We start from the raw sequence: 115343 nt of genomic DNA on the forward strand, positions 1-115343 counted from the left end.
ACGCTGATCACCTCGTTCTACGTCGAGGACCGGGTGGACGTGCCGGTCGCCGAGGTGGCGCCGGTGATGCGCGACGCCATCGTGGCCGCCGAGGACGTGCGCTTCTACGAGCACCACGGCGTCGACGTGCGCGGCGTGGCGCGGGCGTTCACCGCCAACCGCCGGGAGGGCACCCGCCAGGGCGCCTCCACGCTGACCATGCAGTACGTGCGCAACGCGCTCGCCGGTGACCCCCGGCTGACCGAGGAGCAGCGCGCCGCCGCCACCGAGATCACCGTCGGGCGCAAGATCCGTGAGATGCGGTACGCGCTGACGCTGGAACGGCAGGTCGGCAAGGACGAGATCCTCGGGCGCTACCTGAACATCGCGTACTTCGGCGCCGGGGCGTACGGCATCGCCGCCGCCAGCAAGCGCTACTTCTCCACCACACCGGACCGGCTCACGCTGGCCCAGGCCGCGTTGCTCGCCGGGCTGGTCCGGTCCCCGGCCGACGACCCGATCAACGGCGACGCCGACGCGGCGGTGCAACGCCGGGCGTACGTGCTGGACCGGATGGTGGAGACCGGCCGGGTGAACGCGGCCGACGCCGAGGCGGCGAAGGCGACGGAGCTGGCCCTCAAGCCCAACACCACGCCGAACGACTGCGCGGCGGTGCCCGCCGACCACAACGACTGGGGTTTCTTCTGCGACTGGTTCACCCAGTGGTGGAACGCCCAGCCGGCGTTCGGCGAGAACGTGGACGAGCGGCAGCGGACGCTGCGCCGGGGCGGCTGGAAGATCGTGTCCTCGCTCGACCCGGACGTGCAGGCCAAGGCGAGCGAGCAGGTGCGGGACATCTACCCGGAGACGATCGCGCGGGCCGCGCCGACGGCGGTGGTGCAGCCGGGCACCGGCCGGGTGCTGGCGATGGCGGTGAACCGCACCTACGGCACGGCCGCCAACCCGGCCGGGCAGCAGAACTTCCCGAACACCGTCAACCAGCTGGTGGCCGGCGGTGGCGGCATCACCGGCTACCAGGCGGGCTCGACGTTCAAGCTGTTCGCGCTGCTGGCCGCGCTGGAGTCCGGGCTGCCACTGGACACCGAGTTCGACGCGCCGCGCGTCTACGTGACGCAGTACCCGGTCGGCGCCGGCCCGGCGAGCTGCGGCGGCCGGTGGTGCCCGGAGAACGCCAACACCTACTGGATGGACGGCGACCGGGACATGTGGGACGCGTTCGGCCGGTCGGTGAACACGTACTTCGCATGGCTGACCGAGCGCGTCGGCGCGGACCGGGTGGTCGAGATGGCGCAGCGGCTGGGCATCGTGTTCCGGGCCCCGGCGGACGCCCGGATGGCGCGGGAGGGCGCCAAGAGCTGGGGACCGTTCACGCTCGGGGTCTCCGCCACCACGCCGCTGGACCTGGCCGGCGCGTACGCCGCGGTGGCCGCCGAGGGCACCTGGTGCCGGCCCACGCCGGTCACCTCGATCACCGACCCGGCCGGCCGGACGGTGGCCGCCGGCAACACCGACTGCCGCCAGGTGCTCGACACCGAGGTCGCCCGCGCGGCGGCGGACGCCAGCCGCTGCCCGGTCGGCGACCAGTCGATGTACCGGCGCTGCGACGGCGGCACCGCCGAGGAGCTGGCCCCGGGTCTGCGCCGGCCGGTGGCGGGCAAGACCGGCAGCTCGGAGCGGAACGCCACCGAGACGGTGGTCGCGTTCACCCCGCAGCTGTCGGTGGCGACGATCGCGGCGAACCCGGACGACCCCCGGGACGCGGTCGGCGGCGGCGTGCAGAAACGGCAGATCGCCGCCGTGGGCCGCATCCTGGCGTGGTCGCTGCGCGACGAGCCGGTACGCGACTTCGTGCCCCCGGGCCAGGCGGTGGCCTTCCAGCACACCAGCCCGCGCACCGGCAACTGAGCGTCAGCTCGTCGACCTGCCGTACCGCGCGACCATGGTTCGGACGGCTTCGTCGACGACCGCTGTCGTGCGGTCCGGGGTGACCGTCCAGTCCGGAAGGACCAGGCGCGGCCAGAGCAGGTAGTTGGAGATCATCCCGAGGAAATGCGTGGCGGCCAGCTCCGGGTCGGCGATGTCCGCGCCTCCCGCCTCGTGCTCGGCCACGAGGTAGGTCCGGACGGACTCGAAGTACGGCAGTTTGCCCTGCGCGAAATGCGCTCTGGCCAGTTCGGGAAAGCGGGGCAGTTCGGCGATCACGATGCGGAACAGGTCGGTCATCTCCGGCCGGCTCAACAGCGTCGCGTAGTGCCGCCCGAGAACCGTCAAGCCGGCCGTCAGGTCACCGGCGGGCGGCACGTCGGCGACGTCGTGGCGGGCCCACGAGTTGATGACGATGGCGTCGAACAGTGCCGCCTTCGTCGGGAACTGCTTGAACAGCGTCGCCTTCGACACGCCGGCGTCGGCGGCGACACGCGCCAGTGACGCCCGGTCGTAGCCCAACTCCAGGAAGAGCTCGGTGGCGGCCTGCACGATCAGCGCGCGCTTCTCCTCCGCCACGCGCTGGTGATAGGCCGACGGCGCTGGGGTCATGCGGCAATCATAGCGAGGTGAGTGGGTTGACTCACCACTCGCGGCGGCGTAACTTCGGAATGGTGAGTCAATCGACTCACCACCCGTCCCACCCTTCCGGAGGATCCGATGTCCCGCTTCGCCCAGCAGACCGTTCTCGTCACCGGCGGCACCGGTGGGCAGGGGGCCAGCCACGTCCGCGCCCTGCACGCCGAAGGCGCCAACGTCGTCATCGGTGCCATCGACGCCGAACGTGGCGCCGACCTCGCCGCCGAACTGGGACCCCGGGCACGATTCGTCCGCCTGGACGTCTCCCGGGAGGAGTCGTGGGCCGCCGCCGTCGCGGAGACCGAGACGGCATTCGGTGCGCTCACGACCCTGGTCAACAACGCCGGGGTGCAGAACCCGCCGGCCCTGATCGAGTCCACCGACCGGGCCACGTGGGCTCGCATCCTCGACGTCAACCTCACCGGCACGTTCCTCGGCATCAAGGCGGCCGCCCCGGCGCTGCGGCGCGCGGGGGGAGGAACGATCGTCAACATCGGCTCCACCATGGGCTTGGGTGGTACCGCCTTCTACGCGCCCTACGTCGCCGGCAAGTGGGCCGTTCGAGGGCTCACCCGGACCGCCGCCCTCGAACTGGGCCGCGACAACATCCGCGTCAACGCGATCCACCCCGGCGTGGTCGAGACTCCGTTCATCACCGAGCCGGCGGCCGGCAGCGACGCCCCGATCGCCGACTTCTACTCGCCCGAGCCGTTCGCCGTCCCGCGACTCGGGCAGCCCGCCGACATCACCGCGCTGCTGATGTTCCTCGTGTCGCCGGAGGCGGCCTTCATCACCGGCGCCGAGTACGTCATCGACGGCGGGCTGCTCCTCGGCCCCGCACTGCCCAGCGGCTCTCCGGCCTAACCGGCCGGGTGTTCGGCGCCCCGGGCGATGTTGCGGGCCATGCCGCCGAAGACGACAGCGTGGAACGGGGCCACCGAGGCCCAGTAGAGGTGGCCGGGCAGGCCGCGCGGGAGGAACACGGCACGCTGGACGTATCTGCTGCGCCCGTCGCCGTCCGGCTCGGCGCGCATCTCCAGCCAGGCCCGCCCGGGCAGCCGCATCTCCGCGCGCAGCCGCAGCAGCTCACCCGGGATGATCTCCTCGACCCGCCAGAAGTCCAGCGCCTCACCGACCTGCAGCCGGTGCGGGTCGCGCCGGCCCCGCCGTAGCCCGACGCCGCCGATCAGGCGATCCATCCAGCCGCGCACCGACCAGGCGAGCGGGAACGAGTACCAGCCGTTCTCGCCGCCGACGCCCTCGATGACCCGCCACAGCGCCGCCGGTGGCGCGTCCACCGCCCGCTCCCGCAGATCCGTGTACGCGGTGCCGCCGGACCAGCGCGGGTCCGACGGCAGCGGCTCGGCGGGCGCGTCCGGCCCGCTCGCGTTCGACCAGCGCGTCTCCACCTGCGCGTCGCGCACCTTCGACAGCGCCAGCGCGACCGCCTGGTCGAAGCCGGTCAGCCCGTCCGGCGGGTCCGGCACGTGCGCGGCGATGTCGTGCTCGTGCGCCACCGCCTCGTGCACCAGGCTCTCCACCAGCGGCCGGGCGATCGCGTTCGGCACCGGCGTGATCAGGCCGACCCAGTGCGAGGAGAGCGACGGGGTGAGCGGGCGGACCGGCAGGATGACCCGGGGCCGCAGCCCGGCCACCCGGGCGTAGCGCTGCATCATCTCGGTGAAGGTCAGCACGTCCGGGCCGCCGATGTCGAAGGCCCGGTTCACGTCCGCCGGCAGGTGCGCGCAGCCGACCAGGTAGCGCAGCACGTCCCGGACCGCGATCGGCTGGATCCGGTTGCGCACCCAGCGCGGGGTGACCATCGCCGGGAGCCGCTCGGTCAGGTAGCGCAGCATCTCGAACGAGGCCGAGCCGGACCCGATGATCACGGCGGCGCGCAGCACCGCTGTGGGCACGCCGCTGTCCAGCAGGATCCGCGCGACCTCCGCCCGGGAGCGCAGGTGCGTCGAGGGCAGGCCGTCGCGCTCCGCCGGCTCCGGCCCGCCGAGATACACGATCCGGCGTACGCCCGCGGCGCGCGCCGCCTCGGCGAAGTTCGTCGCCGCCTCCCGGTCGGCCGCCTCGAACCCGCGCTGGCCCAGCGAGTGGACCAGGTAGTACGCCACCTCGATGCCCTCGAACACGGCCGGCAGCGTCTCCGGCCGGCGCAGGTCGCCCTCGACGACCTCCGCGTCGGCCGCCCACGGCACGTCCCGCAGCCGCCGGGCGGTACGGGCCAGGCAGCGTACGGTGTGCCCCTCGGCCAGCAGACGGGGCGCGAGGCGTCCGCCGATGTAGCCGGTCGCACCGGTGACGAGGCATCTCACGGCCTCCAGTGTGCGGCTCCGTAGACTCCTTCGCTGTGGAGAACGCGAGGGATACCTTCTGGGGGCCGGACTTCCAGCAGCTCAGTGCCGTCGACCCGGAGATCGCCGAGGTGGTGCTGGGTGAGCTGGACCGGCTGCGCGGCGGCCTGCAGTTGATCGCCAGCGAGAACCTGACCTCGCCCGCGGTGCTGGCCGCGCTGGGTTCCACGCTCACCAACAAGTACGCCGAGGGCTACCCGGGCCGGCGCTACTACGGCGGCTGCGCCGAGGTGGACCGGGCCGAGGAGCTGGCCGTCTCCCGGGCGAAGGACCTGTTCGGCGCCGAGCACGCGAACGTCCAGCCGCACTCCGGGGCGAGCGCCAACCTGGCCGCGTACGCCGCCCTGGTGCAGCCGGGTGACACGGTGCTGGCCATGGACCTGCCGCACGGCGGGCACCTGACCCACGGCAGCCGGGTGAACTTCTCCGGCAAGTGGTTCCACCCGGTCGGCTATACCGTCCGGCGGGACACCGGGACGATCGACTACGACGAGGTACGCGACCTGGCCCGCGCGAACCGGCCGAAGATGATCATCTGCGGTGCGACCGCGTACCCGCGCTTGATCGACTTCGCCCGCTTCCGGGAGATCGCCGACGAGGTCGACGCGTACCTGATGGTGGACGCCGCCCACTTCATCGGCCTGGTGGCCGGCGGCGCGATCCCGTCCCCGGTGCCGTACGCCGACGTGGTCACCGCGACCACCCACAAGGTGCTGCGCGGCCCGCGCGGCGGCATGATCCTCTGCCGGGAGCCGCTGGCGGCCCGGATCGACAAGGCGGTCTTCCCGTTCACCCAGGGCGGCCCGCTGATGCACGCCGTCGCGGCCAAGGCGGTCGCGCTGCGCGAGGCCGCGCAGCCGGAGTTCCGCACGTACGCCGCCCAGGTGGTCGCCAACGCCCGAGCGCTCGCCGACGGGCTGGCCGCGGAGGGGCTGCCGCCGGTCTCCGGCGGCACCGACACCCACCTGGCCCTGCTCGACCTGCGGGAGACCGGCGTGACCGGCGCCGAGGCCGAGGCCCGCTGCGACGCCGCCGGCATCACGCTGAACAAGAACGCGATCCCGTACGACCCGCAGCCGCCGATGGTGGCCTCCGGCATCCGCGTGGGTACGCCGAGCGTGACCACCCAGGGCATGCGCGAGGGGGAGATGCGCCGGATCGCGGGGCTGATCGGGCGCGCGGTCCGCACCGATCCGGCCGCTCCCGGTGGCGCCGACGCGCTTGCCGAGGTGGCCCGCGAGGTCACCGAGCTGGTCGCCGCCTTCCCGGCGTACCCCCGATGACGGCGCCACGGGCGGGTGAGCCCGGCGCGATCCGGTCCCGGCTGAACCACCTGCGCCTACCGTTGCTGGCGTGCGCGGCCCTCGCGGTGGCAGGGGTGCCGGCGGCGGCGCTGCTGCGCGGCCCGACCGGGGCGGCCGGCTTCGCGGCCGGGGTGGCGCTGGTGATCGTCAGCTACCTGATCTCCAGCCTCTCGGTGGCCTGGGCGGACGCCATCCACCCACGGATGATCATGTCGGTCGGGCTGGTCACCTACGCCACCAAGATCGTGATCCTGGGCGTGGTGATGGCCGCCGTGGCGGCCACCGGCTGGCCCGGTCTGCCGGACATGGGCGTGGCGATCATCGCGGCCGTGGTGGCGTGGACCGGCGCCCACCTGACCTGGGCGATGAGATCACCGCTGCCCACATTCGAGCGTCGCGACGACATCGAGTGACTTTGCGGAATCGTGTCCGGTACGGCGGGTGCCCTGACGGGCGCGACAGGAGTAACGTGGCGCCAGGTTGACGCGCCCGCAGTACGGCCCGCACGCTGCCCGCAGTGTGGGGGGTGCCGCACATCCCCGCGCGCCCCTGCTGATATTGTTCGCCACGTCATGGCCGATGACCCCCACTCCCACAAGTCCGACGAGCACTCGTCGGAGGGTGTGGCAGGCGCCGTCGTGGGTTACCTGCTCGCCGGCATTCTGGTGTGGGGTGGCCTCGGCTGGTTGGCGGAACGCTTCTTCGGTCTGCCAGCCGGCATCGGGGTCGCCGTCGGCATGATGCTCGGCGCGGCCGGGGCGATCTACCTGATCATGAAGAGGCTCAGTGCCTGAGTTCCGGCACACGCGGGTCTGTTGAGTGCGGAGGATGACACGGTGAGCGGACAGCTGGTCGTCGCCCAGGACCTTCCCTGGCCCCCCAGCGTCGGGGATTTCTACCCGCCGAACGTGGCCGGCCCCTGGGTCACCAAGTTCAGCATCATGATCTGGATCGCCGTCGCGCTGCTGATCATCTTCTTCGTGGCCGCGTACCGGAAGCCGAAGCTGGTGCCGGGCAAGGGCCAGTGGGCCGCCGAGGCGGTCTACGGGCTGGTCCGGGACAACATCGCCCGTGAGCAGATGGGCAACGCGGGCATCCGCTTCGCGCCCTACCTCACCGTGCTGTTCAGCTTCATCCTGCTGACCAACATCTTCAGCATCGTGCCCGGCCTGCAGATCTCGCCGAACTCGCACATCGCGTTCCCGATCGTGCTCGCCGCCATCTCGTACGTCATGTACAACTACGTCGGCGTCCGCAAGCACGGCCTCGGCAAGTACCTCAAGCAGAGCCTCATCCTGCCCGGCGTGCCGTGGCCGATGCACTTCCTGCTGATTCCGATCGAGTTCCTGCAGAACTTCGTCGTCCGGCCGGTCACCCTGGCACTGCGGCTCTTCGCCAACATGTTCGCCGGCCACCTGCTCCTGCTGGTCTTCACCGTCGGCGGCTTCGTGATGCTCGGGTCGAGCAGCGTCTTCGTCCAGGCGACCTCGGTCTTCTCCTTCGCGATGGCGATCGTGATGGCCTTCTTCGAGGCGCTGGTTGCGGTGCTGCAGGCATACGTCTTCGTCACGCTGAGCGCCAACTACATCGGCACGTCGCTGGCCGACGAGCACTGAGATCCGGCTCGGCGGGCACCCGGCCCGGCCAAGCATCTGGTACCGACCGCGTACACGTGAGCCCTCACGTGTGAACTAGGAGGAATACCCGCAATGAACGTTCTTGCCGAGATCGGTGGCAACGTCAACACCATCGGCTACGGCCTCGCCGCCATCGGCCCCGGTATCGGTGTGGCTCTGGTCTTCGCGGCCTACATCCAGTCGAGCGCTCGCCAGCCCGAGTCGGCCGGCTACAACCGCACCTGGCTGGTGCTGGGCTTCGCCCTGGTCGAGGCGCTGGCGCTGTTCGGCCTGGTGCTCGCCTTCGCCGTTAGCTGACGCGAGCTCTCCCGATCCGGAGGTCTGACATGTATCTCGCCGCCGAAGGCGCGCACAATCCGATCTTGCCGATCTGGCAGGAGATGGTCGTCGGAACGATCTCCTTCGCCCTGCTCGTCTTCGTCCTGCTGAAGTTCGTCATGCCCCGCATGGAGGCGATGTACCAGGCGCGGGTCGACGCGATCGAGGGTGGCATCAAGCGCGCCGAGGCGGCCCAGGCCGAGGCGAACAAGCTGCTCGAGCAGTACCGGGCCCAGCTCGCGGAGGCGCGTACCGACGCCGCCAAGATCCGCGACGACGCGCGGGCCGACGCCGACGGCATCCGCCAGGACATCCTCGCCAAGGCGCGTGAGGAGTCCGACCGGATCATCGCCGCCGGCAAGGAGCAGCTCGCCGCCGAGCGGGCCACCATCGTGCGCGAGCTGCGTACCGAGGTGGGCACCATCGCGGTGGACCTGGCCAGCAAGATCGTCGGTGAGTCGCTCGCCGACGAGGCGCGTCGCAAGGGCACCGTCGACCGGTTCCTGAGCGGTCTCGAGAGCACGGGGGCCCGCTGATGCAGGCCGCCAGCCGGGAGTCGTACCGGGCCGGGGCCGAGCGCCTCGACGCGTACGTCCGCGGCGCGGAGCCGTCGGCGGTGGCCTCCACCGCCGACGACATCCTCTCCGTCGCCGACCTGCTGCGGCGCGAGCCGCGGCTGCGCCGGGCGCTCTCCGACCCGGCCCGGGCCGGGTCGGACCGCTCCGGTCTGCTCGGTGACATGCTGCGCGGCCGGATCGGCGCGGAAGCGCTCGACCTGCTCGCGTCGCTGGTGTCCGGCCGCTGGTCGAACTCGTCCGAGCTGCTCGACGGCGTCGAGCGCCTCGGCGTGGAAGCGCTGCTCGCCAGCGCGGACCTGTCCGGAGACCTGGGCGAGGTGGAGGACGAGCTGTTCCGCTTCGGGCAGGTCGTCGGTGGTTCCGCCGAGCTGTCGAACGCGCTCTCCGACCCGATGGCCTCGGTCGAGCGGCGGGCCGAACTGGCCCGGCAGTTGCTCGCCGGCAAGGCCCAGCCGGTCACCGTCAGCCTCGTCGAGGCCGCGCTCGCCGGCTTCGGGGGACGCTCCTTCACCGGTGCGCTCACCCGGCTGGTCGAGCTGGCCGCCGACCGGCGGGACCGTCAGGTCGCGTACGTGACCGTGGCGTCCCCGCTGACCGAGGAGGAGGAACGACGCCTCGGTGCCCGCCTCTCGGAGATGTACGGTCGGGAGGTGTCCGTCAAGCAGACGGTCGACCCCGACGTGCTCGGGGGGGCACGCGTACGGGTCGGCTCCGACCTGTACGACGGCACCGTCCTGCGCCGCCTCAACGAGACCCGCAACGCGCTCGCGAAGCGCTGACCAGCGTCTTAGCAGCCCTGATTCGACGCCATCGGACCGGCCGGTACTAGGTATCCCGGGCCCTGAGATACTTAAGGAAGCAGAGGATGGCCGAGCTGACCATCTCGACGGAGGAGATCCGCGGCGCCCTGGAGCGCTACGTCTCCTCCTACACGGCCGACGTCTCCCGCGAGGAGGTCGGCACCGTCGCCGACGCCGGTGACGGCATCGCCCACGTCGAGGGCCTTCCCTCGACCATGACCAACGAACTCCTGGAGTTCGAGGACGGCACGCTCGGTGTGGCGCTGAACCTCGACGTCCGGGAGATCGGTGTCGTCGTCCTCGGTGACTTCGGCGGGATCGAAGAGGGTCAGCGCGTCAAGCGCACCGGCCGGGTGCTCTCGGTGCCGATCGGTGACGCGTTCCTCGGTCGCGTGGTCAACGCGCTCGGCGAGCCGATCGACGGCCTCGGTGACATCGCCAACGAGGGCTACCGCGAGCTGGAGCTCCAAGCCCCGAACGTGATGTCCCGCAAGTCGGTCGACGAGCCGCTGCAGACGGGCATCAAGGCCGTCGACGCGATGACCCCGATCGGCCGCGGCCAGCGCCAGCTGATCATCGGTGACCGGAAGACGGGCAAGACCACCGTCGCCCTGGACACCATCCTCAACCAGCGCGAGAACTGGCGCTCCGGCGACCCGAAGAAGCAGGTCCGCTGCATCTACGTCGCGATCGGCCAGAAGGCCTCCACCATCGCCTCCATCAAGGGGACGCTGGAGGAGGCGGGCGCGATGGAGTACACCACCATCGTCGCCTCCCCGGCCTCCGACCCGGCCGGCTTCAAGTACCTCGCCCCCTACACCGGCTCGTCCATCGGGCAGCACTGGATGTACGGCGGCAAGCACGTCCTGATCGTCTTCGACGACCTGAGCAAGCAGGCCGAGGCGTACCGCGCCGTGTCGCTGCTGCTGCGCCGCCCGCCGGGCCGCGAGGCCTACCCGGGTGACGTCTTCTACCTGCACTCGCGTCTGCTGGAGCGCTGCGCCAAGCTCTCCGACGAGCTGGGCGGCGGCTCGATGACCGGTCTGCCGATCATCGAGACCAAGGCGAACGACATCTCGGCGTTCATCCCGACCAACGTCATCTCCATCACCGACGGCCAGATCTTCCTGGAGACCGACCTGTTCAACCAGGGCGTCCGGCCGGCTATCAACGTCGGCACCTCGGTCTCCCGGGTCGGTGGCGCCGCGCAGGTGAAGCCGATGAAGAAGGTCGCCGGCTCGCTGCGGCTGAACCTGGCCCAGTTCCGCGAGCTGGAGGCGTTCGCCGCCTTCGCCTCCGACCTGGACCGGGCCTCCCGGGCCCAGCTGGACCGCGGTTCCCGCCTGGTCGAGCTGCTCAAGCAGCCGAACTACTCGCCGTACCCGGTGCAGGAGCAGGTCGTCTCCGTCTGGGCCGGCACCGAGGGCAAGCTGGACGACGTCCCGGTCGGCGAGGTCCGCCGCTTCGAGTCGGAGTTCCTGCAGTACCTGCGGCACAAGCACGAGGGCATCCTGGCCTCGATCGCGGACAACAAGTGGGGCGACGACATCATCGCCTCGCTCGACTCCGCGATCACCGAGTTCAAGCAGCTCTTCCTGGGCAAGGAGGACGAGGTCCGGGTCAACGACGCGCCGGCCAAGCCGCTGGAGGGCGAGCCGTCCCGCGAGACGGTGACCCGCTTCCGCGACGGCGCCACCGACCGCCCGGCCGAGAGCTGATCCGATGGCCGCCCAGGTACGCGTTCTCCGGCAGCGGATCCGTTCCGCCAAGGGGATGAAGAAGATCACCAAGGCGATGGAGCTCGTCGCGACGAGCCGCATCGCCAAGGCCCAGGCCAAGGTGGCGGCCTCGCTGCCGTACGCCGAGGCGATCACCGGCGTGCTGACGGCGCTGGCCTCGAACGCGCGGATCGACCACCCGCTGCTCACCCCGCGCGAGCGGGTGCGGCGGGCGGGCGTCCTGCTGGTGACGGCCGACCGGGGTCTGGCCGGTGGCTACAGCTCGAACGCGATCCGGACCGCCGAGTCGCTGATCGCCCGGCTGCGCGCCGACGGCAAGGAGCCGGTGCTCTACGTCATCGGCCGCAAGGGCGTGGCGTACTACCGGTTCCGCAGCCGGCAGATCGCCGGAAGCTGGACCGGCTTCTCCGAGCAGCCGACGTTCGCCGACGCCCGCGAGGTCGGTGACACGCTGATCAAGGCGTTCACCGCCGGCGCGGACGACGTGGACGGGGATGCCGGCGCCGACGGGATCCTCGGCGTGGACGAGCTGCACATCGTCTACACCGAGTTCAAGTCCCTGATGACGCAGAACCCGGTGACCCGGATCATCGGCCCGATGCAGGTCGAGGACCGGCCGCGGACCGAGGGCGCGCTGCCGGCGTACGAGTTCGAGCCGGAGCCGGAGTCGCTGCTCGACGCCCTGCTGCCGAAGTACATCAACACGCGGATCTTCGCGGCGTTGCTGGAGTCGGCGGCCAGCGAGTCGGCTGCCCGCCGGCGGGCGATGAAGAGCGCCACCGACAACGCCGAAGAGATGATCGAGAAGTACACGCGCGAGATGAACTCGGCCCGTCAGGCCGGGATCACCCAGGAGATCAGTGAGATCGTCGGCGGCGCGAACGCGCTGGCCGCGTCGGGAAGTGAAGTGTGATGACTGTATCCGCAGTTGAGACCAAGACGGCCACGGGTCGCGTGGTCCGGGTCATCGGCCCGGTCGTCGACGCCGAGTTCCCGCGCGACGCCATGCCGGAGCTGTTCAACGCCCTGCAGGTCGACGTGACCCTCTCCGGTGGTGAGAAGACGCTGACCCTGGAGGTCGCCCAGCACCTGGGCGACAACCTGGTCCGCGCCATCTCGATGCAGCCGACCGACGGTCTGGTTCGCGGTGCCGACGTGCGTGACACCGGGGCGCCGATCAGCGTGCCGGTGGGCGACGCGGTCAAGGGCCACGTGTTCAACGCGATCGGCGAGTGCCTCAACCTCACCGAGGGCGAGACGATCGAGGCCGACGACCGGTGGGGCATCCACCGCAAGGCCCCGGCCTTCGCGGACCTGGAGCCGAAGACCGAGATGCTGGAGACCGGCATCAAGGTCATCGACCTGCTCGCCCCGTACGTCAAGGGCGGCAAGATCGGCCTGTTCGGCGGCGCGGGCGTGGGCAAGACGGTGCTCATCCAGGAGATGATCACCCGTGTGGCCCGGAACTTCGGTGGTACCTCGGTCTTCGCCGGCGTGGGTGAGCGCACCCGCGAGGGCAACGACCTCATCGCCGAGATGACCGAGTCGGGCGTCATCGACAAGACCGCGCTGGTCTACGGCCAGATGGACGAGCCGCCGGGCACCCGCCTGCGGGTCGCGCTGTCCGCCCTGACCATGGCGGAGTACTTCCGTGACGTGAAGAAGCAGGAGGTACTGCTCTTCATCGACAACATCTTCCGCTTCACCCAGGCCGGTTCCGAGGTGTCCACGCTCCTCGGCCGGATGCCGAGCGCCGTGGGTTACCAGCCGACCCTGGCCGACGAGATGGGCGAGCTCCAGGAGCGGATCACCTCCGTCCGGGGCCAGGCCATCACCTCGATGCAGGCGATCTACGTGCCCGCCGACGACTACACCGACCCGGCGCCGGCCACCACGTTCGCCCACCTCGACGCGACCACCAACCTGGAGCGGTCGATCTCCGACAAGGGCATCTACCCGGCCGTGGACCCGCTGGCGTCCTCGTCCCGGATCCTCGCCCCGGAGTTCGTCGGCGAGGAGCACTTCGCCGTCGCCACCGAGGTGAAGCGGATCCTGCAGCGCTACAAGGACCTGCAGGACATCATCGCCATCCTCGGTATCGAGGAGCTCTCCGAGGAGGACAAGCTCACCGTCGGCCGCGCCCGCCGGATCGAGCGGTTCCTCTCGCAGAACACGTACGCGGCGGAGCAGTTCACCGGCGTGCCCGGCTCGACGGTCCCGATCGCCGAGACCATCGACGCCTTCCGCCGGATCAGCGAGGGGGAGTTCGACCACTTCCCGGAGCAGGCGTTCTTCATGTGTGGCGGCCTGGAGGACCTCAAGGCCAAGGCCAAGGAACTGATGGACGAGGAGGGCTGAGAGCCCGCTCACACCCACGGAGGCCGTCCCGGCGAAAGCCGGGGCGGCCTCCGCCTTTTCGGGCCGGTGCACTACCAGATGCCCGGTTCTCCAGCAAGCAGTTCGCCGAATCGCGCGGTACCGTTCCTGACACGACTTCACATCCCGGCCGTTGATCTCTGCAACCAAACGGACCCCCGCGCCCGTCTTCCTACCCGTGGGCGCGACGATTGGAGATGCTCGTGGGTGGTAAGGGCGGCGCGGATCGCGGGAAGCGGTCCATGTGGCGCGGCGTACCCCGGTGGGCCCGCGTCTGCACGATCCTGGGCATCGTCATGGTGGTGCTCAGCGGCTCCGTGCTGATCGGCTCCCGCGCCCTGGTCGCCCGCTACGAGGGATCGGTGGGCAAGGCCGACCTCTTCGGTGACCAGGCCGCCGGCGCCAACGAGAAGAAGAGCGACATCAAGGGCCCGCTCAACATCCTGCTCGTCGGCGTGGACCCCCGGACGTCGACCGCCCGCCCGCTGGCCGACTCGATCATGGTCCTGCACGTGCCCGCCACCATGGACCGCGGCTATCTCTTCTCGCTCCCGCGCGACCTGCGGGTCGACATCCCGGCCTTCCCCAAGGCCGACTACGCGGGCGCCAACGACCGGCTCAACGCGGCCATGTCGCACGGCAGCAACGTGCCGGGGCAGAACCCCAGCACCGCACAGGGCTTCGAGCTGCTCGCCCTGACCGTGCAGAAGGTCACCGGCATCAAGCGCTTCGACGCCGGGGCGATCATCAACTTCAGCGGGTTCAAGAAGATCGTCGACGCCATGGGCGGTGTCGACATGTACATCGAGCGGGAGGTGCGCTCCGAGCACCTCCAGCCGGACGGCACCCCGCGCCAGCTCCGGCCCGGCGGCGGGGGCTACCTCGGCCCGCAGGCGGTGTACAAGAAGGGCAACGCCCACCTCAAGGGCTGGCAGGCGCTGGACTACGTCCGGCAGCGCTACCCGAAGAACGGCGTACCGGACGGCGACTACGGCCGGCAGCGGCACCAGCAGCAGTTCGTCAAGGCGATGGCGAGCCAGGCGTTCAGCGCCGACGTGGTGACCAACCCCGTCAAGCTGGACCGGGTGCTGCGCGCGGCCGGCAAGTCGCTGGTCTTCAACGGGCGCGGCAACAGCGTGGTGGACTTCGGGCTGGCCCTCAAGGACATCCGTCCCGACGCGATCGAGACGATCAAGCTGCCGGGTGGGGGGATCGGCACCGGCAGCAACTACCGGGGTGAGCAACTGCTCGAACCGGCGGAGGACTTCTTCACCGCCCTGCGTACCGAACAGCTCGACGCTTTCCTGTTGGAGCACCCCGACTTCGTGCAGAAGACCAAGTAGCCTGAGCGGGTGCGGGGCCGTGGTGGTCCGGCTCTCACCACCCGCGTTGGGTGGGCTGCGGGGGCGCGACTAGACTTTCGGCAATCCGCCGCCGCAGCAAGGAGACAGCGTGGCACAGCAGCTTCACGTCGAGCTCGTAGCCGTCGAGGAGAAGGTCTGGACCGGCGAGGCCGAGATGGTCGTCGCCCGGACGACCGAGGGTGAGCTCGGTGTGCTGCCGGGGCACGCGCCTCTGCTCGGCCAGCTCGCCGAACCCAGCCAGGTACGCATCAAGCAGGCCGGCGGCCAGCAGATCGCGTACGACGTGGCCGGCGGCTTCCTGTCGGTGACCGGTGAGGGCGTCACGGTCCTCGCCGAGAGCGCAACCCCCGCCACCCCGGCCCGCTGAGCCGACCCGCCGATGGAGATCGTCGAAGGGATCGGAATCGGCGTCGCGATCGTCGGCGTCGCGCTTCTGATCCTCTTCATCCGGCGGGCCCTGTTCATGCGTAGCGGTGGCATCATCCGGCTGAGCGTCCGGGTCAACACGATCCTCGACGGTCGTGGCTGGTCACCCGGGTTCGGTCGCTTCGTGGGCGACGAACTCCGCTGGTACCGCATGTTCAGCTTCGCGCTGCGCCCCAAGCGGGTGCTCTCCCGCAAGGGGCTGGCGGTCGAACGCCGCCGCCTGCCCGAGGGGCAGGAGCGCATGTCCATGCCGGCCGAGTGGGTGATCCTGCGCTGTACCAGCCACCACGCGCCGATCGAGATCGCGATGGCGCGATCCACGGTCACCGGATTCCTGTCCTGGCTCGAGGCCGCCCCACCCGGGGCGGTCTCGCCGCGTCTGGCCTCCCAGGACTGGCCCGCCGCCTGACCCCCACCCTCCCCGCCGCCCCTCCCCGCTTCACCGGGGCCGTGCCGGGGCACCTCCGCTGACGCCGCACCCCTCCCCGGCGTCACCCGCGATCTTGCACTTGGAGCCCTGGCAAACCTCGTAAACGGGACGCCCGGAGGGCTCGAACTGCAAGATCGCGCGCCCAGTCGTACGAGCGCCCGGCGGCGTCGCGCTCCTCGCACCGAGCCGGCCCCGCTCGGGCCGACCTCGCTCGGGCGGGCCCCCTCTCGGGCCCGCCCCGCCCTGCGTCACTCCCGCCCCAGGCCAGCTCTGACCGGCCGGCCCAGCCTGGGTCGGGTCGATCATGAACTTGGCGGCATGTGGTGTCCGGTTTGTCGCCGCTAACCTCATGATCGACGGCCCGGGGGCGGGTGGTGGTGCCATCCGTGCACGCGAGCCCGCCGCACGCGCCCTCCGCCGCCTCGGCGACCGAGCCAGCCGTAGATCTTGATACGAAACGGCCCCCATGAGGGCACTTTCGTACCAAGATCTACGGCTGTTCCTGGAATGCGGACATGTGTCTCAAGTGATGGGAGACGCACTGGCGGAGGGCTCCGAGGTGCTCTGAGGTCGGGAGGTCGGGGGTGGGAGGCCGGGGGTGCCGGGCAGCTTTGCCGGTTCGGCGTGTGGGTGTGGTGCCGGGGCCGGGCGTGTGGGCGTGCGTGTCCGGTTCGGGGGTGGTGGGCGGCACTCTGACGGCGGAATCGTCGGGGGTGGGTGGCGTTGTAACCGGGTGAACGACCGAGCACCGGCCGCGCCGTCGAGTGAGGTGGTGCCGGCTGTGGGACCAGACCCCAGGGTCCGACGGCCTGAGTCACGCGGGGAATCATCCCGGCCGGCTGGTCGTTGAACACGGTTCCGACGACGTCAACCCCTCGCACCGCACCCCCGGTGGTGGTGTGAGGCGCCCGGGAATGATGCCGGGTGGCCGGTCGTTGGACATGCTTCCGGCGCCGCGTAGAGGCCCCCGCCCCCGCGAGCAGCCGAAACCCCAAGACTTCTTTGAGCGCCTGACGGTGCCCACGCATCCCCCCGGGTGCGTTGACCCCCGAATGGAGCACATGTGATGAACACGATTCTGCGTAAGAGCGTTCTGGGTATTGCTGGTCTGGCTTTCACCGGTGGCGTGTTCGCCGGTCCGGTCGCCGCCCACGCCGCGGACACCACCGCGCACGCGAAGCCGGTCACGGCGACGGTGCAGGGTGACAAGCTGATCCCGCACGGCGTGCAGGGCGCCCAGTCGCGCATCGAGCTGAACGACGAGCAGACCGCGAACGTGAAGGCGATCATCGCGGCGACGAAGAAGGCCGGCATGGACGAGCGTGCCGCGGTGGTGTCGATCGCGACGGCGTTGCAGGAGTCGAAGCTGGAGAACCTGGGTCACCTGGGTGACCGTAACGACCACGACTCGCAGGGCCTGTTCCAGCAGCGTCCGTCGAGCGGGTGGGGCACGGTGGAGCAGATCACCGATCCCGAGTACTCCACGACGGCGTTCCTGAAGGGTCTGAAGCAGGTCGACGGTTGGAAGGACATGCCGCTGACCAAGGCCGCCCAGACGGTGCAGGTGTCCGCTTACCCGGACCACTACGCCCAGTGGGAGCAGCAGGCCGCCGACCTGGTCGCCGAGCACTGGAACAAGTAAGACGAACAACTAAGAACGCAGCGAAAGGCCGGCACCCCGAACCAACGGGGTGCCGGCCTTTTCACGTCTGCGCGACCAGTTCGACCTCGTACCCCTGCCCGTCGGTCAGGTAGGCGGCGTAGCTGTCCGGGCCGCCCGCGTGCGGGTGCCGGTCCGGGAACAGCAGCGTCCAGCCGTACCCCGGGGCGGTGGCGACCAGGCGCTCGACGGCGGCCGGCGGGCCGGCGTGGAAGGCCAGGTGGTTCAGGCCGGGCGCGCACCTGTCGTGGGTGCGGCCGGTGAGCGCCGGTGACTGCTCCAGCACGAGGTAGGTCGCGCCGAGGCGCCAGGAGCGGCCGGCGGGCCAGTCCTGGTACGGCGTCCAGCCCAGCTCGCCGAGAAGCCAGCCCCAGGAACGACTGGCCGCCGCCAGGTCGGGTACCCACACCTCCACGTGATGGAGGCCGCCGATGGTCAGCGCTTCCCGCCCGGAACCCATAGCACGTCGCCGTTCGGATTTGCCGTTCTTGACAGGATAAAGAGCAAATCGGAGAGCCGGTTGAGATACTTTGCCGGGAGGGGACTGGTCCGATCGGGGTCGTGTGCGACCAGCGCCCATGCCGCACGCTCGGCGCGCCGGGCGGTCGTCCGTGCCACGTGCAGCAGTGCCGCACCAGCGGTGCCGCCGGGGAGGATGAAGGAGTCGAGCTTGCTCAGGCGCGCGTTGTACTCGTCGCACCAGCCCTCGAGGCGCTCGACGTACTCCTCGGTCACCCGCAGCGGCGGGTACTTCGGGTCCGGCTCCACCGGCGTCGCCAGGTCCGCGCCGACGTCGAACATGTCGTTCTGTACGGACTCCAGCACCGCTCGCAGCTCGTCGGAGAGCTGCCCCAGGGCGAGCGCCACGCCGATGGAGGCGTTGCACTCGTCCACGTCCGCGTACGCGGCGATACGCGGATCGGTCTTCGGCACCTGCTCGTTGTTGCTCAGCCTGGTCATGCCGGCGTCGCCGGCCTTGGTGTAGATGCGCGTGAGGTGGACGGCCATGACGCACAGCCTACGGATACCGGACCTGACCATCCCGGCCCGGCCGAGTCCGGTGGGGCCGGGGGACGCGAGCGATCCGGCGCTCAGCGACGTCGACGTCATCCGGGTACGCGGTGACGCCCGGCTCGACGGCACCGTGCACGTGGTGGGTGCGAAGAACTCCGCGCTGAAACTGATGGCCGCCGCGCTGCTCGCGCCCGGCCGCAGCCTGATCACCAACGTGCCCCGGATCACCGACATCGCGATCATGGGCGAGGTGCTGCGGCGGCTCGGTTGCGGCGTACGCTTCGGCCCGGACGACCCGGTCGACCCGATGGTGGCCCACGGCGGTGTGGAGCGGTCCCGTTCGGTGCTCATCGACGTGCCGGAGCGGCCGGGCGCGGAGGCCGACTACGACCTGGTCCGCCGGCTGCGCGCGTCGATCTGCGTGCTCGGCCCCCTGCTGGCCCGGCGGGGGTACGTGCGGGTGGCGCACCCGGGCGGCGACGCCATCGGCTCGCGCGGCCTGGACATGCACATCGCCGGGCTGGCCCGGATGGGCGCGGAGATCTCCGGTGAGCACGGCTTCGTCATCGCCGAGGCCCCGGGCGGGCTGCACGGCGCGGACATCGTGCTGGACTTCCCGAGCGTGGGCGCGACCGAGAACCTGGTCATGGCGGCGGTGCTGGCCCGGGGCGCCACGACGATCGACAACGCGGCCCGGGAGCCGGAGATCGTCGACATCTGCACCATGCTGAACACCATGGGCGCGCGGATCGAGGGGGCCGGCACCTCGACGCTGCACATCGTCGGCGTACCCGACCTGCGGCCGGTCCGCCATGCCACGGTGGGGGACCGGATCGTGGCCGGCACCTGGGCGTTCGCCGCCGCGATGACCCGCGGCGACGTGACGGTGACCGGCCTGGACCCGGCGTACCTGGCGGTCGCGCTGGACAAGCTGGTCGCGGCCGGCGGCCTGGTCGAGACGCGGGGCGACGCCTTCCGGGTACGGATGGACGACCGCCCCCGGGCGGTCGACGTGGTGACGCTGCCGTACCCGGGCTTCGCCACCGACCTGCTGCCGATGGCGATCGGGCTGGCGGCCGTCAGCGAGGGCGGCTCGCTGATCACCGAGAACATCTTCGACGGCCGGTTCATGTTCGCCAACGAGATGATGCGGCTGGGCGCGGAGATCCGTACCGACGGCCACCACGCGCTGGTGTGCGGCCGGGAGCGGCTGTCCGGCGCCCCGGTACGCGCCACCGACATCCGGGCCGGTGCCGGCCTGATCATCGCCGGGCTCTGCGCCGACGGGCTGACCGAGGTCTCGCACGTGCACCACGTCGACAGGGGCTACCCGGACTTCGTGGCCGACCTGCGGGCGCTCGGCGTCGAGGTGGAACGCGGCACCGCGCCGGAGGAGCCGGACCTGGCCATCTGACGGCCGACGCTTATCCCTCGTTAAGTAGGGTTCTGGCAGACGTTGCAGAACACGGCGAGGGAGAAGCAGATGGCGGGTCGACTCGCGGTCGTCGGTGCCGGGCTGATGGGCTCGGGCATCGCCCAGGTGGCGGCGCAGGCGGGCTGGCAGGTGACGCTGCGCGACATCGACGACGCGGCCACGAAGCGCGGTGTGGACGGCATCCGGAAGTCGCTGACGAAGTTCGCCGAGAAGGGCAAGATCGAGGCGTCCGACGTCGAGGCGACGCTGGGCCGGATCACGCCGACCACCGACCTGGAGGCCGCCGCCGACGCGGACATCGTGGTCGAGGCGGTCTTCGAGAAGATCGAGATCAAGCACGAGGTGTTCCGCGCGCTCGACAAGATCTGCAAGGCGGACGCGGTGCTCGCCACCAACACGTCGGCCATCCCGGTGACCCAGATCGCCACCGCCACCGAGCGCCCGGAGTCGGTCGTCGGCACGCACTTCTTCTCGCCGGTGCCGATGATGAAGCTCTGCGAGCTGGTACGCGGTTACAAGACCAGCGACGCGACCATGGACACGGTGAAGTCGTTCGCCGAGGGGATCGGCAAGACCGTGGTGGTCGTCAACCGGGACATCGCCGGTTTCGTCACCACCCGGCTGATCTGCGCGCTGGCGATGGAGGCGGTCAAGCTCGTCGAGTCCGGCGTGATCTCCGCCGAGGACCTGGACACCGCCTGCAAGCTGGGCTTCGGCCACGCCATGGGCCCGCTCGCCACCGTCGACCTGACCGGCGTGGACGTGCTCCTGAACGCCACCCGCAACATCTACACCGACACCGCGGACGAGAAGTTCTTCCCGCCGGAGCTGCTCCAGCGCATGGCCACCGCCGGTGACCTGGGCCGCAAGACCGGCCAGGGCTTCTACTCGTACTGACCGGCCCGTCGTTCCGCCCCCGGCCCCGCGCGGCCGGGGGCGGTTCACGTCCGGGGCCGGTTCAGGTGCGGGGCCGGTTCACGTCCGGGGCGGGCTCAGCGCGGCGCCGATCAGCGCGAACGCGTCCGGGATGACCGTGCCCCAGTAGCCGAAGTTGTGCCGCCCGTCGGCCCAGGCGGCGCGTACCGGCTCCTCGGGCAGCACCCGGGCCAGCGCCCGAACGTCCTTGAGGAAGTTGTCCTGCCGCCCGCACCACAGCCCGACCGGGGTGCCGCGCAGCTTCTCCACGCCGGTGAAGACCGCGTCGCCGGGGCTCACCGCGGGGGAGAAGGCCGCCGCCATCCGCAACCACTTCGGGTACGTCTCGGCCAGCAGCAGCGCGCCGAAGCCGCCCATCGACCAGCCCCACACGGCCAGCCGGCTGCTGTCGAAACCGCGCCGGGCGCACCAGGTGGGCACCTCCTCGCGCACCATCCGCTGCGGATCGTCGTCACCGGCGGCGCGCCAGGACAGCCGCCCACCGGTGGCGCCCGCGAGCGCGAACGGCGGGGCGCCCCGGCGTACCGCGTCGGTGAGGAAGCGGGCCAGCCCGAACCGGCCGTAGTCGCGCGGGGTGGCCGACGCGCCGTGCAGCACCAGGCAGACGGGCAGGCCGCGGCCGTCGCCGTACCCCTCGGGCACCGCCGTCCAGAAGTCCACCTCGCGGCCCCGCGCGCCGGACGCGATGCGGATCAGCCGTTCGTCGCCGGGCGGGGCGTCCGGCAGGGCCGGTGCCGGCCCTGGGCGGGGGCCGGACAGCTGCCGGGCGGCCAGGCCGCCGACCACCGCGGCGCCGGCCACGCCGGCGGCGGCGCCGAGCAGGGTACGCCGGGTCAGCGTCGATGCCATGCGGGCGAGTGTGCCACCGCCGGGCGCGCGTTAAGAAGGGGCCCTTCCTTAACCGCAGGCGTTAAGAGGGGGCCCTTCCTTACACCTCAGCCGTCGCGCTTGGTGGTCCAGCGGAACGTGGTCAGGCACAGCACCAGGCCGATGACGCACCACGCGCCCAGGACCAGCGCGACGGTGCCCAGCTCGAACGAGCCGCCCGGCTCCCGGGCGCCGAAGCTGTCCGGCAGGAAGACCGAGCGCAGCCCCTGGCACATCCACTTGAGCGGGAAGATCGCCGCGACCTGCTGCATCCAGGTGGGCAGGCTGGTGAAGACGAAGAACACGCCGGAGATGAACTGGAGGACCAGCGCGACCGGGGTGACCACCGCCGAGCCGCTGCGGGCGGTACGGGCCAGCGACGAGATGGCGATGCCGCAGAGCGTGCAGGCGGTGACGCCGAGGACGGAGACCCAGGCGAACGTCAGCCACTTGGCGGTGGTCTGCGGCAGGTCCAGGTCGAACATCGCCACCGAGACGGCGAGCAGCAGCACGGTCTCGGCGATGCCGATGACCACCACCATGATCACCTTGCCGGCGAACCAGACCCACTTCGGCATCGGCGTACCGCGGTAGCGCTTGAGTACGCCCCGGTCCCGTTCGATCGGGATCCAGATGCCGAGGTTCTGGAAGCTGACGGTCATCAGGCCGGTCGCGATCATGCCGGTGATGAAGTACTGCGTGTAGCTCACCCCGGGCGCGATCTCGTCACTGAAGATCGCGGCGAAAATCAGGATCATGATGATCGGGAAGCCCATCGTGAACACGACGGACTCCCGGCTGCGCAGGAACTGGGTGATCTCCAGCCGCCCCTGACGCAGCGCCAGCGCGCCCGCGCCGGGCCGCCGGGCCGCGGCGGCGGTGACCGGGGCCGCGGGGTTAGTCGTGGTGGTCATGAGTGTCCGATCATCCGCAGGTAGACGTCTTCCAGGGTCGGCCGGGTCACGGTGAGGCCGGGCACCTCGCCGCCGAAGCGCGCGGCCAGGTCGTACACCAGCGCCGTCGGCGTCGCGGTCTCCGCCGAGGCCGGTGTCCCGTCCGGGGTACGCCAGGAGACCGTCGCCAGCGACTCCTGCCGGTTGCCCAGCCGGTTCGGCGGCGCGACCTCGATCACCCGCCCGGCGGCGATCACGCCGACCCGGTCGGCGAGCGCCTCGGCCTCGTCCAGGTAGTGGGTGGTGAGCACGATCGTGGTGCCGGCGGCGGACAGGTCCCGGATCAGCTCCCAGAACTCGCGCCGGGCCTCCGGGTCGAAGCCGGTGGTCGGCTCGTCGAGGAAAAGGAGCTCGGGGCGGCCGATGATGCCCAGCGCCACGTCCAGGCGGCGCTTCTGCCCGCCGGAGAGCGTGTGCGTACGCGCCTTGGCCTTGGCGCCCAGCCCGACCCGCTCGACCACCTTGTCCGGGTCGTCGGCGCCCGGGTAGAAGCCGGAGAAGTGGCGGACCACCTCGATGACGCTGAGCTCGTCGAACTCGCCGGTGCCCTGGAGCACGATGCCGACCCGGGAGCGCCAGTCGGCGTCGGGGTGGGCGGGGTCGGCGCCGAGGACGCGTACCTCGCCGGCGTCGCGCTGCCGGTAGCCCTCCAGGATCTCGACAGTGGTGGTCTTGCCGGCGCCGTTGGGGCCGAGCAGGGCGAACACCTCGCCCCGGCGGACGTCCAGGTCCACCCCGGCCACGGCGACGTTGTCGCCGTACGCCTTGCGCAGCCCTCGCACGGAAATCGCGAGCTCGTTCTCCATGACGTCAAGTGTGCGTCGTGCAGCCGCCCGCTCCGCTGCCGGGTCAGCTATATACGCGAGGTATACACTCGGTGTATTCTCTGCTCATGACGGTTCCCCTGACCCTGCTCGGCCTGCTCGAACGCGAGCCGAGCCACGGCTACGACCTCAAGCGCGACTACGACACCTTCTTCGGGCGCGGCAAGCCCCTGCCGTACGGGCAGGTCTACTCGACGCTGAGCCGGCTGGCCCGCGACGGCAAGGTGGTGGTCGGCGACGTCGCTCCGGGCGCCGGGCCGGACCGCAAGCGCTACGTCATCACCGACGTGGGCGCCACCGAGGTCGAGCACTGGCTGACCGAGCCGGTCGAACCGGAACCGCACCTGCAGACCCTGCTGTTCACCAAGGTCGTGCTCGCGCTGATGCTCGACCGCCCGGCCGAGGAGTACCTGGACACCCAGCGCGCCGCGCACCTGCGCCGGATGCGCGAACTCACCGAGATCAAGCGCAGCGGCGAACTCGTCGACGTGATGCTGGCCGACCACGGCCTCTACCACCTCGAGGCGGACCTGCGGTGGATCGAGACGACGGGCGCCCGGCTGGACGCCCTGCGAAAGGCGGTACGGCCATGAGCCCGATGATCGAGGCACGCGACGTTACGTACGCGTTCGGCGAGACACCCGCCCTGCGCGGCGCGAGCCTCGCCGTGGCCGCCGGTGAGGTCGTCGCCGTGATGGGACCGAGCGGTTCCGGCAAGTCGACACTGCTGCACTGCCTGGCCGGCATCCTGCGCCCCGACTCCGGTGAGGTCCGGTTCGACGGCACCCGGATCGACACGCTCGGCGAGGCCGACCGCAGCGCGCTGCGCCGCGACAGCTTCGGCTTCGTCTTCCAGTTCGGCCAGCTCGTGCCGGAACTCACCGCGGCGGAGAACGTGGCGCTGCCGCTGCTGCTGCGCGGTGTCCGCCGCACTCCGGCGCTGCGCGCCGCGCGGGGCTGGTTCGAGCGGCTCGGCCTGGCCGGCATGGAGCACCGCCGCTCGGGCGAACTGTCCGGCGGGCAGGCCCAGCGGGTCGCGCTGGCCCGCGGCCTGGTCGCCGAGCCCCGGGTGCTGTTCGCCGACGAGCCCACCGGCGCGCTCGACTCGCTCACCGGCGAGGAGGTGATGACGCTGCTGGTGGACGCCGCCCGCGAGAAGGGCACCACAGTCGTCCTGGTGACGCACGAGGCGCGCATCGCGGCGTACGCCGACCGGGAGGTCATGGTGCGCGACGGCCGGGTCAACGCCCCCGCCGGGGTCGCCTCGTGATCGGGCTCGCGCTCCGGCTCGCCGTCGCGGGTGGCCGGGAGGCGCTGGTCCGGCTGGTCGCCATCGCCGCCGCCGTCGCGGTCGGCACCGGCCTGCTGCTCACCACGCTCGCCGGTGTGCACGCCACCGACGCCCAGCTCACCCGCTACGCGTCGATGTACCCGCAGGAGACGGCGGGCGGGTCCGCCGACCCGCTGCTGTGGTCGACCCGGTTTGACTACTTCCGGGGCGATCAGATCGTTCGCGTCGACGTCGCCGCCACCGGTCCGGACGCGCCCACGCCGATCGGCGTTCCCCGCGCGCCGGGGCCCGGCGAGTACTACGCCTCCCCGGCGCTGCGGAAGCTGCTGGCCACCACCCCCGCCGACCAGCTCGCCGACCGCTACCCGGGCCGGGACCTCGGCGTCGTCGGGCCGGCGGCGCTCACCTCGCCGGACACCCTGCTCGTCCTGGTCGGCGGCACCCCGGAGCAGGTGGGGAAGCTGGACCAGGTCAGGAAGGTCACCCGGCTCGACGACAACCGGGCTCCGCTGCCGAGGGCGGCGATCGACCTCATCCTCGGCGTGGCCGCGGGCGGACTGCTGTTTCCCGTTCTCGTCTTCATCGGCACGGCGACCCGGCTGGGCGCCGCCCGCCGGGAGCAGCGGTTCGCCGCGATGCGGCTGGTCGGGGCCACGCCCCGGCAGATCTCGACGGTCGCGGCCGTCGAGGCCGCGCTCGCGGCGGCGGCCGGCGCGGCGGCCGGCTTCGCGGTGTTCTTCGCGTTCCGCGGGCAGCTCGCCGGCATCCCGTTCACCGGCATGCCGTTCTTCCCCGGCGACATGGCCATCGGTGCGCCGGAGGCCGTCCTGGTGGCGCTCGGCGTGCCGGCGGGCGCGGCGGCCGCGGCCTGGGTCGCGCTGCGCCGGGTCCGGATCTCCCCACTCGGTGTCAGCCGCCGCGTCACACCCCGGCCGCCCCGGGTGTACCGGCTGATCCCGCTCGCGCTCGGCCTGGCCGGGCTGGGCTTCGCCCTGGTGTACCGGCCGCCCACGTCGGACGGCCAGACCGCGCTGTTCCTGCCCGCCCTGCTGCTGGTCATGGTCGGCCTGATCACCGGCGGCCCGTGGCTGACCATGGTCGGCGCCCGGGCGATGGCCGCCCGGGCCAGCCGGCCGGCCGCGCTGATCGCCGCACGCCGGCTCGCCGACAACCCGTCCGCCGGGTTCCGGGCGGTGAGCGGCGTGATGCTCGCGCTGTTCGTCACGACGGTGGCCGTGGGCGTGATGGGGACGATCGCGCACGAGCGCGGTCCGGCGCCCCGGGGTTCCCTGGAGGCCGGCCGGCTGTCGATGGTGCTGATGGACGACGCCCCGGCGCCGGGCACGCTGCTGGCCGATCTGGCGGCGGTTCCCGGCGTCCGCAACCCGGTGCTCGTCCGGGAGAACCCGGTACGCGGTGACGGCCGCGACTCCGGGGTGATCGCCTGCGCGGACATCCCGCCCGCCTACGGGCGGTGCGCAGCCGGCGCGAGCGTCGCCGAGGTGCCGCCGGGCCTGATCCCCTGGCGGGAGTCCGCCTCGGCCGACCGGGTCTGGCCGTCGTCCCCGGTGGACCCGGCTGCCCTCGCGGGACTCCCGGCGGATTCGGTGGCGGTCGACGCGGAGGACCCGGTGGCGGTGGAGCGGGCCCGGACGGTCCTCGAAGCCGCATTCCCCACGTTCTTCGTGGCCCCGAACGTGCCCGGCGACTTCGAGGCCGACTTCGCCGACACCATGCGGGGCTGGCAGCGGCTGGCCGACCTCGTCGTGGTGGCCGGTCTCGCGCTCGCCGGATGCAGCCTGGCCGTGGCCGTGGCGGCCGGTCTCAGTGAACGGAGGCGGCCGTTCAGCCTGCTGCGGCTCAGTGGTGCCCCGGTGCGGCTGCTGCGCCGCGTGGTAGCAGTGGAGAGCGTGGTGCCGCTGCTGACCGTCGCCGTGGTCGCGGTCGGGATGGGGCTGGCCGCCGCGCACCTGTTCCTGCGCGCGCAGATGGACTACGACCTGCGCCTACCGGGGATCGGGTTCGCCGCCGTGGTGGTCCTCGGCGTGCTGGGCTGCCTCGCGGTCGTCGCCGCCACCCTGCCGCTGCTGGAACGGATCACCGGCCCGGAGACCGCCCGCAGCGAGTGACCCGTACGGTGGGCCGGCCGCGCGCCGGCCCACCGGTGCGGGCACCGGGTTGTGTGGTTTTCCACACTCTCTTTTACTGAACGGTAACTTAAACTCCGGCCATGGACGACGCGATGCCGGGACGGCTGCCCGAGCGGGACCGCCCGTGGGTGATGCGCACGTACGCCGGGCACTCCTCCGCCGCGGCCACCAACGCGCTCTTCCGCCGCAACCTGGCGAAGGGGCAGACCGGCCTGTCGGTCGCCTTCGACCTGCCCACCCAGACCGGGTACGACCCGGACCACGAGCTGGCCTCCGGTGAGGTGGGCCGGGTGGGCGTGCCGGTGGCGCACCTGGGCGACATGCGGGCGCTGTTCGAGGGCATCCCGCTGGCCGAGATGAACACCTCGATGACCATCAACGCCCCGGCGATGTGGCTGCTCGGCCTCTACGGCACCGTCGCCGCCGAGCAGGGCGCGGAGCTGAGCCGCTGCGCCGGCACCACCCAGAACGACATCATCAAGGAGTACCTGTCCCGGGGGACGTACATCTTCCCGCCGGCGGCGTCGCTGCGGCTGACCGCCGACGTGATCGCGTACACGCTGCGCGAGATGCCCCGGTGGAACCCGGTCAACATCTGCTCGTACCACCTCCAGGAGGCGGGCGCTACGCCGGTGCAGGAGGTCGGCTTCGCACTGGCCACCGCCGTCGCCGTGCTGGACACCGTGCGCGACTCCGGTCAGGTGCCGCCCGAGCGGATGGGCGACGTGGTCCAGCGGATCTCGTTCTTCGTCAACGCCGGGGTGCGCTTCGTCGAGGAGATCGCCAAGATGCGCGCGTTCGGCGCGCTCTGGGACGAGATCACCCGCGACCGCTACGGCGTGGAGAACCCGAAGCAGCGCCGGTTCCGCTACGGCGTACAGGTCAACTCGCTGGGCCTGACCGAGGCGCAGCCGGAGAACAACATCCAGCGCATCGTGCTGGAGATGCTCGGCGTCACGCTGTCCCGCGACGCCCGCGCCCGCGCCGTGCAGCTGCCCGCCTGGAACGAGGCGCTGGGCCTGCCCCGCCCGTGGGACCAGCAGTGGTCGCTGCGCATGCAGCAGGTGCTGGCGTACGAGTCGGACCTGCTGGAGTACCCGGACCTGTTTGCCGGCTCGCACGTGATGACCGCGCTGGTCGACGACATCGTCTCCGGCGCCCGCGTCGAGCTGGAGAAGGTGCTGGAGATGGGCGGCGTGGTCACCGCCGTCGAGTCCGGCTACCTCAAGAGCGCGCTGGTGGCCTCGCTCGCCGACCGGCGCCGCCGGATGGAGTCCGGCTCGGACGTGGTGGTCGGCGTCAACCGGTTCACCGAGACCGAGCCGTCCCCGCTGACCGCGGCGGGCGCCGAGGCGATCGAGCAGGTGGACCCGGCCGTCGAGGAGGCGGCCACCGACGGCGTCCGCCGGTGGCGGGCCGACCGGGACGCGGCGGCGGTGGAGGCGGCGCTGGCGAAGCTGCGCGCGGACGCGGCCACCACGGCGAACCTGATGCCCGCGACGCTGGACTGCGTGCGGGCCGGGGTCACCACCGGCGAGTGGGCGGGCGCGCTGCGCCAGGTCTACGGCGAGTACCGCGCGCCGACCGGCCTGGCCGGGGCGGTCGGGACAGCCGGTGACGCGACCCTCGCCGGAGTTCGGGAGCGGGTCGTCGCGACCGCCCGAGAGCTGGGCAGCGGGCGGCTGCGGCTGCTGGTCGGCAAGCCGGGGCTGGACGGGCACTCCAACGGCGCCGAGCAGATCGCGGTACGCGCCCGCGACGCCGGCTTCGAGGTGGTCTACCAGGGCATCCGGCTGACCGCCGGGCAGATCGTGGCGGCCGCGGTGGAGGAGGACGTCGACCTGGTCGGCCTCTCCGTGCTGTCCGGTTCGCACCTGGCCGCCGTGCCGGCGGTGCTGGACGGGCTGCGCGCCGCCGGACGGGGTGACCTGCCGGTGGTGGTGGGCGGGATCATCCCGGCCGCCGACGCCGAGGCGCTGCGCGCCGCAGGAGTGGCCCGGGTGTTCACGCCGAAGGACTTCGCGCTCACCGGCATCATCGACGAGCTGGTCACAGTGATCCGCGAGGCCAACGCGCTGGCGTGAAAGGAAGGGCCCCTTGTTAACGCCTCCGGTAGAGAAGGGGCCCCTTCTCAACACCCGCTCGCGTGGGGGTCAGCGGCTCTCGTAGGTCATGCAGTCGGCCATGTCCATGTCGGGGCCGACGGTGATGGCCGGGGCGTGACACTCCAGGTCGGCGTTGTGCCGGCAGTCGGCGCGCGAGCACGCCCCGACCTGGGCGACCAACTGGTCGAGACCACCGCGCACCGGCATCTCCACGAACGTGTGGCAGTGGGCGTGGTCGCTGCTGCCGATCGTGATGGCGAAGGCGTGGCAGTCGTTCGTGTGGTTGTAGGCGCAGGACCGGACGGCGCACTCCTGGACCCGGGGCATCTCCAACGACGCGGTCATCTCCCGTACCTCCTTGGGTGTCTTGCCCCGATTTTAGAGGTTTTGGGCGTCGGTGCGGGTCAGACGCGGAAGCCCGCCGCCCGGGCGGCGGCGCGTTCCCGCCGCCGCTCCCGGCGGCGGCGGAACAGCCACGGCACGAAGAACACCAGGGCGACCAGGAACACCAGGACCAGCACCGGCAGCAGCAGCGCCACCACCGACATGACCACGCTCGTCGCGTCCTCGGCGGTGCTGGCCACCGGCGCGCCCACCCCGGCGGTGGTCGCGTTGATGACCGGCCGGGCGACGGCCTTGAGCAGGTGTACGCCGAGCGCGATGAGCACGCCGACCACCACCGGCACCCACTGGTGCGTGGAGAAGAACGTGTCCGGGTCGCTCACCGTGACGGTCTCCGAGCCGGCGCCCGCGCCGAACGCGAGCCCGCCGGCGGTCGGCCGGACCACCGTCTGCACCACGTCGTTGACGTGGTCGACCACCGGCACCTTGTCGGCCACCACCTCGACCGCGAGCAGGACGGCGAGGATGAGCACCACCCAGCCGTTGCCGAGCCACTGCCAGCCGCTCGGCAGCTCGACCAGATCGGTGTAGCGGGACAGCAGCCCCATCAGCAGCAGCGGGATGTAGGCGTTCAGGCCCGCCGAGGCGGCCAGACCGGAACCGGTGAGGACTTCGAGCACGATCTCAATATGGCACCGGTGCGCCAGTGGCGCTCGTCGGCGTCCGCCGGGGCCTCGGCTACCCTCGGCGGGTGCGGTTGGTGATTGCGAAGTGCTCAGTGGACTACGTCGGACGGCTCTCGGCCCATCTGCCCCCGGCGACCCGGTTGCTGATGGTGAAGGCGGACGGGTCGGTGTCGATCCACGCCGACGACCGGGCCTACAAGCCGTTGAACTGGATGAGCCCGCCGTGTCGGCTGGAGGAGGCCCCCGGTGTCTGGCGGGTGGTGAACAAGGCCGGCGAGGAGCTGCGCATCACCCTGGAGGAAATCTTCCAGGACACCTCGTACGAGCTGGGTGTGGACCCGGGCCTGCGCAAGGACGGCGTCGAGGCCCACCTGCAGGAACTGCTCGCCGCGAACCCGGAGACGCTGGGGGAGGGCTTCACGCTGGTCCGGCGGGAGTACATGACCGCGATCGGGCCGGTCGACCTGCTCTGCCGGGACGCGGTCGGCGGTGCGGTGGCGGTCGAGGTGAAGCGGCGCGGCGAGATCGACGGCGTGGAGCAGCTCACCCGCTACCTGGAGCTGATGAACCGCGATCCGCTGCTCGCGCCGGTGGCCGGGGTGTTCGCCGCGCAGGAGATCAAGCCGCAGGCGCGGGTGCTCGCCACCGACCGGGGGATCCGTTGCGTGGTGGTCGACTACGACAAGCTGCGCGGCATCGAGCGCGACGAGCTGACGCTGTTCTGAGGCGCTGCCTCAGCGGCCCCGGCCGTACATCAGCTTGGCGATCTTGATGATCCGGGCGACGTCGGCCGGGGTGCGCTCGAACGTCATGGCCGGCAGCAGCGACCGGGCCCGGCGGCGGGTGACCGACTTGGGCCGGCCGAACTCCCGCAGCCCCTCCTCGCCGTGGATGCGGCCGATGCCGGACTCGCCGGTGCCGCCGAACGGCAGCGTGGACATGCCGGCGAAGGTCAACGCCGAGTTGACCGAGGCCATCCCGGAACGCAGCCGCCGCGCCACCGCCACCGCCCGCACCCGGCCGAAAACCGAACCCCCGAGACCGTACGGCAGCGCGTTGGCCCGCTCGACCGCCTCGTCCACGTCGCGGACCCGGTTGACCACGAGCGTCGGGCCGAACGTCTCCTCCCGCACGGCGGCCGAGTCCTCCGGCACGTCGACGAGCACCGTCGGATGCACGTACGGCGGCTGGACCGCCTCCGGCCCGCCCAGTACCGCCCGGCCGCCGCGGCTGACCGCGTCGTCGATGTGCCGCCGGATGATGTCGATCTGCGACGGCATGGTGATCGGGCCGAGGTCGGACCCGTCGGCGCCCACTGTGAGCCGCCCGGCCTTCGCCACCACCTTCTCCACGAACGCGTCGAAGACCTGGTCGACCGCGTAGACCCGCTCGATGCCGATGCACGTCTGGCCGGCGTTCGTCATCCCGCCCCACACGCACGCCTCCGCCGCGGCGTCCAGGTCGGCGTCGCTGTCCACGATCATCGCGTCCTTGCCGCCGGCCTCCAGCAGCACCGGGGTGAGCGTCTCGGCGCAGGCGGCCATCACACGCTTCGCGGTGGCGGTCGAGCCGGTGAAGGCGACCTTGCCGACCCCGGAGCGGCACAGCGCCGCGCCGACCGCGCCGAACCCGTGCACCACCTGGAACACCAGCTGCTCCGGCACCACCTCGGCGAACCTGTCGACCAGCCACTGGCCGACCGCCGGGGTGTACTCGCTCGGCTTGAACACCACGGCGTTGCCGGCCGCGAGCGCGTACGCGGCGGAGCCGATCGGCGTGAAGACCGGGTAGTTCCACGGGCCGATCACTCCGACCACGCCGTACGGCTGGTATTCCAGGTGGCCGCTGAACTCGGCGAGGACCAGCCGGGAACGGACCCGGCGCGGCCCGAGCACCCGCTGCGCGTTGCGGGCCGCCCAGTCGATGTGCTCCAGCGCGGTGAGGATCTCCACCACGGCGTCGCCGACCGGCTTGCCGCCCTCGGTGTGCATCAGGTCGGCCAGTTCCTCGATCCGCCGCGCGAGCACGCCGCGCCAGCGCTGCAGGCGGGCCCTCCGGCCGGCGAAGCCGAGCCCGGCCCACCAGTCGCCGGCCTCCCGGGCGCGGTCGACGGCGGCACGCACGTCCGCCTCGGCGGCCAGCGGGAATCGGCCCGCCTCGGCGCCGGTGGCCGGGCTGGTCGACACCAGTAGACCCTCGGAGATGAGCGGGGCGCCCGGCACATGAACAGCGGTCATGGCCGAAGTCTAGACCCGAGGATTACTCGCCGGTAGGTGTCGAATGCGTCGTACGCTGCGCGGACGATCAGCCCGTCGCATCGACGGAGATGCCGTCCGAAACGGCGAACGGGAGATGACCGGCCGGGGTCACGGGGGTGACCGCGCGGTGGTGCAAGCCACTACGGTGAGGTGGCAGGCTGACGCCGCGGGGCGATGTGGGGTGGAGGTCGACTGTCCATGGAGGAGCATCCTGAGCTGATGCCGTTGCTGACGGTGTCCGGCGGGGCGATGCGAGGGCTCACGTTCCGGGTCGGCCAGGACGCGCAGGTGATCGGCCGGGCGCCGACCGCCGACATCGTGCTCGCCGACCCGCACCTGAGCCGGCGGCACGCCACCGTCCGGGCCACCCCGGAAGGGGTGCTGCTCACCGACCTCGGCTCGACCAACGGCACCTGGCTCAACGACACCCGGGTCACCGGCAGCGTGGCGATCGCCGACGGCGACGTGGTCCGGCTGGGCCGCACCGACCTGCGTCTCTACGACCCGGGCGTGGCCCGGACCGACCCGGTCGGGATGAGCTTCGGCGCGCTGCGCCGCGACCAGCGCCCCACCCTGCCGCTGCCCGTCCCCGGGCCGCGCCAGCCGATCGAGGCGCGCGAGGCGCAGCCGGCCGACGTCAGCTAGCGGCCCCGGCCCTCGCTGATTCCCGGCATCCGCCCGATGGGCGTCGAGGGCAGGTTGATTCCTCCACGGCTGCTGCCCACCGGCACCCGCTGGGCCGTCGAGGCCACCCTGAGCCCTCGACGGGCGCTGATTCCCGTTGCTCGCTGAGCCCTCGCGTCCGCGCTGACCCCGGCCGCGCGCCGCTCGCGCGCCCAGTCCGGCGGCGCAGGAGCGCGCGCCCCGCCACCCGCCGGCCTCCCCAGCGCCCCTCCCCGGCCCGCCCACTCGCGGTGATCAAGGAGTTTGGGTACGGAAACAGCTCCCGCGGTGACGCAAACTCCTTGATCACCGCCGTGACGCGAGCGGCGACCGGAATCGCCGACGAGCCCTCCGACGGGCCGGTGATCAAGGAGTTTGGGTACGGAAAAGCCTGGTGCGGCGACACAAACTCCTTGATCACCGCGGGTGATGGGCCGCCGGCCGACCAGCGATGGGGCCGGCGGACGGGCGGGCCGGGCGGGCTGGCGCTCCCAGGTCCCGTCGATCATGAAGTTGGCGGCGACAAATCGGACGCAGAACGCCGCCAACTTCATGATCGACGCGGTTGGCGCGGGCGCGGGCGCGGCGGGGGTGGGGCGCGGCGGGGGCGGGGGCGGGGGCCGGCGGGGGCGTGCGCCATCTCCGGGGGGCCTGCTGTGTCTGTGGGGCACATGGACCGGGGGCGGGCGTGCGTGTCAGCATGCGCGGATGCGCAGCGCACGGCACATGGTCCAGGCCAACGGCATCACCCAGGCGGTCCGCGTGGCCGGTCCACCGGACGGCGTACCGGTGCTGCTGGTGCACGGCAACGTCTCCTCCTCCGCGTTCTGGGAACCGCTGCTGGCCCGGCTGCCGGAGACGCTGCGGGTGGTCGCCCCCGACCTGCGCGGCTACGGCGAGACCGACACCGCGCCCGTCGACGCGACCCGAGGGCTGGACGACTTCGCCGACGACGTGGCCGCGCTGCTGGCCGTCCCGGGGCTGTTCGCGCCCGGCGCCCGGCCGGTGGTGGCGGGGCACTCGCTGGGCGGCGGCGTGGCGATGCGGCTGCTCGTCGGCCACCCGGAGCGGGTCGCAGGGCTGCTGCTGGAGGCGCCGGTGTCCCCGTACGGCTTCGGCGGCACCCGGGACCTCGACGGCACTCCGACCACGCCCGACTTCGCCGGCACCGGCGCCGGTGGCGCGAACCCGGACTTCGTAGCCCGGCTCGCCGCCGGTGACCGGAGCGCGGACGGCCCGACCAGCCCGCGCGCGGTGCTGCGTGCCGCGTACGTGGCCGACCCGGCGTCCCTGGGCGACGACGAGGACCTGCTGCTGGAGAGCATGCTGACCACCGCCACCGGGGACGACAACTACCCGGGCACCGCTGTGGCCTCGCCGCACTGGCCGGGGACCGCCGCCGGGCCGCGCGGCGTGCTCAACGCGCTGGCCCCGGCCCACTTCCGGCTCGCCGACGAGCTGGTCGCCGTGCCGGTCAAGCCGCCGGTGACCTGGGTACGCGGCGACGCCGACGTGATCGTCTCGGACACCTCGCTGTTCGACCTGGCGTACCTCGGTCAGCTCGGTGTGGTGCCCGGCTGGCCGGGCGAGGCCCAGTGCCCGCCGCAGCCGATGGTGGGGCAGACCCGCGCGGTGCTGGACCGGTACGCGGCGGCCGGCGGGACGTACCGCGAGGTGGTGCTGCCGGGCTGCGGGCACAGCCCGCACCTGGAACGGCCGACCGAGTTCGTCGCCGAGCTGCTGGCGCTGGTGGGGGAGAACGCCACCGGGTGAGGCGCGGTGCGTGAAATATCCCACGGCGTCTCGACAACCCAGCGTCACGTGGCAGACTCCGGCGCATAACCTTAGCGGCCGTTCATGTCGCGGACGGCGGAGTCGAGCCAGGGGAGGCCGGTCGTGGCGCGGGAGTTCACCAGGGTGGGCGTGGTGGGTCTGGGCACCATGGGTGCCGGCATCGTGGAGGTGTTCGCCCGCAACGGCCTCGACGTCACAGCCGTGGAGATCTCCGACGCGGCGCTGGAGCGCGGCCGGGTCACGCTCACCGGCTCCACCGACCGGGCCGTCGCCAAGGGCAAGCTCGCCGAGGCCGAGCGGGACGCCCTGCTGGCGCGGGTCGACTTCCGGGTCGGGCTGGACGCGCTGCACGACGTGGACCTGGTGATCGAGGCGGTGCCCGAGCACCTGGACCTCAAGCAGCGGATCTTCGCCGAGCTGGACCGGGTCTGCAAGCCCGAGGCGATTCTGGCCACCAACACGTCCTCGCTGAGCGTCACCGAGATCTCCGTCGCCACCACGCGGCCCAACCAGGTCATCGGCATCCACTTCTTCAACCCGGCCCCGGTGATGAAGCTGGTCGAGGTGGTCCGCACGGTCGTCACCTCCGCCGACGTGGTCGCCGACGTGGAGGCGCTCTGCGAGCGGCTCGGCAAGGTCGACGTGACGATCAGCGACCGGGCCGGCTTCATCGCCAACGCGCTGCTGTTCGGCTACCTGAACCACGCGGTCGGCATGTTCGAGGCCCGCTACGCCACCCGCGAGGACATCGACGCCGCCATGAAGCTCGGCTGCGGCCTGCCGATGGGCCCGCTGGCGCTGATGGACCTGATCGGCCTGGACACCGCGTACGAGATCCTCGACACGATGTACCGGCGCGGTGGCCGGGACCGCCGGCACGCCCCGGCCCCGCTGCTCAAGCAGATGGTCACCGCCGGTCTGCTGGGCCGGAAGTCGGGTCGCGGCTTCTACACCTACGAGCGGCCGGGTTCGCCGAAGGTCGTACCCGACGAGTACACGCCGCTCGCCGCGGACGCCGCGCTCGCCGACGGCGCCCGCGCCATCGCGAAGGTCGGCGTGGTCGGCTCCGGCACCATGGCCACCGGCATCATCGAGGTGTTCGCCAAGGCCGGGTACGAGGTCATCTCGGTGACCCGGGGCGCGGAGAAGTCCGCGAAGGTCTGCGAGGCGGTCAAGACCTCGCTGAACAAGGGCGTGGTGCGGGGCAAGCTCAGCGAGACCGACCGGGACGACGCGCTCGGCCGGATCACCTGGTCCGCGACGCTGGAGCACCTGGCCGACGTCGACCTGGTGGTCGAGGCCGTGATCGAGGAGCTGAGCGTCAAGAAGGCGCTGTTCGCCAGCCTCGACGAGATCTGCAAGCCGGGCGTCGTGCTCGCCACCACCACCTCGTCGCTGCCGGTGATCGACGTGGCGATGGCGACCCAGCGTCCCGCCGACGTGGTCGGCCTGCACTTCTTCAACCCGGCGCCGATCATGCCGCTGGTGGAGATCGTGCAGACCATCCGCACCTCCGGCGAGACGTCGGCCACGGCCCGCGCGGTCTGCGCGAAGCTCGGCAAGACCGGCGTGGTCTGCGGCGACCGGTCCGGCTTCATCGTCAACGCGCTGCTGTTCCCGTACCTGAACGACGCGGTGAAGATGCTGGAGGCCAGCTACTCGACCGCCGACGACATCGACTACGCGATGAAGCTCGGCTGCGGCTACCCGATGGGCCCGTTCGAGCTGCTCGACGTGGTCGGCCTGGACGTCTCGCTGGCCATCCAGCGGGAGCTGTACCTGGAGCTGCGCGAGCCCGGCTTCGCCCCGGCGCCGCTGCTGGAGCACCTGGTCACGGCCGGCTACCTGGGCCGCAAGTCCGGCCGCGGGTTCCGCGACCACACCCGGCGCTGACCGCTGTCAACAGCCGGGCCCGGTGACGGCGCCTTCGGGGTGTGACCTTCGAGGAGTACGTCGGCAGCCGCGGCCCGGCTCTGTTGCGTCTGGCCCGGCTGCTCACCGGTGACGCGCACCGGGCCGAGGACCTGACCCAGGACGTGCTGGCGCGCGCGTACGTGCACTGGCGGAAGATCGCCCGGGCCGACCGGCCCGACGTGTACGTGCGCCGGATGCTCGTCAACGCGAACACGTCCTGGTGGCGGCGGCGATCCAGCCGTGAGCTGGCGATCGACACGTTCGCCGACCGGCCCGAACGCGGCGACCTGAGCGGCGAGGCGGCCGATCGGGACGAGATGGGGCGGATGATCCGTGCCCTCCCGGACCGCCAGCGCACCGTGCTGGTGCTGCGCTACTACGAGGATCTGGACGACGCCACGATCGCCCAGATCCTCGACTGCTCCCCGGTCACCGTCCGCACCCACGCGATGCGGGCGCTCGCCCACCTCCGGGAGCGCTGCGGCGTCCCGATGACCAAGGGGAGCCGGCCGTGACCGACCTCGACCAGCGGATCACCTCGGTGTTGCGGGAGCACACCGAGGACGCCGTGGACATCGACCGGCTGACCGCCCGGGCGGTGGCGGGTGGCCGCCGTCGGCTACGCCGTCGTCGGTCGGTGCTCGGTGGAGGGCTCGCCCTGGTCGCGCTGCTCGGCGGCTTGGCCGTCGTCCCTGGCCTGCCGGGCGTGGACCGGCCGTTCACCGGTCCGGCCGTCGGATCCGGGCCGGTGCCACCGGTGATGCGGGCCGAGCCGGGAGCGGCGGCCGCGCCGGAGGCCGTCGACACCGACACCGGGGTGCTGCACTTCGGCGTCGACACCACCCGGGCCCGCTACCTGCGCTGGGAGACATGGCGGGACGTGGAGAGCATCCGGCTGGACGTCGGCGGCGGGCGGATCGTCACGGTAGAGCTGGCGCGCTCGGCCGAATCGCTACGGCAGTACACCGCCGAGGGGGTGCCCTTCGACGTCAGCGTGTTCGCCGAGGAGGCGGCGTTCGACGGCAGCACCAGCGGCCTGACCGTTGACGGGCTGACGATCCGGGTGCGGCAGTGGAAGCCGGTGCCCGGCCTGTACGCGCGGGCAAGTACGTCGGGCCAGCCGGACACGGCGCTGACCACCGCGGTGGAGGCGCTGCGGCTGAACGAGGCCCGCCGGTGTGGCGCCCCCGTCCGCCCCACGAGCCTGCCGGACGGGGCCCGCGTCGTGGGCTGCCGGGTCGACGTGAGCGGTTTCCCGCGGCTGGTGACCGCTCGGTTCGTCATCACCGGCCCCGTCACCCAGGAGATGGCCGTCTCCTACCGGTACGCGGCCGAGGCGTCGACCTCGACTGCGGGCGCCAACATGGAGATCAACGGGCGGCCCGCGCGCCTCTACGCCGCATACGGCCGGATCGAGCTGCTCGGTCTGCCGAAGGCGCACCTGCTCGCCGAGTACGGCTGGCCGCACAACGGGTTCGACGAACGCGACGCGGCGCTCGTGCTGGGTGGCGTACAGGTGGCGCCGGACCCGACCCGTCCGGAGACCTGGGACTGAGCGGTCGTCCGCCGACCGGCCGCCCGACCCGGGCCGGTCCGGCCGGCGGACCGTACGCTTGGTGACCGTGAGCCCCCGTCGCAACCGCCCTCGCCGGGACGACATCGCCGCCGTGGACGCCGAGCGTGCCCGCCACGGCGTGCCGACCGTGCAGCAGTGGCGCGACGGCGAGTGGCAGATACGCGCGATCAGCGGCGGCGCGTCGGTCAAGACGTACCGCTGTCCCGGCTGTGACCAGGAGATCCGCCCCGGCGTGGCGCACCTGGTGGCCTGGCCGGCCGACGACCGGGGTGACCTGACGGATCGCCGCCACTGGCACTCCGGCTGCTGGCGGGCCCGGGACCGGCGCGGGCCGAACCTCCAGCGCGGCCGGGGCGCCCCGCGCTACGGCTGAGCGATCTGGATCACCAGGTTCCCGTCCCACTGGGCGGCGGGGCCGCCGACACGGGAGACTGGAAGACGTGAGCACTCCGATTCGCGCGTCGTCGATCCTGCCCGGCCGCCGGGAGGACATCGAGCTGCACACCGCCGACGGGCTGACGCTCGTCGGCGAGTTGGCCCGGCCGCTGGACCGCGAACCGGCCGCCACACTGGTCTGCCTGCACCCGCTGCCCACGCACGGCGGGATGATGGACAGCCACGTGTTCCGCAAGGCGGCGTGGCGGCTGCCCGCGATGGCCGGCCTGGCCGTGCTCCGGTTCAACACCCGAGGCACCAGCAGCGTCCGCGGCACCAGCGAGGGCGCGTTCGACGGCGCGGTCGGCGAGAAGTTCGACGTGGCCGCCGCGATCGAGTACGCCGAGTTCCACGAGCTGCCGAACATCTGGCTGGTCGGGTGGTCGTTCGGCACCGACCTGGCGCTGAAGTACGGCTGCGACCCGGCGGTGGCCGGCGCGATCCTGCTCTCCCCGCCGCTGCGCTACTCCGCTCCGGAGGACCTGGCGGTCTGGGCCGAGACGGGCAAGCCGCTCACCGCGCTGGTCCCCGAGTTCGACGACTACCTGCGCCCGGAGGAGGCCCGGGAGCGCTTCGCCGCCGTGCCGCAGGCCGAGGTGGTGGGCGTGGACGGCGCCAAGCACCTCTGGGTCGGCGACGCGGAGAAGGTACTGGACGAGATCGTCCGGCGGGTCGCCCCCGGCGTACCGCTGCCGCTGCCGACCACCTGGGACGGCCCGATGGAGACCGGCGACGTCAGCGCGTACGCCGACCGCACCGTCGCCGCGTTCGCGGACACCCCGGTGCCCGGCCCGGCCCAGCGACGCGCCGAGTAACGGCTCAGCGGGCGTCCTGGCGCGGTAGCACCACCTCGCGCAGGATCAGCTGCAACGCGGCCACCGTGGGGATCGCGATGAGCGCGCCGACGACGCCCAGCAGCGCCACCCCGAGCAGCGCGGCGAGCAACGCCGCCACCTCGTTGACCGCGACCGCCCGGCGCATGATCTTCGGATAGATCAGGTAGTTCTCCACCTGCTGGTAGAGCACGAAGAACACCAGGCAGGCGATGCCCACGGGCAGGTCGGTGGCGAGCCCGACGAGCGTGACCACCACCGCGCCGAGCGTCGCGCCGATCTGCGGGATCAGGTCGGTCACCGCGACCACCACGGCCAGGGCGAACGGGTACGGCAGGCCGACCGCCAGCGCGAACACGAACGTGCTCACCCCGGCCAGCACCGCGATGGCCAGTGCCCCGACCATGTAGGCGCCGACCCGGGTCAGGATCTCGTCGCCGATCAGCCGGACCCGCTCCCGGCGCGAGCGCGGCGCCATCGCGTACCCGAGTTCGCGCATCTTGTCGAAGTACGCCAGGAAGTAGATCGTCAGCACCAGCACGGTGAGCAGGCGGAAGATCGTCCCGAAGATCAGCTGCGCGCCGCCGAGCACACCGCCGAGCGCCCGCCCGATCGTGTCCGCGTTCGCCGCCGCCTGGACCCGTTCCATCACGTCGTACCGGATCACCAGGTCGTTGACGGTGGGGTTGCGGCGCAGCTCCTCGACGTACCCGGGCAACTGCTGGACGAACTGGCCGGACTGGGTCACCACCGGCGGTACCAGCGCCAGCAGCCCGGCGACGATCAGCAGCAGCAGGGTCAGCGTCACCACCGCCACCGCCAGCCCGCGCGGCAGGCCCCACTTGCGCAGCCGGACCACCGCCGGGTGCAGGCCGACCGCGAGGAACAGCGCGATCACCACGAGCACCAGGATGCCGGCGGCGTTGCGGATGCCCAGGAACAACGCGTACGCGAGCAGCACGCCGAGCGCGCCGGTGAACCCGACCAGGAAGGCGCTGCGCCGCAGCGGGCGTCCCGGTACGCCGAAGCGCCCGCTCGGCTCGAACTCGCCCGGCTCGACCTCGGTCGGCCGCTCGCTGCTCGTGTCCGTGCCGGTCCGCGGGTGCCCCGCGGTGCGCGTGGTCTCGTTCGCGGTGCGCGTGGTGTCGTTCGCGGGCTTCGCCGCGCCGGTGGAGGAGCCGGAGGTGTTTCCGTCCGCGGCCTCGTCGTCCCGGGCGGCGGATCCCTCCTGCGACACCGTGCCTCCCCGCTGCCCGGCTCGCCCGCCGGTGACGTCCACGGCCGCCGCGCGGCCCTCTGCCCGGAGGGTAGTCGCCACCGCCCGCCCTGGGCCATACCATCACCGCTACCCGCCGCCTCAGCCGTCCGGCGGGTCGGGGAGTGGCGTGGTCCGGGCGGGCCGGATGCCGCCACTTCGGCGAAGTGGCGGCATCCGGAGGCGGTGGATCAGTCCTTGTCGACGGTCACCGTGCTGGGCTTGGCGCTGCGCTCGTCGGTGGTCGGCTTGGTCGGGCGCTTGCCGTTCTCGCCGGTGCTGGTGATCTTCGTCGGGGTGGCGCCCCGGCCGCCCTCGCCCGGCACGGCGGCCACCGTGGGCTCACCGTCCACGCCCGCGCCGGCGGGGGAGTCCATGGTGGTGACCGGTTCGCCGACCGGCTTCGCCTTGCCCGCCTCCGCCGGCGCGGCGTCGCCCTTCGCCGCTGCGGCGCCATCGGGGACGGGAGCGGCGGCACCCTTCGCTGCCACCGGCGCACCGCTGCCGACCGGGGCGTCTGCGGGCTCGTCGCCGTCGTCGGTGCCCCGGCCGGAGGCGGCGGTGGCGAGCTCGTCCGGGTCGACAGGGGTGGCCGCGATTCCGGCCGAGTCGGCGTCGCGCCGCAGGTCGGTGAGCCGGCGCTGCAGGTCGTCGGACTCCTGCCGCGACTTCCACGTCTCGGTACGCAGGTCGGCCAGCTCCTGCTGGGCCTTGGCGATCTCCAGCATCACGCCGGCGAGCTGCTGCCGGCCGGCGGCCACCTCCTGCTGGGTCGAGGCCAGGTGCTGCTGGGTGGTGGCGAGGTGCTGCTGGGTCGTGGCCGCGTACTCCTCGAACTGGCGGCGCGAGGCCGCGACGTGCTCGTCGGCCTTGCGGCGCTGCGCGGTGGCGTCCGCCTCGGCGCGGCGCAGCAGCTCGGCGGCCTCCAGCTCGGCCTGCTGCCGCATGCTCAGCGCGTCGGCCTCGGCGGCCTCCCGGACGCCGGCGGCGGTGCGCTCGATCTCGTCGCGCCGCGTGGTGTACGCCTGCTCCAGTTCCTCCTGCCGCTTGGCGTGCTGCTTGTCCAGCTCGTCGCGGCGCTTGGCGAACTCCTGCTCGGCGGCGGCCCGGCGCTGGGCCAGCTCCTTCTCCGCGCTGTCCCGCCGCTCGGTGACCTCCTTCTCCACCCCGGCCCGCCACGCGCCCAGCTCCTGCTGGGTCTGGGCGCGGGCCTGCTGCACGTACGCCTCGGTCTCGGTGCGCATGCGCTGCACGTACGCCTCGACCTCGGCGCGGTTGCGCTTGCCGGCCTCGGCGGCCTCGGTGGTGAGCCGGTTGGCTTCGGTGCGGGCCCGGCCGCGGGTGGCCTTGGCGGCCTCCTCCGCGTCGTCCACGATCTTCTTGGCCTCGGCCAGCGCCTTGGCGTGCGTGGCCCGGCCGGCCTCGGCGGCGGCGTCGGTGAGCCGCTTGGCCTCCTGCTGGCCCTTGGCGTGCACCTCCTTGGCGGCCTCGCGGAGCTGGTTCGCCTCCTGCTGGGCCTTCGCCAGCGCCTCCTTGGCCGCCTCGCGCAGCCGGGCGGCCTCCTGCTGGGCCCGGGCGTGGATCTCCTTGGCGGTGTCGCGGAGCTGGGTGGCCTCCTGCTGGGCCTTCGCCAGCGCGTCCTGGGCGGTCCGGCGCAGCTTCTCGGCCTCGTCCTGGGCGGCCGTCCGCAGCTTCGTCGACTCGTCCTGCGCGGCCTTGCGCAGGTTCGCGGACTCGTCCTTGGCGGCCTTGAGGGTGGCCTCGGCCTCGGCCTTGCGGGCGGCGGTGTGCCGCTCCTCCTCGGCCCGGCGGGCGGCCAGCGCGATCTCGAAGTCCTTCAGCGCCTGGGCGGCCTGCTCCCGGGCCTCCTCGACGATGTGCTCGGCGGCGGCGCGGCGGGCCTCGATCTCCTCGTTGGCGGCGGCCAGGATGTCGTCGGCCTGCTCCTCGGCCATGGTGAGGATCTGCTCGACGCGCGGACCCAGGTGGCGGAACGACGCCCGGTCCACCACCGCCGCCTGCTTGCGCACCTGGGCCAGGTCGCGCTGGAGCACCTCGACCTGACCGGCCAGCTTGTGGATCTGGGTGTACGCCTGTTCGCGCTCGGTGGTCAACGCCGCGATCTCGTGCTCCGCGCGAGCGACGTAGCGGTCGACCTGTCGTTTCTCGTACCCCCGCAGGGCGGACTCGAAGCTGGGCTCCGTCGTCACGTCCCCGCCGAGCGCGAACAGTTCCTCGCCGTGCGACATGACCCCATCCTCACACGCATCCGGGTCTGCGGGGGCGATACGGACGCCCCTTCTGGGAGCTACTTCACCCTCCTGGCGAAACGGGCCGCACAAGCATGACGGCGCGGGGCGACACCGGTCACCCGGCGTCACCCCGCGCCGTGGCTCATGCCCCCGACAGCGGGTGTAACGGTCAGCCGGCCGACTCGGCCGTCACCTTCTGCCCGGAGGCGTCGGCCTTCGGCGCCTCGGCCTTGCCGCCGGCCGGCACGCCCGGCACGATGCCGGCCAGGCCGGACAGCATCTGCCCGAGCTGCGAGGTGACCGCGTCCTTCTGGCGGGTCAGGTCCTCGACCTCGCGGCGGGCCGCCTGGGTGGTCAGCTCGGCCTCGGTGCGGGCCTCGTTGAGCACCCGCTGCGCCTCGGCGCGCGCCTCGTTGAGGGTCTTGTCGGCCAGGGCCTTGGCCTTGTCGACGGTCTCGTTCGCGGTGCGCTCGGACTCGACCCGGCGGGCCTCGGCCCGCTGCTCGATCTCCTTGGCGCGCTCCTGCGCCGCGCGGGCCCGCTGCTCGGCCTCGTTGACCAGCTTCTGGGTCTGCGAGACCTGGGCGGCGTGCCGCTCCGACTCCTCGCGCTCGGCCTTCTCCCGCCGCTCGGCGAGCTGGAGCTCCAGGGCCTGGAGATCCTTGTCGCGCTTGTCGCGCGCGTCGGTGAGCAGCTTGGTCGCCTCGGCCCGCTTCTCCTCGGCCTCCCGGGCGGCCTTGGCCCGCTGCTGGGTGATCTCCCGCTCGGCGGTGGCGCGCAGCGTGGCGACCTCCCGCTCGACCGTCGACTTCAGCTCGGCCACCTCGTGCGCGGTGACCGTACGCAGCTGCTTGGTCTCCCGGTCGGCGTCGGCGCGCAGCGTGTCGGCCTCGCGGCGGGCCTGCACCCGGACCTCGGCGGCCTCCCGCTCGGCGGCGGTACGGACGCTGCCGGCCTCGCGCTCGGCGGTGGCCTTCATGGCGGCGGCCTCGGCGCGGGCCTTGTCGGTGATCTCGCGCGCCTCGAGGCGGGCGGCGGAGAGGATGCCCTCCGACTCGCGCTTGGCCTCGTTGCGGTGGTCGTTCGCCTGCTCCTCGGCCAGCCGCAGGATCTGCTCGACGCGAGTGCCCAGGCCGGACAGGGTCGGCCGGCTGTTCTCCTCGAGCTGCTTGTTGGTCTCGGTGAGCTTCTGCTCGAGCGCGCTCTGGCGCTGCTCGGCCTGCCGCAGGCGGCGCTGCGCGTCGTTCATCCGCTGCTCGGCCTCGGCGCGGGCCTGCTCGGACTGGCTCAGGGCGGCGCTGAGGCGGCCGATGAAGTCGTCGACCTGGTTGGTGTTGTAACCACGCAGGCCAACGGTGAAATCGGGCTGTGAGTTCGCGTTATCGAAGAACGCAAGAGGGGAGGACTGCTGCTGGGGCATTGGGACATACTGGCAGACGCCCCAGGGTGGTTCGCAAGAGCGGTCGGCACCTTTCGCGTCCTGTTTACATGGTCAACTCGGTCGGCCGGCGAGACCGGACCAATAGGCGATCTTGGCAGCTCCCGGGCGGGTCGGGCGGGTCGGGCTTCTGCGGGGAAGGCGGCGCACAAAGGGCCGCGGGTCGGAACCCGCGGCCCTTTGTGCGTACGTCGATCGAATGGTGCCCCGCTCGGCCGGAAAGGCAATCCGGGACAACCGTACGGTCAGTGACCGCGGAACCGGTTGATGGCGCTTTCGTGGCGCGAACGCATCTCGGTGTCGCGGACGCCGAGCCCGTCGGCGGGGGCGAGGCACCGCACGCCCACCTTGCCCTGGTGCGCGTTGCGGTGCACCTCGTACGCGGCCTGGCCGGTCTGCTCCAGCGCGTAGGTCTTCGACACGGTCGGGTGCACCTTGCCGAGCGCGACCAGCCGGTTGGCCTGCCACGCCTCGTGGTAGTTGGCGAAGTGGCTGCCGACGATGCGCTTGAGGTGCATCCACAGGTAGCGGTTGTCGTACTGGTGCATGTAGCCGCTGGTGGAGGCGCAGGTGACGATCGTGCCGCCCTTCTTGGCGACGTAGACGCTGGCGCCGAACGTCTCCCGGCCCGGGTGCTCGAAGACGATGTCCGGGTCCTCGCCGCCGGTCAGCTCGCGGATGCGCTCACCGAAGCGGCGCCACTCGTCCTGGTCCTGGGTCTGCTCGTCCTTCCAGAACGTGAACCCCTCGGCGGTGCGGTCGATGACCAGCTCGGCGCCCATCTTGCGGCACAGCTCGGCCTTCTCCGGCGAGGAGACCACGCAGACCGGGATCGCGCCGCCGTTGAGGGCCATCTGGGTGGCGTACCCGCCGAGGCCGCCGGACGCGCCCCAGATCAGCACCACGTCGCCCTGCTTCATGTTCGCGCCGTGGTGCGAGACGAGCTGCCGGTACGCGGTGGAGTTGACCAGCCCCGGGCTGGCCGCCTCCTCCCAGCTGAGGTGGCGCGGCTTCGGCATCAGCTGGTTGGCCTTGACGATCGCCAGCTCGGCCAGGCCGCCGAAGTTGGTCTCGAAGCCCCAGATCCGCTGCTGCGGGTCCAGCATCGTGTCGTCGTGGCCGGCGGAGTCCTCCAGCTCGACCGAGAGGCAGTGCGCGACCACCTCGTCGCCGGCCTTCCACTTGGTCACGCCGGGCCCGGTGCGCAGCACCACGCCCGCGGCGTCCGAGCCGACCACGTGATACGGCAGGTCGTGGCGGCGGGTCAGCTCGGAGAGCCGGCCGTAGCGCTGGAGGAACTTGAACGTGGGCAGCGGCTCGAAGATGCTGGTCCACACCGTGTTGTAGTTGATCGCGCTGGCCATCACCGCGACGAGCGCCTCACCCGGGCCCAGCTCGGGGGTGGGCACCTCCTGCACGTGCAGCGCCTTGCGCGGGTCCTTGTCGCGGGTGGCCATGCCCTCGAACATGCGGGTGTCCTCGGCGCGCACCACCACGCCCCGGTAGCTCTCCGGCACGGGCAGGCCGGCGAGGCCGGCGAGCTCCCGCTCCGGCTGCGACGAACCCTCCGCCGCCATGATCGCTTCGAGGATGTCCTGCACGGTGACCTCCCGTTTGTCCACACCCGCACGACGCGGGCAGGGGTGCTGCCATCGTCGGCGCCGGTGCGGCGGGACCGCCATGTCGGCAATCGACACATTCCGGCACCGGTCGCCGCTGCTGTTCGGGCGGACGTTACTGAACGGTAGCTAAAGCGGGAACCCCTCTGTGAAAAACTGCATCCACCAATGCGTGGAGGTGTCCGTGGGAACGTGCAAGTGCGCACTGCCGCGCGTGTTCCCACGTGTTAGGAAGGGCCCCTTCTTAACAGACGTCTGTTAAGAAGGGGCCCTTCCTTGCGCCTCAGGCGGGCTGGACCAGCTCGATCAGCACGCCGCCGGCGTCCTTGGGGTGCACGAAGTTGACCCGGGAGTCCGACGTCCCGCGCCGGGGTGCGTCGTAGAGCAGCCGGACGCCGCGCTCACGCAGCGCCGCGCAGGCCACGTCGATGTCCGCCACCGTGTACGCCACCTGCTGGATGCCGGGACCGCGCTTGTCCAGGAACTTGCCGATCGTGGTGTCCGGGGACAGCGGCGCGAGCAGCTGCACCATGCCGCCGGACGCGTCCGGCCCGACCGCGAGCATCGCCTCGCGTACGCCCTGCTCGTCGTTGGTCTCGGTGTGCACGCAGCGCATCCCGAACGTGCGCTGGTAGAAGTCGATCGCGGCGTCCAGGTCGGCCACGGCGATCCCGACGTGGTCGATGCGGCGCAGGCCGATGTCTGTGACAAACTCGGCAGCGGGCTCGACGGGGGAGTTCTCAGCCATGACGCTAGTCTGACCGAACAATCGTTAAGGCGTACAGGTCGGCACCCCCCTCGGAGGCAGGCAATGGCTTCGGTGATCGTCAGCGGCGCGCGGACCCCCATGGGGCGCCTGCTGGGCAACCTCAAGGACCTCCCCGCGACCAAGCTCGGTGGCATCGCGATCAAGGCGGCCCTGGAGCGCGCCGGCGTCGCGCCCGAGCAGGTCCAGTACGTGATCATGGGCCAGGTGCTCCAGGCCGGCGCCGGGCAGATCCCGGCCCGGCAGGCGGCCGTCGAGGCCGGCATCCCGATGTCCACCCCGGCGCTGACCATCAACAAGGTCTGCCTCTCCGGGCTGGACGCGATCGCGCTCGCCGACCAGCTCATCCGGGCCGGTGAGTTCGACGTCGTGGTGGCCGGCGGCATGGAGTCGATGACGAACGCCCCGCACCTGCTGCTCGGTCAGCGCTCCGGCTACAAGTACGGCGACGTGACGGTCAAGGACCACATGGCCCTCGACGGCCTCACCGACGCCTGGGACTGCTGCTCGATGGGCGAGTCGACCGAGCGGCACGGCGCGAAGCACGGCATCACCCGCGAGGAGCAGGACGCGTTCTCCGCGGCCAGCCACCAGCGCGCCGCCGCCGCGCAGAAGAACGGCCACTTCGGCGACGAGATCACCCCGGTGGTCATCCCGCAGCGCAAGGGCGACCCGCTGGTTATCAGCGAGGACGAGGGCATCCGCCCCGACACCACCGCCGAGTCGCTCGGGAAGCTGCGCCCCGCCTTCACCAAGGACGGCACCATCACCGCCGGCAGCTCCTCGCCGATCTCCGACGGCGCCGCCGCCGTGGTCGTGATGAGCAAGGCCAAGGCCAAGGAGCTGGGCCTGACCTGGCTGGCCGAGATCGGCGCGCACGGCAACGTGGCCGGTCCGGACAACTCCCTGCACTCGCAGCCGTCGAACGCGATCAACCACGCCCTGAAGAAGGGCGGCCTGAGCATCGAGGACCTCGACCTCATCGAGATCAACGAGGCGTTCGCGGCGGTGGGCATCCAGTCCACCCGTGACCTCGGGATCAGCCCCGACAAGGTCAACGTCAACGGTGGCGCGATCGCGCTCGGCCACCCGATCGGCATGTCCGGCGCCCGCCTCGTCCTCACGCTCGCGATGGAGCTGAAGCGGCGCGGTGGCGGCACCGGCGCGGCGGCGCTCTGCGGCGGTGGCGGGCAGGGCGACGCGCTGATCATCCACGTCCCGAACGGCGCCGAGAGCTGATTGCTGATACCTGTGAACGATGCACAGAACGCCCCGGCGGCGGCCTCCGGCCCGGTGCGCCGCAGCCGGGACGTACCCATGCTGGTGGAACGGGCCCGCGCGGGTGACCCCCGCGCGGTGGCCCGCCTGATCACCCTGGTCGAGTCCGGCGACGAGGTGTTGCCGCAGGTTGCGGCGGCGCTCGCGCCGTACGCCGGGCACGCCCAGGTGGTCGGCCTGACCGGCTCGCCCGGCGTGGGCAAGTCGACCACCACGAACGAGCTGGTCCGGGCGCTGCGGGCGCGCGGGCACCGGGTCGGCGTGCTCGCGATCGACCCGTCCAGCCCGTTCACCGGCGGGGCGATCCTCGGCGACCGGGTCCGGATGCAGGACCACGCGACCGACCCGGGCGTCTACATCCGCTCGATGTCCAGCCGGGGCCACCTGGGCGGGCTCTCCGCCGCCACGCCGCAGGCGGTGCGCGTGCTGGAGGGCGCCGGCTGCGACGTGGTGCTCGTCGAGACCGTCGGTGTCGGGCAGGCCGAGGTGGAGGTGGCGTCGCTGGCCGACACCACGCTCGTGCTGCTCGCGCCGGGCATGGGCGACGCGATCCAGGCGGTCAAGGCCGGCATCCTGGAGATCGCCGACGTCTTCGTGGTCAACAAGGCCGACCGGGACGGTGCCGACGCGACGGTCCGCGACATCCAGGGCATGATCGCGCTGGGCGAGCGTGGGCCGGGGGAGTGGCGTCCGCAGGTGGTGCGCTCGATCGCCTCCCGTGCCGAGGGCATCGACGACATCGCCGCCGCGATCGACAAGCACCGCGACTGGCTGGAGCGCCACGGCGAGCTGCGCCGCCGCCGGGAGGCGCGGGCCGCCGCCGAGATCGAGGCCATCGCGCTGGGCGTCCTGCGCGCCCGGATCGGCTCACTGCGCGACGGTACGCAGCTCCCGACGCTCGCGGCCAAGGTGGCCGAGGGCGCCATCGACCCGTACGCTGCGGCGGACGAGCTGCTCTCCCAGCTGGGCTCCTGACCCGCCCCCGCCCCGTCCGCCGCTCCCACCTGGCGGAACGCCAATCTCGCGTGACGGGAGGCGCTCCCGCAAAGCCCGCGATCTTGCGGTTGCGGCCCCGGTTGCGCCTGCTTCGCGGCTTCTGCCGGGGCCGTAACTCCATGATCGACGGTCGATGTACGCTCCCCCGGACGAGGGAGGGCGGGGCGCGTGGAGCACGACGCTACTCAGGAGCTGCCGGCGATGCACGAGACCGTGGCGGGCGGGAGCACTTCGGTCTCGGACGAGGTGGTCGAGAAGATCGCGGTGGCCGCCGCGAAGTCGGTGCCGGGCGTGGCCGAGCTGGGCGGCGACATCGCCCGCTTCTTCAACGCCGTGCTGGACCGGGTCGGGCTGGACCAGGTCGGGGACGCGCGGCGCGGCTGCTCGGCGCACGTCACCGACGGCTCGGCAGTGGTCAACCTCGTCCTCGTGATCGACGCCGGGTACCCGGTGCCGCAGGTGACGGGTGAGGTCCGGGCCGCGGTGGCGTCCGCGATCGAGGCGTACGGACTGCGCGCCGCCGAGATCAACATTCGTGTCGACGACGTGGCCATCGGCGCGAGCTGACGCGCTCGGCCGCCCGGCCTGCGCACTCGTCGTCGCGGGCGGGGGCTGACCACCGCACGGGTCGATGCACCGTACCGTTGTTCGCAGCGGCGCGAGGCCGCGGTGCGTCGGGAGGTTCGCCATGCCCAAGGGTGTCTCGTTCGCTCCAGTGCGCACCGTGAGGGCGTACGAGGGGATCGTCCGGCAGGTCGAGGAGCGGATCGCCGCCGGCGACCTGCGGCCGGGGGACCGGCTGCCCAGCGAGCGCGAGCTGACGACCCAGTTCGACGTGAGCAGGTCCACCGTGCGCGAGGCGCTGCGCGTGCTGGAGAGCAGCGGCCTGGTCCGCTCGCGCCCCGGTGACCCGCTCGGGCCGCAGGTGATCGCCTCGACCGCCTCGGCGATGCGCAAGCTGTTCGCCCGGGTCGTGGACAGCCGGCGGCTCGGCGTGGCGGAGCTGCTCCAGTTCCGGATGATCATCGAGTCGGCGGCCGGTTCGGTCGCCGCCCGGCTGGCGTCACCGTCCGAGTTGGACGAGCTGGAGCAGGCGCTGACGGGCATGCGGGACGCGGTGGCCGACGGCTACGAGGCGTTCAGCGCGGCGGACGTCCGCTTCCACGAGCACGTCGCCCGGTTGTCGGGCAACGAGTTGCTCGTGCTCTGCCTCGACGCGGTACGGAGCATGGTGCTGGACCTCATCTCCACCAAGCTCGCGCAGGCCCCGGATCCGGAGGCCCTGATGGAGCGCACCTTGACACATCACCGGCGCGTCATCGACGCGATGCGGGCGGGCGAGGCCGACGAGGTGGCCCGGCTGACCCGGCAGGAGTTGCACCACTACTACGCCGAGTACGTGCCGGAGGCGCGTCGCTCGATGGTGGACGTATTGCTCTGAATCCGCCTGATGTGGCCTGACCTCGGATTATCCGAGTCGGCCATCAGCTGAGCAGGCTCTTCCCTTCAACTGGTCTGACCAGTAGCCTCCCCCACATCTCGTCGTGTACCACGGGGGACCACCAGTTGCCCAATGCATCGACCGCCCCGATCGGGGCGGAGGTCGCACCGCTTCACATGGGAGAAGCTGCATGAAGTCGTCCAGATTCGCCGCGTTCGCCGCGGCAGCCCTGGTCTGTCCGGGACTCGTGCTCGTCGGGTCGCCCGCGTCGGCCAACCCCGCCGCCGGTGCCCCGGGCACCCACAACGCCATCACCGACGTCCCCGGCATCCAGGTCGGCCAGGTCCAGTCCGACACCGCTCCGTACCTGACCGGCACCTCGGTCGTCTACATGCCGCAGATGTCCGTGGCGAGTGTGGACCAGCGTGGTGGCGCCCCCGCCACCAAGGAGACCGACCTGCTCAGCCCGCTCAACTCGAACCCGGGCGTCAACGCGATCCAGCTCGGCGGCAGCAGCATGTACGGGCTGTCGGCCACCAACGGCATCATCCGCTGGCTCGAGGACCGCGGCGAGGGCGTACGCGTCGGCGCCGGCGGCGTGGCCCCGATCGTGCCGGCCGCGGACATCTTCGACCTCGGCCGCGGCGGCGACCCGAAGGCCCGCACCTCCGCCGAGTGGGGCTACCTCGCGGCACAGGCCACCTCGGACGGTCCCGTTCGCCAGGGCGGCGTCGGCGGTGGCACCGGTGCCCGTGGCGGCGGCATGCGCGGCGGCGTCGGCACCGCGAGCGTCCACCTCGGCGACGGCATCTACGTCGGCGCGATGGTGATCGTGAACCCGGCCGGTTCCCCGGTCGACCCGGCCGACTGCACCCTGTACGGCGTCAAGTACGGCATCGGCGACGAGTTCGCCGGGTACAAGGCTCCCAAGAAGAAGGAGTGCAACCCGCCGACCCCGCCGGCCGCCGCCGCCGAGCAGCCGGCCAACACCACGATCGCCGTGGTCGCGACCAACGCCCCGCTGGAGAAGGCCGCCGCGCAGCGCATGTCCGGCAACGCGCACGACGGCATGGCCCGCGCGATCAGCCCGATCCACACGCTCGGCGACGGCGACACCGTGTTCGCGGTGTCCACCGGCAAGGGCGAGGCGCTCCAGATCAACGACCCGGCCGACAGCCGCCAGCTCAACGCCATCTTCAACGCCGGCGCCAGCACGCTCGCCCGTGCCATCGCCAAGGCTGTCCTCTCGTCCGAGAGCATCGGCAACACCACCAGCTACTGCGACCGCTACCCCTCGGCCTGCAAGGGCATGAAGCAGCTCAAGCAGTGGCGTACCCAGGGCAACGCCCCGGACGTGACGCCGGAGACCTTCGCCGCGGCGTCGCAGGCGCTGGCGCAGACCCCGGTCCCCGCGCCGGCCGGTGCCGACAACGGCAAGGACAAGCCCAAGCCCAAGGCCGCCCCGGCGGGCAACACCACCCAGCAGGAGTCGCAGAACGGCATGGTTCTCGCCTCCGGTAACACCGGTGGTCCCAGCGTCCCGACCGGCGTGACCACGGGCCTGCTGGCCGCCGCCATCCTCGGCGTCGGCCTGCTGGGGATGCACCTGCGGGGACGCCGCCGGACGCCCTCCGCCCCGCTCAGCTGACACACACGCTGTCTCACCTCGCGCCGCAACAGGAGGCGCCTGACGAACGAGGCGGGTTCCGTCCACCAGGACGGGACCCGCCTCGCGTCGTTTCCCGCCCTCCGGTCCGCGCTTGATGTGACCGCCGATCTTGGAGTTGTGGCACCTCGCACAGCTCGCATACGGGGCATCCCAGGCGCCACAACTCCAAGATCGACGGAGCGGGGCGTTCTACACCGACTCACTCCGCAGCACGTCAGCTCCTGGCGTGTGGAGCGCGAGCGGGATTGCGCCGTCCCTCGGCAGCCCCTGTGCATCGCGCTGGCGCCGAGCGCAGGGGCTGCACCGCAGGGCTGGACGTGGTCGTCGGCCCGGGCGGAACACGTCCACCGCGGCTTAGCGCCCGCTCGGCAGTGCGTTGTGTCGACGCCCTGCGGTCCCGGACGCGCAGGGCTACACGCGGGCAGCACCTCGACTGCGTCAGTCCCCTGCGCACCGATCACGGCTCCTCGGGCGTCCCCGGCCCTCCTAGCCCGTCGATCTTGGATTTGGTGCCCCGGCGAACGGGGTCAAATCCCCCGCGCCAGGGGCCGCAAGTGCAAGATCGCGGGGAGCGGGGAGCGGGGAGCGGGGAGCGGGGAGCGGGGAGCGGGGAGCGGGCGGAAAGACGGAAGGACCTGGTGGGCGGGAGCCCACCAGGTCCTTCCGTGTGCGTGGAACTGATTACTTCTTGGACACCTTGGTGACGTCGAAGGACTGGGTCACCGCGTCCTTCGGGTAGCCCTCGACGCCGTCGCGGATCACGGCCAGGTTCGGCAGCAGGAAGAGCCAGTCGCTGGCCGCCTCCTGCGAGATGACCTTCGCGGCCTCGGCGAACTTCTTGTCCCGGGTCGCCGCGTCCAGGGCCGTGTCGGCCTCGTTCATGAGCTGCGTGACGGCCGGGTTCTTGTAGCGGTAGTAGTAGTCCGGCTGGCCGTAGCGGACCAGGTCACGCGGCTCCACGTGGGCGATGATCGACAGGTCGTAGTTGGCCTTGCCGAGCACCTTGTCGAGCCACTGCGGCATCTCGACGTTGTTCTGGGTCACCTTGATGCCGACCTCGGCGAGCTGCGAGGCGACGAACTGCGCGGAGGCGCGGGCGTAGCCGGGCGGCGGGACGTCCATGGTCAGGGTGAGCCCGTTGGCGTGACCGGCGTCGGCGAGCAGCTGCTTGGCCTTGGCGGGGTCGTGCGGGAAGTCGCCGGTGCGGTCCTCGTACCACGGGTCGCTCGGCGGCACCATGCTGCCGATCTTCGTGCCGTAGCCGGACCAGACGGTCTTGATGAGGGCGTCGTGGTCGATCGCGTGGCGGATGGCCTGGCGCACCCGGACGTCGGCCAGCGGGCCCTTGCTGTTGTTCATCGCCATGACGACCTCACCGGTCGTCTTGCCCTCGACCACCTCGAACTGCTTGTTGCCCTTGAAGACCTCGAGCAGCTGCGGCGCCTGGATGTTCGCCACGATGTCGAGCTGACCGGAGAGCATCGCGTTGTTCAGGGCGTTGGCGTCGGTGATGTAGCGGAAGACGGCGGTGGCTACCTTGGCCTTCTCGCCCCAGTAGCCGTCGTTGCGCACCAGCGTGATGCTGTCGCCGCGGTTCCACTTGTCGAACTTGAAGGGGCCGGTGCCGTTCGGCTTCGTGCCCAGGTCGGTGGCGTTCTCCTTGAGGACCACGCCGACGCGGCCGGCGACGTCGAACAGCCAGCTCTGGCTGGGCCGCGACAGCGTCACCTCCACGGTGGACGCGTCCGGCGACTCGACGGTCTTCACGACTGTCATCTGGGACTTGAACGGGTTCGTCGAGCCCTCCGCGGTCACCCGCTTGAAGCTCCACACCACGTCCTGCGCGGTGAGCTTCTGGCCGTCGTGGAAGGTCACGTTTTCGCGGAGCTTGAACGTGTACTTGGTGCCGTCGTCGGACATCTTCCACTCGGTGGCCAGCAGCGGCTCCACCTCGCCGGTGTCCGCGTTCTGGCGCACCAGGCCCTCGTACACGTTGTAGAGCAGGACCTGCGGGATCGCGGCGCCGGCCTCGGCGGTCAGGTCGAGGCTCACCGGCTCGAGGTAGGCACCGAGGGTGACCGTACCGTTGCCGGAACCACCACCGCCGGTGGTGGTCTCCGAGTCACCATCGCTACTGCACGCGGTCAGAGCCAGCGCCGTGGCGAGCAGCACGGCGGGCAGCGTTATCTTCAGCCGATTCATTCGTGTGTCCCATCGCGAAGAACGCCAAGGGCGCTCGTAGCCTGTGAGGCGGGACACTATGAGCGTGGTACCCGATGCAAAAGGGCCAGTTCAGCGGGGTCGGCAGGTACCAATCAGCATCCGGCTACCGGGCCACGCGGAACCCGGTGTTGCCACTCGAGGAGTCAACGGTGGTCCGACTCCGTGCTGCCACGCGGTATCTGTTGCAGTAGGAGTCGTGGCAGAGATACGAACCACCCCTGATGACGCTCTCACCTGGTGAGATGCGGCCTCGATGGTCGCGCCAGGGTTCGGCCGTGAGTTCCCAAACGTTGCCCGCGACGTCGTACAGGCCGTAGCCGTTCGGCGGAAACGCGGTCACCGGAGAGGTGCCCACGAACCCGTCGTCCGCGGCGTTGACAGCGGGGAAGGTGCCCTGCCAGATGTTGCACAGGTGCCGCCCGCCCGGGGTCAGCTCGTCGCCCCAGGCGTAGCGGGCCTGGGACAGGCCGCCGCGCGCCGCGTACTCCCACTCCGCCTCGGCGGCCAGCCGGGTGCCGGACCACAGGCAGTACGCCTCGGCGTCCCGCTGGGAGACGTGCACGACCGGATGCTGCTCGCGTCCGCGTACGTCCGAACCGGGCCCGTCCGGGGCGGCCCAGTGCGCCCCCTCGACCGCCAGCCACCAGGGTGCGCCCGGCACCGTGGCGTCGAGTACCCACGAGCGTGCGGACGGCGCCAGCAGCAGGTGGAAGACGAACGACCAGCCGTACCGTTCCGCGTCCGTGCGGTAGCCGGTGGCGTCGACGAAGCGGGCGAACTGCCGGTTCGTCACCGGTGTCGCGGCGATCTCGAACGGCGCCACGGTCACCGGGCGGACCGGCCCCTCCAGATCCTCCGGGAAGCCCTCCGGATCGTCGGTGCCCATGAGGAAGGTGCCGCCGGGCAGCGCGATCAGGCCCTCCGTACCGGCGGGGCCGGCGCGGACGGCGCTCGGGCCGGACGTCGATCCGGCGGCGGCGGGCGGGCGTTTCGGCGCGCAACACGGCGACGGCGGAGGGCTTCCTCCGCCGTCGCCGTGTTCAGCCGATTCGGTGCTCACATCCGCGCTACGCCGGCAGGGCGTCCGCCTGGTACGCGCCCTCGCCGATGACGGCCGCGACCGCGTCGCCGAAGTCCTCGGTCGACATGCCCATCTCCGGCCCGCGCATGGCGCCCAGGCGCGGCAGCACCGCCTTCACGCCGTCCTCCAGGCTGCGGGCCGCCTCGGCGTGGCCCAGGTGCTCCAGCATCAGCGCGGCGCTGAGGATCGAGCCCGCGGGGTTGGCCCAGCCACGGCCGGCGATGTCCGGCGCGGAGCCGTGCACCGGCTCGAACATGCTCGGCGCCGACCCGGTCGGGTTGAGGTTGCCGCTCGCGGCCAGACCGAGACCGCCCTGCACGGCGGCGCCGAGGTCGGTGATGATGTCGCCGAACAGGTTGTCGGTGACCACCACGTCGAACCGCTCCGGCTGCGTCACCAGGTAGAGGCACATCGCGTCGACGTGGACGTAGTCCACAGCGATGTCCGGGTACTCCGCGGCGACCTCCTCGAAGGTCCGCTGCCACAGGTCACCGGCGTACGTGAGGATGTTCGCCTTGTGCACCAGGGTCACGTGCTTGCGGCGGGTCAGGGCCAGCCGGAAACCGTGCCGGATGAGGCGTTCGACCCCCTTGCGGGTGTTGACCGACTCCTGGGTGGCGATCTCGTCCGGCCCGCCCCGGTGGATGAAGCCGCCGGCGCCGACGTACGCGCCCTCGGTGTTCTCCCGCAGGATCACCAGGTCGCACTGCTCGGGGCGCAGGCCGCCGATGGGCGTGGGTACGCCGGGCAGCAGCTTGACCGGCCGCAGGTTCACGTACTGGTCGAACGCGGTCCGCAGGTGGATCACCAGGCCGCGTTCGAGCACGCCGGGCGGCACCGACGGGTCGCCGACGGCGCCGAAGAGAATGGCGTCCGCCTTGGCCAGTTCCTGCTCCACGTCCGGCGGTACGACCTGGCCGGTTATCCGCCAGTAGTCCGCGCCGAGTTCGTAGTCCTCCCAGACCAGGTCGATCCCGAACCGTCGGGCGGCGGCGTCGCACGCCTTGACCGCCTGCGCGGTGACCTCCGGTCCGATGCCGTCGCCGGGCACCAGCGCGATTCGCTGGGCGCTCATGAGTCCACCCCTGTCCGCGTGCAGGAGACCGTCACCTGCCATCGCCCGGCCAAGCGTGGCGGGAACGGGCCCTCCGCAACAGGTCCAGGTCTCCGGCTAGGCTGGTACCAGCGGGACGCACAGGGCGTGTGCAGGGCGTACGACGACGGGACGAGGCGAGACCCCCGCGGAGGTGGGAGGTCGAGGTGGCGGATTTCCTGCTGCCGGTCAACCCGCAGAGCACGGTTCCGCTCTACGAGCAGATCATCACCGGGCTCGAGGACGCCATCCTCGCCGGGCAGTACGACGACGGCCCGCTGCCGAGCACGCGCCGCCTGGCCGAGGCGCTCGGCGTCTCCCGGAACACGGTGCTGACCGCGTACGACCGGCTCATGGAGCAGGGGCTGATCGTGACCGTCCCGCGCCGCGGTCTCTACGTCTCCTCGGACGCGGTGGTGCGGATGCGGGCCGCGCGGCGGACCACCCGTTCGCCGATGCAGCCGATCGACTGGGCGGCGCGGCTACCGGAACCGCCCCCGACTCCGGTGCACCGGGATCCGGCGTGGGCGCGGGCGCCGTTCCCCTTCGTGGTCGGCCAGCCCGACCCCACCATGTTTCCGATCGGCGCGTGGGAACGGGCGCAGCGTGAGGCGCTGCGGCAGGACGGGCTGACCCGGGTCATCGGGGACGCCGGCCAGGCCGACGACCCGGAGCTGGTGCGTCAGCTCTGCGAGCACGTGCTGCCCGCGCGCGGCATCTCCGCCCGTCCGGACCAGGTGATGATCACGCTGGGCTCGACGCACGCGCTGCACCTGCTGGCGAGCGTCCTCGTCCGGCCGGGCAGCGTGGTGCTCGTCGAGGACCCGGGCTACCCGGACGCGCGGACGATCATGCAGATGGCCGGTGCCGACGTGGTGCCCGGCGCGGTCGACGAGGACGGCCTGGTCGTCGAGGACCTGCCGGCGGACCTGCACGGCGCCCAGCTCGTCTACGTCACGCCGAGCCACCAGTACCCGACCGGCGCGACCATGTCGGCGTCCCGGCGTGAGGAGCTGCTGCGGCGGGCGGGAGCGGCGGACGCGGTCGTGATCGAGGACGACTACGACCCCGAGATGACGTTCCGCGGAATGCCCGCGGTGGCGGTGCGGGCCCTCGACGACGAGGACCGCGTGGTCTACCTCGGCAGCTTCAGCAAGCTGCTGGCACCGGGCCTGCGGCTCGGCTACGTGGTGGCGTCCCCGGCGCTCGTGGACGCCATGCGGGCCCGCTCCCGCTACGTGCTGCGTCACCCGCCCGGCCCGATGCAGCGCGCCCTCGCCCAGATGATCGCCAGCCGCGACCTGGCCCGTCACGTGCGTCGCGTCCGCGCCCACTACCAGGGGCTGTACGAGGAGATGGTGCGGGCGGTCGAGCGGCACGTGCGCTGGGGGCCGCAGCCGGTGCCGCGCGGCGGGCTGGCACGGTGGATCACCGGCCCGCCGGGGCTGGACGCCGGGGAACTCGCCCGCGAGCTGCGCCGGCAGGGCGTGCTGCTGGACCCGGGCGCGCCGTACTGGGCCACCCGGCCGGCGCCGCGTCACCACCTGCGCCTGGGGTACCAGGTGATGCCGCTGGACCGCATCGACGAGGGCGTGCGGCGGGTCGTGGAGGCCGTAGAAGTCCAGGTCCGGCCAGGGCTGGTACCCCCACCGACCCGGAAACTGGACGTTCCCCTCCGGGGTCGGAGTTCGTAACCTCCGACGCCATGACGTCGGACACCCACGCCTCCCTCCGCGCCGGCCATCTCGTGGACGAGCAAGCCGTCGTGACGCTGACCCAGGACCTGGTCCGCATCCCCTCGACCTGGGACGCGGGGCGCGGGCGCAGCGAGCAGCCCGCGGCGGAACTCGTCGCGGAGGTCATGCGAGGTTTCGGATGGCGACCGGACGTCACCGAGGTCGTCCCCGGGCGTCCCAACGTCGTCGCGGTGGTCGACGGTGGCCTGCCCGGCCCGACGCTGATGTTCGAGGGGCACACCGACGTCGTCACCGAGGGCGCTCCCGAGGAGTGGACTGTCGACCCGTTCGGCGGCGACATCGTCGACGGGCGGCTGTACGGTCGCGGCTCCGCCGACATGAAGGCCGGTGTCGCCGCGATGATCCACGCGACCCGGGCCGTCGAGCTGGCCGGGCCGTTCCCGGGCCGGATCGTGGTGGCGGCCCTGGTGGACGAGGAGGGCCAGATGCTCGGGGCGAAGCACTTCACCACGACGCCGCTGGCCGGTGAGGTGGACGCCGCGATCATCTGCGAGCCGGAGGCGGAGGAGATCTGCGCGGTCGCCAAGGGCGCCGTCCGGCTGCTGGTCACCTGCACCGGCAAGATGGCGCACGGCGCGATGCCGCAGCACGGCCGCAACCCCGTCCCCGCGGTGGCCGAGCTGGTCGCCGCGCTCGGCCGGTACCAGAAGGAGCTGCAGGCCGACCCGGGTGAGCACGAGCACCTCGGCCTGACGTTCCTGACCCCCACGGTCCTGGACGCCGGCTCCGCCGACCAGCTCAACGTCATCCCCGGCCGCGCCGTGCTCGGCGTGGACTGCCGGACCGTACCCGGTGTCGACCACGCCGCGCTCGCCGCGCGCGTCCGCTCCGACGCCGACGCCATCGGCGCCCGGCACGGCGTCACCTTCGCCGTCGAGGTCGTCGACGACCGGCCGTGCGCGGTCACCCCGGAGGACCACCCGATCTCGCTCGCCGTGGCCGACGCGCACCGCGCCGTCACCGGCGCCGAGCCGGTCTTCGGTGGTGTGCCCGGCGCGACCGACGGCACGATCCTGTGGCGCGACAGCGGCATCCCGAACGTCGTGTACGGCCCGGGCCCGAAGTGGATCGCCCACCAGCCCGACGAGTACGTCGAGGTCGACGACATCGTCCGCAAGACGAAGGTCTACGCCGAGGCGGCGCTGGCCTTCCTCAACGGGGCCACCGGCGCCCGGTCGGGTGCGGCGTCGTGACCGCGCAGGAGCTGCTGAACGCGCTGCCCGCCGGCCTGCCGATCGGCGCGGGCTGGACCACCACCGCGCAGACCGCGCCGGTCCGGTTCCCGTACGACGGCAGCATCGTGACCCAGGCGCCGTGGGGCGACATCGCCGACGGGGAGGCGGCTGTCGAAGCCGCGCGGGAGGTCGCCGCGGAGATGGCCGGCCTGCCCGGTCACCGGCGGCGCGCGATCCTGACGACAGTCGCCGCCGAGGTGCGCGCCCGCGCCGACGACCTCGCCGAGCTGCTGGTCCTGGAGACCGGCAAGCCGCTCGTCGACTGCCGGGTCGAGGTCGCCCGCACGCTTGTCACGCTGGAGACCGCCGCCGAGGAGGTCGGGCACCTGACCGGCGAGACGGTGGCACTGGACATGCAGCCGGCCGGCGAGGGCATGCTCGGCTTCTGGGTGCGCCGCCCGGTCGGTGTCGTCGTCGGCATCACCGGGTTCAACTACCCCCTGCTCCTGGCCGCCCACAAGGTCGCGCCGTCGGTCGCGGCGGGCTGCCCGGTGATCGTCAAGCCGGCGCCGAACACGCCGCTGGCCACGCTGGTGCTGGTCGACCTGTTCCGCCGGGCGGGCTGCCCGGCCGCCGGGGTCCAGCTCGTCACCGGTGGCGTCGAGGTCGGCAAGCTCCTGACCACGCATCCCGGCGTCGCCGCCGTGTCGTTCACCGGGTCCGCGCAGGTCGGCCACCAGATCGCCCGCGCCGCGGCCCCGCGCAAGGTGCTGCTCGAACTCGGGTCCAACGCGGCGCTCGTCGTCGGCCGCGACGCCGACCTGGACCGGGCCGCGGAAGCGGTCGTACGCGGGGGGTTCTACGCCTCCGGTCAGGCGTGCATCAGCGTGCAGCGGGTGATCGTCGAGGAGCCGGTCCGCGAGGCGCTGCTGGAACGCCTCCGGCCGCTGCTGGCTACGGTCACCACCGGCGACCCCCGGTCCGCCGGCACCCGGGTGTCCGCACTGGTGGACGAGGCGTCCACCGAGCGGGTCCACTCGTGGGTGGATCGCGCGGTCGCCGCCGGTGCGCGCTGCCTGGCCGGCGGTACGGCGCAGGGCCGGGTGCTGCAGCCGACGGTGCTCGTCGACGTCCCCGAGGACGCCGAGTGCTGGGCGGAGGAGATCTTCGGCCCGGTGGTCTGCGTCCGGTCGGTGCCGGACATGGACGCGGCGGTCGAGCTGGTCAACAGGTCGCGCTACGGGCTCCAGGCCGCCGTCTTCACCCGTGATCTGGCGGTGGCCCTGGACGTCGTGCGCCGTCTCGACGTCGGCGGGGTGCTCGTCAACGAGGTGCCCGGCTTCCGCGCCGACAACATGCCGTACGGCGGCGTCAAGGACTCCGGCATCGGCCGGGAGGGACCGCGCTTCGCCATGGAGGAGCTGACCGTGACCAAGATGGTGATGATCAGGCCATGATTCGGAGTGGGAGCACACACGCATGGTGATCTACTTCGTCCGGCGGCTGGCCATCCTCGCGGTATCCCTGTTCGCCGCGTCGATCCTCGTCTTCACGATGCTGTCGCTGCTGCCGGGCGACCAGGCGCAGGCGATGCTGGGTGTGAACGCCACCCCCGAGGCGCTGGAGGCGCTGCGGGAACAGTTCGGGACGAACCGCCCGTTCACCGAGCGGTACCTCGACTGGGCCGGCGGCCTGATCCGCGGTGACTTCGGCATCTCGCCGCTCAGCGGGGTGTCGGTCGGCTCGGAGATCGCCGACAAGCTCGGCGTGACGGTGCCGCTGATCCTGGCCGGGATGACGCTCGCGCTGCTCATCGCCGTGCCGCTGGGCATCCTCGCCGCCGTGAAGAGCCGGACCGCGATCGGGACGGCGCTGTCGGCGCTGAGCCAGGTCGGCATCGCCGTGCCGTCGTTCTGGCTCGGCATCCTGCTCATCACCGTGTTCGCGGTGAAGCTGCAGTGGCTGCCCGCCGGCGGGTTCACCGGATGGGACGACGTCGGCGGCGCCGTGCAGGCCCTGCTGATGCCGGCGCTGGTCCTCGGCGTGGCCCAGGGCGCGATCCTGATGCGCTACGTCCGGTCCGCGGTGGTCGAGGTCATGCAGGAGGACTTCATCCAGACCGCGCGGGCCAAGGGGCTCAGCCGCTCGCAGGCGCTGACCCGGCACGCGCTGCGCAACGCGGCCATCCCGGTCATCACCGTCCTCGGTCTGCAACTCGCGACGCTGCTCATCGGCACCGTCGTGATCGAGAACGTCTTCGGCCTGCCCGGTCTCGGCCGGATGCTGCTGCAGGACGTCGGCAACCGCGACCTGCTGAAGGTGCAGGGCACCGTGATGGTGCTGACCGCCGCGGTGCTTCTGATCAACTTCGTCGTCGACGTGGTGTACCACGCGGTCGACCCCAGGCTGAGGAGCAAGGCATGACATCAGTCGCCGACGCCCCACCGGACGCCACCGCCGACGTCGTCGCGGCCGGCCCGGTCAAGCCGCGCCGCCGCTGGAACCTCACGCTGGTGATCGGCGCCGGCCTGGTGGGCCTGGTCGTCCTCACCGCGCTGGTGTCGTTCCTCTGGACGCCGTACGACCCCACCCGGGTCGACCCGTCGCAGACGCTGCTCTCCCCGGGCGGGGACCACTGGCTCGGCACCGACCACTTCGGCCGGGACATCGTCAGCCAGCTCCTCGTCGGCGCGCGGACCACCCTGTTCGTCGGTGTCGTCGCCGTCGCGATCGCCGCCGCTGTGGGCGTACCCCTGGGTCTGCTCGCCGCCACCGGGCACCGCTGGCTCAGCGAGCCGGTGATGCGGGCGCTGGACATCGTGTTCGCCTTCCCGGCCATCCTGCTGGCGATCATCCTGGCTGCCGGCTTCGGCGCCTCCACCCTCACCGGCATGATCGCCATCGGCGTCGCCAACGTGCCGGTGTTCGGCCGCCTCACCCGGGCCGGCGCGATGCAGGTGCTGCAGAGCGACTTCGTGCTCGCCGCGCGCAGCTACGGCCGCCGGGGCGTGGTGCTCATGGTCCGGTACGTGCTGCCCAACATCGCCGCCCTGCTCATCGTGCAGGCGTCGGTGTCGTTCGCGCACGCGGTGCTCGCCGAGGCGGCGCTGTCCTACCTCGGGTACGGCACCCCGCCACCGACCCCCACCTGGGGCCGGATGCTCCAGGAGGCCCAGAACTACTTCGTCGTGCAGCCGATGCTCGCCGTCTGGCCCGGTCTGGCCATCGCCCTGTCGGTGCTCGGCTTCAACCTCATGGGCGACGGGCTGCGCGACGCCCTCGACCCGCGGCTGAGAGGACGGTGAGCGGCGTGAGCGGGCTCGTGGTGGAGGACCTCGTCGTCAAGGTCCACGACATCCAGGCCGTCAAGGGCGTCTCGTTCGAGATCGGGCGGGGCCGGCGGATGGGGCTGATCGGCGAGTCCGGCTGCGGCAAGTCCCTGACCGCGCTCGCGCTGATGGGCCTGCTGCCCCACGGCGTGACGGCGTCGGGCCGGGTGTTGCTGAACGGCCGGAACCTGCTCGACCTGTCCGACAAGGAGATGTGCGCGGTCCGCGGCAACGACATCGCCATGGTGTTCCAGGAGCCGATGACGGCGCTCAACCCGCTGATGCGGGTCGGCAACCAGGTCGCCGAGTCACTGCGGCTGCACAAGGGGATGAGCCGCGCGGCGGCCTCCGCCCGGGCCACCGAACTGCTCGAACGGGTCCAGCTGCCCGAGCCCGACCGGACCGCGCGCAAGTACCCGCACCAGCTCTCCGGCGGTCAGCGGCAGCGCGTCGTACTGGCCATCGCGCTGGCGTGCGACCCGGCCGTGCTGGTCGCGGACGAGCCCACCACGGCGCTGGACGTCACGGTGCAGGCGGAGATGCTGCGGCTGATGGACACGCTGGTGCGCGAGGAGGGCGCGTCGCTGCTGCTCATCACGCACGACCTGCCGGTCGTCGCCAGCATCTGCGAGGAACTGCTCGTCATGTACGGCGGCTCGATCGTCGAGCACGGCGACGTGGCGACGGTGTTCGACTCGCCCCGGCACCCGTACACGGCGGGCCTGCGGGCGTCCACGGTGCTGGAGAGCACCGACGGAAGCGGCCGGCTGTCGACGATCCCGGGCCGCGTCCCGTCGCTCGGGTCGTTCCCCACCGGCTGCGTGTACCGCAACCGCTGCCCGCGCGCCGACGACGTCTGCGCCACGGTGCCGCTGCTGACGGCGCCGCCCGGCAGCAACCAGCGGGCGGCCTGCCACCACCCCATCGAGAGCGACCAGCCCCTAGGAAGCGGGAAGGCCAGCGCATGACCACCACCCCGTTGCTGGAAGCCGTCGACGTGGTGCGCGAGTACCGCGCCCCGCGGCGGTCGCTGCGTACGCCGGGCCAGCCGATCCGCGCGCTCGACGGCGTGAGCGTGCAGGTCCACGAGGGCGAGGCGTTCGGCATCGTGGGGGAGAGCGGCTCCGGCAAGTCCACGCTGTCGCGCATCCTCATGGCCCTCGACCGGCCGACGTCCGGCACCGCGTTCTACAACGGGCAGCGGATCAGCGGCGTACCGGAGCGGAAGCTCGCGTTCCTGCGCCGCGACGTGCAGATGGTGCTGCAGGACCCGATGTCGTCGCTGAACCCGCGGATGCGCGTCGCGGACATCATCGCGGAGCCGATGCGCGCGCTGCGCCTGCCCGGCGACCACCGGGCCCGCGTGGCCGAGCTGATGCACTCGGTGGGCCTGCCCGAGGAGGCGGTGACCCGCTACCCGCACCAGTTCTCCGGCGGCCAGCGGCAGCGCATCGCCATCGCCCGCGCCCTCGCGGCCGGGCCGAAGGTCATCGTCGGCGACGAGCCGGTCAGCGCGCTCGACGTCTCGGTCCGCGCGCAGATCCTCAACCTGCTCACCGACCTGGCCGAGCAGTTCAAGCTGACCCTGATCCTGGTCTCCCACGACCTGTCCGTGGTCCGGTACCTCTGCGACCGGATCGCGGTGATGAACCAGGGCCGGATCGTCGAGACGGGTGACACCGAATCGATCTACTCCGACCCCCGGCACCCCTACACCCAGAGGCTGCTGTCCGCGGTGCCCACCCTGAGCGGCGACCTCCTGGACCGATTCAACAGGAGCAGCACATGAGGTTGGTTGACCGCGTCGCCGTCGTCACCGGAGGCGCCAGCGGCATCGGACTGGCCACCGTCGGCCGGCTCGTCGAGGAGGGCGCGCGCGTCGTCATCGCCGACCTCGACGGCGACCGCGCCGCCAAGGCGGCCGCCGACTTCGGGTCCGCCGTCGTCGGCGTGGCCTGCGACGTCACCCGGGCCGCCGACTGCCGCGCCGCCGTCGAGACCGCCGTCGAGCGGTTCGGCCGGCTCGACCTCATGCACGCCAACGCCGGTACGCCGTTCACCGGCCCGCTGGACGAGGTGGACCAGGCGACGCTGGACCGCGTGGTCGACGTCAACCTCAAGGGCGCGTTCTGGACCGCGCAGGCCGCCGCGCCCGCGCTGATCGAGGCCGGTGGCGGCGCGATCGTGTTCACCGCGTCGCTGCAGGCGGTCATCGCCCGCCCCCGGTACGCGCCGTACACCGCCGCCAAGCACGGCGTCATCGGTCTGATGAAGGCGCTGGCGCTGGAACTCGCGCCGCACGGCGTCCGGGTCAACGCGATCGCCCCGGCGGCGACCGAGACGCCGATGCTCTCGGCGTTCCTCGGCGGGATGGGTGACGTGCCGGACAGCGCCCGGGAGAACTTCCGGGCGTCGATCCCGCTGGGACGCATGGCGACGCCGCGCGACTCCGCCGACGCGGTGGTGTTCCTCGCCAGCGACGAGGCGCGAATGGTGACGGGCCACACGCTCGTCCTCGACGGCGGCACGACGGCCGGCTGAGGCGTCCCGTGACCAGTTCGCTGGCGGACCCTCCGTACGAGGGCACGATCGGGCGCACCTACCACGAGTCGACGGAGCACTGGAGCGCGCCGCAGTGGGCCGCCCCGGGCACCCCGAACGTGGTGTACGTGCTGCTGGACGACGTCGGGTTCGCCGACTTCGGCTGCTTCGGCGCCGAGATCGACACCCCGACGATCGACCGGCTGGCCGCGTCCGGGCTGCGGTACACCAACTTCCACACCTCGCCGCTGTGCTCGCCGACCCGGGCCAGCGTGCTCACCGGCCGCAACCACCACAGCGTCGGCATGCGCATGCTGTCCAACTTCGACAGCGGCTTCCCCAGCGGGCGGGGGCGGATCACCCACGCCGCCGCCACCGTCGCGGAGATGCTCGGCGACGCCGGGTTCAACACCATGGCGGTCGGCAAGTGGCACGTCGCGCCGCTGGAGCACACCACGCCGTCCGGCCCGTACGACCAGTGGCCGCTGGGCCGTGGCTTCGAGCGGTACTACGGCTTCCTGGAGGCCGAGACCGACAACTTCTATCCGGAACTGGTGTACGACAACCACCAGGTGGACCCGCCGGCCACCCCGGAGGAGGGCTACCACCTGACCGAGGACCTGACCGACCGGGCCATCGGGTTCGTCCGGGACCAGACCTCGTTCACCCCGGAGAAGCCGTTCTTCCTGTATCTGGCGTACGCCGCCGCGCACGCGCCGCACCAGGCCCCGCCGGAGTACCTGGCGAAGTACCGGGGCCGCTACGACGCCGGCTGGGACGTCATCCGCGCGGACCGGCACCGGAGGCAGATCGGGCTCGGCATCGTCCCGCCGGACGCGCCGCTGCCACCGCACAACCCCGGCGTCGTCCCGTGGGACGACGTGCCGCCGGAGCAGCGGCGCCTGTTCGCCCGCATGCAGGAGGCGTACGCGGCGATGGTCGACCACACCGACGCCCAGCTCGGGCGCCTGGTCGACTTCCTGGAGCGGATCGGCCGGCTCGACAACACGATCTTCGTGGTCATGTCGGACAACGGGGCGAGCCCCGAGGGCACGCCGCTGGGCACGCTCAACCCGACCGCGTTCCAGAACCGGGTGCCGGAGAACCTCCAGGACAGCCTGGCCCGGATCGACGAGATCGGCGGCCCGCGCGCGCAGAGCAACTATCCGCTGGGCTGGGCCCAGGTCAGCAACACCCCGTTCCGCCGCTACAAGCAGCACACCCACGAGGGCGGGGTCCGGGTGCCGTTCGTGCTGAGCTGGCCGGCCGGTGACGTACCCGGCGGGGGAGTGCGGACGCAGTTCCAGCACAGCATCGACGTCACCGCGACGGTGCTGGACCTCGTCGGGGTGCAGCCGCCCGCGGTGCGCCGGGGCGTCCCGCAGATGCCGCTGCACGGCCGTAGCTTCCGCGACGGGCTGCGCGACCCGGCGGCGCCACCGTCACGGGACCGCCAGTACTTCGAGATGTTCGGCCACCGCGGCATCTACCACCAGGGCTGGAAGGCTGTCGCGTTCCACGAGCGGGGCACCTCGTGGGACGAGGACCGCTGGGAGCTGTACCGGATCGACGAGGACCCGACCGAGAGCCGCGACCTGGCCGCCGAGCATCCGGAGGTGCTGCGGCGCCTCATCGAGGAGTTCTGGATCGAGGCGGCCCGCTACGACGTGCTGCCGCTGGACGACAGGGGATTCGCGGTTCGGGCCCGGGTGCCGCGACCCGGATCGGTACGGGACCGGCTGGACTTCACCTACCTGGCGGGCGTACCGACGATCTCCGGCGCGGCGGTGCCGCCGACGATGAACCGCTCGCACGCCATCACCGCCCGGGTGCACCGCACCGACGCCACCCAGGGCGGCGTGATCGTGGTGCTCGGCAACGTCAGCGGCGGCTACGTGCTGCACATCCAGGACAACCACCTGGTGTACGAGTACAACCACCTCGGCACCCACTACGTGCTGCGGTCCGAGGGCGAGTTGCCGCTGGGCCCGGTGGAGCTGACCTTCGAGCTGACCAAGACCGCCGACTGCCAGGGCACCGGCCGCCTGTTCGTGGACGGCGAGGCGGCGGGCGAGGCGCTGTTCCCGCGGTTGCTGCCGTTCTTCCACGGGTTCGCCGGCATGGACGTCGGGCGCAGCATCCACTCGCCGGTGTCGCCGAGCTACCCGGCCCGGCACGAGTTCTCCGGCGAGCTGGAGTACGTGCGGTTCCGGCTCGCCGCGTCCGAGGAGGTGGGTGAGCCCATCGCCCCGGCGGGCGACGTCGCGCCGCGTCCGTCGGCCGGCGTCGGGTTCGAGGTCGTGGACTGACGCGCGCGCCCGCGCGTACGGCGACGGCGCGTGGACGGACCTCGTTGTCCGTCCACGCGCCGTCCGTCCACCGGGGCCTCAGCGCAGGGCCAGACCCCACAGCGGGTCCTCCAGGAACCGGCCGACGTGGGCGAGCACCCGGCTGCCCAGTTCCCCGTCCACCAGCCGGTGGTCGAACGACAGCGACAACTGCACCGTCCACCGGGGAACGACCTGCTCGTCGACCACCCACGGCATCCGGCGCAGCGCGCCGAGGCAGAGGATCGCCGCCTCGCCGGGGTTGAGGATCGGAGTGCCGGCGTCCACGCCGAACACGCCGATGTTGGTGATGGTGATCGTCCCTCCGGCCAGGTCGGCGGGACGGGTGCGGCCCTCCCGCGCGGTGCTCGCCAGCTCGTTGAGGGCGACCGCGAGGTCCCGTACCGGAAGGGTCTGCGCGGCCTTGATGTTCGGCACGAGCAGGCCGCGCGGCGTCGCGGCGGCGATGCCCAGGTTGACGTCGGCGAACCGGACGATCTCCTGGTTCTCCTCGTCCCAACTGGAGTTCACGTCCGGATGCCGGCGGACGGCGTCCAGCACCGCCAGCGACGCCACGAGCAGCGGGCTGACCTTCACCCCCTGGAAGGCCGGGTCCTGCCTCAGCCGGTCCACGAACTCGACGGTGCCGGTCATGTCGACGGTGAGGAACTCGGTGACGTGCGGCGCGGTGAACGCGCTGGCGACCATGGCGGCGGCGGTCGCCTTGCGGACCCCGCGCACGGGCAGGCGCTCGTCCCGCCGGGCGTCGGTCGCCGGCGCCGGGCCGGTGGTGTGGTCGAGCAGGTCCTGGCGCGTGATCCGGCCGCCGGGGCCGCTGCCGCGTACCTCGGTCAGCTCCACACCGAGGTCCTTGGCGAGCTTGCGCAGCGGAGGCTTGGTGAGCACCGGCGGCCGGGACGTGTGCGCCGGGCGGGCCGGCTCGGCCGGGCGTACCGACGGCGTGGCGCGGCGTGGCCGCCGCGTCCGCGCCTGGGCGGACACCCCGTAGCCGACGAGCACCGCGGTGCGTTCCTCGGCGGGCTCCTCGGTGGCCGGCGATGCGGCGGCCGGCGCGGCGTCCGGGTCGTCCCCGGTCCGGATCGCGATGATCGGCGAGCCGACCTCGACGGTCTGCCCCGCCTCGGCCAGGAGGCGGTCCACCACCCCGGCGTACGGGCTGGGCAGCTCGACCACGGCCTTGGCGGTCTCGATGTCCACGATGACGTCGTTGAGGCCGACCGGATCGCCCGGTGCGACCCGCCAGGTGACGATCTCGGCCTCGGTGAGGCCCTCGCCGACGTCGGGCAGACGGAACTGCTGAACGGTCACGTGTACCTCTCCCTTCAGGCGGCCAGGACGCGGTCGACGGCGTCGAGGATCCGGTCCAGGTCGGGCAGGTACTCCTCCTCGACCTTCGCCGGCGGGTACGGCAGGTTGAAGCCGCCGACCCGCTCGACCGGCGCCTCCAGCGAGTAGAAGCACCGGCTCGTCACCTGCGCGACGACCTCGGCACCGAACCCGGCGAACGTGGGGGCCTCGTGGACCACCACCGCCCGGCCGGTGCGGCGCACCGACTCCTCGATGGTCGCCACGTCCAGCGGGGAGATGGACCGCAGGTCGATCACCTCGATGTCGCGGCCCTCCTGCGCCGCGGCCTCGGCGGCGGCCACGCAGGTGGCGACAGTGCCGCCGTACGTCAGCAGCGTCACGTCGCTGCCCGGCCGTACGGTCCGGGCGCGGTCCAGCGGCAGCGGCGGCCCGGAGTCCTCCGGTGTCACCTCGCCCTTGACCCAGTAGCGGCGCTTCGGCTCGTAGAAGATGACCGGGTCGTCACCGGCGACGGCCTGCCGGATCATCCAGTGCGCGTCGTCCGGGCTGGCGCAGTAGACGACCCGCAGCCCGGCGGTGTGCGCGAAGTACGCCTCGTTCGACTCGCTGTGGTGCTCCACCGCGCCGATGCCGCCACCGACCGGGATCCGGATCACCACCGGCAGGGCGGTACGGCCGCCGGTGCGGGCCCGCATCTTGGCGAGCTGGGAGACGATCTGGTTGAACGCGGGGTACACGAAGCCGTCGAACTGGATCTCGCAGACCGGGCGGTACCCGCGCAGCGCCAGCCCGATGGCCGTGCCGACGATCCCGGACTCGGCGAGAGTGGTGTCCACCACCCGGGCCTCACCGAAGTCCTTCTGGAGACCGTCGGTGACCCGGAAGACGCCGCCGAGCCGGCCGACGTCCTCGCCCATCAGGAGGACCTTGTCGTCGTCCTTCATGGCGCGGCGCAGGCCGGAGTTCAGTGCCTGACAGAGGGTGAGCATGAACGAGTTCTCCGATCGCGGGCGGGCGTCAGTCGAGGAAGGAGGCGCGGTAGGCGACGAACGCGTCGCGCTCCTCCCGCAGGAGCTGGGGCACGTCGGCCAGCACCGTGGCGAAGGCGTCGGCGAGGTCCGGCGCCGTCAGGGCCAGGCACTCCCGGCGGGTCCGGTCGGCCAGTTCGTCCGCCTCGGCCTGGATCTCGCCGAGGAACGCCTCGTCGCTCCAGCCCTCGGCGCGCATGAGCGCCTCGACCCGGGCCAGCGGGTCCCGCGCCCGCCACGCCTCCAGCTCGTCGTCCGTGCGGTACCGGGTCGGGTCGTCGGACGTGCTGTGCCCGCCCATCCGGTACGTGGTGGCCTCGACGATCGCGGGGCCGGCGCCGGACCGGGCGTGCTCGGTCACCGCCGACGTCACCGCGTACACCGCCAGCACGTCGTTGCCGTCGACCCACTCGCTGCGCAGGCCGAAGCCGGCGCCGCGCCGGTGGATCGGGGTACGCGTCTGCGACGCCGTCGGCGTCGAGATGGCCCACTGGTTGTTCTGGCAGAAGAACACTATCGGGGCGGCGTTCACCGCGGCGATGTTCATCGCCTCGCTCGCGTCGCCCTCGCTCGCGGCCCCGTCACCGAAATACGTGACGACGACCGTGTCGCTGCCGTCGCGCTGCACCCCGAGGGCGTACCCGGTGGCGTGCAGCAGCTGGGCGGCCAGCACCAGCGTGTAGATGTGGAACGCGTACGGCTCCGGGTCCCAGCCGCTGTGCGCGACGCCGCGCCACTGACGCAGCAGGTCGGCCGGGCCGATGCCGCGCCACAGGGCCGCGGCGTGCTCCCGGTAGCTCGGGAAGACGTAGTCGTCGGCGCGTACCGCCGCTACCGAACCGATCTGGGCGGCCTCCTGGCCGCGGCACTGCAGCCACAGGCCCAGCTCACCCTGTCGCTGCAACGCGAACGCCTCGTCGTCGAGGCGGCGGGCGAGCCGCATCCCCCGGTACAGGTCGCGGGTGAGGCGGCCGAGGGCGTCACGGTCGGCGTCGACGTCCGGGTGCAGGCGCCCGTCCGGGGCGACGAGCTGGGTCCAGCCCTCGGACGTACGCGGAAGGCCGGTGGTGCCGGCGAAGGGGTTGGTGACCGGTGGGTCGGCGAGATCTACGGTAGTCATTCGTCACCTTCTGGGTGCGTCGGTCTCCGCGTCACCGGGGTCACCGGCCGTCTCGCGGATCTCGGATACGGGACCGCCCGCCGGGGTGGACCCGGCGGGCGGTGATGGGCATTGCCTCAGACCGTGTGGCGGTCGGCGAGTGTCAGCGCCTCGTCGAGGATCGCCAGGCCCGCCTTGGCCTCCGTCTCCGACACGGTGCACGGCGGCACCACGTGGATCCGGTTGAAGTTCGCGAACGCGACCAGGCCGCCCCGCTTGCATGCGGCCAGCACCTCGTTCATCTCCGGCGACGACGACCCGTACGGCGCCAGCGGCTCCTTCGACTCGCGGTCGCGTACCAGTTCCAGCGCCCAGAACACGCCGAGCCCGCGTACGTCACCGACGCTCGGGTGCCGTTCGGCCAGCTCGCGCAGTCCCGGGCCCAGCACGTCGGCGCCGATCGTGGCGGCGTTCTCGACGATCCGCTCGTTCCGCATCACGTTGATGGTGGCGACGGCGGCGGCGGTGGCCAGCGGGTGACCGGAGTAGGTCAGGCCGCCGGGGTAGGCGCGGGTGGCGAACGTCTCGGCCACGTGGTCGGCGATCACCACACCGCCGAGCGGGACGTAACCGGAGTTCACGCCCTTCGCGAAGGTGATCAGGTCGGGCACCACGCCGTAGTGGTCCAGCGCGAACCAGGCGCCGGTACGCCCGAAGCCCGCCATCACCTCGTCGGCGATGTAGAGGATGCCGTGCCTGTCGCACAGCTCCCGTACGCCCGCGAGGAAGCCCGGCGGCGGCGGCATGATGCCGGCGGTGCCCGGCACCGTCTCCAGCACGATCGCGGCGATGGTGGACGGGCCCTCCATCTCCACCACGCGTTCGAGGTGGCGCAGCGCGAGCGTGCACTCCTCCTCCTCGGTCGTGGCGCCGAACTCCGACCGGTACAGGAACGGGCCGAAGAAGTGCACGACCCCGGCGGTGCCGTTGTCGCTGGGCCAGCGGCGCGGGTCGCCGGTGAGGTTCACCGCGGTCTGGGTGCCGCCGTGGTAGCTGCGGTACTGCGACAGCACCTTCGGCCGGCCGGTGTGCAGCCGGGCCATCCGGACGGCGTGCTCGATCGCATCCGCGCCGCCGTTGGTGAAGAACACCTTCTCCAGGCCCGCCGGGGTCAGCTCGGCGATCAGCCGGGCCGCCTCGCCCCGGGCGTCGTTGGCGTACGACGGCGCGATCGTGCACAGCTTGGCGGCCTGCTCCTGGATCGCCGCGACCACCACCGGGTGCTGGTGGCCGATGTTGGTGTTGACGAGCTGCGACGAGAAGTCCAGGTAGCGGTTCCCGTCGCCGTCCCAGAAGTACGAGCCCTCGGCCCGCTCGACCACCATCGGGTCGAGCAGCGACTGGGCGGACCAGGAGTGGAAGACGTGGGCCCGGTCGAGTTCGTAGGTGCGGCGTGCGCTGCTGCTCATCGGCGTTCTCTCTCCGCTGCTCAGACGTTCTCGGGGAAGCCGAGGTTGATGCCGCCGTGGCTGGGGTCGAGCCACCGGGAGGTGACGACCTTGCCGCGGGTGAAGAAGTGCACGCCCTCGGCGCCGTGGGCGTGCGAGTCGCCGAAGAGGCTGTCCTTCCAGCCACCGAAGGAGTAGTAGGCCATTGGCACCGGGATCGGCACGTTGACGCCGACCATGCCGACCTCGACCTCGTTCTGGTAGCGGCGGGCCGCACCGCCGTCGTTGGTGAAGATGGCCGTGCCGTTGCCGTACCGGTTGGCGTTCACCAGCGCGAGCGCCTCGTCGTAGCTGCCGACGCGCACCACGGAGAGCACCGGCCCGAAGATCTCGTCGGTGTAGACGCTCATCTCCGGCGACACCCGGTCCAGCAGGCTCGGGCCGAGCCAGAACCCGGACTCGTCGCCGTCGACCCGCACCTCGCGGCCGTCCACCACCAGCTCCGCGCCGGCCTCGACACCAGCGTCGAGGTACGACGCGACGCGGTCGCGGTGCTCCCGGGTGACCAGCGGGCCCATGTCGCAGGAGCGCCGGCCGTCACCGACCTTCAGCGTGGCGATCCGCTCGCGGATCCGGGCCACCAGGTCGTCTGCGACGGGCTCGACGACCACCAGGGCCGAGATCGCCATGCACCGCTCGCCGGCCGAGCCGAACCCGGCGTTCACCGCCGCGTCGGCCGCCAGGTCGAGGTCGGCGTCCGGCAGCACCACCATGTGGTTCTTCGCGCCGCCGAGGGCCTGGACGCGCTTGCCGTTGCGGGTGCCGGTCTCGTACACGTACCGGGCGATCGGCGTGGAACCGACGAACGACACCGCCTTGACCTCGGGGTGCTCCAGCAGCCGGTCCACGGCGACCTTGTCGCCGTGCACGACGTTGAACACGCCGGCGGGCAGGCCGGCCTGCTCCCACAGCCGGGCCACGAGCAGCGACGCGGACGGGTCCTTCTCGCTGGGCTTGAGCACGACGGCGTTGCCCGCCGCGATGGCGATGGGCACGAACCACATCGGGACCATCACCGGGAAGTTGAAGGGGGAGATCACGGCGCAGACGCCGACCGGCTGCCGGATGGAGTAGACGTCCACGTTCGTGGAGACGCCCTCCGAGTAGCCGCCCTTGAGCAGGTGCGGGATGCCGCACGCGAACTCGACGACCTCCAGGCCCCGGGTGACCTCGCCGAGGGCGTCGGAGACGACCTTGCCGTGCTCGGCCGTGATCAGCTCGGCCAGCTCCTGCTTGTGCTGGTTGACCAGCTCCCGGAACGCGAACAGCACCTGCGTGCGCTTGGTCAGCGACGAGTTCCGCCAGGAGGCGAACGCGGCGGCGGCGGAGGCGACGGCCTGGTCCACCTCGTCGACCGAGGCCAGCGGCACCTCGGTCCGGACCGCGCCCAGCGCCGGATCGTAGACTGGGGCCGTACGCTCGGTGACGCCGGCGAACGGCTTGCCGTCGATCCAGTGGGTCACCCGCTCCAGCGGGACGGGAGCGGGCACGGTGCCGGGTGCTGTCTGGGTCATGCCCGGGATCATCTGCGCTTCCCCAGGTCGGGGCAATGGGCACTGTGTCGTTCCCGTCCGCGGGAAGCGCACATACTGTGCGCCGAGGAGAGGGGGAGACGCTCCGATGCCCATGACGGTCCGCGACGTGCTCGAACTGCCGGCGTTGCAGCAGGCCGGGCCGCGCGTCCTGGCGGGCCGGGACCGGCTGGACGCGCCGGTGCGCTGGGTGCACGTCGCCGAGATCCCCGAGATCGCCGACCTGCTCCGGGGCGGCGAGCTGGTGCTGACGACCGGTATCGGCCTGCCCCCTGACGACGACGGCCTGCGCCGGTGGATCGACGGCCTGGCGGCGGTCGGGGTGGCGGGTGTGGTGGTCGAGTTGGGCCGCCGGTTCGGTGGCACCCTGCCGGCCGGGCTGGTCGAGCACGCCCGCAGCCGGAACCTGCCCCTCATCGCGCTGCGGCGCGAGATGCGTTTCGTCGCCGTCACCGAGGTCGTCCACTCCGTGATCGTCGAGGAGCAGACGGCCGACCTGCTCGCGAAGGACGAGATCCACCGCATCTTCACCGAGCTGTCGGTGGAGGGCGCCGAGCCCCGGCAGGTGCTCCGCGAGGTCACCCGCCTGTCCCGGCGTCCCGCCGTGCTGGAGAACCTCGCCCATCACGTGCTGGCGTACGAGACCGGCCCGCTCACCGCCGAGGAACTGCTCGACCGCTGGGAGACCCGCTCCCGCGCGGTCGAGGTCCCGTCCGGCACCGGCTACGAGCCGCGCTCGGGCTGGCTGGTGACGAGCGTCGAGGCGCGCGGCAACCGGTGGGGGCGGCTCGTGCTGCTGTGCGAGCAGGAGCCGCCGGCCCGGACCCGGGTGCTGCTGGAGCGCGCCGCGTCCACCATCGCGCTGAACCAGCTCGTGGCCCGGGACTCGTCGTCTGTCGAACGGCAGGCGCGCAGCAGCCTGCTGCTGAGCATCGTCAACCACTCGGCGCCCACCCGGGACGTGGCGCTGCGGGCGCGCGGGCTCGGTGTCGTCCTGGAGCAGCGACTGCTGCTCGGCGTCGTGGTCCGGCGGCGGCGTCCGGCCCCGGCCGGCGGCGCCGGCCCGAACGCGCCCCGGCGGGAACTGCTGGACGCGGTGGAGACGGCGGTACGCGAGTGCGGGCTCGCCGCGCTGGTCGGTGACGTGGACGAGGCGGCCGGTGGCACCGGCGTCACGCTCCTCGTCGCGCTCGACGAGACCGGCTCCGACGAAGCGGCGCTGCACGGCCTGTCCACCGCGCTCACCCGGGCGGGGCACCGGGCCGGCTCGGACGTCGTCGTCGCCGCCGGATCGGTGGTCCGGACGCTCGACCTGGCCCGGCGTTCGCTTGTCGAAGCGGCGCAGGTGGCCGACGCCACGGTGCACACCGCCGAGCCCCGCCCGTTCTACCGGCTCGGCGACGTCCGCCTGCGGGGCCTGCTGTACCTGCTCCGCGACGACGTGCGCCTGCAGACGTTCGTCGAGCGCGAGCTGGGCCCGCTGCTCTCCTACGACCAGCGGCACGGCACGAACCACGTCGCGCTGCTGGAGACGTACCTCGTGGAGGGCCGCAACAAGCGGCGCGCGGCGGACGCGATGTCGCTGTCGCGATCCGCGCTCTACCAGCGGCTGGAGTTGATCGAGCGGGTGCTCGGCGTAGACCTGGACTCGAGCGAGCGGCGCCTGTCGCTGCACGTGGCGCTCACCGCCCGGGACGTCATGCGCGCCGGCGGCCCGGAGCCCACCGGCTGATCGTCACCTGTGGGTGCCGCGGCCCGACCGGAGGCGCCGCGCGCCGTCGCGGGTCGGCGCGCTGTGCACGCTGACGCTGACCACCGGTACGGCGTTCGCGACGCTCTTGCGGACCGTCTCCATCGGCGCCGTGCCGGGGGTGCACTCGACGATCATCACCGCGGACCGGTCGGGGCACTGCACGTACTGGACGTGTGAGACGGCGACCCGGCGGGAGTGCAGCACGGAGAGCACCTTGAGCAGGCCGGTCGTGGAGTGGCCCACGCCGAGGTGGATCACCATCGTGGTCGGCGTGCCGTGGTTGGCGGCGGGCTCGGCGTGCGGTCGGCCGGGGGCGGGCCGGGGATGGTCGACGGTGGCGGGGGTGGATGCGGACACGCTCACGGGGGCCTCTCAAGGACGAGCCGACAGGATCTCGTGGCCGGCGACGCACGCGGAGGCGTACGCCGCCTAGGTAATCAGCCGGGTCGCGATTCGATTGCCCACGGCCGGAGTCTGGCACGGGAACCGGGCCTCCGGGAGGTCGCGCCGGGCAGTCGTCCGCCACGTGAGACAGGGCCCTGACCTGCGGATCGACGGTGATGGGTCGTCCGGTGGGACCGGCCGCCGGGTTACCGGCCGGTACGCGAGCCCTTAAGGATCGTTCAGGATCCCGCTCTACACTCGGACTCGGGACGACGACTTGAGAAGGAGCTCCGCGCATGGACGCTGACGAGATCGCCGCCGGTCGGGCCCGCTGGCAGGCCCGCTACGACGCCGCCCGCAAGCGCGACGCGGACTTCACCACGCTGTCCGGAATGCCGGTCGAGCCGGTGTACGGCCCGCCGGAGGACACCGCGTACCCCGGGTTCGAGCGGATCGGCTGGCCGGGCGAGTTCCCGTACACCAGGGGTCTGTATCCGACCGGCTACCGCGGGCGGACCTGGACCATCAGGCAGTTCGCCGGCTTCGGCAACGCCCGGCAGACCAACGAGCGCTACAAGATGATCCTCGGCGCGGGCGGCGGCGGTCTCTCCGTCGCCTTCGACATGCCGACGCTGATGGGCCGCGACTCGGACGACCCGCAGTCCCTCGGCGAGGTCGGCCACTGTGGTGTCGCCGTGGACTCGGCCGCCGACATGGAGGTGCTGTTCGACGGCATCGACCTGGCCGGCGTGACCACCTCGATGACCATCTCCGGCCCGGCCGTGCCGGTCTTCTGCATGTACCTGGTCGCCGCCGAGCGGCAGGGCGCCGACCTGTCCACGCTGGACGGCACACTCCAGACGGACATCTTCAAGGAGTACATCGCGCAGAAGGAGTGGCTGTTCGACCCCGAGCCGCACCTGCGCCTCATCGGCGACCTGATGGAGTACTGCGCCCGGGAGATCCCCCGGTACAAGCCGCTGTCGGTCTCCGGCTACCACATCCGCGAGGCCGGCTCGACCGCCGCGCAGGAGCTGGCGTACACGCTGGCCGACGGGTTCGGGTACGTCGAGCTGGGCCTGTCGCGCGGGCTGGACGTGAACACGTTCGCCCCCGGCCTGAGCTTCTTCTTCGACTCGCATGTGGACTTCTTCGAGGAGATCGCCAAGTTCCGCGCCGCCCGCCGGATCTGGGCCCGCTGGCTGCGCGACGTGTACGGCGCGACCAGCGAGAAGGCGCAGTGGCTGCGGTTCCACACGCAGACCGCCGGTGTGTCGCTGACCGCGCAGCAGCCGGTGAACAACGTGGTCCGTACCGCCGTGGAGGCCCTGGCGGCGGTGCTCGGCGGCACCAACTCGCTGCACACAAACGCCCTCGACGAGACGCTCGCCCTGCCCACCGACGAGTCGGCCGAGATCGCCCTGCGGACCCAGCAGGTGCTGATGGAGGAGACCGGGGTGACGAACGTGGCCGACCCGCTCGGCGGGTCCTGGTACGTCGAGGCGCTCACCGACCGGATCGAGGCCGAGGCGGAGGAGATCTTCGCCCGGATCAAGCAGCTCGGCGGGGAGGGCCCGCACACCATCGGCCCGATGACCTCCGGCATCCTGCGCGGCATCGAGGACGGCTGGTTCACCGGGCACATCGCCGAGTCGGCGTTCGTCTACCAGCAGGCGCTGGAGAAGGGCGACAAGAAGATCGTCGGCGTCAACTGCCACACCGGCACCGTCGCCAAGGACCTGGAGATCCTGCGCATCTCGCACGAGGTGGAGCTGGAGCAGCGCCGGGTGCTGACCGAGCGCAAGTCGGCCCGCGACGACGCCGCCGTCACCGCCGCCGTGGCGCGGATGGTCGAGGTGGCGCGGACCGGCGAGAACATGATCCCCGCCATGCTCGACGCGGTCCGCGCCGAGGCCACCCTCGGCGAGATCTGCGACGCGCTCCGCGCCGAGTGGGGCGTCTACCGCGAGCCCGCCCGCTTCTGACCCCCGCTCTGCAAGGAAGGGCCCCTTGTTGACAGCAGCTGTTAACAAGGGGCCCTTCCTTGCGGGCGGGCTGAGCTGGGGGAGAGTGGTGACTGTCGCCGTCGCGGCTGGTCGGAGATCCGTCGCGTACGTGCGAGACTAGACAACCATGAGCGACCCACGGATCACCTCGTCGATCTTCACCCGCGGCGCGGTCGACCTCAGCGCGCTGCGCACCCCCGCACCGGCCGACACCTCCACCGCCACACCGTCTCCGGGCGGCACACCCGCCGGGCTGCCGGGCAGCCCCGCCGGGTCCGCCGCCGTGATCGACGTGACCGAGGCGAACATCCAGTCCGAGGTGCTCGAACGCTCGCTCACCACACCGGTCGTGGTCTTCTTCGGCGCCGCCGGCTACCCGGAGAGCGACCAGTTCGCCCCGGTGCTGGAGAAGCTGGCCGCCGAGGGCGGCGGAGCGTGGCTGCTGGCCCGGGTCGACGTGCAGCACCAGCCGCGGCTCGCGCAGATGTTCCAGCTGCAGGCGCTGCCCACCACGTACGCCATCGTCGGCGGACGCCCGATCGACGCCTTCCCCGGCCCGGTGCCGGAGTCGCAGTTGCGACAGTGGCTCCAGGCGGTGCTCAAGGCCGGCGGCGTCACAGTCGCCGAGCCGGAGGACCCGCGCCTCGACGCCGCCGACGACGCGCTGATGAGCGGCGACCTCGACGCGGCCGAGGCGGCGTACCGGAAGATCCTCGCCGAGTCGCCCGGGGACGCGGCGGCGGAGGCGGGCCTGGCGCAGGTCGGGCTGGCCCGCCGGGTCGCCGGCGCGGACCCGCAGGGCGCGCTCGACGCCGCGGCCGCCGCCCCCGACGACGTCGACGCCCAGCTGCTGGCCGCCGACATCGAGGTGCTCAGCGGCCTCGCCGACCAGGCGTACAAGCGGCTCGTCGGCCTGGTCCGGCGCACCGCCGGAGACGACCGGGACCGGGTACGCCAGCACCTGCTCGGCCTGTTCACCATCGCCGGCCCGGACGACCCGGCCGTGGCCTCCGCCCGACGCGCCCTGGCCAGCGCACTGTTCTGAGTCAACCCGCGCGGGCCGGCGCACCGCCGGCCCGCCCGACCGCCGAGGACGGGAGCCCATGATGCGCCGGATCGCCGTCCTCGACGCGCCGACGAACCTCGGACTGCGCCCGCCGACCGCCAGCTCCGTCCCCGGCTGCGCCAAGGCGCCTGGTGCGCTGCGCGACCACGGCCTGCTCGCCCGGCTGCGGGCACGCGACGCCGGCTGCCTCACCCCGCCCCGGTACGACCCGGGGGACTGGCGACCCGGCGACGGCGTCTGCCACGCGCCGGAGATCTCCGCGTACTCGCTGGCGCTCGCCGACCGGATCGGCGCGATCATCGACCGGGGCGAGTTCCCGCTGGTGCTCGGCGGGGACTGCTCGGTGCTGCTCGGCTCGGCGCTGGCCATGCACCGCCTCGGCGAGGCGGTCGGCGGGCGGATCGGGCTGGTCTTCGTCGACGGCCACTCCGACTTCCGGCACCCGGGCAACGCCTCCTACGTCGGTGCGGCGGCCGGGGAGGACCTGGCCCTGGTCACCGGCCGGGGCCAGCCCGACCTGGCCGCTATCGAAGGGCGACGGCCCTACTTCCGGGACATCGACGTGGTGGTGCTCGGCATCCGCGCGCAGGACGAGTACCGCCTCGACCTCCAGGCCGCCGGCATCACCACCCGGCCGGTGCCGGCGCTGCGCGCCGAGGGCGCGGCCCGGACCGCCCAGTGGGCGCACGAGCAGCTCGTCGACTGCGCCGGCTACTGGGTGCACATCGACGTGGACGTGCTCGACCCGGCGGTCATGCCCGCCGTGGACGCGCCCGACCCGGGCGGCATCGCCTTCGCCGAGCTGGAGATCCTGCTCGCCGGGCTGGTCGACACCCCGCACTGCCTCGGCGTCGAGCTGACCGTCTTCGACCCCGACTACGACCCGGACGGGGCGTACGCGGCGGAGATCGTGAACACGGTGGTGGCCGGGCTCGCCCCGGTCGTCGCGCCCGGTGCCGTGCCGCCCCGGCTGCTGCCGGCCGGGCCGGTCGCACCGGCCCCCCGCACCGACAGCCGCCGGGCCGAGCCGGTGGCGGTGACCGTGCCGGTGCCCGCCGTCGCGACGGACCCGATCGGCCCGCCCGCCGCCGTCGACGGGCTCGACGAACGCGCGTCGGCGGATGCCGAGGAGCCACCGCCGTGGCCCGGCCCGGAGGATCGGCTACCGCCCGTCGGTCCCGGTCTGCTCCGCCGCGTGGCGGTGCCCGACGCGGACGTGCCGCCGGTCGAGGAGGCGCCGTCGGTCGCCGACGGCACCCCCTGAGCAGCCGGTCACGTCATGGCCGGGTCGTCGCGGTCCGCCGACGGGCCGGGCTCCGGCGGGGTGGGCGACCGAGGCAGGTCCACGGGAGGCGTGCCCCCGGAGCCCGGCTCGGCGCCGGTCGCGGCCAGCACGTCCAGCACGACCCGGGTGAGCAGCGTGGCCAGCGCCAGCAGCACGCAGATCGTCACGCCGGCACGCAGCACCCGACCGTGCGGCAGCACCTCGGCCAGCACCAGCACGGCCAGTGCCGTCCCGGTCACGATGACGCTCACGATGAACAGGGAGTACGCGCGCACCCGGGGCCGGGTCCAGAACAGGACACCGCCCGGATCGTCGCGCCGGAGCCGGCGGTTCTGCGCCCGCAGGCGATCCAGGAACCGGGACTCCCAGATCAGCGCGAGCAACACCACCGGGAGTACCTGGGCGGCGGTCGCATAGAGGTCGGGGAACACCGAGGCCCCCTCCACTGTGGTCGGAGCCGTTGTGGTCAGAGCCGTATCATCCAGCACTCCGGCATCGACGCGGATCGCACGAATGGTCGAACCACGTCGATGTGAGCGCGGTCAGCCGGCCAGCCCGCGCAGGAACCGCTCGGCGATCGGCGCCGCGACCTTCGAGCCCGCCCCGCCCTGTTCCACGAAGACGGCGAAGGCCACGTCGCCCTGCCAGCCGACGAACCAGGCGTGCGTGTGCGCCGGGTTGTTGTCGTACTCCGCGGTGCCGGTCTTGCCGTGCACCGGCTCGCCCGGGACGTCCGCGAGCACGCTGCCGCTGCCCGATGTGACCACCCCGCGCATCATCGTCTTCAGCGCCGCCACCGACTCCGGCTTGAGCGCCTCGCCGGCCGGCGCGGGCTTGGCCGGCGCCGGGTCGAGCAGCAGCTTGGGCTGCTCGAACTTGCCCCGGGCCACCGCCGCGGTGGCGCTCGCCATCGTCAGCGGGCTGACCAGCGTGGTGCCCTGCCCGATCGCGGCGGCGGCCTGCTCGGTGGCCGGGCCGTTGGCGGAGATCTTGCCGGTGAACGCGTCGGTGCCCAGATCCCACTCGGCCTCCAGGCCGAGCGACCGGCCCGCCTGCGCGAGCCCGTCCGGGCCGAGCTTCGGCGCCAGCGCCACGAACGCGGTGTTGCAGGACTTGGCGAAGTCGGTGGCGAACGGCACCGCGCCCAGCTCGAAGTTGTCCGAGTTCTTGAAGACCCGGCCCTCGACGGTCGCCGTCTTCGGGCAGTTCACAGTCGTCTGCGGGGTCACCGCACCGCGGTCGAGCAGGCCGAGCGCGCTGACCATCTTGAACGTCGAACCCGGCGGAACCTGGGCGGTGAAGGCGAGGTTCTCGCCCGCCGCGCCCGGACCGTTCGCGGCGGCCAGCACCGCGCCGTCGCTGATCCGCACGGCGACCAGGGCGGAGCGGCGGGTCTGCCCGCGCAACGCGGCGTCGGCGGCGTTCTGGGTGGCCGCGTCGATCGTCGTCTTCACCGGCTGACCGGGCTTCGGGTCGCTGCGGAACAGCTCCGTGCCGGTCGGCTCCACCTTGCCGTCCGGGGTGGTCCGTTCGGTGATCACGGTGACGCCGGGGGTGCCGCGCAGCCGTTCGTCGTACCGGCCCTGGAGGCCGCCGTGGCCGACCAGGTCGCCGCGCGCGTACCGGTCGGGGTGGGCCTGGAGGTCGTCGGCGGTGGCCTGGTCGACCGAGCCGAGCAGCGCCCGGGCGAACTCGCGGGTCGGCGCCAGCATGAGCTGCTCGGAGACGAACCGGGTGCCGGCCAGGTCGTAGATGCGCGGCTTGATCTGCCGGTACGCCTCGTCGCGCAGCGTCACCACCTCGACGAGCCCGTCCGCCTTCGCCTCCTTGAGCCGCTTGGGCAGGTCGCCGAGGTCGACCGGCGGGGTGAGCGCGGGCCGGATCGCCTTGAACGCGGTGTCCAGCTTCCGGACCATGCCCGGTACGTCGTCGATCTCGCCGGGGACGAGCTGCACCCGGACCACCGGGCGGGGCGCGACGATCGGCTGACCGGCGGCGTCCAGCACACCGGCGCGCTGCGCCGGCTCCCGCCGCAGCGCGATCCGGTCCCCGCTCTCCAGCTTCTCGTGCACCACCGACGGCTCCCAGACCACCTGCCACTGGTCGTCGCCGCCGCGCTTGAGGCGTACCGGATTCTCGTAGGCCCAGGTGCCGCCGCCGGGCAGCGCCCAGCTCACCTTGACGCGCGCGGTGGCGACGTCGCCCTTGGTGGTGATCTCCCCGGTGCGGGCCAGCTCCGGCGGGTTGGCCGCGAGCGCGCCGGCGAGCGCCTGGATCTGCTTGGTCACCTCACCGGCGGGCACCCGCCCGCCGGCCGGCTCGACGAAGCCGACCGCCTGCAGGTCGCCGGAGCGCCAGCCGCCGAGGAACGCCTCCACGGCCGTCTCCGGGCCGTCGTCTCCGGAGCATCCGGTCAGCGCACCGGCTGTGACCAGGACTGCGGCCAGCGCGGCGAGGGCACGGTGACGGGTGTGGCGGCGGGGGCGGACGGGGTACGACACGGGCATGAAGCGGTCCCTCCGGTGCTCAACTGCCCTGCACGCTAGTACGACGCGGCGCTCGCCACCGCCCCGCCACGGCCTCCGGGAGCGCGAGAAGCAGCGTGTGGCAGTGTGATGAACATCGCCAGTCGGGGTACTCCGCGATCGGCCGACCACGAACCCGCAACGGGTGAAAGGACAGAGTCCCGATCCGGACGTCCGGCCGGTGGTCCGCCGCGGGAGGTACCGCGCGGTAGGGCCTAGGCTGGGCGGCAGAGTGACCCACAACGCGGTGGGTCGAGGGGAGTGGCACCGATGGACCGGCGTCCGGCGATCAAACCGGGACCCGACCTCCGGCAGGCTGACACCGGCCGGGACGACGACAGCTTCGATTCGGCGACCGACGGGGACGGTTTCAGCCGTCTCGACACAGGAGTGACCGGGATGACCGGTTCCAGCATCGACACCCTCTACGACCTGGGCCTGCCTGCGCAGGCACTGGCCGACGAGTCGGAGGACGCCGAGCTGGACGAGCCCGTTCCCAACGCGGAGCGGCTGGTCGCCCAGGCGGTCGCACTCGCCGGCGACGACCACGACGCGGCCACGCTGGTGGACCGCTTCTGGCGGTTCGCGCCGGACGAGGAGCTGATCGGCTTCACCGCCGAGGAGATGCTGGAGGCGGCCCGGGCCCACCGGGACCTGGCCCAGCAGCGGGTGCCGGGCGAGCTGAAGCTCCGCATCCACGAGCCGGACGCCGAACAGCACCACACGGTCGTCGAGATCGTCACCGACGACATGCCGTTCCTCGTCGACTCGGTGACCGCCCTGCTGAACTCCCGCCACCTCGACGTGCACCTGCTGGTGCACCCGCTGGTCGTGGTGCGGCGCGAGCCGCTCGGCCGGCTCACCGAGGTCTCCGCCGACGTGGAACCGGACGACGCCATCGCCGGTGACCTGGTCGAGAGCTGGATGCGGATCGAGATCGACCCGGTCCGTGACCCGGCCGAGCGGGAGGCGCTGCGCCGCGAGTTGCAGCGGGTGCTCACCGACGTGCGCGAGGCGGTCGAGGACTGGCCGAAGATGCGGCAGCGGGCCCTCGCGCTCGCCGACGAACTGGCCGCCGCCCGGACGTCGGACAATCGCCCGCCGGTGCCGGAGAAGGACATCACCGACTCGGTGGAGCTGCTGCGCTGGCTGGCGCACGACCACTTCACGTTCCTCGGCTACCGCGAGTACCGCCTGGTGCACACCGACGGGGCGCGCGGCGGGCAGGCCCTGGAGGCGGTGCTCGGCACCGGGCTGGGCATCCTGCGCTCCGACTCGCCGGAGGCCCGGTCGCTGAACTCGATGACGCCCGAGGCGCACGAGAAGGTGTTGGAGAAGCGCCTGCTCATCATCACCAAGGCCAACTCGCGGGCCACCGTGCACCGCTCGGCGTACCTCGACTACATCGGCTTCAAGATCTTCAACGAGGCCGGCGAGGTGGTCGGGGAACGGCGCTTCCTCGGCCTGTTCTCCACCGCGGCGTACCGGACCAGCGTGCAGGAGCTGCCGGTGGTCCGGCGCAAGGTCGCCGAGGTGCTGGACCGCTCGGGCCTGAGCCTGCGCAGCCACTCCGGCAAGGACCTGTTGCAGATCCTGGAGACCTACCCGCGCGACGAGCTGTTCCAGATCAAGACCGACGACCTCTACCACGCGGTGATCGGCGTGCTGCGGATGGCGGGCCGCCGGCAGCTGCGGGTGTTCCTGCGCCGCGACGCGTACGGGCGGTTCATCTCCTGCCTGATCTACCTGCCGCGGGACCGGTTCACCACGCAGAACCGGCTCCGCATGCAGGACATCCTGCTGCGCGAGCTGAACGGCGTCGGCGTCGACTACACCACCCGGGTGACCGAGTCGATGCTCGCGCGGGTGCACTTCATCGTGCGTACCGACCCGAACAACCCGCCCGGTGACATCGACGCCGACCTGCTCGCCGAGGAGCTGGCCGACGCGACCCGGCTCTGGGACGACGACTACCGGCTGGTGCTGGAGCGCAAGCTCGGCGACGAGCAGGCCAAGCACCTGTTCGCCAGGTACGCCGACGCCTTCCCGGAGGGCTACAAGGACGGGCACACGCCGTACGAGGCGATGAAGGATCTGGCGAAGCTGGAGCTGCTGGAGGAGCCCGGCCAGCTGGAGATGCACCTGTTCCGCAAGCAGGCGCCGCCGCGTCCGTACGCCGGGCGCGCTGCCGACGCCGACGAGGCGATGGACGTGCGGTTCAAGGTCTACCGGTACGGCGAGCCGATGATGCTCTCCGCCGTGCTGCCGGTGCTGCACTCGCTCGGCGTGAAGGTGGTCGACGAGCACCCGTACGAGGTGGAGCGCGTCGACGGCCGGATCTGGCTCTACGACTTCGGTCTGGAGCTGCCCGAGCGGCACCAGGACCTGGCCGAGGTACGTCCGCACGTGGAGAACGCCTTCGCCGCCGCCTGGCGGGGCGAGGCCGAGGTGGACGGCTTCAACGAGCTGGTGCTGCGCGCCGGGCTCACCTGGCGGCAGGTCGTCGTGCTGCGCGCGTACGCGAAGTACCTGCGGCAGGCCGGCACCGTGTTCTCCCAGGAGTACATGGAGCAGACGTTCATCGCGTACCCGCAGATCGCCGAACTGCTGGTGAAGCTGTTCGAGACCCGGTTCGCCCCGGGCGCGACCACGCTCGACGAGCGCCGGCAGCGCAGCGGTGAGCTGGTCGACGCGATCGGCGAGGCGCTGGACGAGGTGGCCAGCCTCGACCAGGACCGCATCCTGCGGGCCTACCTGACGCTGATCCAGGCCACGCTGCGCACCAGCTTCTACCAGAAGCCGGTGGGCGGGCGACCCAAGGCGTACGTGGCGTTCAAGCTGGACCCGCAGGCCATCCCGGACCTGCCGGCGCCGCGACCCAAGTTCGAGATCTTCGTCTACTCGCCCCGGTTCGAGGGCGTGCACCTGCGCTACGGGCCGGTGGCCCGCGGCGGCCTGCGCTGGTCCGACCGGCGCGAGGACTTCCGGACCGAGGTGCTCGGCCTGGTCAAGGCGCAGATGGTGAAGAACGCGGTGATCGTGCCGGTCGGCGCCAAGGGCGGCTTCGTGCTCAAGCAGAAGCCGGGCGACCGGGACGAGGCGGTGATCTGCTACAAGGAGTTCATCTCCGCCCTGCTGGACGTCACCGACAACATCGTCAGCGGCGAGATCGTGCCGCCCGACGACGTGGTCCGGCACGACGGCGACGACCCGTACATGGTGGTGGCCGCCGACAAGGGCACGGCGACGTTCTCCGACATCGCCAACGAGATCTCCGAGGCGCACAGCTTCTGGCTCGGCGACGCGTTCGCCTCCGGCGGCTCGGCGGGCTACGACCACAAGAAGATGGGCATCACCGCCCGGGGCGCCTGGGAGTCGGTCAAGCGGCACTTCCGGGAGCTGGGCCACGACACCCAGACGCAGGACTTCACGGTGGTCGGCGTCGGCGACATGTCCGGCGACGTGTTCGGCAACGGGATGCTGCTGTCGAAGCACATCCGGCTGGTGGCCGCGTTCGACCACAGGCACATCTTCCTGGACCCGGACCCGGACTCGGCCCGGTCCTGGGAGGAACGCAAGCGGCTGTTCGACATGCCGCGCTCGTCGTGGGAGGACTACGACCGCGAGCTGATCTCCGCCGGCGGCGGCGTCTATTCGCGTACGGCGAAGTCGGTGCCGATCTCGCCGCAGGTCCGCGCGGTGCTCGGCCTCGACGACGACGTCACCCAGATCAGCCCGCAGGAGCTGATGAAGGCGATCCTCACCGCGCCGGTCGACCTGTTCTGGAACGGCGGCATCGGCACCTACGTCAAGGCGTCCAGCCAGACCAGCGCCGAGGTGGGGGACAAGTCCAACGACGCCATCCGGGTGGACGGCAAGAGCCTGCGCTGCCGGGTGGTCGGCGAGGGCGGCAACCTGGGCTTCACCCAGCAGGGCCGGATCGAGTACGCCTCGACCGGCGGCCGCATCTACACCGACTTCATCGACAACGCGGCCGGTGTGGACTGCTCCGACCACGAGGTCAACATCAAGATCCTGCTCAACACGGCGGTGGCCGACGGCGAGCTGGACCGGCCGGAGCGCGACGAGCTGCTGGCCCAGATGACCGACGAGGTCGCCGAGCTGGTGCTGCGGGACAACTACGACCAGGCGCGGGCACTGAACAACGCCCAGGCCCAGGCCGCCTCGCTGCTCCCGGTGCACCGGCGGATGATCAACGAGCTGGAGCGGTCCGGCGCGCTGAACCGGTCGCTGGAGGCGTTGCCGTCGGACGAGGAACTGGCGGTCCGCACCGAGAGCGGCCTGACCGCGCCGGAGTTCGCGGTGCTGCTCGCGTACGTCAAGATCGTGTTGGAGCGCGAGATCGTCGGCGAGGGCCTGGCGGACGAGGAGTGGACGACCGAGGTTCTGGTCAACTACTTCCCGACCCCGCTGCGGAAGCGCTTCGCCGACCGGATGGGCCGGCACCGCCTGCGCCGGGACATCGTCACCACGGTCCTGGTCAACGAGGCGATCAACCGGGGCGGCATCTCGTTCGTCTTCCGGGTGGTCGAGGAGACGGCCGCGTCCGCGGCGGACGTGCTCCGCGCGTACGTGGTGGTCCGCGAGGTGTTCGGCCTGCGCGACCTCTGGGACGCGGTCGAGGCGCTGGACAACAAGGTCTCGCCCGAGTTGCAGACGGCCGTCTACCTGGACACCCGGCGGCTCCTCGACCGCGCGGTGCGCTGGCTGGTCACCAACCGGCGCTCGCCGATCGACGTGCCGGCGGAGATCGCCCGGCTGCGTGACGGTGTGGCCCGGCTCCTGCCGGACCTGGAGCACCGGTTCTGGGGCACCGAGCGGGAGGCCATCGCGGCGCACATCGAGTCGCTGGTCGGCCGCGGGCTGCCGCGTGACCTGGCCGAGCAGGCGACCCGCCTGATGTACAGCTTCGGCCTGCTGGACATCGTCGAGACGGCGCAGGGCACCGGGCGGGACGTGAGCGAGGTGGCCTCGGTCTACTTCGTGCTCTCCGACCGGTTCCGGGTGGACGCGCTGCTGTCGAAGATCTCCCTGCTGCCCCGCGAGGACAGGTGGCAGACCCTGGCCCGGATGGCGCTGCGCTACGACCTGTACGCCGCGCTGGCCGCGCTCACCGCGGAGGTGCTCGGGTCGACGCCGGAGGACGTACCGCCGGTCGAGCGGGTGCAGGCGTGGGAGCAGGCGAACGCCACCTCGATCCACCGGGCGCACCGGGCGATGGGGGAGTTCGACGAGTCCCGCGCCGACCTGTCCGCGCTGTCGGTGCTGCTGCGCCAGATCCGTACCCTGGTCCGGACGTCGGCGGCGGCCTGACGCCGCACGCACGAGTGGCCCGGCGGTCGGTTCCCCGACCACCGGGCCACCGCCGTTCCCGGCCTCAGCCGGTCATCTCGGCGTAGACGACGATGTTGTTCAGGTAGCTGCCGGCCGTCTTGTCGAACACCCCGCCGCAGGTCACCACGCGTAGGGCGGGCGTGGCCGACGGCCCGTAGACCTGCGCGGCGGGAAAGGCGGTCTTCGGGTACGACCCCACCTCCCGCACCGCGAACGTGGCGGGCCTGCCGTCCTGCCGGGCGACCACGATCGTGTCGCCGGGCACCAGCGCGCCGAGGTTGAAGAACACCGCCGGGCCGAGCTGGGCGGAGTCGACGTGACCCACGATCACCGCGTTGCCGGCCTCGCCCGGGCTGGCGCCGGGGGAGTACCAGCCGGCCTTCATGGCCTGGTCCAGCGGGGGCACCTGGACCGTGCCGTCCGGATTCGTGCCGAGCGACATGATCGGGGCCTGCACCCCGATGCGGGGGATCGAGATGGTGACCGGCGCGGACCGGGGCAGCGGGGCCGCTCCGGTGGCACCCGTCGCGGCCGGGGCGCCCGGGGTGGCGGGCCCGGCCGGCACGCCCGGCGTCGCCTGGCCGGTGGCGCCCGCAGTCGGTTGCCCGTCGCCGCCGGGTACGGGCTGGGCGGAGGCGTCCGGTGTCACCCGCCCTCCGGCGTCCGGGTCGGTGTAGACGGTGCCCGGATCGATCTGTGGCTCCGTGGTGACCGGGCCCGCCTGCGAGATCGGCTGCGGCGGGGCGGGTGGCGGTACGGTGCGGACCGACGCGCCGACCAGCCCGGCCCCGGCCATGGCGAGCAGGACGACGACGGCCGTGCCGACGGCACGCCACGGACTTCCGTGACGGCCGCCGGCCCGGGTCGTCGTCCGGTCAGACCAGGCCACCGGCCCGCCGCCGGCGCAGCAGCACCAGGCCGCCCAGCGCCGCGGCACCGATCATGCCGGCGCCACCGGTGGCGAGGTTGCGGTCCACGCCGGTGGTCGTCATGCCGCCGTCGCCACCGTCGACCCCGCCGCGCGGCAGGACGACCAGCTCGCCCTCACCGCAGGAGCCCCGCAGCTCGTAGCGGCCCGGCCGGGCGTCGTGCGAGACGGTGGCCTCGCCGTAGTAGACGAAGTCCTTCCCGTGCTCCCAGCCGTCCTTGTCGTAGTCGCGCTCGGCGTCCTTGCCGTAGTCGCCCTTCTCGTCCTGCCAGGCGCCTCCGCTCGCCTGCCAGTCGTCCTTGCCGCCCTGCCACGAGCCGTGCTCGTCCTTGCCGTAGTCGCGCTCGGCGTCCTTGCCGTACTCGCCCTTGGCGTCCTTGCCGTGCTCGTCCTTGCCGTGCCGCTCCTTGCCGTCGGGGCCGTGCGCGTCCTTGGTCCAGTCGGGCTCGCCCCGCTTCTCCTTCTCCCAGCCCGGCTCGGCGTCCTGGCCGTACTCGTCGTGCCCCTGCCAGTCCCCGGGCTCGACGGCCGCGCCGGCACCCGCACCGCCCGGCTGCGGCTGTCCTTCCGGCTGGCCGCCCGGCTGGGGCTGGTTCGCCGGAGGCTGCGGCATCCCGTCGCCGCCCGGACCGTTCCCGCCCGGACCGTTCCCGCCCGGACCGTTGCCGCCCGGACCGTTGCCGCCGGGGCCCTTGTCGTCCCAGCCCGGCTCGCCGCGGCCGTCCGGACCCTTGCCGTGCTCGTCCTTGCCGTCCGGGCCCTTGCCGTGCTCGTCCTTGCCGTCCGGGCCCTTGCCGTGCTCGTCCTTGCCGTCCGGGCCCTTGCCGTGCTCGTCCTTGCCCTCCGGGCCCTTGTCGTCCCAGCCCCAGTCCTTGTCACCGCCCCAGTCGCCGCCGCGGTCGGTCCGGTCGCCGTGCTCGCCGTCCCGGGCCGGGTGCAGGTCGACCTTGCCGGTCACCTTCGACCAGACGGTGGCGTGCTTCTGCGGCTCGGAGCAGATCGCGAGCAGTTCGACGGTGTCCCCCGCCTTCACCACGTGCGGCTTGGCGATGACCTTGCTGTCGTCGTGCCCGCCCGCGTAGGCCATCCCCGGGGTGAACGCGAGAAGGCCCGCCCCGCCGAGAGCGGCGCCCGCGACCACCTTCCCGAGCATCTTCTTAGCCATGACCAGCGTCTCCATCCCTGTTCGTCCTGAGCCCGACGTCAGTCGCGCTAAGGCCGACGTTAGACCTTTTCGCGAGTTATTCGGGGAAAGATTCGCTTTTAGGAGTTTGTCGAGATCAGGCGTGTCCGCGCTGTCCCAGACCCGCCGCGCCGATCGGCCCCACTTCGGTCGCCGTCGTCGCCGCTTCGCCCGTCGTGCCCCGGCGTCGCGGAGGTGCGCGCCGTGGGTGGAACGTCACGGGTGTCATCGGGCCGTTCTGACACCCATGGCGTTCCATCGAGCCGGGCGGGTCGTAGCGGACGGGGTTGGTGGGACGGGCGGGGCGGGTGCGGGCCGGCGGTAGGGTGGGCGGCGAGCGCATCGAACCATTGCCATGGAAGCGCTCCCATGCAAGAATCGCTGCACGCGGTTCGGGGAGCCACACCGCGAGCTCAGACGTCGAGGGCAACCGGCACCGCCGGACGACGTCCGGCTCCATCGGCCGGTCCTGCGGACCGGTCGGCACCACCACCCCCACAACGCCCGTCCGGGTCGGGCGTCCCCCGAAGAAACCCGTGGCGCGCACGGTCGTTTCCACGACCGCCGCCGCCATTTGCGCCGGGCCGTACGCGGATCCGGTCTCGCCCAAGGAGATCAGTGGCATGAATCTGTGGAGAAGGCTGTCCGGCCGGAGCCGGACGCTCGCGCTCACCAGCGCCGGCGTCCTGGTAGCCGGTGGACTGGTGACCCTCCCGGTCACCGCGGCGCAGGCCGCCACCCAGTGCAGCGTGACCTACACGACCAGCGACTGGCCCGGTGGTTTCACCGGCAACGTGACCATCAGGAACATCGGTGACGCGCTCAGCTCGTGGAACCTCGGCTTCACCTTCCCGAACAGCTCGCAGCGCGTGGTGAACGGCTGGTCCGCGAGGTGGTCCCAGAGCGGGCAGAACGTCACCGCGCAGAACGAGTCGTACAACGGGTCGCTCGCCAGCGGCGCCAGCACCACCATCGGCTTCAACGGCTCCTGGAGCGGCAGCAACCCCAAGCCGACCCAGTTCACGCTCAACGGCACTGTGTGCAACGGCGGCACGCCGACCACCAGCACCCCGCCGACGAGCACGCCGCCGACCAGCACGCCGCCCACGAGCACGCCGCCGACGTCGACCCCGCCGACCTCGACGCCGCCGACCAGCCCGCCGCCGCCCGGGCAGCGGGTCGACAACCCGTACGCCGGTGTGAAGGGGTACGTGAACCCCGAGTGGAAGGCCAAGGCCGAGTCGGTGTCCGGCGGCAACCGGGTGTCGAACAACCCGACCGCCGTCTGGATCGACCGGATCGCCGCCATCAACGGCACGCCGGACAGCAGCTCCAACGGCGCGATGGGCGTCCGTGACCACCTGGACGCCGCGGTCGCCCAGGGTGCCGGCTACATCCAGTTCGTCATCTACAACCTGCCCGGCCGGGACTGCTCCGCGCTCGCCTCGAACGGTGAGCTGGGCCCGGACGAGCTGCCCCGCTACAAGGCCGAGTACATCGACCCGATCGCCGCGATCCAGGGCGACTCGAAGTACCGGAACCTGCGCATCGTCAACATCATCGAGATCGACTCGCTGCCCAACCTGGTGACCAACACCTCGGGCAACGCGGGCGGCACGGTCATGTGTGACACGGTGAAGGCCAACGGCGCGTACGTGAACGGTGTCGGCTACGCCCTGGCGAAGCTGGGCGCGATCGGCAACGTCTACAACTACATCGACGCCGCCCACCACGGCTGGATCGGCTGGGACAGCAACTTCGGCCCGGTCGCCGACCAGCTCAAGGCCGCCGCTGTGGCCTCCGGCAGCACCGTCGCCAACGTGCAGGGCTTCATCGTCAACACGGCGAACTACTCCGCGCTGAGGGAGCCGTACGTCAAGATCACCGACACGGTGAACGGCCAGACCGTCCGGCAGTCCAAGTGGGCCGACTGGAACCAGTACCTCGACGAGCTGTCGTTCGCCCAGGCGTTCCGGCAGAAGCTGGTCTCGATCGGCTTCGACAGCAACATCGGCATGCTGATCGACACCTCCCGCAACGGTTGGGGCGGCGCCGCCCGGCCGACCGGCCCCGGCCCGTCGACCAGCGTGGACGCGTACGTCGACGGCGGCCGGGTCGACCGCCGCTTCCACACCGGCAACTGGTGCAACCAGGCCGGCGCGGGTCTCGGCGAGCGGCCGCAGGCCAACCCGGAGCCCGGGATCGACGCCTACGTCTGGGTGAAGCCCCCGGGTGAGTCGGACGGCTCCAGCAAGGAGATCCCGAACAACGAGGGCAAGGGCTTCGACCGGATGTGCGACCCGACCTACACCGGCAACGCCCGCAACGGCAACAACATGTCCGGTGCCCTGCCGGACGCGCCGATCTCCGGCGCCTGGTTCGCGGCCCAGTTCCAGCAGCTCATGCAGAACGCGTACCCGCCGCTCTCCTGAGCCGCGGTGAGGGCCACCCGCCGCGGCGGGAGTGAGGCACCGCCGCGCGGGTTCCCCGGGCCCCTGGTCGACGCCCACGTCGACCAGGGGCCCTCGGCCGTCCCGGTGTCAGGGCACGGTGCGCTCGATCGCCGCCCGGCCCAGCTCGGCCAGGTCGCGGCGGGCCCGTTCCAGGTTCTCCGGCGTCACGTCCTGACCCCGGGCCTGCACCAGGTCCTCCGGATCCCAGGGCTGCTCGGCGCCGGTACGGATGTCGTCCGGGGCGGCACCGGTGCCGGTGCCGGTCGCGCCGGTCCCGGCCGCGTACGGGTCACCGATCAGGTTCGGTGAACCGGTGTCCGGCACCGCGCCGTCCGGCTCGGTGAAGACGGGGTTGTCCGGGTCGGTGCCGCCGCTGCGCAACTGGGGCACCGTGCTGTCGTCGTCCACCGCCGCGGCCACCTCGGGGGTCTCCTCCAGCGGCCGCTCGCCACCGCGGTCACGATCGGTCATGCTGCTGCCCTCCTGTCCCTTCGCGTGATCCCCGTGGCCTACCCGGTGCGGACCGCGCCATGCGGGCGGAGGGGTCAGGACTCGTCGCGCTGCGGCTCCGGCGGCTCGGTCGGGCGCAGCCGCTGCCACAGCAGCATCAGCAGCCCGAACACCAGCATCGCCGCGCCGGCCCACAGGTTGATCCGCAGGCCCTGCGCCTTCTCGATCTCGGCGGAGGTGTCGAACAGTCCCAGCAACCCGACGATCAGGCCGTACGCCACGAACAGGCCGCCGATGACCCGGCGGATGTCGAACAGCCGGGCCGCGGCGGAGCGCTCCTCCCGGGCGTCCTCGGTCTCGTCGACCAGCGGGTCGTGCGCCTCGCCGCCCTGGTAGTGGCGGTCCGCGTCGTCTGCCATGGCGTGCGTCCCCTCCTTCAGAAGACCGGGATGTAGAACAGGGCGGCGAGGACCACGGCGACGACGCCGAGCAGCACCGGGGAGCGGTACCAGGCGGTGTCGCCGGCCAGCGAGTCGTCGGCGAGCGTGGTGTCGCTGAGGCCGTACACCAGCCCGGTCAGCTCCCGGTCGGTCTTCGGCCGGGTCAGCGGCGTGACGACCGCGGCTACCACCGCGACGGTGGCGAAGGCCAGGCCGGCGCCCCAGAAGCTCTCCTCCAGGTCCGAGTTGAAACTGATCACGCCGCCCTTGTAGAGCAGGTAGGTGGCGGTCGCGACGACGGTGCCGGACAGCAGCGACCAGAACCCGGCCAGCGGCGTCATCCGCCGCCAGAACATGCCGATGATGAAGGTGCCGAACAGCGGGGCGTTGAAGACCGAGAACAGCGCCTGGATGTAGTTCATGATGTTGCTGAACCCGGCCGCGATGAACGCCGTGCCGATGCCGATCACGACCGCGCCGACGGTGGCGATCCGGCCCACCTTCACGTAGTGCTCGTCCGGCATGTCCCGCCGGAAGTACGCCTGCCAGATGTCGTACGTGAACACGGTGTTGAACCCGCTGACGTTCGCCGCCATGCCGGCCATGAACGAGGCCACCAGGCCGGTCACCGCGATACCCAGCACCCCGTTGGGCAGCAGGTCGCGCATGAGCAGCGGGATCGCGTTGTTGTAGACCAGGTCGCCCTCGTCGGCGCCCAGCCCTTTCACGGTGACCAGGGCGATCAGGCCGGGGATCACGGTGACCGCCGGAATGAGCAGCTTCGGGTACGCGGCGATGATCGGCGTACGCCGCGCGGCACTCATGTTCCGTGCGGACAGGGCGCGCTGCACCTCGGCGAAGTTGGTGGTCCAGTAGCCGAAGGAGAGCACGAAGCCGAGGCCGAACACGATGCCCAGCCAGTGCGCGCCGAGTGGGTTGTCGGTGCTGCCGGTGCCCTCCCAGGCGTGCAGTCCGGCCTCGCCGAGCTTGGAGTCGCGGACCGCGTCCATCAGTCCGCTCACGCCGCCGACCTTGACCAGCCCGATCACCGTGATCGGCACCAGACCGGCGATGATCACGAAGAACTGGAGCACCTCGTTGTAGATCGCGCCGGAGAGCCCGCCGACGGTGATGTACGCCAGCACGATCACCGCGCCGACGATGATCGCGAACCAGAGCGGCCAGCCGAGCAGCGCCTGCATGATCAGGGCCAGCGCGTAGAGGTTCACGCCCGCGATGAGCACCTGCGCGACCGCGAAGCTGATCGCGTTGAGCAGGTGGGTGGGGCGGTTGAAGCGCAGCCGCAGGTACTCGGGGACGCTACGGACCTTGGAGCCGTAGTAGAACGGCATCATCACGATGCCGAGGAAGACCATCGCCGGTACGGCGCCGATCCAGTAGTAGTGCACGGTCATGATGCCGTACTGGGCGCCGTTGGCGGCCATGCCGATGATCTCCAGCGCGCCCAGGTTCGCCGAGACGAACGCCAGGCCGGTGACCCAGGCGGGCAGCGAGCGGCCGGAGAGGAAGAAGTCCACGCTGGTACGGATCGCGCGCCGGGCGGCGAAACCGACGCCGAGCACCGTGACGAAGTAGAGCGCGAGGATCAGGTAGTCCACCGCGTTCATGTCCAGACGCAGGCCGCCGCCACCCATGCCCGTGCTCCCCTCGTGTGCACCGCTGCCCGCACGTACCCCGATTGCGAAGTTTCATGCCTGCTGGCCGGTCTGGGTACGGCGGAGCCCCGGCCGGGTCGCCGGCCGGGGCTCCGTGGGGTTCTGCGGGGAGCCTCAGCGCCCCAGGACGCGGTCCAGGAAGTCGCGGTAGCCGCGCACGGCGACCCGGAGCTGTTCGGTGTCGGTGGAGCCGGACTCCTGCCAGGCGCCGAGCCGGGTGCGCTGCTCGCGCAGGGCGGTGGAGAGCGCCTCGATGGCCTCCTCGACGAGCGACTCCGCCTCGCCGACCGCGGCGCGCGGGTCGTCCACGAAGCGCAGCTGCACGTCGCGCCAGCGGTCCCGGAAGCCCTGCGCGGCCTCGGGTGCGAACAGCGTCGCCGCGTCGGCGGGCACCGCGCCGGCCGTGGGCCGCTCGGCGCCGGCCAGCGTCGTGCCGGCCGCCCCGGCGGCTGCCGCGCCCGCCGCCGCTGCGGCGGTGTCGGCGTCCACCCGGTCGTGCCGCCGGTCGGCGTCGTCGCTGGCGGGGACGGGCTCGGCGTCCGGGTCGACCAGGCCGGGCTCGGCGCTGCCGTACCCGACCGCGCCGTCGGCGGCCGCGCCGTCCCGGACGACGCCGTCGATGCGGTCGTCGGTGTCCACCGGGCGGTCGCCCCGGGCCACGTCGTCGCCGGTGCGGTCGTCCCGGCCGTCGCCGTCCACGTCATCGGCGGCGCCGGAGTGCTCGGCGTCCCAGCGGTCCCGGTCGTGCAGGCGGTCCCCGGCGGTCGGGTCGGCCCGCTCGTCGTCCAGCGGGTCGGTGCGTCCCGGCGCGCCGTCGCCCGGCGCGGCCGTGTCCTCGTCGCGCGCGTCGCGCTCGTCCTGCGGACGGCCGCCGGCCAGCGCCGAGGCGGCTACCGCGTCGCCCACCGTGGCCGCGCCGAACGCCGTCGGCAGCGGCGCCGGCTCGGCGTACGGGGGTCGTCCGTCCTCGTCGCGCCCGTCCTCGTCGGTCCGGTCGGCCGCGTCGCGCAGGTCCCCGGCGTCGTAGGCGCGGGTCTCGTCGACCTCGGCGTCGCGCCGCTCGTCGGCGACCGCCGGGTCGTCGAAGGTGCCGCGGTCGTCCAGCGCGTCCTCGGGCACGTCGGCCCGGTCGGCGTCGCGTCGGTCGGCGTGCTCGCCCGGCTGCGGCACCGGCACCGGTGCGGACCGGACGGCCTCGGGGTGGTCCTGCGTGACCTGCTGTTCATCCTGGCGCATGGCGGCGGCCTCCTCAGCGGCTCGGGACGTCGTGGTCGTGGTCGTGATCGGGGTGGCGCTGCTCCGGCTGCTGCGTCGACGTGGGCACCGGGTCCTCGCCGAGCAGGTCGGCGAAGAGGGCTCGGTAGTGCACGAGCGCCTGCCGGAGGTCCTCGGTGCCGGCCTCACCGCGCTCGTTGCGCTGCCGGATCTCGTGGGCGTCGCGGTAGTGGGTGAGCGTGCGGGCGTGCTCGACGGAGAGGTGGGCGATCTGGTCCGAGAAGTCCCCGGTGGGGTACCCGCGCTCGGCGATCAGACGGCTGACCAGCTCGTCGGCCTCGCCGACGGTCTCGGCGGGGGAGTCGACGAAGCGCACCTGGAGTTCTTCCCAGGCGGCGGCGTAGTGGGCCCGCGACTCCGGGCTCAGCGGGGTCAGCTCCAGCTCGGCGTGCCGGCGCTCCCGCTCCCGCAGCTCGCGCTCGGCGGCGCTGCGGCTGTCCTGTTCGGCGACGACCCGGTCGTACTCGGGGCCGAAGCGTTCGCGCAGCGCCCGGCGGCGGCTGGCGACCACGGCGACCGCGACGAGCGCGGCGATGACGGCGACGACGATGACTATGACGACTACCTGGGTGGACGACATGGCTCCTCCTTCGCACGCTGGTATTCCCTCGTGCGGGTGATCGCCAATCCCGTTCTGCGGCACTTTCCGCCCCGGCCGGGAAAAAGGCGCGCTGCCGCGACCGCCGTCCGGTGCCGCAGCGGTGTCCGACTGCGCCCGTCGTGCCCGTCTCGGACCGTAGTGAGAGCCGAGACGGCCGGTAGTGCATCCGCCCCGGATTACGTATCCTGCCCAAGGCGTCCGGGCCGGGGCCCGGCGTCGTGGCCGGCGAAACGGCGGCCGCTGCCGGCGCCACCGAGCGACACCTTCCCGGGCGAGGTCTGATTGAACACCCGTGACTGGCCGATCCGCGCCAAGCTGACCGCGCTGGTCATCGGCCCGGTGACCGGGCTGCTGGCGTTGTGGATCTTCGCCACCACGCTCACCTTCGGGCCCGCGCTCGACCTGCTCTCCGCGCGTACCCTCCTCTACGACCTGGGCCGCCCGGGCGAGGCCGTGGTGGCGGAGCTGCAACGTGAACGGCGGCTGTCGGTGGTCCAGCTCGCCGGCGACCGCGCCCTCCCGGAGCTGACCGAGCAGCGGGTACGCACCGACGACGCGATCGTCGAGCTGCGCCGCAAGGTCGACGGCGGTGACCTGCGCGACGTCGCCGACGCCCAGCTCGACAACCGGCTCGACCAGTTGGTCTCGGCGCTCGACGCGCTGCCCGCCGGGCGCGCGTTCATCGACGACCGGAAGGTCGACCGGGCCGGCGCCGTCGGCCTCTACAGCGGGATGATCGGCTCGGCGTTCCAGGCGTTCGGCGCCATGGCCGCGTTGCCCGACGCGCAGCTCAACCGGGAGGCGACGGCGCTCACCGCGCTGGGGCGCTCCCGGGAGCTGCTCGGGCAGGCCGACGCGCTGCTGGCCGGCGCCGTCACCGCCGGCCGGTACGCCGACGGCGAGCACGAGCAACTGGTACGCACCGTCGAGAACCAGCGCTTCCTGGCCGAGATCGCGGTGGCCGACCTGCCGCCCGCGGAGCGGGCCGCGTACCAGCGGATGACCGAGGGCGCCGGGTTCGGCAAGCTGCGCGCGCTGCAGGACAGCCTGGTCCGCTCGTCCGCGCTGCCCGCCCGGTTCGACATGCGGGCGTGGGACACCAGTCACGCCGAGGTGTGGAAGAGCCTGCGCGACTTCGAGCTGCGCGGCGCCGACGCCCTCGCCGAGCGGTCGGTGCCGATGGCCACCCGGATCCTCGTCCAGCTCGCCGCCGCCGGGGTGCTGGGCCTGGTCGCGATCGTGGTGTGCGTGCTGGTGGCGCTGCGGGTCGGCCGGTCGCTGGCGCAGCGGCTGACCGGCGTACGGGCGGCCGCGACCGAGGTGGCCGAACGCCGGCTGCCCGACGTGGTCGCGCGGCTGCGCCGGGGCGAGGAGGTCGACGTGGCCCGGGAGGCGCCCGAACTCGACCACGGCGGCGACGAGATCGGTCAGGTGGCGCGCGCCTTCAACGAGGTGCGCCGGACCGCGGTCCGCGCCGCCGTCGACGAGGTGACGCTGCGCCGCGGCTTCAACGAGGTGATCCTCAACCTGGCCCGGCGCAGCCAGGGGCTGGTGCACCGGCAGCTGGCGCTGCTGGACCGGCTGGAACGGCGTACCGAGGACCCGGACGAGCTGGCCGGGTTGTTCCAGGTCGACCACCTGGCGACGCGGCTGCGGCGGCACGCCGAGGACCTGGTGATTCTCGCCGGGGCCGCGCCCGGACGCGGCTGGCGCCGGCCGGTCGCCGCCGTCGACGTGATGCGCGGCGCGATCTCCGAGGTCGAGGCGTACGACCGGGTCGACGTGGGCGAGGTGGCCCCGGCCGGGGTGCTGGGCCGGGCCGTCGGCGACGTGATCCACCTGCTCGCCGAACTGATCGAGAACGCCACCACGTTCTCCCCGCCCGGCACCCGGGTGGACGTCACCGGCCGGACCGTCCCGGACGGCTACACCATCGAGATCACCGACCGGGGACTGGGCATGTCCGCGCCGGCCCTGGCCGACGCCAACCGCAAGCTGGCCGAGCCGCCGGAGTTCGACCCGGCCGGCAGCGCCCGGCTGGGGCTGTTCGTGGTGGCGCGCCTGGCCGCCCGGCACGGCGTACGGGTGGAGCTGCGGCCGTCCCGCCCGGCCGGGATCGTCGCCGCGGTGTTCGTACCGTCGGAACTGATCACCGACGAGCCGCCGGTGGGCGCGGACACCTCCGCCGGGCCGGAACGGCGGCGCCTGGCCAAGGTGACGCGGCTGGCCACGGTGCCCCGGCCGGGGCGGCCGGTCCGGCCGGGCCGGGACCGGTCGGAGAGCACAGTGGTCCCGTTGCAGTCGGCGCGCGCCTCGACTGTGGAGCCACCTGCCGACGACGACGGCCTGCCCCGCCGGATCCGGCGCCGCGGCGCGACGGCGCGTCCCCGCGCGGTTGTCACCGACACTCCGGCCCACCGCACCCCGGAGGAGGCCCGCCGGGCCATGTCGGCGTTGCAGGCCGGCACCGCCCGCGGACGCCGGGACGGCGCCCGCACCGCCGGGACCGACCCGGCCACCCCCACGACCGAAACGCGCGACACCGGTACGCCGTCCACGACCGCGGGGCCGGGCGTTCAGCCCGCCCCGCCGGCGCCGGACCCACGAACCGCGACTGAGAGGGACGCCTAGTGGTGCACACGACGCGGCAGAACGCCGATCTCGACTGGCTGCTCGACGACCTGGTGGAGCGCGTTCCCGCCGCCCGCCAGGCGGTGGTGCTCTCGGCGGACGGGCTCCTGCTCGGGGCCTCCACCGACCAGGACCGCACCGACGCGGAACACCTGTGCGCGCTGGCCTCCGGCTTCTCCGGCCTGGCCAAGGGCGCCACCCGGCACCTGGGCGGCGGCGCGGTCCGTCAGACCGTGGTGGAGATGGAGTCGGCCTACCTGTTCGTGACCGCCGCCGGGCAGGGCGCCTGCCTGGCGGTGGCGAGCGACGCCGACGCCGACATCGGCCTGGTCGCGTACGAGATGGCGATGCTCGTCATCCGGGTCGGGGAGAACCTGGCCGCGCCGAGCCGGGTGGCGGGGGAGCGGACCGATGCGCGCTGAGTCGCCGGGGCCGCAGCACGAGTGGCTGGACGCCGACGCCGGACCGGTGGTGCGCCCCTACACGCTCACCGGCGGCCGGGTACGCCCACCCGTCGACGGCTTCGACCTGCTGGCGTTCGTGCTCGCCACCAGTGGCGCGGACCCGGCCGGTACGCCCGGCCTCCAGCCGGAGCACCGCCGCCTGATCGAGCTGGCCCGGCGGCCGAAGGCCGTGGCCGACCTCGCCGCCGACCTGGACCTGGCCGTGGGCGTGGTCCGGGTGCTGCTCGGCGACCTTCTCGCCCATGGACTCGTCGCGGTGCACCGCCCACCGGCCACCGCGTACCTGCCCGACGACAACATCCTCAAGGCGGTGGTCAGTGGACTCCGTGCGCTATGACCGGGAGCCGGAGGCGGCACGAGTGCCGCTGGCGCTGAAGATCCTCATCGCCGGTGGCTTCGGCGCCGGAAAGACGACGCTGGTCAGCGCGTTGAGTGAGGTTCGGCCGTTGCAGACCGAGGAGGTCCTCACCGGGGCCGGGCTCGGTACCGACGACGTCTCCGGGGTCGAGCAGAAGTCGACCACGACCGTGGCGATGGACTTCGGCCGGATCACCATCAACGACGACCTCCAGGTCTATCTGTTCGGCACCCCGGGCCAGGACCGGTTCTGGTTCCTCTGGGACGAGCTGGCGTTCGGCGCGCTCGGCGCGGTGGTGCTCGCCGACACCCGGCGGCTCGCCGACTGCTTCCCCTCGATCGACTACTTCGAGCAGCGGGGCATTCCGTTCGTGGTGGGCGTCAACTGCTTCGAGGGTTCCCGCCGGTTCGGCCTGGAGGCGGTCCGCGACGCCCTCGACCTGGACCCGGACGTGCCGCTGGTGCTCTGCGACGCCCGGGACCGGCAGTCCGGCAAGCTGGTGCTGATCTCGCTCGTCGAGCACGTGGCGCGGCAGCGCGGCGAGCCGGTGCCGGTGGGCTGAGCACCCGCACCCGATCCGTCGGGCGCGGTGGGACTGACCGGGCGCGCCACCGGGAAGCCTCTGGTTGGATCGCAGGCAGGACCGACGAGAGGTGGGAGCGGTGACCGGGCAGGACGAGATCGTCCACATCGGTGGCTACACGGCGGAGACGGGCGGGCGGGCCGAGGGCGTCGTGGCGGCCCGGCGGGACCGGGCGACCGGGGAACTGACCCCGCTGGGCGTCGTGGCGGTCACCCCGTCGCCGTCGTTCCTGGTGCGGCATCCGGCGCTGCCGGTGCTGTACGGGTGCAACGAGTTGCCCGACGGGCAGGTGAGCGCGTTCCGGGTGGCACCGGACGGCGACCTCACGCCGCTGGGCGTCCGCGAGACCGGCGGCGCGGAGCCGTGCCACCTGGCGGTCACACCGGACGGGCGGCACCTGTTCGTGGCGAACTACGGCGGCGGCAGCGTGGCGGTGTTCGGCCTGGACGCCGACGGCGTGCCGGGGGAGCGCACCGACCTGGTGCGGCACACCGGCCACGGCGCCGACCCGCAGCGGCAGGAGCACGCGCACTGCCACATGGTCTCGCCCGACCCGGCCGGCGGCGGGCTGCTCGCTGTCGACCTGGGCACCGACTCCGTCTACCGGTACGCGGTCGACGCCGGCCGGTTGACCGAGCGGGAGCCCCGGGTACGGACGGCGCCCGGGACCGGGCCCCGGCACCTGGCCCGGCACCCGGACGGGCGGCGCTGCTGGCTCGTCGGCGAGCTGGACGCCACGGTCACCGCGTACGAGCTGACGCCGGACGGGCCGCGGCAGCGGACGCGTGTCGACGCCAGCGGCCGGACCGGGCACGTCCAGCCCTCCGAGGTGGCGGTCGGGCCCGGGGGACGTTTCCTCTATGTGGGCAACCGCGGTGTGGGCACGGTCGCGGTCTTCGCGCTCGACGGTCCCGCGCCGGAGCTGGTGGCCGAGGTCGACACCGGCGGCGAGTGGCCCCGGCACTTCGCCTTCGCCGGTGCGCACCTGTACGTGGCGGACGAGCGGGCCGACATGATCAGGATCTTCCGGGTGGATCCGGACGGCGGGGTGCCCGAGCCGGTGGGGGAGCCGGTGCCGGTGGCCAGTCCGACGTGCGTCCTACCGTGACGGAACGGTCACCAATTGCCAGTCCGAAGTGGACTGAAGTCACCTTAAATGACTGACCAGTAACTTAACGTATGGGTTAGGTGATCAACTGTTTCTGCTGCGTAACTTTCGTCCGAACGGTTGTGGTGGTAACCCCACGAGGTACGCAAGATGGTCACCGTGTCTGGCCGCCATCGCATGCGTTCTCACCTCCGCGGAGCAGGTGCCGCCGCCGTGGCGGCCGCCCTGGTCGCCGTCGTAGCCGGCTCCTGGTTCGGCTACCAGCAGCTGGCCGGCCCGAACTGTTCGGGCCGCATCGAGCTGTCGGTGGCGACCGCCCCGGAGATCGCCCCCGCGGTGCGCGCCGCCGCCGACCAGTGGGTCTCCGACGGCGCGGCGGTGGGCGGAACGTGCATCGCGGTGAACGTCTCCTCGTCCGAGTCGGTCGAGGTGGCTGCCGCGGTGGCGAGCAAGCACGGTGCCACGCTCGCCGGCGTCGGGCAGGCCAGCGGCACCGCCGTCACCCCCGACGTCTGGGTGCCGGACTCCTCGACCTGGCTGGTCCGGCTCAAGAGCGGCGGGGCCAGCGCGTTCGCGCCGACGAACGGTGCCTCGATCGCGCGCAGCCCGGTCGTGGTGGCGCTGCCCGAGCCGGTGGCCTCGCGCATCGGGTGGCCGGACAAGAAGCTGCGCTGGTCCGACCTGCTGACCCAGGTCACCGCCAGCAAGCCGCTGCGGGCCGGGATCGTCGAGCCGACCCAGGACGCGGCCGGCCTGTCCGGCCTGCTGTCGCTGACCGCCGCGGCCAGTTCCACCGGCGAGTCCGGCTCGCCGAAGGCGCAGGAGGCGATGGTCGGTGCGCTGCGTGCGCTGGCGACCAACCGTTCCTCGCTGCGGCAGGACCTTCTCGCGCGGTTCCCGCGCTCGTCGGACCCGACGGCGATCGCCAACGGGCTGGGGGCGGCGGCGCTGTCCGAGGAGGACGTGATCGCCTACAACAGCACCAAGCCGCCGATCCGGCTCGCCGCGCTCTACCTCGAGCCGGCGCCGATCCCGCTGGACTACCCGTTCGCGGTGCTGCCCGGCATCGAGCCGTCCAAGGCGTCCGCCGCCCGGGTGCTCTTCGAGGTGCTGCGTACGCCGGCCTTCAAGGACCGGCTCGCCTCGCAGGCGCTGCGCGCGCCGGACGGCAACTGGGGGCAGGGCTTCCAGGCCCCGACCGGCGCGCCGAGCCCGGCCAACGGCGGCGCGAGCCAGGTGCCGCCGTCGGGTCAGGGCGGCGCGGCCGACCTCGACCCCGGCGCCATCTCGACCGCGACCACCACCTGGTCGGTGGCCACGCAGTCGGGCCGGATGCTCTGCGTCATCGACGTCTCCGGCTCGATGAAGAAGCCGGTCGCGACCGCCAACGGCGCCAGCCGGGAGCAGGTCACCGTCGCCGCCGCGAGCCAGGGCCTCGGGCTGTTCGACGACTCCTGGTCGATCGGCCTCTGGACCTTCTCCACCAACCTCCAGGGCTCGCAGGACTGGAGCGAGCTGGTCGGAATAAAGCCTCTGTCCAGCAACCGGGGCGCACTCCAGCGCGGCCTGGCCTCGATCAAGCCCTCCAGCGGCGACACCGGCCTGTACGACACCATGCTCGCGGCGTACAAGAAGGTGCAGCAGGACTGGGAGCCGGGCAAGGTCAACTCGATCGTGCTGTTCACCGACGGCAAGAACGAGGACGCCAACGGCATCTCGCAGAAGGAACTGCTGGACCAGCTGAAGAAGCTGAAGGACGACGAGCAGCCGGTCCAGGTCGTCATCATCGGCATCGGCACCGAGGTGAACCGGGCCGAGCTGGAGTCGATCACCAAGGTCACCGGCGGCGGCGCGTTCGTCACCACCGACCCCAGCAAGATCGGCGAAATCTTCCTCCGGGCGATCGCGCTCCGGCCGCCCGCCCCCCGCTGACCTGAAGCTCAGCGCTAGTCTTCCGCCGTACCGGAAATCCGGTACGGCGGAAGGCTTCCCGGGTCAAGACGCGGGATGAGAACTGACGGTAATGCGTCCGAATCAATCGGTAACCATAATTGTCCAGGCATGATGACCGGGTGCCTCGACCGCGGGCTCCACACCGGAGCCGGGCGGGGACGAGGCGGTCCTGAGCGAAGTGGGGAGGGCCGGTGACCTCGGCGACGCTGTTGACTCCTGCCACGTCGTCGCGACCCGGTGGTGAACGCCCGGGCAAGACGACGCGAGCCGCGGAGCGGGCCTACATCCGGGTCCTGGTGGTGCTGGACACCGCCGTGCTCGCGGTGGCCATCCTGGTCGGTTACCTGGCCCGGTTCGGAGACGAGGAGCCGACCGGTTCCGAGATCCCGTACGTGGTGGTCGCCCCGGCGCTGCTGCTGGTCTGGCTCGTCTCGCTCAAGGCGATGCGGTGCTACGACGACCAGGTGCTCGGCTACGGCGCCGACGAGTACCGGCGGGTCAGCGCGGCGAGCATGCGACTCGCCGGCGGCATCGCCATCGCCGGGTACATCGCCGACGTCGGCGTCTCCCGGGGCTTCCTGGCGATCTCCTTCGCCGTCGGCACGATCGGGCTGGAGGTGGCGCGGTTCGCGGCCCGCAAGCGGCTGCACCGGGCCCGCGACCGGGGCGCCGGCTGGTCCCGCAAGGTGCTCGTGGTGGGTGACACCGCGCATGTGCTGGAGCTGGTGCACACGCTGCGCCGGGAGCCGTACGCCGGCTATCAGGTGGTCGGCGCGTGCATCCCGGACGCGCTGCTCGCCCCGGTGCCGCAGCGGCTGGGCGACGTGCCGGTGGTGGGCAGCTTCCGGGGCATCCCGGAGGCCGCCACCGCGATCGGCGCCGACACGGTGGCGGTCACCGCCTCGGGCGAGCTGACCGCGACCCGGCTGCGCCGCCTCGGTTGGCAGCTGGAGGGCACCGGCGTCGACCTGGTGGTGGCACCGGCGCTCACCGACGTGGCCGGTCCCCGCATCCACACCCGTCCGGTCGCCGGGCTGCCGTTGATCCACGTCGAGGCGCCCGAGTTCCGGGGTGCCCGCAAGCTGGTGAAGGGCTTCGTCGACCGGTCGATCTCGTCGATCGCCCTGCTCGTGCTGGCGCCGCTGCTGATCGTGATCGCGCTCGCCATCAAGATCGACAGCCGTGGCCCGGTGCTGTTCCGGCAGACCCGGGTCGGTCAGGGCGGCGAGGAGTTCGGCGTCTTCAAGTTCCGCACGATGGTCGTCAACGCCGACGCCCTGCTCGCCGAGCTGGCCGCGCGCAACGAGACCGACGGCCTGATGTTCAAGATGCGCGACGACCCGCGCGTCACCCGGGTCGGCCGACTGCTGCGCAAGTGGTCGCTGGACGAGCTGCCCCAGCTCGTCAACGTGCTGCTCGGCCAGATGAGCCTGGTCGGCCCGCGCCCGCCGCTGCCGTCCGAGGTGGCCCGCTACGACGGCGACGTGGCCCGCCGCCTGCTGGTCAAGCCCGGCATGACCGGCCTCTGGCAGGTCAGCGGCCGGTCCGACCTCAGCTGGGAGGACGGCATCCGGCTCGACCTGTACTACGTGGAGAACTGGTCGCTGGCCGCCGACCTGACCATCCTCTGGAAGACGTTCGGCGCGGTGATCAACAGCCGCGGCGCGTACTGAGGGGCCGGGTCAGGGCTGCGGCCCCAGCCAGTCCAGGCACACCACCACCGCGTCGTCCACCAGGTCACCGGCGACGAACGCCCGCAGGTCGCCGATCAGCGACCGGACCGCGTCCAGCGGTTCCATCGGTCCGGTCCGGCGCAGGAACCGGTCCAGCGCCACCTCGCCGTACCGCACCTGCTCGGTGGTGGCCTCGATCACGCCGTCGCTGACCACGAACAGGCGGTCCTCGCGTTCCAGCCGGAACCGCTGCGGGCGGTAGTCGCTGCTCTCGAACATGCCGAGCGGGAACTGCTTGTCCAGCTCCTGCTCGGTCACCTGGCCGGCCCGCAGCCGCAGCAGCCGGGGCGAACCGGCGTCCACCACCGTCATCTCGCCGGAGGCCAGGTCCAGTTCGATCAGGAGCACGGAGACGTGCTGCTCGCCCCGGTACTGGGCGTAGATCGCCTGGTCGGCCAGGGCGGCCTGGTCGGCCAGGTCGAGCCCGGCCCGGCGCGCGTTGCGCAGCGCGTGCGTGGCCAGCGAGGCGAGCAGCGCCGCGGCCACCCCCTCGCCGTAGCCGTTCAGCACCGCCAGCCAGAGCCGGTGACCGTCGTCGGACCAGTCGAAGCTGTCCCCGCGCACCGCGTACGCCGGTTCCAGCTGCCCGGCCAGGCTGAACGACGGCCGGATCCGGCTGCGCCCCGGCAGCAGCTCCCACTGCATCTCGGCGGCCAGCGTGAGACGCCGGCTGCGCCGGGCGGTCCGGTAGATGTCGGTGGTCGCCATGACCGCGCTCAGCTCGTGCCCGAGCACCGTGGCGATGGTGGCCAGCTCCCGGCAGGCGTTCGGGTCGGCGGGGACCGGGGCGACCTGGAGCACGCCCCGGCGTTCGCCGCGCATGCCCACCGGGAACCAGCCGACGCCGTCGGCGATCACCGGCTCCTGGTGGTCGAAGGCGCGCCAGGCCGGGTGGCCGGGGCCGGTGACCGACGGGCCGTCACCCAGCGGCAGCAGCTCGGCGAGCCGGTAGTCGACCTGGTAGAGCTCGGTGCGGGTGACGCCGTACGTGCGTGCCAGCTCGGCGGCGAGCCGGTCCACGATGAGATCCGTCGGCGCCTCGGTCAGGACGCGGCGAGCGCGTCCCTCCGCTCCGCTCATCTTTGCTCCTTTGCACAGGTCGCCGGGCAGATCCGGGGAGTAGTCTCGGGCCCACCATGACCGAAGAGCGCGGTCCCCGGGGACCTGAAACGAGTACGTCCGCCGCCCTGGACGAGGCGGCAGGCACCTTGCTCGCCGTCTGGGAGGCGGCCCGGGAACGCACCACCAGCCGGCTGTCGAGTGCCCAACTACGCGCGATCATGGTCGTCGAGCAGTATGACGGCATCAACCTCCGCCGGCTCGCCACGCTCACCGACATGTTGCTCTCCTCCGCCAGCCGGCTGTGCGACCGGCTGGTCGCGGCCGGGATGCTGGAACGCGAGCCGGGCCGCTACGACCGGCGGGAGATCTCGCTGCACCTCACGCCCGCCGCCATCCGGCTGCTCGCCGAGCTGCGCGAGGACCGGCGGCACCGGCTGGAGCGGATCCTGGCCGGGATGAGCCCGGAGGGCCGGGCCGCGCTGGTACGCGGCATGCGCGAGTTCGACGAGGTGGGCCGGCGCGGCGAGGCCACGGTGGCGGACGGATGGCCGATGCTGCAACCCTCCGGGGAACGGATCGGCGACCCCGCCCGGCCGTCCGACGAGCCTCCGGTGGCCCGTACCGCCTGACTCAGCCCTCACGGGCGGCCCGCAACCGGGCCACCACCCGGGGATGTTCGGTGAGTGCCCGTTCCAGCGCGCCGAGCACCTCGTCCAGCAGCGCCCGGCCGCCCCGGGAGGTCAGCGCCTCCTCCTGCCACCCGACGAAGTCGCGCAGCAGCCGGTCGTCGTCCACGCGCACGGCCGCGATCAGCGCGTCCACCAGGTGCGCGATGCCGGCGGCGACGTCCTCGGCGCTTTCGGGCGGCGGGTCCACCGCGGCCAGCGCCAGCCGGATCAGCTCACGCCGCCGGTGCAGCACCGCCACGTACGCGTCGTCCGGCGGGGGCGGCGGCGCGCCGGTGTGCGCGGCCGACAACGGCTGCTCCAGCAGCGCCACCGCGTCCCGGGCACTGGCGCCCCAGCCCGCCGCGCCGATCACGGTGGCCCACCGGCCGTCCGGGCCGAAACCGGGACCACCGGCGAGCACCGGCACCCCGGCCGCGCGGCTGGCCTCCACCATCCGCGCCGCCCGGACCAGCCGGTTCGGCTGCACACAGCTCAGCAGCACCGCGTCCGGGCCGGTCTGGTGCAGATAGGAGACCAGATGCCGGGCCGGCACGCTGGCGCCGAGGAACGTCACCCGCCAGCCCGCCGCCCGGACCACCTCGGTGACGATGCGGGCGGCCAGCGCGTGCCACTCGCCCTCGACGCACGCCATCACCACGTGCCCGCGCCGGGGCGGACCGGTCGTCGCACCCAGCGCGTCCACCACCTGCTCGCTGACGTGGGTGGCGGCGTGCTCCTGGGCGATGCTCCAGGAGCCGGTGAGCCAGCGCAGGCCGACCTCCCGCTGCGCCACCGCGACCAGGTCGACCAGGACGTCCGCGACCGAGAAACCGTCGGCGAGCAGGCCGCGTGCGAGCGCGATCGCGCCGGCCCGGTCGGCGGCGTCCAGGCGGTCGAGGTACGCGGCGAGCGTGTCCGGCCCGATCCGGCGCCCGGCCCCGGGGCGGTCCGGCGGCGGTGTCATCCGGCTGCCACGGCGAGCATGGCGATGTCGTCGTGGGGTTGCCCGTCCAGCCACTCGTCGACGAGCTGGAGCACCCGGTCGACGAGCGCGGCGGGTGGGAGCCCGGCGCCGGTGGCGAGCGCCTGACGCAACCGGGCGTCGCCGAACATGGCCGGCTCGGTCGGGCCGCCGCGAGCCTCGGTCACCCCGTCGGTGTACGCCAGCATCAGGTCACCCGGCGCCAGCCGTACCTCGGTGTCGGCGAACCGGGCGTCGGTGAGCGCGCCCACCGGCATGCCGCCCACCCGGACCGTCTCCACCCCGCCGCCGGCGCGAACGACGAGCGGGGACGGGTGCCCGCCACCGGCGAGCCGCACCAGCAGCCCGCCGTCCGGCTCGCGGCGCAGCGCGCCCAGCAGGAGCGTGGTGAACTGGGCCCGGCGGGCCGCGTCGGGGGCGTCCAGCAGCGCCCGGTTGAGCAGCTCCAGCAGTTCCCGGGGGCGCTGCTCGACCAGGCGCAGGGTCTGCAGCGACTGGCGGACCCGGCCGGTCAGCACTGCTGCGCCGACGCCCTTGCCGCACACGTCGCCCAGTGCGAACAGGCCGCCGTCGCCGGTGGGGAACAGGTCGTAGAAGTCGCCGCCGATGCGCAGGCTGTCCCCGGCGGCGCGATAACCGCCGGCGAGCGTCATCCCGGGCAGGCGGGGCAGTTCCGGCGGCAGCAGGCTGTTCTGGAGCACCCGGGCCAGGTGGGCCTGCTCGCCGTACAGGTCCGCGGCGGCCAGCGCGGCGCCGGCCCGGCCCGCGAACTCCCGGGCCAGGCCGATCTCCCGCTTGTCGAAGCCGGGTCGCTCCGGGCGGCGGGCCAGCACCAGCGCGCCGGCCGGACCACCGGCGCTGGGCATCGGGCTGATCAGCACGGTGCCCGGGCGGCCGAACCCGGCGGGCAGCACCTCGGCCAGGTCGGCCAGCTCGGCGTCCAGCCACGGGCTCGGTTCGGTGAGGTCGCCGTCGAGCGCCTCCACCAGCCCGGGGACGGATTCCACGGTCGTCCAGGCGGCCAGGCCGGTCACCGGGCCGGGATCGCCGGTGGCGTACCGGGTCCAGTGCGGCTCGTCCTCGGCGGGCGGGGGCGGGCGGTGCACCACCACCGCGACGTCGGCCAGGTAGGGCACCGGCAGCGTCACCGCGGTACGCAGCGTCTGCTCGCGGTGCAGGGACAGCCCGAGCCGACTGCCCGCCTCGGCGAGGAACGCGGTGCGCGACCGTTCGGCGAGCAGCGCGTCGGTGCGCGCGTGCTCCTCGGTGACGTCCCGGACGTACCAGGCGTGGCGGTCGTCGGCCAGGGGCCGCCGCAGGCCGTTCAGCCGCCGGCCGCGGTGCTCGGTCTCGAACGTGTCCGAACCAGCGGCCGCCGCGCCGGCCAGGGCGGGCACCGGGCACGCGGCCAGGTCGACGCCGGGCGACACCTCGGGGAGCAGGTCGGCGGCCATCGCGTTGACGAGTGTCACCACCCCGGAGCGGTCGACTGTCACGACCGCCTCGGCGAGCCCGTCCAGCAGCTCGCGGGCCAGGTGGTCGTCAGCCGGTAGCGCGACCCCGGCAACCCGCCGGGGTCGTCTCCGCGAGGCGTGTCCACCGCCGCTGACCGGCCCCGCGACACCGCCCCGGCGCGCGGCGGTCACCTCCGGTGGCCGGGCGCTTCGGTCGGTCGACCCCTGCGCATGCTGTCGGTGCACTCCTCGCTCGGCGGACACGTTGCCTGGCGGCAAGCGTACCGAGCGCAGGCACGGAATGCCCGTCGAGGATCATCCGGGTCAGCCGGCCCGGGCCAGCCACCCCACCGGCCGGTCGACGATCCGGCGGACCACCGAGCCGGCTCCGCCGACCGCGGCGGACTGCGCCCCGAGCACTGCCGGGCGCACCGTCACCGGTGCCCAGGCGGCGGTGAGCACCCGCCGGGAGACCTCCGCCTCCACCGTCGGCCGCAGCCAGGGCGCGAGCCGGGCGTATCCGCCCCCGAGCACCACGGTGTCCAGATCCAGCAGGTTCACCACGCCCGCCACCGCCACCCCGAGGGCGGTGCCGGCGTCGGTCAGGGCGGTCAGCGTGGCCGGGTCGCCGGCCTCGGCCAGGTCGGCGAGCCGGGTGGCGGCGGTGTCGGCCGGCAGTTCCGCGCCGGGCAGCCCGGCGGCGGCCAGGATGGCCTCCTGACCCGCGTACCGCTCCAGGCAGCCCTGGCCGCCGCAGCGGCACGGCCGCCCCTGCGGCTGCACCGGGAAGTGACCGATCTCTCCGCTCCACCCACGCGCGCCCCGGTACAGCGCGCCGTCGAGCACGATCCCGGCGCCGATGCCGATTTCGCCGGTGACGTGCAGGAAGCTGCGCGGGCCGGCCGGGCCGGCGTACAGCTCGCCGAGCGCCGCCAGGTTGGCCTCGTTGTCGACCACCAGCGGCGGCACCCCGTCGACCGGCTCGGCCAGCGGGTGCCCGGCGAGCAGGGCCGGCACGTCCACGTCCCGCCAGCCGAGGTTCGGCGCGAGCCGGACCAGGCCGCCGTCGCCCACCAGACCCGGCACGGCGAGCGCCGCGCCGGCCAGTGTCAGCCCGTCGCGTACGGCGGCGGCGCGCGCCTCGGCGGCCAGCGCGGCGAGCCGGGCGAGCGCGTCGGCGGGGGAGACCGGGCGCAGGTCGGCGCGGCGGACCAGGTGGTGCCGGACCGCGCCGGTCAGGTCGACCACGCAGGCCGCCAGGTAGTCGACGTTCACCTCGAGGCCGAGCCCGGCCGGGCCGTCGGAGGCGAGCACCAGGCCGCGGGCGGGACGGCCCGCCCCGGTACGCGGCTCCGGCTCCGCCTCGGCGACCAGCCGCCCGGCGATCAGGTCGTCCACCACGGCGGAGACGGTGGCCCGGGTGAGGCCGGTGTCGGCGGCGATCCCGGCGCGCGAGGGCGGTCGATCGGCGGCGGCGATCCGCCGGAGCACCACCGCGAGGTTCAACTCGCGCAGGCTGCCCTGCCGGACCGCCCCGGCGGTGCTGGCGCTTGTCACCTCTTGACACTGCCACATCGCCGCCATTTAATTCAACCGCTGAACAAATCGCGGACGACACCACCACCTGGAGGTCTGCCATGGCTCCCCGCCCCACCCCCGCGGACAAGTTCTCCTTCGGCCTCTGGACGGTGGGCTGGCCGGCCCGTGACCCGTTCGGTGACGCCACCCGGCCCGAACTGGACGCCGTCGAGGCGGTGCACCGGCTCGCCGAGCTGGGCGCGTACGGCATCACCTTCCACGACGACGACCTGGTCCCGTTCGGCGCGGACGCGGCCACCCGCGACGCCCGGCTCAGCCGGTTCCGCAAGGCACTCGACGAGACCGGCCTGGTCGTGCCGATGGTCACCACCAACCTGTTCAACCACCCGGTCTTCAAGGACGGCGGCTTCACCAGCAACGACCGCGAGGTGCGCCGCTACGCGCTGCGCAAGGTGCTGCGCAACATCGACCTGGCCGCCGAGATGGGCGCGAAGACGTTCGTCATGTGGGGCGGCCGGGAGGGCGCCGAGTACGACGTCGCGAAGGACGTCCAGGCAGCGCTGGACCGCTACCGCGAAGCAGTCGACCTGCTCTGCGAGTACGTCGTCGACAACGGCTACGACCTGCGCTTCGCCCTGGAGCCCAAGCCGAACGAGCCGCGCGGCGACATCCTGCTGCCCACCGTCGGCCACGCGCTGGGCTTCATCTCCACCCTGGCCCGCCCGGAGATGGTCGGGCTCAACCCGGAGGTCGGGCACGAGCAGATGGCCGGGCTGAACTTCGCCCACGGCATCGCCCAGGCGCTCTGGCAGGGCAAGCTGTTCCACATCGACCTCAACGGCCAGCGGGGCATCAAGTACGACCAGGACCTGGTCTTCGGCCACGGCGACCTGCTCAACGCGTTCGCCCTGGTCGACCTGCTGGAGCACGGCGGCCCGAACGGCGGCCCGGCCTACGACGGCCCGCGCCACTTCGACTACAAGCCGTCCCGCACCGAGGACATGACCGGCGTGTGGGCCTCCGCCGAGGCGAACATGCGGACGTACCTGCTGCTCAAGGAGCGGGCCGCGGCGTTCCGCGCCGACCCGGAGGTGGCCGAGGCGCTCGCCGCCGCCCGGGTGGCCGAGCTGGCAAAGCCGACGCTGAACCCCGGCGAGGGCTACCGCGAGCTGCTGGCCGACCGGACCGCGTTCGAGGAGTTCGACCCGGACTCGGCCGGGGCGAAGGGCTTCGGCTTCGTCCGGCTCAACCAGCTCGCCGTCGAGCACGTGCTCGGCGCGCGCTGAGGCGGGCCGCCATGCCGCTCGTTGCGGGGGTCGACTCGTCGACCCAGTCCTGCAAGGTGGTCGTCCGGGACGCGGAGACCGGCGAACTGGTCCGGCAGGGCCGCGCGCCGCACCCGCCCGGCACCGAGGTCGACCCGTACGCCTGGTGGGAGGCCCTGCGGGCGGCGGTCGCCGAGGCCGGCGGCCTGGCCGACGTGGCCGCCGTCTCGGTCGGCGGCCAGCAGCACGGCATGGTCTGCCTGGACGCCTCCGGCGAGGTGGTCCGCCCGGCGCTGCTGTGGAACGACACCCGTTCCGCCGACGCGGCCCGGGACCTGGTCGAGGAGGCCGGCGGCGGGGAGACCGGCCGCCGGTTCTGGGCCGAGGCGACCGGCGCGGTGCCGGTGGCCAGCTTCACCGCGACGAAGCTGCGCTGGCTGGCCCGGCACGAGCCGGACAACGCCGAGCGGGTGGCAGCCGTCTGCCTGCCGCACGACTGGCTGACCTGGCGGCTCGCCGGCGCTCCCGGACTGGACGCGCTGCGCACCGACCGGGGCGACGCCAGCGGCACCGGCTACTGGTCGCCGCGCACCGGCGAGTACCGGCTGGACCTGCTGGAGCGGGCCTTCGGCCGACGCCCCGAGGTGCCTGTCGTGCTCGGCCCGGCCGAGGTGGCCGGGCACCTCGACCCGGCCGTGTTCGGCGACGGCGCGGCGGCCGGCCCGGTGCTCCTCGGGCCGGGCACCGGGGACAACGCCGCCGCGGCGCTCGGCGCCGGAGCCGGTCCGGGCGACGTGGTCGTCTCGATCGGCACCTCCGGCACCGTGTTCGCGGTGGCGGACACCCCGGCCGCCGACTCCAGCGGCGCGGTGGCCGGGTTCGCCGACGCCACCGGCCGGTTCCTGCCACTCGTGTGCACGCTCAACGCGGCCCGGGTGCTCGACGCCGCCGCGACCCTGCTTGGCGTCGACCTCGACACGCTCGGCGAGCTGGCCCTGTCCGCCCCGCCCGGCGCGGACGGGCTGGTGCTGGTGCCGTACCTGGAAGGGGAGCGGACGCCGGACCGGCCGCACGCCACCGGCGAGCTCAAGGGCTTGACGCTGCGGACGTCCACCCCGGCGCACCTGGCCCGGGCCGCCGTCGAGGGCATGCTCTGCGGGCTGGCCGACGGCCTGGACGCGCTGATCGCGCAGGGCGCCCGCGCCGACCGGATCATCCTGGTCGGCGGCGGCGCCCGGTCCGCCGCGGTACGCCGGATCGCGCCGCAGGTCTTCGGCCGTCCGGTGGTGGTGCCACCGCCGGGCGAGTACGTGGCGGACGGCGCGGCCCGGCAGGCCGCCTGGGTGGCGCTCGGTGGCGACACGCCGCCCGCCTGGTCGATCGGCGACACCGAGGAGTACACGGGCGAGGCGGTCCCCGCCATCCGCGAGCGCTACGCCCACGCCCGGGGGTAAGGAAGGGCCCCTTCTTAACGCCTCCGGTAGAGAAGGGGCCCCTTCTTAACACGCCCGCCGGTCGGGGGCGGTGTCCCGGATCGGGCCCGCACCTGATTGGCTGCCCTGCATGACGGGCACCAGGATCTCCCGGCGCGGGAACGCGGCACACCGGATCTACAGCGTCGTGGTCTTCGTGGTGCTCGCCTCGCTGGACAACGTGGCGATCGGCCTGGTGCCCCCGCTGTACGGGCCGATCTCCACCGCCCTCGACGTACCCCAGCGGATGCTCGGCCTGGTCACCGCCGTCAGCTTCCTGGTCAGCGCGGTGGCGGCGGTGGGCTGGGCGTACGTGGGG

The 115343-nt window shown here is 72.6% G+C and carries 98 protein-coding genes (2 of these 98 cut by a window edge); 61 read left to right on the forward strand and 37 right to left on the reverse strand.

Annotated elements, in window-relative coordinates; translation table 11 throughout:
* On the forward strand, positions 1-1905 hold the 3' portion of the coding sequence (locus O7604_RS14670; RefSeq protein ID WP_281579880.1) for a transglycosylase domain-containing protein. It extends 204 nt beyond the left edge of the window; the window shows 1905 of its 2109 coding nt (coding positions 205-2109); the start codon falls outside the window, past its left edge; its stop codon occupies positions 1903-1905.
* Positions 1906-1908: 3 nt separating this feature from the next.
* On the opposite strand, the gene O7604_RS14675 is transcribed toward O7604_RS14670, so the two are convergent.
* Positions 1909-2535, reverse strand: a complete 627-nt coding sequence (locus O7604_RS14675) for a TetR/AcrR family transcriptional regulator (protein WP_269704353.1) — start codon at positions 2533-2535, stop codon at positions 1909-1911.
* A gap of 108 nt (positions 2536-2643) precedes the next feature.
* Between O7604_RS14675 and O7604_RS14680 the strand changes: the two genes are divergently transcribed.
* A complete protein-coding gene (locus tag O7604_RS14680; RefSeq protein ID WP_269704355.1) occupies positions 2644-3426 on the forward strand; it encodes an SDR family oxidoreductase in 783 nt (260 codons plus the stop codon).
* On the opposite strand, the gene O7604_RS14685 is transcribed toward O7604_RS14680, so the two are convergent.
* Complete coding sequence (locus O7604_RS14685) at positions 3423-4889, reverse strand: SDR family oxidoreductase (protein WP_281579881.1); 1467 nt, start codon at positions 4887-4889, stop codon at positions 3423-3425. The genes O7604_RS14680 and O7604_RS14685 overlap by 4 nt on opposite strands.
* A gap of 35 nt (positions 4890-4924) precedes the next feature.
* Between O7604_RS14685 and glyA the strand changes: the two genes are divergently transcribed.
* From glyA to O7604_RS14755, 14 genes are all read left to right on the forward strand, one after another.
* A complete protein-coding gene (gene glyA, locus O7604_RS14690) occupies positions 4925-6211 on the forward strand; it encodes a serine hydroxymethyltransferase (RefSeq protein WP_281579882.1) in 1287 nt (428 codons plus the stop codon).
* Positions 6208-6645 (forward strand): hypothetical protein, encoded by a 438-nt coding sequence (locus O7604_RS14695; protein ID WP_281579883.1) that lies wholly within the window; start codon positions 6208-6210, stop codon positions 6643-6645. Before glyA ends, O7604_RS14695 begins: the two co-directional genes overlap by 4 nt.
* A 159-nt stretch (positions 6646-6804) precedes the next feature.
* Positions 6805-7026, forward strand: a complete 222-nt coding sequence (locus O7604_RS14700) for a hypothetical protein (protein WP_269704359.1) — start codon at positions 6805-6807, stop codon at positions 7024-7026.
* Between the two features lie 42 nt (positions 7027-7068).
* Positions 7069-7848: a F0F1 ATP synthase subunit A gene (gene atpB, locus O7604_RS14705; protein ID WP_030504732.1), complete on the forward strand. Its 780-nt coding sequence runs from the start codon at positions 7069-7071 to the stop codon at positions 7846-7848.
* 93 nt (positions 7849-7941) lie between these two features.
* Positions 7942-8166, forward strand: a complete 225-nt coding sequence (gene atpE / locus O7604_RS14710) for an ATP synthase F0 subunit C (protein ID WP_018789141.1) — start codon at positions 7942-7944, stop codon at positions 8164-8166.
* A gap of 29 nt (positions 8167-8195) precedes the next feature.
* The gene (locus tag O7604_RS14715) at positions 8196-8723 is read left to right on the forward strand and encodes a F0F1 ATP synthase subunit B (protein ID WP_030504731.1); all 528 of its coding nucleotides are present in this window, start codon (positions 8196-8198) and stop codon (positions 8721-8723) included.
* Positions 8723-9544, forward strand: coding sequence for a F0F1 ATP synthase subunit delta (locus tag O7604_RS14720; protein WP_281579884.1), 822 nt, complete (start codon positions 8723-8725; stop codon positions 9542-9544). Before O7604_RS14715 ends, O7604_RS14720 begins: the two co-directional genes overlap by 1 nt.
* Positions 9545-9630: 86 nt before the next feature.
* Entirely contained in the window at positions 9631-11283 is a 1653-nt protein-coding gene (atpA, locus tag O7604_RS14725) for a F0F1 ATP synthase subunit alpha (RefSeq protein ID WP_269704361.1), read from the forward strand.
* A gap of 4 nt (positions 11284-11287) precedes the next feature.
* The gene (locus tag O7604_RS14730; RefSeq protein ID WP_030504728.1) at positions 11288-12217 is read left to right on the forward strand and encodes a F0F1 ATP synthase subunit gamma; all 930 of its coding nucleotides are present in this window, start codon (positions 11288-11290) and stop codon (positions 12215-12217) included.
* Entirely contained in the window at positions 12217-13662 is a 1446-nt protein-coding gene (atpD, locus tag O7604_RS14735) for a F0F1 ATP synthase subunit beta (protein ID WP_269704363.1), read from the forward strand. The genes O7604_RS14730 and atpD overlap by 1 nt, the downstream gene beginning before the upstream one ends.
* Positions 13663-13877: 215 nt before the next feature.
* Positions 13878-15023: an LCP family protein gene (locus O7604_RS14740; protein WP_269704364.1), complete on the forward strand. Its 1146-nt coding sequence runs from the start codon at positions 13878-13880 to the stop codon at positions 15021-15023.
* A 109-nt stretch (positions 15024-15132) separates the two neighbouring features.
* Complete coding sequence (locus tag O7604_RS14745; RefSeq protein ID WP_013288251.1) at positions 15133-15411, forward strand: F0F1 ATP synthase subunit epsilon; 279 nt, start codon at positions 15133-15135, stop codon at positions 15409-15411.
* Positions 15412-15423: 12 nt separating this feature from the next.
* Positions 15424-15879, forward strand: coding sequence for a DUF2550 domain-containing protein (locus tag O7604_RS14750; RefSeq protein WP_281579885.1), 456 nt, complete (start codon positions 15424-15426; stop codon positions 15877-15879).
* Between the two features lie 1087 nt (positions 15880-16966).
* Positions 16967-17542 carry a hypothetical protein gene (locus tag O7604_RS14755; RefSeq protein WP_281579886.1) on the forward strand — a complete coding sequence of 192 codons (576 nt, stop codon included), beginning with the start codon at positions 16967-16969 and terminating at the stop codon, positions 17540-17542.
* A 61-nt stretch (positions 17543-17603) separates the two neighbouring features.
* Here the strand turns inward: O7604_RS14755 and O7604_RS14760 are convergent, their stop codons facing one another.
* Together O7604_RS14760 and O7604_RS14765 are read right to left on the reverse strand one after the other, a co-directional pair.
* Positions 17604-18020 carry a VOC family protein gene (locus O7604_RS14760; RefSeq protein ID WP_281579887.1) on the reverse strand — a complete coding sequence of 139 codons (417 nt, stop codon included), beginning with the start codon at positions 18018-18020 and terminating at the stop codon, positions 17604-17606.
* Positions 17996-18568, reverse strand: a complete 573-nt coding sequence (locus O7604_RS14765; RefSeq protein WP_043328669.1) for a cob(I)yrinic acid a,c-diamide adenosyltransferase — start codon at positions 18566-18568, stop codon at positions 17996-17998. Before O7604_RS14765 ends, O7604_RS14760 begins: the two co-directional genes overlap by 25 nt.
* Here O7604_RS14765 and murA point away from each other — a divergent pair.
* Both murA and O7604_RS14775 read left to right on the forward strand, forming a co-directional pair.
* Positions 18567-19988 (forward strand): UDP-N-acetylglucosamine 1-carboxyvinyltransferase, encoded by a 1422-nt coding sequence (murA, locus tag O7604_RS14770; protein WP_269704368.1) that lies wholly within the window; start codon positions 18567-18569, stop codon positions 19986-19988. The two genes, O7604_RS14765 and murA, sit on opposite strands and share 2 nt — an antisense overlap.
* 69 nt (positions 19989-20057) lie before the next feature.
* The gene (locus O7604_RS14775; protein WP_135241796.1) at positions 20058-20906 is read left to right on the forward strand and encodes a 3-hydroxyacyl-CoA dehydrogenase family protein; all 849 of its coding nucleotides are present in this window, start codon (positions 20058-20060) and stop codon (positions 20904-20906) included.
* A 78-nt stretch (positions 20907-20984) separates the two neighbouring features.
* Here O7604_RS14775 and O7604_RS14780 read toward each other — a convergent pair whose 3' ends face one another.
* The 3 genes from O7604_RS14780 to O7604_RS14790 all read right to left on the reverse strand — a co-directional run bounded on the left by O7604_RS14780 (position 20985) and on the right by O7604_RS14790 (position 23571).
* Positions 20985-21794 carry an alpha/beta hydrolase-fold protein gene (locus O7604_RS14780; RefSeq protein ID WP_281579888.1) on the reverse strand — a complete coding sequence of 270 codons (810 nt, stop codon included), beginning with the start codon at positions 21792-21794 and terminating at the stop codon, positions 20985-20987.
* Positions 21795-21880: 86 nt separating this feature from the next.
* On the reverse strand, positions 21881-22726 hold the full coding sequence (locus O7604_RS14785; RefSeq protein ID WP_043328679.1) for an ABC transporter permease: 846 nt from the start codon (positions 22724-22726) through the stop codon (positions 21881-21883).
* Complete coding sequence (locus O7604_RS14790; RefSeq protein WP_281579889.1) at positions 22723-23571, reverse strand: ABC transporter ATP-binding protein; 849 nt, start codon at positions 23569-23571, stop codon at positions 22723-22725. Before O7604_RS14790 ends, O7604_RS14785 begins: the two co-directional genes overlap by 4 nt.
* Before the next feature lie 86 nt (positions 23572-23657).
* Here O7604_RS14790 and O7604_RS14795 point away from each other — a divergent pair, with 86 nt between their 5' ends.
* From O7604_RS14795 to O7604_RS14810, 4 genes are all read left to right on the forward strand, one after another.
* The gene (locus O7604_RS14795; RefSeq protein WP_091422661.1) at positions 23658-24182 is read left to right on the forward strand and encodes a PadR family transcriptional regulator; all 525 of its coding nucleotides are present in this window, start codon (positions 23658-23660) and stop codon (positions 24180-24182) included.
* Entirely contained in the window at positions 24179-24859 is a 681-nt protein-coding gene (locus O7604_RS14800; protein ID WP_194800601.1) for an ABC transporter ATP-binding protein, read from the forward strand. Before O7604_RS14795 ends, O7604_RS14800 begins: the two co-directional genes overlap by 4 nt.
* Positions 24856-27009, forward strand: coding sequence for an ABC transporter permease (locus tag O7604_RS14805; protein WP_281579890.1), 2154 nt, complete (start codon positions 24856-24858; stop codon positions 27007-27009). Before O7604_RS14800 ends, O7604_RS14805 begins: the two co-directional genes overlap by 4 nt.
* A 101-nt stretch (positions 27010-27110) precedes the next feature.
* A complete protein-coding gene (locus O7604_RS14810; RefSeq protein ID WP_281579891.1) occupies positions 27111-29114 on the forward strand; it encodes a protein meaA in 2004 nt (667 codons plus the stop codon).
* Positions 29115-29183: 69 nt separating this feature from the next.
* Here O7604_RS14810 and O7604_RS14815 read toward each other — a convergent pair whose 3' ends face one another.
* Positions 29184-29480 carry a DUF1540 domain-containing protein gene (locus O7604_RS14815; protein ID WP_013288237.1) on the reverse strand — a complete coding sequence of 99 codons (297 nt, stop codon included), beginning with the start codon at positions 29478-29480 and terminating at the stop codon, positions 29184-29186.
* Between the two features lie 59 nt (positions 29481-29539).
* The gene (locus O7604_RS14820) at positions 29540-30157 is read right to left on the reverse strand and encodes a DUF4126 domain-containing protein (RefSeq protein ID WP_262014017.1); all 618 of its coding nucleotides are present in this window, start codon (positions 30155-30157) and stop codon (positions 29540-29542) included.
* A gap of 71 nt (positions 30158-30228) precedes the next feature.
* Between O7604_RS14820 and nucS the strand changes: the two genes are divergently transcribed.
* A complete protein-coding gene (nucS, locus tag O7604_RS14825) occupies positions 30229-30888 on the forward strand; it encodes an endonuclease NucS (RefSeq protein WP_030503891.1) in 660 nt (219 codons plus the stop codon).
* A 9-nt stretch (positions 30889-30897) separates the two neighbouring features.
* Here nucS and O7604_RS14830 read toward each other — a convergent pair whose 3' ends face one another.
* On the reverse strand, positions 30898-32400 hold the full coding sequence (locus tag O7604_RS14830) for an aldehyde dehydrogenase family protein (protein ID WP_281579892.1): 1503 nt from the start codon (positions 32398-32400) through the stop codon (positions 30898-30900).
* 219 nt (positions 32401-32619) lie between these two features.
* Here O7604_RS14830 and O7604_RS14835 point away from each other — a divergent pair, with 219 nt between their 5' ends.
* From O7604_RS14835 to O7604_RS14865, 7 genes are all read left to right on the forward strand, one after another.
* Positions 32620-33066: an FHA domain-containing protein gene (locus O7604_RS14835; protein ID WP_269704378.1), complete on the forward strand. Its 447-nt coding sequence runs from the start codon at positions 32620-32622 to the stop codon at positions 33064-33066.
* Between the two features lie 726 nt (positions 33067-33792).
* On the forward strand, positions 33793-34857 hold the full coding sequence (locus tag O7604_RS14840) for an alpha/beta hydrolase (RefSeq protein WP_281579893.1): 1065 nt from the start codon (positions 33793-33795) through the stop codon (positions 34855-34857).
* A gap of 123 nt (positions 34858-34980) precedes the next feature.
* Positions 34981-36771: a 3-hydroxybutyryl-CoA dehydrogenase gene (locus O7604_RS14845; protein WP_269704380.1), complete on the forward strand. Its 1791-nt coding sequence runs from the start codon at positions 34981-34983 to the stop codon at positions 36769-36771.
* A gap of 41 nt (positions 36772-36812) precedes the next feature.
* Positions 36813-37307, forward strand: coding sequence for a SigE family RNA polymerase sigma factor (locus O7604_RS14850; RefSeq protein WP_281579894.1), 495 nt, complete (start codon positions 36813-36815; stop codon positions 37305-37307).
* Positions 37304-38347 (forward strand): hypothetical protein, encoded by a 1044-nt coding sequence (locus O7604_RS14855; protein WP_281579895.1) that lies wholly within the window; start codon positions 37304-37306, stop codon positions 38345-38347. Before O7604_RS14850 ends, O7604_RS14855 begins: the two co-directional genes overlap by 4 nt.
* A 61-nt stretch (positions 38348-38408) precedes the next feature.
* A complete protein-coding gene (locus tag O7604_RS14860) occupies positions 38409-38741 on the forward strand; it encodes a hypothetical protein (protein ID WP_269704382.1) in 333 nt (110 codons plus the stop codon).
* A 67-nt stretch (positions 38742-38808) separates the two neighbouring features.
* Complete coding sequence (locus O7604_RS14865) at positions 38809-39618, forward strand: alpha/beta hydrolase (RefSeq protein ID WP_269704383.1); 810 nt, start codon at positions 38809-38811, stop codon at positions 39616-39618.
* Between the two features lie 4 nt (positions 39619-39622).
* Here the strand turns inward: O7604_RS14865 and O7604_RS14870 are convergent, their stop codons facing one another.
* The 5 genes from O7604_RS14870 to mce all read right to left on the reverse strand — a co-directional run bounded on the left by O7604_RS14870 (position 39623) and on the right by mce (position 46948).
* Positions 39623-40873, reverse strand: coding sequence for an AI-2E family transporter (locus tag O7604_RS14870; protein ID WP_281579896.1), 1251 nt, complete (start codon positions 40871-40873; stop codon positions 39623-39625).
* A 209-nt stretch (positions 40874-41082) separates the two neighbouring features.
* On the reverse strand, positions 41083-43140 hold the full coding sequence (locus O7604_RS14875; RefSeq protein WP_269704385.1) for a hypothetical protein: 2058 nt from the start codon (positions 43138-43140) through the stop codon (positions 41083-41085).
* Positions 43141-43312: 172 nt separating this feature from the next.
* A complete protein-coding gene (locus O7604_RS14880) occupies positions 43313-44563 on the reverse strand; it encodes a DivIVA domain-containing protein (protein ID WP_269704386.1) in 1251 nt (416 codons plus the stop codon).
* A 263-nt stretch (positions 44564-44826) separates the two neighbouring features.
* The gene (gene ccrA, locus O7604_RS14885) at positions 44827-46182 is read right to left on the reverse strand and encodes a crotonyl-CoA carboxylase/reductase (RefSeq protein ID WP_269707010.1); all 1356 of its coding nucleotides are present in this window, start codon (positions 46180-46182) and stop codon (positions 44827-44829) included.
* A 301-nt stretch (positions 46183-46483) separates the two neighbouring features.
* Positions 46484-46948, reverse strand: a complete 465-nt coding sequence (gene mce / locus O7604_RS14890) for a methylmalonyl-CoA epimerase (protein WP_194800614.1) — start codon at positions 46946-46948, stop codon at positions 46484-46486.
* A gap of 63 nt (positions 46949-47011) precedes the next feature.
* Between mce and O7604_RS14895 the strand changes: the two genes are divergently transcribed.
* The 5 genes from O7604_RS14895 (at position 47012) to O7604_RS14915 (ending at position 52329) form a co-directional block, all read left to right on the forward strand.
* Positions 47012-48205, forward strand: coding sequence for an acetyl-CoA C-acetyltransferase (locus O7604_RS14895; RefSeq protein ID WP_194800615.1), 1194 nt, complete (start codon positions 47012-47014; stop codon positions 48203-48205).
* Positions 48206-48283: 78 nt separating this feature from the next.
* Positions 48284-49219, forward strand: a complete 936-nt coding sequence (meaB, locus tag O7604_RS14900; RefSeq protein WP_281579968.1) for a methylmalonyl Co-A mutase-associated GTPase MeaB — start codon at positions 48284-48286, stop codon at positions 49217-49219.
* Positions 49220-49408: 189 nt separating this feature from the next.
* Positions 49409-49807: an Asp23/Gls24 family envelope stress response protein gene (locus O7604_RS14905; RefSeq protein WP_269704387.1), complete on the forward strand. Its 399-nt coding sequence runs from the start codon at positions 49409-49411 to the stop codon at positions 49805-49807.
* A gap of 157 nt (positions 49808-49964) precedes the next feature.
* Positions 49965-50681 carry a FadR/GntR family transcriptional regulator gene (locus O7604_RS14910; protein ID WP_281579897.1) on the forward strand — a complete coding sequence of 239 codons (717 nt, stop codon included), beginning with the start codon at positions 49965-49967 and terminating at the stop codon, positions 50679-50681.
* A gap of 190 nt (positions 50682-50871) precedes the next feature.
* Complete coding sequence (locus tag O7604_RS14915; protein WP_281579898.1) at positions 50872-52329, forward strand: P1 family peptidase; 1458 nt, start codon at positions 50872-50874, stop codon at positions 52327-52329.
* A gap of 702 nt (positions 52330-53031) precedes the next feature.
* Here the strand turns inward: O7604_RS14915 and O7604_RS14920 are convergent.
* The 3 genes from O7604_RS14920 to O7604_RS14930 form a co-directional block, all read right to left on the reverse strand.
* Positions 53032-54552: an ABC transporter substrate-binding protein gene (locus O7604_RS14920; protein WP_269704390.1), complete on the reverse strand. Its 1521-nt coding sequence runs from the start codon at positions 54550-54552 to the stop codon at positions 53032-53034.
* Positions 54553-54676: 124 nt separating this feature from the next.
* A complete protein-coding gene (locus tag O7604_RS14925) occupies positions 54677-55633 on the reverse strand; it encodes a formylglycine-generating enzyme family protein (RefSeq protein ID WP_281579899.1) in 957 nt (318 codons plus the stop codon).
* A 7-nt stretch (positions 55634-55640) separates the two neighbouring features.
* Positions 55641-56729 (reverse strand): 3-isopropylmalate dehydrogenase, encoded by a 1089-nt coding sequence (locus tag O7604_RS14930; RefSeq protein ID WP_269704392.1) that lies wholly within the window; start codon positions 56727-56729, stop codon positions 55641-55643.
* A 185-nt stretch (positions 56730-56914) separates the two neighbouring features.
* On the opposite strand from O7604_RS14930, the gene O7604_RS14935 reads away from it, so the two are divergent.
* From O7604_RS14935 to O7604_RS14975, 9 genes are read left to right on the forward strand one after another with little or no spacing between them, the layout of a single operon-like run.
* Positions 56915-58441, forward strand: coding sequence for a PLP-dependent aminotransferase family protein (locus O7604_RS14935; RefSeq protein WP_281579900.1), 1527 nt, complete (start codon positions 56915-56917; stop codon positions 58439-58441).
* A gap of 11 nt (positions 58442-58452) precedes the next feature.
* Entirely contained in the window at positions 58453-59697 is a 1245-nt protein-coding gene (locus tag O7604_RS14940) for a M20 family metallopeptidase (RefSeq protein WP_281579901.1), read from the forward strand.
* Complete coding sequence (locus O7604_RS14945; RefSeq protein ID WP_281579902.1) at positions 59694-61136, forward strand: aldehyde dehydrogenase family protein; 1443 nt, start codon at positions 59694-59696, stop codon at positions 61134-61136. The genes O7604_RS14940 and O7604_RS14945 overlap by 4 nt, the downstream gene beginning before the upstream one ends.
* Before the next feature lie 22 nt (positions 61137-61158).
* Positions 61159-62103 carry an ABC transporter permease gene (locus O7604_RS14950; RefSeq protein WP_194800627.1) on the forward strand — a complete coding sequence of 315 codons (945 nt, stop codon included), beginning with the start codon at positions 61159-61161 and terminating at the stop codon, positions 62101-62103.
* Positions 62100-62984, forward strand: a complete 885-nt coding sequence (locus tag O7604_RS14955; protein WP_013288207.1) for an ABC transporter permease — start codon at positions 62100-62102, stop codon at positions 62982-62984. Before O7604_RS14950 ends, O7604_RS14955 begins: the two co-directional genes overlap by 4 nt.
* Before the next feature lie 5 nt (positions 62985-62989).
* Positions 62990-63976 (forward strand): ABC transporter ATP-binding protein, encoded by a 987-nt coding sequence (locus tag O7604_RS14960; protein ID WP_281579903.1) that lies wholly within the window; start codon positions 62990-62992, stop codon positions 63974-63976.
* Complete coding sequence (locus O7604_RS14965) at positions 63973-64797, forward strand: ATP-binding cassette domain-containing protein (RefSeq protein WP_281579904.1); 825 nt, start codon at positions 63973-63975, stop codon at positions 64795-64797. The genes O7604_RS14960 and O7604_RS14965 overlap by 4 nt, the downstream gene beginning before the upstream one ends.
* The gene (locus tag O7604_RS14970) at positions 64794-65549 is read left to right on the forward strand and encodes an SDR family oxidoreductase (RefSeq protein ID WP_281579905.1); all 756 of its coding nucleotides are present in this window, start codon (positions 64794-64796) and stop codon (positions 65547-65549) included. Before O7604_RS14965 ends, O7604_RS14970 begins: the two co-directional genes overlap by 4 nt.
* Positions 65550-65557: 8 nt before the next feature.
* Entirely contained in the window at positions 65558-67858 is a 2301-nt protein-coding gene (locus tag O7604_RS14975; protein ID WP_281579906.1) for an arylsulfatase, read from the forward strand.
* A gap of 78 nt (positions 67859-67936) precedes the next feature.
* Here the strand turns inward: O7604_RS14975 and O7604_RS14980 are convergent, their stop codons facing one another.
* The 5 genes from O7604_RS14980 to O7604_RS15000 form a co-directional block, all read right to left on the reverse strand.
* Positions 67937-69205, reverse strand: a complete 1269-nt coding sequence (locus O7604_RS14980; protein WP_281579907.1) for a dihydrolipoamide acetyltransferase family protein — start codon at positions 69203-69205, stop codon at positions 67937-67939.
* A gap of 14 nt (positions 69206-69219) precedes the next feature.
* Positions 69220-70194 carry an alpha-ketoacid dehydrogenase subunit beta gene (locus tag O7604_RS14985; RefSeq protein ID WP_281579908.1) on the reverse strand — a complete coding sequence of 325 codons (975 nt, stop codon included), beginning with the start codon at positions 70192-70194 and terminating at the stop codon, positions 69220-69222.
* Positions 70195-70222: 28 nt separating this feature from the next.
* Entirely contained in the window at positions 70223-71353 is a 1131-nt protein-coding gene (locus tag O7604_RS14990; protein WP_281579909.1) for a thiamine pyrophosphate-dependent enzyme, read from the reverse strand.
* A 116-nt stretch (positions 71354-71469) separates the two neighbouring features.
* Positions 71470-72801 (reverse strand): aspartate aminotransferase family protein, encoded by a 1332-nt coding sequence (locus tag O7604_RS14995; protein WP_281579910.1) that lies wholly within the window; start codon positions 72799-72801, stop codon positions 71470-71472.
* Between the two features lie 20 nt (positions 72802-72821).
* A complete protein-coding gene (locus tag O7604_RS15000) occupies positions 72822-74312 on the reverse strand; it encodes a CoA-acylating methylmalonate-semialdehyde dehydrogenase (protein ID WP_269707012.1) in 1491 nt (496 codons plus the stop codon).
* A gap of 148 nt (positions 74313-74460) precedes the next feature.
* Here O7604_RS15000 and O7604_RS15005 point away from each other — a divergent pair, with 148 nt between their 5' ends.
* Entirely contained in the window at positions 74461-76104 is a 1644-nt protein-coding gene (locus O7604_RS15005; RefSeq protein ID WP_281579911.1) for a PucR family transcriptional regulator ligand-binding domain-containing protein, read from the forward strand.
* A gap of 3 nt (positions 76105-76107) precedes the next feature.
* Here O7604_RS15005 and O7604_RS15010 read toward each other — a convergent pair whose 3' ends face one another.
* Positions 76108-76488 carry a hypothetical protein gene (locus O7604_RS15010; protein ID WP_281579912.1) on the reverse strand — a complete coding sequence of 127 codons (381 nt, stop codon included), beginning with the start codon at positions 76486-76488 and terminating at the stop codon, positions 76108-76110.
* A 317-nt stretch (positions 76489-76805) separates the two neighbouring features.
* Here O7604_RS15010 and O7604_RS15015 point away from each other — a divergent pair, with 317 nt between their 5' ends.
* From O7604_RS15015 to O7604_RS15025, 3 genes are all read left to right on the forward strand, one after another.
* A complete protein-coding gene (locus O7604_RS15015) occupies positions 76806-78494 on the forward strand; it encodes a methylmalonyl-CoA mutase family protein (RefSeq protein ID WP_269704407.1) in 1689 nt (562 codons plus the stop codon).
* 148 nt (positions 78495-78642) lie between these two features.
* Positions 78643-79560 (forward strand): tetratricopeptide repeat protein, encoded by a 918-nt coding sequence (locus tag O7604_RS15020; RefSeq protein ID WP_281579913.1) that lies wholly within the window; start codon positions 78643-78645, stop codon positions 79558-79560.
* 58 nt (positions 79561-79618) lie between these two features.
* A complete protein-coding gene (locus O7604_RS15025; RefSeq protein WP_269704409.1) occupies positions 79619-80845 on the forward strand; it encodes an arginase family protein in 1227 nt (408 codons plus the stop codon).
* A gap of 8 nt (positions 80846-80853) precedes the next feature.
* Here the strand turns inward: O7604_RS15025 and O7604_RS15030 are convergent, their stop codons facing one another.
* Both O7604_RS15030 and O7604_RS15035 read right to left on the reverse strand, forming a co-directional pair.
* Entirely contained in the window at positions 80854-81297 is a 444-nt protein-coding gene (locus O7604_RS15030) for a hypothetical protein (RefSeq protein ID WP_269704410.1), read from the reverse strand.
* Positions 81298-81408: 111 nt separating this feature from the next.
* Positions 81409-83373: a penicillin-binding transpeptidase domain-containing protein gene (locus O7604_RS15035; RefSeq protein WP_269704411.1), complete on the reverse strand. Its 1965-nt coding sequence runs from the start codon at positions 83371-83373 to the stop codon at positions 81409-81411.
* Between the two features lie 288 nt (positions 83374-83661).
* Between O7604_RS15035 and O7604_RS15040 the strand changes: the two genes are divergently transcribed.
* The gene (locus tag O7604_RS15040; RefSeq protein WP_269704412.1) at positions 83662-88725 is read left to right on the forward strand and encodes an NAD-glutamate dehydrogenase; all 5064 of its coding nucleotides are present in this window, start codon (positions 83662-83664) and stop codon (positions 88723-88725) included.
* Between the two features lie 64 nt (positions 88726-88789).
* Here the strand turns inward: O7604_RS15040 and O7604_RS15045 are convergent, their stop codons facing one another.
* Together O7604_RS15045 and O7604_RS15050 are read right to left on the reverse strand one after the other, a co-directional pair.
* Positions 88790-89635: a class F sortase gene (locus O7604_RS15045; RefSeq protein ID WP_281579914.1), complete on the reverse strand. Its 846-nt coding sequence runs from the start codon at positions 89633-89635 to the stop codon at positions 88790-88792.
* A complete protein-coding gene (locus tag O7604_RS15050) occupies positions 89622-90854 on the reverse strand; it encodes a hypothetical protein (protein ID WP_281579915.1) in 1233 nt (410 codons plus the stop codon). Before O7604_RS15050 ends, O7604_RS15045 begins: the two co-directional genes overlap by 14 nt.
* A gap of 626 nt (positions 90855-91480) precedes the next feature.
* Here O7604_RS15050 and O7604_RS15055 point away from each other — a divergent pair.
* Positions 91481-93289: a glycoside hydrolase family 6 protein gene (locus O7604_RS15055; protein WP_269704415.1), complete on the forward strand. Its 1809-nt coding sequence runs from the start codon at positions 91481-91483 to the stop codon at positions 93287-93289.
* Between the two features lie 108 nt (positions 93290-93397).
* Here the strand turns inward: O7604_RS15055 and O7604_RS15060 are convergent, their stop codons facing one another.
* The 5 genes from O7604_RS15060 to O7604_RS15080 all read right to left on the reverse strand — a co-directional run bounded on the left by O7604_RS15060 (position 93398) and on the right by O7604_RS15080 (position 97731).
* A complete protein-coding gene (locus O7604_RS15060; protein ID WP_135241748.1) occupies positions 93398-93781 on the reverse strand; it encodes a hypothetical protein in 384 nt (127 codons plus the stop codon).
* A gap of 74 nt (positions 93782-93855) precedes the next feature.
* Positions 93856-94179, reverse strand: coding sequence for a hypothetical protein (locus tag O7604_RS15065; RefSeq protein ID WP_269704416.1), 324 nt, complete (start codon positions 94177-94179; stop codon positions 93856-93858).
* 17 nt (positions 94180-94196) lie between these two features.
* A complete protein-coding gene (locus O7604_RS15070; RefSeq protein WP_269704417.1) occupies positions 94197-95855 on the reverse strand; it encodes a sodium:solute symporter family protein in 1659 nt (552 codons plus the stop codon).
* A gap of 135 nt (positions 95856-95990) precedes the next feature.
* Positions 95991-97112: a hypothetical protein gene (locus tag O7604_RS15075; RefSeq protein WP_269704418.1), complete on the reverse strand. Its 1122-nt coding sequence runs from the start codon at positions 97110-97112 to the stop codon at positions 95991-95993.
* A gap of 13 nt (positions 97113-97125) precedes the next feature.
* Positions 97126-97731, reverse strand: coding sequence for a hypothetical protein (locus tag O7604_RS15080; RefSeq protein ID WP_269704419.1), 606 nt, complete (start codon positions 97729-97731; stop codon positions 97126-97128).
* Between the two features lie 303 nt (positions 97732-98034).
* On the opposite strand from O7604_RS15080, the gene O7604_RS15085 reads away from it, so the two are divergent.
* The 7 genes from O7604_RS15085 to O7604_RS15115 all read left to right on the forward strand — a co-directional run bounded on the left by O7604_RS15085 (position 98035) and on the right by O7604_RS15115 (position 106522).
* On the forward strand, positions 98035-100383 hold the full coding sequence (locus O7604_RS15085; protein ID WP_269704420.1) for a nitrate- and nitrite sensing domain-containing protein: 2349 nt from the start codon (positions 98035-98037) through the stop codon (positions 100381-100383).
* Positions 100383-100805 carry a roadblock/LC7 domain-containing protein gene (locus tag O7604_RS15090; RefSeq protein WP_013288181.1) on the forward strand — a complete coding sequence of 141 codons (423 nt, stop codon included), beginning with the start codon at positions 100383-100385 and terminating at the stop codon, positions 100803-100805. The genes O7604_RS15085 and O7604_RS15090 overlap by 1 nt, the downstream gene beginning before the upstream one ends.
* Positions 100795-101184 carry a DUF742 domain-containing protein gene (locus O7604_RS15095; RefSeq protein ID WP_269704422.1) on the forward strand — a complete coding sequence of 130 codons (390 nt, stop codon included), beginning with the start codon at positions 100795-100797 and terminating at the stop codon, positions 101182-101184. Before O7604_RS15090 ends, O7604_RS15095 begins: the two co-directional genes overlap by 11 nt.
* Entirely contained in the window at positions 101165-101767 is a 603-nt protein-coding gene (locus tag O7604_RS15100; protein WP_269704423.1) for an ATP/GTP-binding protein, read from the forward strand. The genes O7604_RS15095 and O7604_RS15100 overlap by 20 nt, the downstream gene beginning before the upstream one ends.
* A gap of 100 nt (positions 101768-101867) precedes the next feature.
* The gene (locus O7604_RS15105; protein WP_281576929.1) at positions 101868-102896 is read left to right on the forward strand and encodes a lactonase family protein; all 1029 of its coding nucleotides are present in this window, start codon (positions 101868-101870) and stop codon (positions 102894-102896) included.
* Positions 102897-103073: 177 nt separating this feature from the next.
* Complete coding sequence (locus tag O7604_RS15110; RefSeq protein ID WP_269704425.1) at positions 103074-104828, forward strand: substrate-binding domain-containing protein; 1755 nt, start codon at positions 103074-103076, stop codon at positions 104826-104828.
* Positions 104829-105040: 212 nt separating this feature from the next.
* Entirely contained in the window at positions 105041-106522 is a 1482-nt protein-coding gene (locus tag O7604_RS15115) for a sugar transferase (RefSeq protein ID WP_269704426.1), read from the forward strand.
* A gap of 9 nt (positions 106523-106531) precedes the next feature.
* On the opposite strand, the gene O7604_RS15120 is transcribed toward O7604_RS15115, so the two are convergent.
* The gene (locus O7604_RS15120) at positions 106532-107662 is read right to left on the reverse strand and encodes a PP2C family protein-serine/threonine phosphatase (protein ID WP_269704427.1); all 1131 of its coding nucleotides are present in this window, start codon (positions 107660-107662) and stop codon (positions 106532-106534) included.
* A gap of 56 nt (positions 107663-107718) precedes the next feature.
* Here O7604_RS15120 and O7604_RS15125 point away from each other — a divergent pair, with 56 nt between their 5' ends.
* The gene (locus O7604_RS15125; protein WP_269704428.1) at positions 107719-108273 is read left to right on the forward strand and encodes a MarR family transcriptional regulator; all 555 of its coding nucleotides are present in this window, start codon (positions 107719-107721) and stop codon (positions 108271-108273) included.
* Position 108274: 1 nt separating this feature from the next.
* On the opposite strand, the gene O7604_RS15130 is transcribed toward O7604_RS15125, so the two are convergent.
* From O7604_RS15130 to O7604_RS15140, 3 genes are all read right to left on the reverse strand, one after another.
* Positions 108275-109276, reverse strand: coding sequence for a cobalamin-dependent protein (locus O7604_RS15130; RefSeq protein WP_281576930.1), 1002 nt, complete (start codon positions 109274-109276; stop codon positions 108275-108277).
* Complete coding sequence (locus O7604_RS15135; RefSeq protein ID WP_281576931.1) at positions 109273-110940, reverse strand: PP2C family protein-serine/threonine phosphatase; 1668 nt, start codon at positions 110938-110940, stop codon at positions 109273-109275. The genes O7604_RS15130 and O7604_RS15135 overlap by 4 nt, the downstream gene beginning before the upstream one ends.
* Positions 110941-111072: 132 nt before the next feature.
* Complete coding sequence (locus tag O7604_RS15140) at positions 111073-112332, reverse strand: ROK family protein (protein WP_281576932.1); 1260 nt, start codon at positions 112330-112332, stop codon at positions 111073-111075.
* Between the two features lie 53 nt (positions 112333-112385).
* Between O7604_RS15140 and xylA the strand changes: the two genes are divergently transcribed.
* The 3 genes from xylA to O7604_RS15155 all read left to right on the forward strand — a co-directional run.
* Entirely contained in the window at positions 112386-113573 is a 1188-nt protein-coding gene (gene xylA, locus O7604_RS15145; protein ID WP_281576933.1) for a xylose isomerase, read from the forward strand.
* Positions 113574-113584: 11 nt separating this feature from the next.
* A complete protein-coding gene (gene xylB / locus O7604_RS15150) occupies positions 113585-115006 on the forward strand; it encodes a xylulokinase (protein ID WP_281576934.1) in 1422 nt (473 codons plus the stop codon).
* A gap of 109 nt (positions 115007-115115) precedes the next feature.
* A protein-coding gene (locus O7604_RS15155) for an MFS transporter (RefSeq protein ID WP_281576935.1) crosses the window boundary here: on the forward strand, positions 115116-115343 show its 5' portion. The gene runs 1206 nt beyond the window's last position; the window shows 228 of its 1434 coding nt (coding positions 1-228); it begins with the start codon at positions 115116-115118; its stop codon lies beyond the right edge, outside the window.

It is taken from the genome of Micromonospora sp. WMMA1947, assembly GCF_027497355.1.
In the GTDB taxonomy this organism is placed as follows: domain Bacteria; phylum Actinomycetota; class Actinomycetes; order Mycobacteriales; family Micromonosporaceae; genus Micromonospora.

Bases quoted from the DNA above. Each gene is read 5' to 3' on its own strand.
- O7604_RS14760 (WP_281579887.1), bottom strand. From the start codon at position 18,020: ATGGGTTCCGGGCGGGAAGCGCTGACCATCGGCGGCCTCCATCACGTG.
- O7604_RS14695 (WP_281579883.1), top strand. From the start codon at position 6,208: ATGACGGCGCCACGGGCGGGTGAGCCCGGCGCGATCCGGTCCCGGCTG.
- O7604_RS14965 (WP_281579904.1), top strand. From the start codon at position 63,973: ATGACCACCACCCCGTTGCTGGAAGCCGTCGACGTGGTGCGCGAGTAC.
- O7604_RS14810 (WP_281579891.1), top strand. From the start codon at position 27,111: ATGGACGACGCGATGCCGGGACGGCTGCCCGAGCGGGACCGCCCGTGG.
- O7604_RS14830 (WP_281579892.1), bottom strand. From the start codon at position 32,400: ATGACCGCTGTTCATGTGCCGGGCGCCCCGCTCATCTCCGAGGGTCTA.
- O7604_RS14930 (WP_269704392.1), bottom strand. From the start codon at position 56,729: ATGAGCGCCCAGCGAATCGCGCTGGTGCCCGGCGACGGCATCGGACCG.
- O7604_RS14775 (WP_135241796.1), top strand. From the start codon at position 20,058: ATGGCGGGTCGACTCGCGGTCGTCGGTGCCGGGCTGATGGGCTCGGGC.
- atpD (WP_269704363.1), top strand. From the start codon at position 12,217: ATGACTGTATCCGCAGTTGAGACCAAGACGGCCACGGGTCGCGTGGTC.
- O7604_RS14675 (WP_269704353.1), bottom strand. From the start codon at position 2,535: ATGACCCCAGCGCCGTCGGCCTATCACCAGCGCGTGGCGGAGGAGAAG.
- O7604_RS14815 (WP_013288237.1), bottom strand. From the start codon at position 29,480: ATGACCGCGTCGTTGGAGATGCCCCGGGTCCAGGAGTGCGCCGTCCGG.
- O7604_RS15120 (WP_269704427.1), bottom strand. From the start codon at position 107,662: ATGAGCGGAGCGGAGGGACGCGCTCGCCGCGTCCTGACCGAGGCGCCG.
- O7604_RS14740 (WP_269704364.1), top strand. From the start codon at position 13,878: ATGCTCGTGGGTGGTAAGGGCGGCGCGGATCGCGGGAAGCGGTCCATG.
- O7604_RS14785 (WP_043328679.1), bottom strand. From the start codon at position 22,726: ATGACCACCACGACTAACCCCGCGGCCCCGGTCACCGCCGCCGCGGCC.
- O7604_RS14880 (WP_269704386.1), bottom strand. From the start codon at position 44,563: ATGCCCCAGCAGCAGTCCTCCCCTCTTGCGTTCTTCGATAACGCGAAC.
- O7604_RS14795 (WP_091422661.1), top strand. From the start codon at position 23,658: ATGACGGTTCCCCTGACCCTGCTCGGCCTGCTCGAACGCGAGCCGAGC.
- O7604_RS14950 (WP_194800627.1), top strand. From the start codon at position 61,159: ATGGTGATCTACTTCGTCCGGCGGCTGGCCATCCTCGCGGTATCCCTG.
- O7604_RS14985 (WP_281579908.1), bottom strand. From the start codon at position 70,194: ATGCTCACCCTCTGTCAGGCACTGAACTCCGGCCTGCGCCGCGCCATG.
- O7604_RS15020 (WP_281579913.1), top strand. From the start codon at position 78,643: ATGAGCGACCCACGGATCACCTCGTCGATCTTCACCCGCGGCGCGGTC.
- O7604_RS14990 (WP_281579909.1), bottom strand. From the start codon at position 71,353: ATGACTACCGTAGATCTCGCCGACCCACCGGTCACCAACCCCTTCGCC.
- O7604_RS14755 (WP_281579886.1), top strand. From the start codon at position 16,967: ATGAACACGATTCTGCGTAAGAGCGTTCTGGGTATTGCTGGTCTGGCT.
- O7604_RS15005 (WP_281579911.1), top strand. From the start codon at position 74,461: ATGCCCATGACGGTCCGCGACGTGCTCGAACTGCCGGCGTTGCAGCAG.
- O7604_RS14730 (WP_030504728.1), top strand. From the start codon at position 11,288: ATGGCCGCCCAGGTACGCGTTCTCCGGCAGCGGATCCGTTCCGCCAAG.
- O7604_RS15080 (WP_269704419.1), bottom strand. From the start codon at position 97,731: ATGTCGTCCACCCAGGTAGTCGTCATAGTCATCGTCGTCGCCGTCATC.
- xylA (WP_281576933.1), top strand. From the start codon at position 112,386: ATGGCTCCCCGCCCCACCCCCGCGGACAAGTTCTCCTTCGGCCTCTGG.
- O7604_RS14970 (WP_281579905.1), top strand. From the start codon at position 64,794: ATGAGGTTGGTTGACCGCGTCGCCGTCGTCACCGGAGGCGCCAGCGGC.
- O7604_RS14790 (WP_281579889.1), bottom strand. From the start codon at position 23,571: ATGGAGAACGAGCTCGCGATTTCCGTGCGAGGGCTGCGCAAGGCGTAC.
- O7604_RS15125 (WP_269704428.1), top strand. From the start codon at position 107,719: ATGACCGAAGAGCGCGGTCCCCGGGGACCTGAAACGAGTACGTCCGCC.
- O7604_RS15095 (WP_269704422.1), top strand. From the start codon at position 100,795: ATGCGCGCTGAGTCGCCGGGGCCGCAGCACGAGTGGCTGGACGCCGAC.
- O7604_RS14835 (WP_269704378.1), top strand. From the start codon at position 32,620: ATGGAGGAGCATCCTGAGCTGATGCCGTTGCTGACGGTGTCCGGCGGG.
- O7604_RS14955 (WP_013288207.1), top strand. From the start codon at position 62,100: ATGACATCAGTCGCCGACGCCCCACCGGACGCCACCGCCGACGTCGTC.
- O7604_RS15015 (WP_269704407.1), top strand. From the start codon at position 76,806: ATGGACGCTGACGAGATCGCCGCCGGTCGGGCCCGCTGGCAGGCCCGC.
- O7604_RS15040 (WP_269704412.1), top strand. From the start codon at position 83,662: ATGGACCGGCGTCCGGCGATCAAACCGGGACCCGACCTCCGGCAGGCT.
- O7604_RS14720 (WP_281579884.1), top strand. From the start codon at position 8,723: ATGCAGGCCGCCAGCCGGGAGTCGTACCGGGCCGGGGCCGAGCGCCTC.
- O7604_RS15065 (WP_269704416.1), bottom strand. From the start codon at position 94,179: ATGGCAGACGACGCGGACCGCCACTACCAGGGCGGCGAGGCGCACGAC.
- O7604_RS14715 (WP_030504731.1), top strand. From the start codon at position 8,196: ATGTATCTCGCCGCCGAAGGCGCGCACAATCCGATCTTGCCGATCTGG.
- O7604_RS14875 (WP_269704385.1), bottom strand. From the start codon at position 43,140: ATGTCGCACGGCGAGGAACTGTTCGCGCTCGGCGGGGACGTGACGACG.
- O7604_RS14750 (WP_281579885.1), top strand. From the start codon at position 15,424: ATGGAGATCGTCGAAGGGATCGGAATCGGCGTCGCGATCGTCGGCGTC.
- O7604_RS15075 (WP_269704418.1), bottom strand. From the start codon at position 97,112: ATGCGCCAGGATGAACAGCAGGTCACGCAGGACCACCCCGAGGCCGTC.
- atpE (WP_018789141.1), top strand. From the start codon at position 7,942: ATGAACGTTCTTGCCGAGATCGGTGGCAACGTCAACACCATCGGCTAC.
- atpA (WP_269704361.1), top strand. From the start codon at position 9,631: ATGGCCGAGCTGACCATCTCGACGGAGGAGATCCGCGGCGCCCTGGAG.
- O7604_RS14995 (WP_281579910.1), bottom strand. From the start codon at position 72,801: ATGAGCAGCAGCGCACGCCGCACCTACGAACTCGACCGGGCCCACGTC.
- xylB (WP_281576934.1), top strand. From the start codon at position 113,585: ATGCCGCTCGTTGCGGGGGTCGACTCGTCGACCCAGTCCTGCAAGGTG.
- O7604_RS14895 (WP_194800615.1), top strand. From the start codon at position 47,012: ATGGCTTCGGTGATCGTCAGCGGCGCGCGGACCCCCATGGGGCGCCTG.
- O7604_RS15055 (WP_269704415.1), top strand. From the start codon at position 91,481: ATGAATCTGTGGAGAAGGCTGTCCGGCCGGAGCCGGACGCTCGCGCTC.
- O7604_RS14800 (WP_194800601.1), top strand. From the start codon at position 24,179: ATGAGCCCGATGATCGAGGCACGCGACGTTACGTACGCGTTCGGCGAG.
- O7604_RS15070 (WP_269704417.1), bottom strand. From the start codon at position 95,855: ATGGGTGGCGGCGGCCTGCGTCTGGACATGAACGCGGTGGACTACCTG.
- O7604_RS14680 (WP_269704355.1), top strand. From the start codon at position 2,644: ATGTCCCGCTTCGCCCAGCAGACCGTTCTCGTCACCGGCGGCACCGGT.
- meaB (WP_281579968.1), top strand. From the start codon at position 48,284: ATGCTGGTGGAACGGGCCCGCGCGGGTGACCCCCGCGCGGTGGCCCGC.
- murA (WP_269704368.1), top strand. From the start codon at position 18,567: ATGACGCACAGCCTACGGATACCGGACCTGACCATCCCGGCCCGGCCG.
- O7604_RS14780 (WP_281579888.1), bottom strand. From the start codon at position 21,794: ATGGCATCGACGCTGACCCGGCGTACCCTGCTCGGCGCCGCCGCCGGC.
- O7604_RS14700 (WP_269704359.1), top strand. From the start codon at position 6,805: ATGGCCGATGACCCCCACTCCCACAAGTCCGACGAGCACTCGTCGGAG.
- O7604_RS15130 (WP_281576930.1), bottom strand. From the start codon at position 109,276: ATGACACCGCCGCCGGACCGCCCCGGGGCCGGGCGCCGGATCGGGCCG.
- O7604_RS14920 (WP_269704390.1), bottom strand. From the start codon at position 54,552: ATGAATCGGCTGAAGATAACGCTGCCCGCCGTGCTGCTCGCCACGGCG.
- O7604_RS14840 (WP_281579893.1), top strand. From the start codon at position 33,793: ATGCGCAGCGCACGGCACATGGTCCAGGCCAACGGCATCACCCAGGCG.
- mce (WP_194800614.1), bottom strand. From the start codon at position 46,948: ATGGCTGAGAACTCCCCCGTCGAGCCCGCTGCCGAGTTTGTCACAGAC.
- O7604_RS15050 (WP_281579915.1), bottom strand. From the start codon at position 90,854: ATGGAGACGCTGGTCATGGCTAAGAAGATGCTCGGGAAGGTGGTCGCG.
- O7604_RS15025 (WP_269704409.1), top strand. From the start codon at position 79,619: ATGATGCGCCGGATCGCCGTCCTCGACGCGCCGACGAACCTCGGACTG.
- O7604_RS15140 (WP_281576932.1), bottom strand. From the start codon at position 112,332: ATGGCGGCGATGTGGCAGTGTCAAGAGGTGACAAGCGCCAGCACCGCC.
- O7604_RS15060 (WP_135241748.1), bottom strand. From the start codon at position 93,781: ATGACCGATCGTGACCGCGGTGGCGAGCGGCCGCTGGAGGAGACCCCC.
- O7604_RS14915 (WP_281579898.1), top strand. From the start codon at position 50,872: ATGAAGTCGTCCAGATTCGCCGCGTTCGCCGCGGCAGCCCTGGTCTGT.
- O7604_RS14940 (WP_281579901.1), top strand. From the start codon at position 58,453: ATGACGTCGGACACCCACGCCTCCCTCCGCGCCGGCCATCTCGTGGAC.
- O7604_RS15035 (WP_269704411.1), bottom strand. From the start codon at position 83,373: ATGCCCGTGTCGTACCCCGTCCGCCCCCGCCGCCACACCCGTCACCGT.
- O7604_RS14765 (WP_043328669.1), bottom strand. From the start codon at position 18,568: ATGGCCGTCCACCTCACGCGCATCTACACCAAGGCCGGCGACGCCGGC.
- O7604_RS15110 (WP_269704425.1), top strand. From the start codon at position 103,074: ATGCGTTCTCACCTCCGCGGAGCAGGTGCCGCCGCCGTGGCGGCCGCC.